Here is a 113,046-nt window from a genome sequence, read left to right on the forward strand (position 1 = left end):
ATCGCCGATCAGCGACCAGCCTTTAAGCATCAAATAGCAGGAGAGAAACGCGCACAGCCCGCCCACCATCGCCGAGACCCACATCGCGTTGAGCATGTACTCGTAGCCGAAGGGTTCGAGAAGCGCGTTCATTTGGCCTCCTGTCGGTGCGTCACGAAGGGGCGCTCGTCGTCGGTTATGATGCGATCTTCCGAGCCGCTGAGCACCACGTGGCGCAGCACGCCGCTGAAGGCGCGCTCAAGATTCTCGGCGGTAAAGGTGATATCCGTCGGGCCGCTCGCCAGCACGGTGCCTTTGACCATCACCGTGTAATCGCAGAATTCCGTGACCGAGCCCAGATTGTGGGTCGAGACCAGCATCGTTTTACCCTCGTCGCGCAGCTCCCGCAGCAGGCTGATGATCCTGGCTTCGGTTTTGACGTCCACGCCGGTAAACGGCTCGTCGAGCAGGATCACCTCGCCCTGCTGGGCAATCGCACGGGCCAGAAACACGCGCTTCTTCTGCCCGCCGGACAGCTCGCCAATCTGCCGATGACGCAGCTCGAGCATATCCACACGCTTCAGGGCGTCGGTGACGATCTGCTTATCGCATTCTTTGGGGCGACGCAGAAACCCCATATGCCCGTAGCGGCCCATCATCACCACGTCCTCGACGAGCACCGGAAACGACCAGTCGACCTCTTCCGACTGCGGCACGTAGGCGACCAGGTTCTGACGCAGCGCCCGGTGAGGCGGCAGCCCCAGAATGGAGATAGTGCCGCTCGCCGCCCGCACAAACCCCATCACCGCCTTAAATAGCGTGGACTTGCCGGAACCGTTCACCCCCACCAGGGCAGCAATCGATCCGCCCGGCACGCTGAACGACGCGTCGCGCAGCGCCGTGTGGCCGTTGCGGTAGGTCACGGTCACGTCGGTTACAACAATCCCCTTCTGCATGGTTACTCCTTCATCCCGTCGTGGATGCCCTGCACCAGCGTGCGGGTGGTGACGTTCAGCAGATCGATATAGGTTGGCACCGGGCCGTTTTCCGCGCTCAGAGAGTCGACGTACAGCACGCCGCCATAGTGGGCGCCGGTTTCACGCGCCACCTGACGGGCGGGCTTATCCGAGACCGTGCTTTCGCTGAACACCGCCGGAATGTGATGTTTTTTCACCAGATCGATAACCTTGCGCACCTGCTGGGGCGTGCCCTGCTGATCGGCGTTGATCGGCCACAGGTAAAGCTCCTTCAGGCCCAAATCCCGCGCTAGATAGGAAAAAGCCCCTTCGCTGGTCACCATCCAGCGTTTGTCTTCCGGTATCTCCGCGACCTGCTTGCGCAGCGGTTCGAGAGTGGCGGTGATCTTCTGCTTGTAAGCATCAGCGTTGCGCTGATACGTCTGTGCGTTGGCCGGATCGTACTTCACCAGCGCGTCGCGGATGTTATCGACGTAAATCAGGGCGTTGTCCGGCGACATCCACGCGTGCGGATTGGGCTTGCCGTTATAGGGCCCTTCGCTGATGCCCATCGGGGTGATGCCTTTGGTGACAATCACCTCCGGCACGCCGTTCAGATGCTGATAAAAGCGCTTAAACCACAGCTCCAGGTTCATGCCGTTCGCCAGGATCAGCTGCGCCTTCTGCGCGCGTTTGATATCGCCCGGCGTTGGCTGGTATTCGTGAATTTCCGCGCCCGGTTTGGTGATGGAGGTGACCTCTGCGGCATCCCCCGCCACGTTTTTCGCCATATCAGCGATAACGGTAAAAGTGGTGATGACATGGAACTTTTCAGCCGCCAGCGCGCCCGTGGTGGTCGCGGTCATGAGCAGCGCGCCGAGCAACAGACGCTTCAATCCTTGCCGTGGATGCATCGCAGAAGTCTCCTGAGGTGATTAAAATCAAAGCAAAATTAGCCTGTGCTATAAGGTATAGCACAGGCTATATTTAAATGAAAATAATTATCATTAAAGTTGTGTCAACGGAGGGAGAGCCTGATGGCGCTTCGCTTATCAGGCCTACGGTAAAGCAGTTTTGGAGTTTTGTAGGCCGGGTAAGCGCAGCGCCACCCGGCATAAGGGCGACTCACTGCCCGGCAAGTGCCTTATAAAATGCAGGATTCTCCCGAATCACATTAAGTACCTTCGCCGCCAGCCCGGTTGGGTTGCGACGTTTAGACTCCCAGCTCTTTATCGTATCGACGCTCGTGCCAAGCGCCTTCGCCATTTCGCTTTGCGTGATATTGAGCTGCTCTCTGATGGCGCGCACATCAGCAACTTCATAGCGGGTTACCCGGGAAGCGGCTTTTCTTCCGTTATGGATCTGAACGGCCTCTTCAAGCGAAGATTTTAATTCATTGAAAATACTCATTATCAGCCTCCACCTGCCTGATTAGGGTACATAGTACACCTCAAATTTACGGCACTGGAAGCAGTATTTTTCAGAATGGAAGTCAGCTTTTTAAGTTCTGCTTTCTCTGTCTCTGTCAGGCTGTCCTTTATGCATTTTGGATAGGCCATAATGAAATAGATCACCTCCTCTGTGGCAAGAAAGTAAATCACTCTGATCCCCCCTCTCTTTCCCTTTGAGCCTGCCGCCATCCTTATTTTACGTAACCCCCCGTCTGCTGGATCAGGTCACCTTTATCAGGCCAGGCAATAAGTTCCTTTTGCAGATCCTTTAATTCATCATCCGTAGCAATGCTTTTAATCTGTCGGGTAAAGAGTGATGTTTCGATAAACTCTATCGCATGACTCATCCATAGTTCCTTCCCTAAACGCAGCAAAAGCCCGAATGCTTCAGCATCAGGCTCTTGCTGCATGGTTACTCTTCCTTGAGTAATGCTGCGCCAAATAACTGTATTTATATACAGTCTGAAGGTATTTTAAGAATCCGTTTAGACATCCGGGAACATCACGCTATTCCCAGGCGCTTCCCTGTGCAGATGGATAAAGTTCAGGTGCCGTTCATACTGGTCCAGAATGTCCGTAATCACCTGCTCCTTGCTGTAATCCATCAGATCATTCCCCTGGCTGCCTTCCAGCAGGAACGTCTCCAGCCGGTAGTAGGTCGACTTCCCGCTGCGCGCCCGGTAGGTAAAGCCGGGTACCGAATACTGCTGCGGCCAGATCTGATAGACAAAGTTCTGCTCGTCGCCCATGTGCACCAGCAGATCCAGGTGCCCCAGATTTTCGCCCTCTTCCGGGGGCAGGTTTTTCAGCTCCACGTAGGCGCCACGCAGCTTCAGCTCCTGTGCCACCTCTTCCATCGCCGGGAAACAGACCGTCTCCATCATCTGTTTGGTGTAGCGCGTACCGGGGTAATTCATCAGGCGCGAGAGGCGTTTTTTCCAGCTCAGCCTGTCCTGCGCGCCCAGCGGACGCGGGGCGGTGTCGCGGCTGGCGCTGACGCGGCGGTAGTCTTCCACCTTAAGCGATTTATACAGCCCGGCCATCACGAAGAAGATCACGAAGCTGAACGGCAGGCCCATGATCACCGTCGTGTTCTGCAACGCCGAGATACCGTTGGTCATCAGCATGCCGAGCGTCAGCAGGCCGATGGCGACGGACCAGAAGATGCGCAGCCAGTTCGGCGCGTCGCTGTTAATGTCCTTGAGCTTCGAGGTGAAGTTCCCCAGCACCAGCGCGCCAGAGTCCGCCGAGGTGACGTAGAACAGCAGGCCGGTAATGGTCGCTACGGACGCGCTAAAGGTGAACGCCGGGTACTGCGCCAGCAGGCTGTAGAAGCCGCGCTCCGGGTGCGCCATCGCTTCCTGGGCAAAAGTCGCATTGCCGTGGATGATCTCGTGCAGCGCGCTGTTGCCGAAAATCGACAGCCACAGCAGGGTAAAGGTGAACGGGATAATCAGCGTGCCCATCACGAACTGACGGATGGTCCGCCCACGCGAAATACGCGCCAGGAACAGGCCGACAAACGGCGACCACGCCACCCACCACGCCCAGAAGAACAGCGTCCAGTTGTTCATCCACTCTGTCGGACGGTCAAAGGCGAAGCTGTTCAGCGTCATGCCCATAAAGCGGTTCACGTAATCACCCACGTTCAGTACTAAGGCATTGAGCAGGAACGAGGTGTCGCCCATAAACAGCACGAACAGGATCAGCCCCAGCGCCAGCGCGACGTTCAGTTCGGAGAGCACGCGAATCCCTTTATCCACGCCGGAGGTCACCGAGATGGTGGCGATAATCACCGACAGCGCAATCAGCGCCGCCTTCGCCGCCATCGAATCCGGGATGTCAAACAGCACGTTCAGCCCGTAGTTGAGCTGCACCACGCCAATTCCGAGCGTGGTGGCGATGCCGAAGATGGTGCCGATCACCGCCGCAATGTCGACGCTGTGGCCAATCGGACCGTTGATCTTTTTGCCGAAAATCGGGTACAGCGCGGAGCGGATGGTAAGGGGCAAATTATAACGATAGCTAAAGTATCCGAGCGCCATGCCCATCAGGGCGTACATCGACCAGCCCGTCAGGCCGTAGTGGAACAGCGTCCAGACCATCGCCTGGCGCGCGGCCTCCATCGTCTGCCCTGCCCCTTCCGGCGGCTGCATATATTGCGTGACCGGTTCCGCCACGGAGAAGAACATCAGGTCGATGCCGATGCCTGCGGCAAACAGCATTGCGGCCCAGCTCAGCAGGCTGAACTCGGGCTTAGACTGCTCTGGCCCGAGCTTTACCGAACCGAAGCGCGAGCAGGCAATGCAGACCACGAACACGATGTAAAGCGTCGCGGCCAGCAGATAGTACCAGCCGAAGGTCTTTGACACCCAGTCCAGAGTGCGCCCAATCCACTCGGCAGAAAAATCACGAAAGAAGATGGTCGTCAGGGAAAACAACAAAATCAGCCCGGCGGACGTATAAAAAACGACCGGGTTGATTTTGTCTTTTTCTCTGTCTTGTGAAAGGTCTGTCATCCAGTATCCCCACTGTTTTTGTAACTATTGAAATCCAAAGTCGCAACAATTAAGACACATTTTATATTGAACGTCCAATCAAAAACCGCTTTAATAGATTACCAACGCTGATGAATGGAGTGGCAAAAATGCCCAAAGTGGGGATGCAGCCGATCCGGCGCAGGCAGCTAATCGATGCCACGCTGGAAGCAATTAATGAAGTGGGAATGCATGACGCAACCATCGCGCAGATCGCCCGTAGGGCGGGCGTGTCCACGGGGATCATCAGCCACTATTTCAAAGATAAAAACGGTCTGCTGGAAGCGACCATGCGCGACATCACCGGTCAGCTGCGCGACGCGGTATTAAGCCGTTTACGCGCCCTGCCGGACGGCAGTGCAGAGCAGCGCTTGCAGGCGATTGTCGGCGGCAATTTTGATGAAACTCAGGTTAGCGGCGCGGCGATGAAGGCCTGGCTGGCCTTCTGGGCCAGCAGCATGCATCAGCCGATGCTCTACCGTTTGCAGCAGGTCAGCAGCCGTCGGTTGCTCTCAAACCTGGTGTACGAGTTCCGCCGCGAGCTGCCGCGTGAACAGGCTGAAGAGGCGGGCTACGGGCTCGCCGCACTGATTGACGGGCTGTGGCTGCGCGCTGCGCTCAGCGGCAAACCGCTGGATAAAACCCTGGCCCAGTCGCTTACCAGCCACTTTATCAGCCAGCATTTACCGACCGACTAACCGAGGAGAATTTATGTCCCGAATGGCAGAACAGCAGCTTTATATCAATGGTGGTTATACATCCGCCACCAGCGGTCGCACCTTCGAGACCATCAACCCGGCGAACGGTGAAGTTCTGGCGACCGTGCAGGCCGCCGGGCGCGAAGACGTGGACCACGCCGTCGAAAGCGCAAAGCGCGGGCAAAAAATCTGGGCGGCGATGACCGCCATGGAGCGCTCGCGCATCCTGCGTCGCGCCGTCGATATCCTGCGCGAGCGTAACGACGAGCTGGCAACGCTGGAAACCCTCGACACCGGTAAAGCGTATTCCGAAACCTCGACCGTCGACATCGTCACCGGCGCGGACGTGCTGGAGTACTACGCGGGGCTGATCCCGGCGCTGGAGGGCAGCCAGATCCCGCTGCGCGACACCTCGTTCGTCTACACCCGCCGCGAGCCGCTGGGCGTGGTGGCGGGCATCGGCGCGTGGAACTACCCGATCCAGATCGCCCTGTGGAAATCCGCGCCGGCGCTGGCGGCGGGCAACGCAATGATCTTCAAGCCGAGCGAAGTGACACCGCTTACCGCCCTGAAGCTTGCTGAAATCTACACCGAAGCGGGCCTGCCGGACGGCGTGTTTAACGTCCTGCCGGGCGTAGGCGCGGAGACCGGCCAGTACCTGACCGAGCATCCGGGCATCGCGAAAGTCTCCTTTACCGGCGGCGTCGCCAGCGGCAAAAAGGTGATGGCCAACTCGGCGGCCTCGTCCCTGAAAGAGGTGACGATGGAGCTGGGCGGTAAATCCCCGCTGATAGTGTTTGACGATGCGGATCTGGATCTCGCGGCAGATATCGCCATGATGGCCAACTTCTTCAGCTCCGGCCAGGTGTGCACCAATGGCACCCGCGTGTTCGTGCCCGCGAAGTTCAAAGCCGCGTTTGAGCAAAAAATCGTTGAGCGCTTGGGCCGCATCCGCGCGGGCGATCTGTTCGATGAAGCTACCAACTTTGGTCCGATGGTCAGCTTCCCGCACCGGGACAGCGTGATGCGCTACATCGCCAAAGGCAAAGAGGAAGGCGCGCGCGTGCTGTGCGGCGGCGACGTGCTGAAGGGCGAAGGCTTCGATAACGGCGCGTGGGTGGCCCCAACCGTGTTCACCGACTGCACCGACGAGATGACCATCGTGCGCGAAGAGATCTTCGGCCCGGTGATGTCCATCCTCACCTATGAGTCCATTGAGGAAGCGATTCGCCGCGCCAACGACACCGACTACGGGCTGGCGGCAGGCATCGTCACGACCGACCTGAACCGCGCCCACGGCGCCATTCATCAGCTCGAAGCGGGCATCTGCTGGATCAACACCTGGGGCGAATCCGCCGCGGAGATGCCGGTGGGCGGCTACAAACACTCCGGCATTGGCCGTGAGAACGGCGTCATGACGCTTCAGAGTTACACCCAGGTGAAGTCCATCCAGGTTGAGATGGGTAAATTCCAGTCCATATTTTAACCGGGAGGTTTATTTGCAATTTGACTACATCATTATCGGGGCCGGCTCTGCCGGCAACGTACTGGCAACACGACTGACTGAAGATCCAAACACCACCGTCCTGCTGCTTGAGGCGGGCGGGCCGGACTACCGCTTTGACTTCCGCACCCAGATGCCTGCCGCGCTGGCCTTCCCGTTGCAGGGCAAGCGCTACAACTGGGCGTATGAAACCGAGCCAGAGCCTTTCATGAACAACCGCCGCATGGAGTGCGGACGGGGTAAAGGGCTGGGCGGCTCGTCGCTGATCAACGGCATGTGCTACGTGCGCGGCAATGCAATGGATCTGGACAACTGGGCGAAAGAACCGGGTCTGGAGCACTGGAGCTATCTCAACTGCCTGCCCTACTACCGCAAGGCAGAGACCCGCGACGTGGGGCCGAACGACTACCACGGCGGCGACGGTCCGGTGAGCGTCACCACCTCTAAGCCGGGTGTGAACCCGCTGTTTGAAGCGATGGTGGAGGCAGGCGTGCAGGCGGGCTACCCGCGCACCGACGATCTCAACGGCTATCAGCAGGAAGGCTTTGGCCCGATGGATCGCACGGTCACGCCGCAGGGCCGACGCGCCAGCACCGCGCGCGGCTATCTGGATCAGGCCAAACCGCGCCCGAATCTGACCATCCGCACCCACGCCATGACCGATCACATTATCTTTGACGGCAAGCGCGCGGTGGGCGTCGAGTGGCTGGAAGGCGAAAGCACCATTCCGTCAAAAGCGACAGCGAAGAAAGAGGTACTGCTGTGCGCGGGCGCCATCGCGTCTCCGCAGATCCTCCAGCGCTCCGGCGTGGGCAACGCTGAACTGCTGAAGCAGTTTGATATCCCGCTGGTACATGATTTACCCGGAGTGGGTGAAAACTTGCAGGATCACCTGGAGATGTATCTTCAGTATGAATGTAAGGAGCCGGTCTCCCTCTACCCTGCCCTGCAATGGTGGAACCAGCCGAAGATTGGCGCGGAGTGGCTGTTTGGCGGCACGGGCGTGGGCGCGAGCAACCACTTCGAAGCAGGCGGGTTTATCCGCAGCCGCGAGGAGTTCGAGTGGCCGAACATTCAGTATCACTTCCTGCCGGTGGCGATTAACTACAACGGCTCGAACGCGGTGAAAGAGCATGGTTTTCAGTGCCACGTTGGCTCCATGCGCTCCCCGAGCCGCGGCCACGTGCGCATCAAGTCGCGCGATCCGCACCAGCATCCGGCGATCCTGTTCAACTACATGTCCCACGAGCAGGACTGGCAGGAGTTCCGCGACGCGATCCGCATCACCCGCGAGATCATGCATCAGCCGGCGCTGGACAAGTATCGCGGTCGTGAAATCAGCCCGGGCGTCGAATGCCAGACCGACGAACAGCTGGACGAGTTCGTGCGCAACCACGCCGAAACCGCCTTCCACCCGTGCGGTACCTGCAAGATGGGCTACGACGAAATGGCGGTGGTCGACGGCGAAGGCCGCGTTCACGGGCTGGAAGGGTTACGCGTAGTGGATGCGTCGATTATGCCGCAGATTATCACCGGCAACCTGAACGCCACCACCATCATGATTGGCGAAAAGATTGCCGACGCCATTCGCGGGCGCGAGCCGCTGGCGAAGAGCACGGCGGCGTATTATGTGGCGAACGGGGCGCCGGTTCGCCGCTGAGTGCGAACTTCTCCCCTCACCCTAACCCTCTCCCCAAAGGGGAGAGGGAACTTGAACACCCTCTCCCCTTTGGGGAGAGGGTTGGGGTGAGGGGTAAGGCTTTTACGTCCGAAATTCCTCTAACCGCCTGACCTGCCGCCCTTCCCCGTCAAAATTCTCCGCTGCCAGCCAGGCCCGCAGAGCCGCATCCTTTTCCGGCCATTCGCCGTCAATAATCGAAAGCATATCGCTGTCGCGGTTGCGGCCTTTACGCACCAGCTTCTGGCGCAGGCGCCCTTCCCAGACAAACCCCAGCCGCTCCGCCGCGTTGCGTGAGGCGATGTTCATCGAATCACACTTCCACTCCAGCCGGCGATATTGATGCTCAAAGGCATTTTTCAGCAGCAGCCACACCGCTTCGGTACCCACGCGGGTGCCCTTCATCCTGCGCGACCAGGTGACGTGGCCGATCTCAACCGAGCCCTGAAAGCGTTCTATCGCCATATAGCTGACCAGCCCTACCGCCTTTTCGGTGCGCAGATCGATAACGGCAAAGGGCACCAGGTCGTCATCCAGCACCTTTCCCAGCACCCAGTGCGCAGTGGCCTCAACGCTCACAGGCTGGGTGCTGGCAAGCCACGTCCAGTCGCTGTCGTCACCCAGCGCATAGGCTTCAAACAAATCAGCCGAATGGCGGTCAGCATCCAGCGGCTCCAGGCGGCAATACTGGCCGGTGAGCAGAGTACGGGTTAACGCGCGGGCGCATTTCCAGTCCGGGACAATATCGTTAACGGTTTGACCATGTTGATTGATTTCGGGCACGGCGGTGACTCCCTGAAAGGTAATGAGTTTGTTATAGCAGGTTAAAAAGCGAACGAAAAGAGAGGTGACTCATAACCAGACCGAATGCGTTATTCCCGGATGGCATAAGCAAAGCAGAATTTCGACTTTGAGGAAATCCTCAGCCAGCCTACCGTAACGGTGCATAAAACAATCACAATATATTTTATTCAGGGATCGCTATGACTAAAAAACTGCTGCCGTTACTGGTGCTGGCTGCGCTCTCAAGCGCTGCTCACGCCGCTACCCCGCCCAACACGCTGGTTGTCGCCCAGGGTCTGGATGATATCGTGAGCCTTGACCCGGCCGAAGCCAACGAGCTTTCCAGCATCCAGACCGTGCCAAGCCTGTACCAGCGTCTGGTACAGCCGGACCGCGATAATCCGGAAAAAATCACGCCGGTTCTGGCAGAAAGCTGGGACGCGGACGCGGCAGCAAAAACCCTGACCATCAAGCTTAAACCCGATGCGAAATTCTCCTCCGGCAACCCGCTGCGCCCGGAAGACGTGATCTTCTCTTATACCCGCGCCGTGAAGCTGAACAAATCCCCGGCGTTTATCCTCAACGTACTGGGCTGGGACGCCAGCAACATCGCCAGCCAGCTAAAGAAAGTGGACGACCATACCCTCACGCTTCACTGGACGGCCGACGTTAGCCCGTCGGTGGCGCTGAATATTCTCTCCACGCCGATTGCCTCCATCGTCGATGAAAAACAGGTTGCGGCGAACGTGAAGGATGACGACTTCGGCAACGCGTGGTTAAAAATGCACTCTGCGGGCAGCGGCGCGTTCAAAATGCGCGTTTACCAGCCGCATCAGGCCATCGTGCTGGAAGCCAACGAATCCGCGCCCGGCGGCGCGCCGAAGCTTAAAAGCATCATCATTAAAAACGTCCCCGATCCCGCTTCCCGCCGCCTGCTGATCCAGCAGGGTGATGCGGACGTGGCGCGCGATCTGGGTGCAGACCAGATAAGCGCCCTCAGCGGCAAGCCGGGCGTGAAGGTGCTTAGCATCCCTTCTGCCGAGCAAAACTATCTGGTGTTTAACACCGGCAACAGCGCTAACCCGCTGCTGAATAATCCAGCGTTCTGGGAAGCCTCGCGCTGGCTGGTGGATTATGAAGGCATCACCAAAGACCTGCTGAAAGGCCAGTATTTTGTTCATCAGAGCTTCCTGCCGGTCGGCCTGCCGGGCGCGCTGGAGGACAATCCGTTCACGTTTGACCCGGCAAAAGCAAAAGCGATCCTCGCCAAGGCGGGCATCAAAGACGCGCATTTCACGCTGGACGTGGAGAATAAACCACCGTTCATCACCATCGCGCAATCCATGCAGGCGAGCTTTGCTCAGGGTGGCGTGAAGGTGGATCTGCTGCCCGCTGCGGGTAGCCAAGTGTACGCCCGCGTGCGCGCTAAGCAGCATCAGGCGGCGATTCGTCTGTGGATCCCGGATTACTTCGATGCGCACTCCAACGCCAGCGCCTTCGCGTGGAACGACGGGAAGTCCAGCACCGTGGCCGGTCTGAACGGCTGGAAAATCCCGGAGCTGAACAAGGCCACGCTGGCGGCGGTTGCCGAGCCGGATCCGGCGAAACGTCTGGATCTGTATAAGAAGATGCAGGAACAGTTACAGCATAACTCGCCGTACGTGTTCGTTGACCAGGGCAAAACTCAGATCGTGGTGCGCGATAACGTGAAGGGGTATCAGCAGGGGCTGAACGCGGATATGGTCTGGTACGATCGCGTTATGAAGTAGCTTTTCCCCCCTCTCCCTCTCCCGTGGGAGAGGGGGTCGTTCGTGCATATTTTCAGGATAACGATTTTCCCATGCCACATCTTTCCACCCGCGTGCTTCAGGGTCTGCTGACTCTCCTGCTCACGCTGTTCGGGCTACTGCTGGTCACGTTTGCGCTCTCTGCCTTTTCCCCGGTCGATCGCGTATTGCAGCTCGTCGGCGATCACGCCAGCCAGTCCACTTACGATCAGGTTCGCCAGCAGCTTGGGCTGGATCGGCCCCTGCCGGTGCAGTTCTGGCACTACCTGCAAAACCTCGCTCACGGGGATTTAGGCACCGCCAGCGCTACCGGTCAGCCGGTATTGCAGGACCTGCTGCACGCCTTTCCCGCCACGCTGGAACTGGCAACGCTGGCGCTAATTATCGGCACAGTACTCGGCGTAATTGCGGGTGTGCTGTGCGCCCGCTACGCCGGTTCGCCACTGGACTTAGCGATCAGAACGCTCACCCTGCTCGGCAATTCGGTGCCGATATTCTGGCTCGGCCTGCTGATGCTGGCTCTGTTCTACGCGAAACTACAGTGGAGCGCTGGCCCCGGCAGGCTGGACGACATCTGGCAATTCACCGTCGAGCCACGAACCGGATTTGCGCTGGTAGATACCTGGCTTTCCGGCGACCGCGAGGCGTTCCGCAACGCCATCAGCCACCTGGTGCTGCCGGTGCTGCTGCTGGCCTACTACTCGCTGGCAAGTATCACCCGCCTGACGCGCTCCGCCTGTCTGAGCGAGATGAACAAAGAGTACATATTGCTCGCCCGCGCCAAGGGCGCCGGAGAGATGACCATCCTGCTGCGTCACGTGCTGCCGAACATTCGCAGCACGCTGCTGACGGTGATTGCGCTGGCCTACACCAGCATGCTGGAGGGCGCGGTATTAACCGAAACCGTCTTCTCGTGGCCGGGCATCGGGCGCTACCTCACCACGGCCCTGTTCGCCGGTGACACCACCGCCGTGATGGGCGGCACGCTGCTGATTGGCGTCTGCTTTGTTCTGATCAATAACCTTACCGACCTGCTTGTGCGGGCGACCGATCCCAGGGTGCGCTAATGCCGTTTTATCTCTTCTTACGCCGCCTGCGCCGCTCCCCTGCCGCGTTTTGCGGGCTGATCGCCATCGCGCTGCTGGTGCTTATTGCTCTGTTCGCGCCGTGGCTTGCGCCGCAGGATCCCAACTGGCAGGACGCCGCCGCGCGTCTGCAACCGCCCAACGCGCAGCACTGGCTGGGTACTGACAGCTATGGGCGGGATCTGCTCTCCCGATTAATCTACGGCACCCGTCCGGCACTGGGGCTGGTGGCCTTAGTCACCGTTATTACCCTCCCCGCCGGTCTGCTGGTGGGGATTTTGTCAGGCTACTACGGCGGCTGGATGGAGCGCATCCTGATGCGCTTTACCGACGTGGTGATGTCGATGCCGCGCCTGATCCTCGCCTTCGCGTTTGTCGCGATGCTCGGCCCCGGTCTGGTGAACGGCGCGCTGGCGCTGGCCTTAACGACCTGGCCTGCCTATGCGCGCCAGGCGCGCAGTGAAATCCAGCGTCTGCGCCACAGCGATTATCTGGCCGCCGCGGAGATGATGGGCATTCGCGGCCCGCGCCTGCTGGTCGGCCATATTCTGCCCCTGTGCCTGCCCTCCGCGATTGTGCGACTGGCGCTGGATCTGGCCGGGATTATTCTGGCCGCTGCCGGGCTGGGCTTCCTTGGTCTGGGCGCGCGTCCACCGATGGCGGAATGGGGCGCGATGATTGCCGACGGCATGCAGGTCATTTTTGACCAGTGGTGGATTGCCGCCATTCCAGGCGGGGCGATTCTGTTTGCCAGCCTGGCCTTTAACCTGCTGGGCGATGGCCTGCGCGACGTACTGGAGCCACAGCATGACTGAACACCGCGTCATCGTCGATGCGCTGAATATCGACTACCCCGCCGCGCGCGTGGTCAACAACCTGAGCTTTACGTTGGGCAAAGAGCGGCTGGCGCTGGTGGGAGAATCCGGCTCCGGCAAGTCCATGTCTGCCCGCGCCCTGATGGGGCTGGTGCGCAAGCCCGGCATCGTGCGCGCTAAGCGGCTTAACGTGCTTGGCAACGACCTGCTGACCCTGAACAGCCGCCGCTGGCAGGCGCTGCGCGGCAACGGCATTGCGATGGTTCTACAGGACCCGCGCTACGCGCTAAACCCGGTGAAAACCGTCGCCGCCCAGCTTGATGAGGCGCTGACCCTCCATCAGCGCCTGCCCCGCGCCGAACGACTGGCGCGCATTCACGATATCATCCGCGCCGTGGGGCTGAACGAGCACGTGCTCCAGCGCTATCCCGGCGAACTTTCCGGCGGCATGGGCCAGCGCGTGATGATCGCCATTGCGCTCGTCAACAACCCGCAGGTGCTGATCGCCGACGAACCGACTTCCGCGCTGGACGCACGCCTGCGCAACCAGATCCTGGAGCTGCTGGTGCAGCAGTGCGAAGAACGCCAGATGGCGATGCTGCTCATCAGCCACGATCTGCCGCTGGTGGCGGAGCACTGCGACCGCGTGCTGGTAATGTATCAGGGTGAAAAGGTCGATGAGATGGCGGCAAGCCGGCTCCCGCAGGCGACGCATCCGTACACGCGCACCCTGTGGACCTGTCGTCCAGACGCCCATACCTATGGGCAGATGCTGCCGACGCTTGACCGTTCGCAACCGTGGAAGGAGGACGACAATGGCACTCGTTGAGGTTAACCAGCTCCGGGTGAGTTTTGGTGAAAAAACGGCGGTTTCCGCCGCCAGTTTTGCCATCGAAAAAGGTGAAACCTTCAGCCTGATCGGTGAATCCGGCTGCGGCAAATCGACTCTTCTGCGCGTGCTGGCGGGGCTGCTGCCCGAGTGGAATGGCCACATTTCCGTCCTCGGGGAAAATTTACGGCCAGGACGACGTTTTGAAGGCGCGCTTCGCCGCAACGTGCAGATGGTGTTCCAGGATCCGTGGGCGTCTTTGCACCCGAACCACACCATTGCCCGCACCCTGTCGGAGCCGTTAAACATCCACGGCGAAAGCCAGGTTGCCGAAAAAGTGGCGGATGCGCTGCAACAGGTAGGTCTGGCTGCCGATGCGGGCAGGCGTTACCCGCATCAGCTTTCCGGCGGACAGCGTCAGCGCGTGGCCATTGCCCGCGCGCTGCTGCTGCGCCCGCAGCTTCTGCTGCTGGATGAACCGACCTCGGCGCTGGATATGTCGGTACAGGCGGAGATTCTGAACCTGCTCAACCGCCTGAAGGCGCAGCACGGCATGACCTACCTGCTGGTGAGCCACGATGCGGATGTGATTGCGCATATGTCCGACCGGGCGGCATTTATGGCGCACGGGGAGATCCAGCGGGTATTTGACCGTGAAGCAATGTTGCGGGGCGAGCACAGGATGGGGTAAACCGTGCGGCGGCGAGTGCCGCACGCATTTTGTAGGCCGGGTAAGGCGTAACCGCCACCCGGCAAAACGTTACTTCAGCAGCTTCACCGTGGCGTCGATGTCGATCTCATCTTCAGTGAAGATCAGCGTCGTGTTCTGGAAGGTAGTGATCGCCAGCTTCTTCACCGTGCGCATTTCGCCCGGCTTTTTCTCGGATTTTGGTTTGATGCTGTTCATCAGCAGCCCCACCGACAGCACCGCGTTCTCTTTGTCGATTTTAGTATCAACGGGCTCTTCCTCGCTGAACACCACGAAGGATTTGATCGAGGTGAGCTTCACGCGCTCGCCTGCAATATAGAGGTGCTTACTTTCGGGGATCACCTTCACCGCATACGCGGAAAGGCCTTTGCTGTTGGTGGTTGGCTCGAAGGTCACCGCCGCATCTTTCTTAATCAGATCAGGGTTGGCGACCTTAATCACATGAAAGTAGCGGTTGTCGCCGTTTTCATCTTTGATAAATCCAAAGCCTTTATCTTTAAACCACGTTGTGATTGTACCGTTCATCGCTGTTACCGCCTGTCAGATCTCAAGACTAAAGTTTTGCAGCGCGCAGTGTAATGCACAATGGCTGACGAGACAAAAAAAAGCCCCTGCACGGGAGCAGGGGAAAGTTCATGTCAGAGCTTTTTAGTATTGTGTATTTAGTTGAACACCATCCCACCATCAATCAGCAGCGACTGACCGGTCATGTAGTCGGAATCCTGCCCGGCGAGGTAAGAGACGCAGGCGGCCACGTCTTCCGGCTCGGACAAACGGCCAAGCGTAATGCGTTTGGCAAAGGTTTCCGTCCCGTAGCCAAGCGGTTTACCCGCCGCCTCGGAGACCTGACGGTCGATTTCCGCCCACATCGGCGTTTTGACGATGCCCGGGCAATAGGCGTTAACGGTGATCCCCAGCGGCGCGAGATCCCGCGCGGCGGTCTGGGTTAAGCCACGCACCGCGAACTTGCTGGAGCTGTAGACCGCCAGTTCCGGGTTGCCGGTATGGCCCGCCTGGGAGCAGGCGTTGATGATTTTGCCGCCGTGCCCCTCTTTGCGGAAGGCGTCAATTGCGGCCTGAATGCCCCAGATCACCCCTTTCACGTTGATGTTGTAGACCTTGTCGACAATCTCCGGCGTGATGGATTCGATCGGCGTGGACGGCGCCACCCCGGCGTTATTGACGATGACGTTAAAACCGCCCAGCGCAGTGCGGGCTTTTTCCACCGCCGCGAACACCTGCTCGCGGTCAGAGACGTCCACCTTCACGGCGACGGCCTTCCCGCCGTTGCGGGTGATCTCATCCGCGACCGCTTTCGCCGTCTCTTCGTTATAATCCGCAATAGCAACGGCAAAACCATCCTTCACCAGGCGAAGCGCGATCGCTTTGCCAATCCCCTGGCCGGAGCCGGTTACGAGAGCCACTTTTTGCATTTCTCTGTCCTTATATTGATTCACAAAATCTGGCTGAGATGGAGCTGGCCCATCAGCAGCGGGTTATCGCTGTAGTCGACGGGAATGGCCACCACGGCCGGGCCATCGACATCCATTGCCGCACGCAGCGTCGGTTCGAGCGCATCGGCGCTCTCGACGGCAAAGCCTTTCGCACCGAACGCGTCGGCATAGGCTTTGAAATCGACCGGGCCGAACTCCACGCCGGAGAGACGCTGATATTTTTTCTCCTCCTGGATGGCCACCATGTTGTAGGCGTTATCCACCCAGATGATGTGCAGAATATTGGCGTTGAGGCGTACGGCGGTTTCCAGCTCCATGCTCGACTGCAAAAAGCCGCCGTCCCCGGAGACCGAGACCACCTTGCGCCCCGGGTTGACCAGCCACGCGCCAATCGCCCACGGCAGCGCCACGCCCATGGTCTGCTGACCGTTGGAGATCATCACCTGACGCGCGCGGAAGCTGTAGAGGTAGCGGGCGATCCAGATGTGGAAGCTGCCCATGTCGACGGTGAGCGTCACGTCGTTGTTCACGATGTCCTGCATGGCGCGCACGATGCGCAGCGGATGCAGGGCAAACTGGTTAAGCGATGCGCCGCGACGGTCGAGGAGGTCCCGCTGATGCTGGCGATCGACAAGAATTTCCGAGGCGCGCTGGCTGAGTTCAAGCTTGTGCTCGATTCGGCTGGCAAGCAGATTCAGCGTGGCGGCAATATCCCCAACCAGTTCCAGATCGGGAACATACTTGCGCTCCTCATAGGCGGGCAGCACGTCAATGTGCACCAGGGTGGCGTCACCGCTGTTCCACATGGACGGCTCGTATTCCACCGGGCTGTAACCGATACAGATTATCAGATCCGCCAGATGCAGGAGCCGATCGCCCGCCTGGTTGTTAAACAGACCGACGCGTCCGGCGAAGCGGGTGAAGTGTTCCTGATTCACCGCCCCGGCGGCCTGATAGGTGCTGGTGACCGGAATACGGCTTCTCTCCAGCAGCTTATGCAGCGCGGCGCTGTTGGCGGGCTGGCTGGCCATCAGGCCGAGTAAGATGACCGGGTTTTTGGCCTTCGCGATAAGCTTCGCCACCTCGTTGATGGCTGACTCCGGCGCCGGGCCCATCAGCGCCGCGGTGCTGGCGGGTAAAATCGCCCCCGTGGTGGGCTGGTCGACAATATCCTGCGGCAGGCTGACAAACGCCCCGCCCGGCCTGCCCTGCTCGGCAGCGCGAAACGCGTTCGACACCACCTCGGCAATCGCGTCAGGCGAATTGACCTCCACGGCGTATTTGGTCACCGGGCTGAACATGGCGACGGTATCCATGCTCTGGTGCACCAGCTTCGCTTTATCTGCCCGCTTCACCGCCCCGCCCAGCGCGACCACCGGGTCACCTTCGCTGTTGGCGGTGGCGATGCCGGTGATCAGGTTGGAGCAGCCCGGCCCGGAGGTGACCAGCGCGACCCCGGCCTTGCCGGTTAGCCGCCCCACTGCCGCCGCCATAAACGCCGCGTTCGCCTCGTGACGCACCGGGATAATCTCGATGGAGGAGTCCAGCAGGGAGTCAAAGACCTTGTCGATTTTTGCGCCCGGTATGCCGAACACCTGCTTCACACCCTGCGCTTCCAGCTGGCCGACAACCATATCGGCGCCGTGCGCCCACTGACGTGACTGTTTCTCACTGTTCACGGTAGTTCTCCTGTTAGTTTTCGACGGCGCGGATAGCCGCATCAAGGTTGCTGGGGTGCAGATTGGCCTGTAAAAACGCGCTGTCGGCGGGCAGGTCAATCATCAGCTTGTGGATTTCGCCGAAGGTGAGCACGCCGTTCTCCAGCTGATAGTCGAGCAGGTGGCCCCCGCCCTGACGGTCGTCGGTGATAAAGTGTTCGTGATAGCCCGCCACGTTAATGCCCTGCATATGCTGTGGGGTGCGGAACCCCACCAGCACGCCCTCGCGCTGGTTAAAGCGGAACACCGGCTGGTCGTCCAGCACGTCGGTCATCGCCCGGTACGGCGGCGTCTGGCGCGGTACGGTGCGGGTGTGCGCGTGGCGGAAATTGCCGTCGATGCGCAGCGCGCAGAACAGGTTATCGGAGGGGACCTGCTGGTCGATCACGTCGTGGATCTGCTGACGGCTGACCGGCCCGTCGAAGGTTTTGCGGTACTGCGGCTGGAACCAGGTCATCACCGCGAACGGCGTTTTTTGCTCCGGCTTCGCGGCGCGGGCGCTGCCGTCGGCGCGCAGCTGGTACACCTGGCTGCTGAAGGCAATCATTTCACCGTCCAGCTCGTTAAAGGTACCGAGACCAAAATCACCGTGTGCCAGCAGGTCGGCGATGGTCGTCTCCCCTTCGTAGACGCCGCTTAGCAGGGCGCTCATTAGCGATGTCTGATAGATCACGCTGTCAGGATGCTGAGCCGAGAACCCGCGCAGGGTCTCGCATAAGCTCGCCTCACAGTCGCATGCAGATGAATGCATCATCATGCCCGTCCTCTTCAACTTTATTTATAAAGGTTAAATAAATGTTGACCCGATTCAGCAGAGAGTTCCAATATAGAATCCATGCTGGTTTGAGACGTTTTTGATATGGAACTTCGTTATCTGCGCTATTTTGTCGCGGTAGCACGCGAGCGACACTTCACCAGGGCGGCCAAAGCGCTGGGTATTTCACAGCCTCCTCTGAGTCAGCAGATCAAACGGCTCGAAGAGGAAGTGGGCACGCCGCTGTTCAGGCGCCTGACGCGGGGCGTGGAGCTGACCGAGGCGGGAGAAGCCTTCTATGAGGACGCCTGTAAGATCCTGGCGCTGAGCGACGCCGCGCTGGAGAAAGCCCGGGGCATCGCGCGCGGGCTGAACGGCAGCCTGTCGATTGGCATCACCAGTTCAGATGCTTTTCATCCCAAAATCTTCGCCCTGATTCGCCAGTTTCAGGTGCAGAACATGGCGGTGCAGGTTCACCAGGTGGAAGCCAATATGTCGTCGCTGACGACGATGCTGGCGGAGGGTGAGCTGGATATCGCCTTTGTGCGCCTGCCGTGCGAGAGCAGTAAGGTGTTCGAGCTAAAAATCCTCGACCGGGAGCCGATGGTGGTGGCGCTGCATCGCGATCATCCCCTGGCAGCGTGTGGCGATCTGGCGCTGGAGGAGCTGCGGGATACGCCGGTGGTGCTGTTTCCCCAGGAGGTCGCGCCGGGGCTGTATGACCGCGTTTACGGCAGCTGCGAGCGGGCCGGGATCGATATGCAACACACGCTGCAATCTTCACAACTTTCCTCTTCCCTGAGCATGGTCTCCGCGGGCGGCGGGTTCGCGCTGGTGCCGAAATCCATGGCCGCTATTTCGCCGCCGAATGTCACCTACCATGCGCTGCGCTCACCGGAGCTTTATACCGATATCGCACTCTGCTGGCGGCGATTTGAGCGTTCGCGGACGGTGAAGCGGTTTCTGGCGATGATGAGCGAGGGGTAGCTACGGTGTGGCTGTGCCCGGCGGCGCTGCGCTTGCGCGGGCCTACGGTTCGTGTCGCGGGTTGGTTGGCTTGTTGGCGGTTTTGTAGGCCGGGTAAGGCGCAGCCGCCACCCGGCAATGCCCTTTGGAAGCCGCCTCGCAAACTTTTAAGCAACCTTATGTAATTCAGGGGCATCCCTTTTCATCCCTTCTCCGCGGTCGTAAAGTGCCTGCGTTGCGGCACATCCGTAACCGGGCGTAGGAACCCGTTAACATGACATGACATTTTTTTTGGACAACGAGGATGCTAAATGGCGACTACCCCTGGATTTTCATACGTACACGCTGAAGAAAGCGCTGTTCATCACCTTCTTCACCTGCAACTTCCCGATTCTGCGGATCTCTTTGAACTGGCTGGCACCTGTGCGGCGTACGTGAGCGTACTGGTGGAAATGGACGATGCGGTGACATTTTCTACGCTCTGTAAGCAACTGCTGGGTTGTTAGCGGAGTTTGTGAAGGAGCCTTATATAACGGCTCACTGAGTCGGCCTTACACAAAGGACAACGTTGTTTGATGAATGACGGTTAAGAGCGTTCAGCAGGCTTCGATGCCAGATCGACTTTCAGCCATCTCATGACTAAAAATTACTGTTCGTGCCGGGTGGGGCATGCAATTGTTAGAGGAATGCACAGGAAGGCGGTCACGCCACAGAGGGCGTGACATAAAATCAGGCCTGGTCGTCTTCTTTACCGTAGTAAAGCTTACCGATCTGAATGAGAGGACGGCCCTGGGATTTGCGGTGCAGGTTGCTGTCACGCAGTGAATAAACGCAGCCGCAGTATTCCTGCTGGTAGAACTGCTCGCGCTTGCTGATTTCAATCATGCGCGACGAACCGCCCTGTTTCCGCCAGTTATAGTCCCAATAGACCATACCCGGATAGTGGGCGGCGGCTCGCTGACCGCAGTCGTTGATTTGCTGCATATTTTTCCAGCGAGAGATGCCCAGTGAGCTGCTAATCACGTTGAAGCCATTTTCAGCGGCGTAAAGCGCAGTCCGCTCAAAGCGCATGTCAAAACACATGGTGCAGCGAATGCCGCGCTCGGGTTCCCATTCCATGCCTTTGGCGCGCTCAAACCAGTTATCTGTATCGTAATCCGCATCGATAAACGGTACGCCGTGCTGTTCGGCAAAGCGAATATTCTCATCCTTACGAATCAGATACTCTTTCTGCGGATGAATGTTCGGATTGTAGAAGAAGATGGTGTAGTCGATCCCTGAGGCCTGGATCGCCTCCATTACCTCACCAGAACACGGAGCGCAACAGGAGTGCAGCAGCAGTTTATCAGCCCCGTTTGGGAGTTCTAGTTTAGGGCGTTTGAAATCAGCGGTAGTCATAAATTTATTTGATGAGGTAATGAGGACTGAAAACAGTGTAGCATCAGAGCTGTGCTATCGGGAATGGCGGCCAGTCTCATACATATCCCGCAATGCCTGTTATTGACACATAGCGGACGCATCTTTCACACGTTTCTATATAACCTGGTTAGCAAAACTATCTCCGCTGCACTTCTTCTCAGCAAGCAATTCCTGAATACGCTACGCAAATTAAACAAATATTTCAGACCAAGATAGATCAGGCACGTTAACGCTGGATCATATGCGCGCTGGCGAAGCGTTTTGGTTTGCCGGTGAGTGCGTTTGTAGGGAACTGATGCGAGGTTTTCACCCAGACCAATTCCCCAGACGTTAATACCACTATCTCTCTCACCCCGGCCCCTCGCTCCCCGCCGCCAGCAGCGGCACCACCACATCGCTGACGGGCACCGCAATCCCGTGCCTGCGGCCATAGCGCTGGATCACGCCGTTGCGTATGTCCCACTCCATCAGGCGATCCGCCTGACGGTCGGACAGGATCGACAGCATTAAAGATCTGCACTGGGACATTCGCCCCAGCCCGCACATTAGCACCATGCAGGTGCGGTCGACGGATAAGCCGCTGACGCTCAACAACGCGATTAATATCGCCTGGCTGATCCAGGCCACGTCACACTGGCTGCTGACCACGCGGCCTTATAAGCATCAGGAACGGGATTTTCTGCGGTACCTCTTTACCGTTTTCAGGTGTGTCGCTACGGATAGGTGGATATTCAGACGAGCCGTTATGCGTTTTTAAACAATTAATAAAGAGTCAAATAGACAGAATACCCAATAAACATTCAAGTATTTATTACATCTTCAATTAATATTCACTTAATTATTATTTAAGCAAAACCACCGTATTAATCATTAACAATTTATCCAGATCCAAACCATAAGCCCCCATACTTTCTTAATTTGCATCAACGAAACCGCAGATCGTTTTATATCCACCCTGTACAAAATTGACGGCCAATTTTGTACGCGCTAGCGTTGCACTAGTTACGTAACTAGCTAAACCATAAGGTCTTTTCAGGATTTCCTTAAATGGAGTTTTAAACAAATGGCTATTCCAGCTTATTTATGGCTTAAAGATGACGGCGGCGCCGATATAAAAGGCTCTGTCGATATATATGGACGTGAAGGTAGCATCGAGATTATCGCCTTAAATCACGGCATAATGCAGCCCACGGACAAGCATAACGGCAAGGCGACAAGTCTTCGCATCCATTCCCCCTATTCTTTCGATAAAGAGATCGACGCTTCCAGCCCCTATTTGTACAAGGCTGTTAGCACGGGCCAGAAGCTAAAATCCGCAGAGATAAAGTTTTACCGTATCAACGATGCTGGTCAGGAAGTGGAATATTTTTCCACCCTTCTGGAAGGCGTGAAGATCGCCAGCGTCTGTCCAATGATGCTTGATATCAAAGATCCTGACTATGAGAAGCATAACCATCTTGAGCTGATAGAGCTGCTCTATGAAAAAATTACCTGGCGCTACGTGGACGGTAACATCATGCATTCAGATAGCTGGAATGACCGTAAGACGGCATAAGGAGAACGTTATGGGATGGAAGTATGAGCAATCAACTGGCAAGATGTATAAAGACGGCAAATTAATTGAGACAGGATATTCCGGTGCCCTTACCAATAAAAATAATCCGGACCGTCAGCATGTGAAGGGTCTGGGTCCATTGCCGCGCGGAACATATAAAATTGCGGGACATTCGAATTCTAAAGGACCCATTACCATTATCCTTGAGCAAACTTCGGGAGAGAGTTTTGGTCGTACAGAGTTCCGCATTCATGGTGACCATAAGTACGGTCCAGCCGGATTTGCTTCGGAGGGGTGCATTATTCTCTCACTGTCAACGCGACGTAAAATCCTTCGTGACGGCGGTGAGCTTGAGGTAGTGCGATGAAATATCCAATCGTCCTGCTGCTTTGTGCGCTCACTGTCCCAGCCATTGCAGCCAGCACTGACTGGCCATCAGCACTTCATGGAATCGCCTCAGGTGACACACACTGGATTGAGCAAGCCCCAACGCTGGCTGCCACGGCTGACGTCAGGCAGGCGCAACTGCTGGAGGATGCTTTGGCCGCAGCGCTCACAACAAACACCAGCGCCACACTGAAAGCGCTCCAGACCATTGACGCGGGAAAGTGGCCGCACATGGTTGGCAGCGATATCGTCTGCACGCCGCCTCTAGAGAAATCCCCCGCCGAAGTCGACGCGTTCTATCAGCGCACCCGCCGGGCGCTGCTGGATACGGTTGAGGGTGCTCAGTGCCTCTGGATCCTGGAAGCAACAATGGAAGAGCTAAACGCTGAGAAAGCCCGTCAGGGTAAGTAAGAGAGTTACCCGGCGCACAACGGCCGGGTCTTTCCCTTTCGCCAGCCCCTGGCTCACCCCGGCCCCTCGCTCCCCGCCGCCAGCAGCGGCACCACCACGTCGCTGACGGGCACCGCAATCCCGTGCCTGCGGCCATAGCGCTGTATCACGCCGTTGCGGATATCCCACTCCATCGGACGATCCGCCTGACGGTCGGCAAGAATCGACGTGCCCAAATCCACTGGCGCGCGCTGAAAGTTCGCCAGAATCTCCTCCGCCACCGCATCGTCCAGCTTCGCCCCTTCGGCGCGGGCGACGGTCAGCCCCTCGCGCAGGTAGGCCAGCGCCAGCTCGCTGATATCCTCGCGCCTGAACATCCCGGCGCGGCGATTGGCCAGCACCATCAGCCCGGCGACCGCGTTTTGCAGCAGCTTGCGCCAGGCGACGGTGGGGAAATCTTCCGAGAGCTCAACCGCGCAGCGCGTATCACGAAGCGCTTCGACCACCCGCTGCGCCTGCGGCACGTCCGGCAGCGTCAGGCGCGGTTTGGCGCGCAGCCAGACGGAGGCATCCGGCTCGCGCTGCGCAGGGAACCACACCACCGACGGCAGCACCGTTGCGCCATTGACCAAAGGCGCAAGCTGGGCTTTCTGCTCCACGCCGTTTTGCAGCGCGCAGACCACGGTGTGTTTATCGCACAGGGCGCGCAGCCAACCGGCGCTGTTGGCATTTTGCGTCGTTTTTACCGCCAAAAAAACGAGGTCAACGGGGCGCGTAATGACGCTGGGATCGGTGAGTACCGGACCGGGCACCACAATTTCACCCTCATCATGACGCAGGCGCAGTTCCGGATGCGCGGTGCGACCACACAGCAGCGGCGTGCGGCCCGCTTCATGCAGCACCGCGGCGATGGTGGTCCCAATCGCACCGGGTCCTGTCAGCGCAATGGTTGGATAGTCAGACATGGGTCACTCCCCTTTTGCTAAGCCTGCAATCAGTTATACCACCCTGAAAAGAGCGCGCCACGCCCATTGTCTATACTCAATTCATAACAGACAACGGAGTGCGCCATGCCTTTACCCGACTTCAAATCCTCTGAACCTTATACCCTCGGCATTGAGCTCGAACTCCAGGTGGTTAACCCGCCGGGTTACGATCTGAGCCAGGACTCCTCTGCCCTCATCGCCGCCGTCAAAGACGACATCAAAGGGGGCGAAGTCAAACACGACATTACCGAAAGCATGCTCGAAATCGCCACCGGCGTGTGCCAGACCATCGACCAGGCAGCGGCGCAGTTCTCGGTGATGCAGCAGAGCATCCTGCGCGCGGCGGCGGAGCATCACATCCAGATCTGCGGCGGCGGAACGCACCCGTTCCAGAAGTGGCAGCGTCAGGAGGTGTGTGACGACGAGCGCTATAACGTCACGCTGGAGCGCTTTGGCTATCTGATTTTGCAGGCGACGGTGTTCGGCCAGCACGTACACGTCGGCTGTCGGACCGGGGACGACGCAATTTATCTACTGCACGGCCTGTCGCGCTTTGTGCCGCACTTTATCGCCCTGGCCGCCGCATCACCGTATATGCAGGGCACGGACACGAAGTTCGCCTCATCGCGTCTCAACATCTTCTCGGGCTTCCCGGATAACGGACAGATGCCGTGGGTCAACAGCTGGCAGGAGTTCGAGGGGCTGTTCCGCCGCCTGAGTTCCACCAGCATGATCGACAGCATTAAGGATCTGCACTGGGACATCCGCCCCAGCCCGCATTTTGGCACCGTGGAGGTGCGGGTAATGGATACGCCGCTGACGCTCGGCCACGCGATTAACATCGCCGGGCTTATTCAGGCGACGTCGCACTGGCTGTTGACCGCGCGGCCGTATAAGCATCAGGAACGGGATTTTCTGCTGTATCGCTTTAACCGTTTTCAGGCCTGTCGCTACGGGCTGGAAGGCATTCTGACAGACGTGCATACCGGCGAGCACAAAACCGTGGCGGAAGATATCGCCTGGCTGCTGGAGCAGGTTGCGCCGTCCGCCGAGAAGCTCGGCGCGACAAGCGCAATCAAGGAAATTGCCCTGCTGTTAAAGCAGGGCAAGAGCGAGGCGCAGCGCATGCGGGACTTTATCGCCGATGGCGGCTCGCTGATTTCTCTGGTGCAGAAGCACTGTGAGCTGTGGGCGACGAGTCCGTAAGGCCGTGGCCCCACTCGCGCAGGCGCTGGAACAGCACGAACAGCGCCGGGATGAACACTATCCCCACTACGGTCGCCACCAGCATGCCGCTGAAGACCGTAGTGCCGATGATGCGGCGGCTCTGGGCGCCCGCCCCGGTCGCCAGCATCATCGGCAGGACGCCGATAATGAACGACACGGCGGTCATCATTACCGCGCGGAAGCGGCGCGATGCTCCCTCCCGTGCGGCATCGACAATCGCCATTCCGTCCATGCGCCGGGCGCGGGCAAACTCCACGATAAGAATTGCGTTCTTGGCGGCGAGGGCTATCAGTAGCACCAGACCAATCTGCACATACACGTCGTTGGCGTAGCCCGCCAGCCACAGCCAGACCAGCGCCCCGCCGATGGCGAACAGCACCGAGAGCATCACGCTCGCCGGCAGCGTCCAGCTCTCGTACTGGGCGACGAGGAACAGCCACGCCATCACCACCGCCGCCAGCACAATCCATATCGCCTGATTGCCGGTCTGCTGCTCCTGATACGACATGCCGCTCCAGGCGTAGTCGTACCCGGCTGGCAGGTTTTCCGCCAGAATCTCGCCCATCGCCGCCATTGCGGTGCTGCTGCTCACCCCTTCCGCTGCCGAGCCGCTCACCGATACCGACGGGAACTGGTTGTACTGCTGAATAAATGGCGCGCCGACGGTCGGCGTGATGGTGACGAGGTTGCTCAGACGCACCCGCTCGCCGCTGTTGCTGCGCACGAACAGCTCGCTGATTTGCTCCGCGCGCTCGCGCCACTGCATCTCGTTCTGCATCACCACGTGGTAGACGCGGTTGTTGACGCTGAAATCCCCGGCGCGCGTGCCGCCAAAAGCGGTTTGCAGGCTGCTGAAGATGCGTGACACCGGCACGTCGAGGCGGGCCGCGCGCTCGCGGTCAACGGTGAGCGTCATCTGCGGCACGTTGCTGCTCCAGGTGGTGAACACGCGGCTCAGCTGCGGGTGCTGGTTGGCTTTCGCCAGCACCTCACGCGTCACGCGCTCCAGCTCCGCCGGGCTTTGCCCCGCCTGCGCCTGAATGCGCAGGTCGAAGCCGGAGGCGTTGCCCAGCCCCGGCAGCGTCGGCGGCGCAAAGGTCATGATGGTGGCTTCCGGCAGGGCCAGCAGCTGTCGCTGAAGGGTGCCCATCACCTCATCCAGCGGCGGACGCTCGCTCCAGTCTTTGAGCATGATGGAGATAAACCCGCCGTTCGATGCGCTGGTGCCGTTGAGGATGTTAAACCCGGAGACCTGAATCACGTCTTCTACCGCCGGGTTTTTAGCGATCAGCTCGCGCGCGGTGGTCATCACCGCTTCGGTGCGCTCCAGCGAGGCTGCCTCCGGCAGTTGGACGCTGGCGAAGAAGTAGCCCTGATCCTCCTGGGGCAGGAAGCCCTTTGGCATCGACATAAAGCTGAATACCACCACCGCCGCCGCGCCTGCGGTGGCCAGCAGCGCCAGCCACGGACGGAGGTTGAACACGCTCACGATCCGGGTGTAAAGCGTGCGCGTGGCGTCCAGCCCGCGGTTGAACCCACGGAAAACGGCGGCGGGCTGTGCCGGTCGCGGGCGCAGCAGCAGCGCGCAGAGCGCGGGCGTCAGGGTCAGCGCCACCAGGCTTGAGAGCGTCACGGCGGTCGAGAGCGTCACCGCGAACTGGCGGTACAGCTCGCCCACGATCCCTGGCAGGAGCGCCACCGGTACAAACACCGCCAGCAGCACCAGCGTGGTGGCAATCACTGGCCCGGCAATCTGGCGCAGCGCCAGCGCGGTCGCCGCCGTGCGGCTCTGCCCTTCCGCCATCAGCGTTTCGACGCTCTCCACCACCACGATGGCGTCATCCACCACCATGGTCAGCGCCAGAATGATGGCGAACAGGCTCAGCGTATTGGCGGAGTAGCCGAGCGTATAGAGCACCGCGAAGGTGCCCACCAGCGACACCGGAATGGCAAGGGCGACAATCAGCGTCGCGCGCCAGCTTTGCAGGAACAGGGACACCACGACCACCACCGCCAGCATCGTCAGCGCCAGCGAGACGCCAATCTCTTTGATGGTGGCGGCCACAAACGAGGTGGTGTCGAATTTGACTTCATAGACCAGATCGTCCGGGAAGCGCGTGGATAACCGTTCCAGCTCCGCGCGCACCGCATCGGCCACGCGCAGGGCGTTAGCGGACGGCGTCGGGTAGATGCCGAGGTAGGCGGAGTCGTGCCCGTTCAGCTGCGCGCCAGAGCTGTAGCTGCGCGAGCCAAGCTCGATGGTGGCGACGTCCTTCAGGCGCACCAGCTGCCCCATCTCCCCGGCGCGGATAATGATATTGGCAAAGTCGTCGGCCTGGTTTAAGCGCCCCAGCCCGTTAATGGTCAGCGTCTGCTGCTGGCCGTTAAACACCGGCGGCGTGCCGACCTGGCCCGCCGCCCCCTGCACGTTCTGCTCGCGCAGCGCCTGCGCCACGTCATCGCTGGTCACGTTCAGGGCGTTCATGCGGTCCGGCCTCAGCCAGATGCGCATGCTGTAGTCCCGTGCGCCAAACATCTGTACCTGCCCGACGCCCGGCAGACGCGACAGCGCCTCGCGCACCTGGGTGCTGGCGTAGTTGCTGACGAACAGCGGCGTGTGGGTGTTGTTCGGTGAGTAAAGGCTTACCCCCATCATCAGGTTGGTGGCCCGCTTGCGCACCTGCACGCCGTTTTGCTGCGCCTCGGTCGGCAGCTGCGCCACGGCCTGCGCCACGCGGTTCTGCACATCGATGGCGGCGAGATCCGGATCGGTGCCCGCCGCAAAGGTGATGTTCAGGCTGTAAGAGCCCTCATCCGAACTGGTGGACTCCATATAGAGCATGTGATCCACGCCGTTCAGCTGCGTTTCCAGCGGCGTGGCGATGGCCTCCGCCACGTCAGCCGAGCTGGCGCCCGGCCATGACGCTGACACATTCACGACCGGCGGGGTGATCTGCGGGTACTGCTCCACCGGAATAATCCTCAGCGCGATGGCCCCCAGCAGGGTGATGACCAGCGCAATCACCATCGCAAAGCGCGGGCGTTTGATGAAAAACGTCAGCATGATGGCTCCTTAATTCAATATCTGGACGGTTGCGCCTGGCTGCACGCGCTGCGCACCGTCAGTAATCGCTCGCTCACCGGGCTTCACGCCGGAGGCAATCTGGAACTGCTGGCCGATCTGCCCGGCGACCTTCAGCGGACGCATTTCGGCTTTATCCTCGGCGTTAATCACCCAGGCGAAGAACCCGTCGCCATTCTGCTGTACGGCAGCGGCGGGCAGAGTCAGCACCGGTAGCTCGCTTGCCGGACGCAGGTAAACGTTCACATTGCCGCCGGGCAGCAGCTGATGGCGCGGGTTGGCGAACTCGGCACGCAGCATCACGCTGGCGGTACGCGGGTCGATGCGGTTGTCCACGGAGGTGAGTTCCCCGCTGATGCGCTGGCCGTTGCTGTCAATCAGCGCCTGCCAGGCCTGCTTCATGGCGCTGATATCCGCATGCTGTCCGGCTTTGGTGGCAAACGCGCCCTCTTCCAGCGCAAAGGCGATACGGATCGGATCGAGCTGCACCACCTCCACCAGCACACCGCTGGCAGGATTCACCAGGCTGCCGACGTGAAAGTTGCTGTGCCCCACGCGTCCGTCAATCGGTGAAATAATGCGCGTGTAGTCGAGAGTGACGCTGCGGGTGTCGAGCCGGGCTTTCGCCTGCTCCAGCGCGGCGCTGGCGACGTCGCGCTGCATGCGGGCGTTGTCCACGTCGTGGCGGCTGATGGCGTTGCTGCTGCCCAGGCTTTCGAAGCGGGACAGCTGCTGCTGCGCCTGACGCAGCGTGGCTTCGGCGCTTTTCACTTCGGCCTGCGCCAGACGCAGGGCGGCGCGCGGCTCGGCGTCGTCCAGTTCGAACAACACGTCGCCTTTTTTCACATACTGGCCATCGCGGAAGTGGATTCTGGTGATGACGCCTTCCGTACGTGCACGCAGTTCAACGGTGTGGATAGCTTCAATGCGGCCCGGAATTTGGCGCTCGGCGGCGTGGGCGGTTTGCTCCACGGTGGCGACGCGAACGGGAATGACTGCGGCGAATGCGGGTTGCAGGGTGCAGGCGAGGAGCGCGAACAGGAGTGGGAATTTCATTAAGAAGTACCTCGGCGTTGTTTTCCCTCACCCCGGCCCTCTCCCACAGGGAGAGGGCGGTCAGGGTTCCCTCTCCCTGTGGGAGAGGGTTAGGGTGAGGGCAAAAAGTTATGCAGCCTTACGGAACCTGCGGGTCAGTCGCTTCTCGATTTCGACGACGAAGAACATCACCCCCGCCACCGCCAGCGTCACGAACCAGTAGCGCAGCGGCAGCGCTTCGGTGCCGAACAGCATCTGCATAAATGGCAGGTAGATGATCGCCGCCTGGAGCAGGAACAGTACGCCCGTTACCAGCCAGATCCCTTTGTTCGCCAGCAGGCCGCGGTTCAGGGAGAACCCTTCGGTGTTGCGGCAGTTAATCATGTACACCCACTGGGCGCAGACCAGCATCTGGAGCAGCACGGTGCGGATGAACTCCGCGCTGTGGCCGCGCGGGGCCAGCCAGGCTTCCAGCGCAAAGGCGGCGATGGCAATCATGGTGCCGACGAAAGCCACGCGCCATACGGCGTAGGCGTCCATTACGTGCTGCCCGGTCTGGCGCGGCGGGCGGCGCATGATGTTGCGCTCGGCGGCCTCAAAGGCCAGGCCGAAGGAGAGCGTGGCGGAGGTCGCCATGTTCATCCACAGAATCAGCACCGGCGTCAGCGGAATGATGTTCCCCGCCAGCAGCGCAATCACAATTAAAAGCCCCTGCGCCAGGTTGGTCGGCATGATGAACAGGATGGTCTTCTTCAGGTTGTCGTAAACGCGACGCCCCTCTTTCACCGCGCTGGCGATGGTGGCGAAGTTATCGTCCGTCAGGACCATGTCCGCCGCCTCTTTGGTGACTTCCGTGCCTTTGATGCCCATCGCGATACCCACGTCCGCCTGGCGCAGCGCCGGCGCGTCGTTCACGCCGTCACCGGTCATACCGACGATTTCGCCTTTATCCTGCAACGCTTTCACCAGGCGCAGCTTATGCTCCGGGCTGGTACGGGCGAAGATGTCATATTTTACCGCCGCTTCCGCCAGCTCGGCGTCGTCCATTTTCTCCAGCTGATAGCCGGTAACCGCCTGCTCGCTGTTGGTGATCCCCAGCATCTGGCCGATGCTCATCGCCGTCTGCGGGTGATCCCCGGTGATCATCTTCACGCGGATCCCCGCCTGCTGGCAGGCGTTAATCGCCTCAATCGCTTCCGGACGCGGCGGATCCATCATCCCGGCAATGCCGAGGAAAATCAGGCCGTGACTCAGGTCGTCGTGAGTTAATGCCTGCTCGCCGTTCGCTGGCTTGAACGCCGCGGCGACCATGCGCAGCCCCTGACGCGCATAGCGCTCCATCTCCGTTTCCCAGTACGCGCGGTCAAAGGCTTGCGCACCGTTGCGGGTCTGCTGCTGCTCACACAGGGCGAAAATCACGTCCGGCGCGCCGGTGATCAAAATCTGCTCCTCACTGCCAATCTGGTAGTGGGTGCTCATGTACTTGTACTGAGAGTCGAACGGGATCTTGTTAACCAGCGTGGTCACGACCGGCTCGAGGTGGGCTTTGGCCGCCAGCACCTTCAGCGCGCCCTCGGTCGGGCCGCCGGTAATGCCCCACAGGCCGCGCTCGTCCTGAATCAGCTGGCTGTCGTTACACAGGTCGATGGTGCGCAGGTACTGCTCCAGCACGGTGCCCGGCTGGATCTGCACCGGCTCATCGCTGCCTTCGAGATAGATGTTGCCCACCGGCTCGTAGCTGTTGCCGTCCACGCGGTAGCAGGTGTCGGCGGTGATGATGGCTTTCACCGTCATCTCGTTCATGGTCAGGGTGCCGGTTTTATCCGAGCAGACCACGGTCATCGCGCCCAGGGTTTCAACCGTCGGCAGCTTGCGGATAATCGCCCGCTTGCGCGCCATCGCCTGTACGCCCAGAGAGAGGATGATGGAGATAATTGCCGGCAGACCTTCCGGTACGGAGGCGACCGCCAGGCTAATCAGGGAGAGCAGCAGCTCGCCCATCGGGATCTCGCGGAACACCAGGCTGAAGACAAACAGCGCGGCCATCATCGCCAGAATGATGGCGAAGATCGCTTTGCCCAGCTTGTCCATCTGCACTAGCAGCGGGGTGCGGTGTTTTTCAATGCCCGCCATCATCTGGTTGATGTGGCCGAGTTCGGTCTCCTGGCCCGTGGCAATGACCACGCCCACGCCGCCGCCCGCGCTGACCGTCGTACCGGAAAAGACCAGGTTCGTACGGTCGCCCAGCGGTAATTCGCCGCTCAGCGGGTTCGTGTGTTTATCCACCACGGTGGATTCACCGGTCAGAATAGCCTCTTCCACGCGTAAATTATGCGCTTCGATTAAGCGCATATCCGCCGGAATACGATCTCCTGCGCGCAACACAATAATATCGCCCGGGACGATTTCCGTCGTCGGGATAGTTTCATGGTTGCCGTTACGAATAACGCGCGCCTCGCTGGAGAGCATATTGCGAATACTCTTCAGGGATTTTTCCGCGTTACTTTCCTGAATGTGGCCAATTAAGGCATTGATTACCGCCACGCCCAGAATAACCAGCGTATCAACCCAGTGTCCCATTACTGCCGTTAATACGGCGGCTGCCAGCAGGACGTAAATCAGGACATCGTTAAAATGCGCGAGAAAACGCAGCCAGCCCGGCTTGCCTTTTTTCTCCGGCAGCGCGTTCGGGCCATGTTTCTGCAAACGTGCCTGCGCCTCGGCGCGGTCCAGGCCATTAGCCTGGCTCTGCGCCTGAGCAAGCACCTGCTCTACGGTCTGCTGGTACGCCTGCCCGCCTGCGGGTGGCATATTCTGCGAGAAATTTTTTTTGGTCATGGTATTTTTCCTTCAATATCCGGTGGACGGAAGCCGGAATTCCTTTCTGGCTTTAAATAATTCATTTTTAAGTCTTGCGGGTTAAATTGATCTACCGCAATATATTGACTACCCGGTTATTCAAAACTGATTAAAATTATTTCGACGCGTTGATTTTTACAAAATATTTCTAAACCAACACTAAACGAGGAGGAAGCATGTTTGGTATTTATCGCGCACGGCGCCTGGCGTTATACATTGTCGCAGCCATTGTTATTGCGACGTTAATTGGATATAGCACCTATAGCTTTGTAAAATTATTTTCATGAGAAAGACGTTTATTTACATAACGCGATATTAATTTAATCGCCCCGAAAATATTATCTGTTTTCTGTTATTAATTCGCAGAATAACGGTGGCCTTTCACCCAATTTTGCCAGCGGGGATGATATTGCTTTACGTTTCAGGATGCCGGACAATGACATTTTTAACTGACGATTAACATTACGATGAAACACCCGTTAGAATCGCTGCTCACCGCAGGGGGCATTTTGCTGATGGCCCTGCTCTCCTGCCTGCTGTTACCTGCGCCGTCGCTGGGTCTGGTGCTGGCGGAGAAGCTGGTTCAGACCTTTCATATGGTCGATCTGAATCAGCTGTACACCATTCTGTTCTGTCTATGGTTTTTGGTGCTCGGCGCCATCGAATTCTTTATCCTGCGTTTCATCTGGCGCCGCTGGTTTTCACTGGCGTCGTAAGCCAGTGAGATCGCGCATCCCGTGGATCAGCGCTTCACACCAGGCCGCGTAGTCGTGGCCGCTGGATGAGGGGTGGAAGCTGACGCGGTAGCCTTTTTTCCTCAGCACCTGTTCAAAATCCTGCGTGGTGCGATAGATGCCGCCGCCCGGCCCCGCGGTTTCAAACTTCCCGGCCTGTAACCAGAAGCGCACCGGATACGGTGGAGACTGTTGGTACTGACGCGTCAGCCAGCCTGGGGCGTCACCTTCCGGCGCCCACCAGTAAGAACCGGAAAGGCTCAGCACGTTGCCAAACAGGCGCGGATAGCGCAGCGCCACCCATGAAGAGGCAATTCCCCCGTAGCTGGATCCTGCCAGTACGGTTTTCTGCCGCTGCATGCCGATGCCCTTCCCCCGCAGCCACGGCAGCAGCTCGTGCGCCATAAAGTCAGCAAAATCCGGGTTCGGCGGCAGCTCGTTGCCGCGACGGGCGTGATCGAGGCTGTCGATAAACACCACGTTAATCGGTGGCAGGTGATGCCGGGCAATCAGACCGTCCAGCACGTTGGCAAAATGGTATTCGTCCTGATAAATCTGCCCGTCGAACAGAATTAACGTCCAGCGTGCGGGCTGTGCGCCGCGCGGTTTGTAGATCATCACGTCGCGGGCGTTGCCAAGGATGTGGCTGGAAAAACTCTGACGGCTCAACGTCCCGTGCACCAGCGGCTTTGCCGTGGCCTGAACGGAGCAGTAGCGCGCCGGGCTGAGATCGAGCAGAGAATAGCGATTCCAGCGATCGGTCTTCTGCTCCCCGAAGGTATTCGGGTTAAGCGGATCGGCCTGCGCGCTTACCAGGATGGCGCGGCGTTGATCGCGTGTGGAACCCTCGACGATCGGCACATCGGGCGCGAGCTTGTACTGCATTACCGTATCAGCGGGGACTACATAGCTGCGGAACCAGACGTCGCTGTTGCCCAGGCGGAACAGCGGATCGTGATCCCCCGCCGGCGAGCCGAGAATGAAGACGTTATCCCGCGCGCCGCGCCACAGAAAGGTCACGCGCTTATGGCTCGCATCTACCGGCTCCACCATCGGCGTTCCCTGTCGACGCTGCGCCTGCCAGAACGCCTCGGTACTTCCACCGGCAGAAATGACGCTTGCCAGCGCCTTCAGCGTCGGGCTTTCAGGCGCCAGCATCTGCACGCGTGGTAACGGAGAGGTCTCTTTCATCCGCCACTGAAAACGCCACGGCTTACCGGCTTCTCCGTGTAGCACCAGCGAGGTGTTCTGTTTCACCGGCAGGGCAAACAGCAGCGTGTGTTCCCCGTCCGCAGGACCATTTTCGATCAGCGTGCGGATGCGGCGGTTTTGCCCATCAAGCAGGCGCGCATCCGTCACGCCATTCAGCGTGGCGGAAACGTAGTTTTCACCCAGTTCAGGCAGGGAGAAGCAGACTTCGCCGCTGGCATCAAACTTTCCCTGAATATCGCCCTGCCGGGACGTCTGCTCGCACGTTGCCGCCACGGCGGGCAGCGCGCCGATCCCCAACAGCAACCCACTCCATACCCTCTTCATTACCGCTTGTTCCCCAACGAAATTTGTTAACAACGCTAATGCAAATGGTAATGATTTGCAATATCATCAACGGCGATTTACCGGTGCTTTTATGGCGATAGCAACCAAGGACGTTCAATAAAAATGTTTAAAAATAATAAGATAATGCGGCTCTGGCTACTGAGTCTGGCGACGACCAGCGTCGCGGCTCAGGCAGAAACGAAAGAAGAAACGATTACGGTGACGCAGGGCGTGAGTGAAGAGCCCACTGCGCCCGTAAAAGGCATTGTGGCGACGAAAACGCTCTCCGCCACCAAGACCAGCGCGGAGATCGTGAAGACGCCGCAGTCGGTATCGGTGATCACCCGCGATCAGATGAACATGCAGGACGTCACCTCCGTTTCGCAGGCGCTGCGCTACTCGGCGGGCGTGTTTACCGAGTACCGGGGCTCGTCTAACCGTAACGACGAGGTGTTTGTGCGCGGCTTTAGCTACGTGCCGAAATTCCTCGACGGCTTAAGCTTTGGCGCAACGGCCTCATCACAGACGGGCACAGTTGACCCGTGGCTGCTGGAGCGCGTGGAGCTGGTGCGCGGCCCGGCCTCGGTCCTGTTTGGACAGGTCAATCCGGGCGGGTTAATCAGCATGACCAGCAAGCGCCCGACGGCGGAGGCCATTCACAACGTGCAGTTCCGCACCGGCAATAACGATCTCGCCGAAGGTGCGTTTGATTTCGGCGGCAGGCTGAGCGACGACGGCCGCATGCTGTATCGCGTGAACGGTATCGCCCGTACGCAGCATAATCAGGTGGACGATTATAAAGAGACGCGGATGGCGATCGCCCCGGCAATCACCTGGTACCCGAACGATCAGACCCGCTTTACGCTGCTGACCAGCTACCAGAAAGATCCGGATGCCGGATACCGCAACTTCCTGCCCGCGTATGGCACGGTGAAAAGTGCCGACGGGAAGTACATCCCGCGCGATTTTAACGTCAGCGATCCGAATTACAATCAATCCTGGCGCGAGCAGACGATGATTGGCTACGAGCTGGAACACCAGTTCGCCGACAACCTCACCTTCCGCCAGAACGCCCGTTACGCCACCATCAAGCAGAAATATCGTTATCTGGTTTACGCCAACAGCGCGGCCAACAGCACGGTGTTGACCCGTCGCGCCCAGCGTGAAGCGCGCACGACCAACGAATTTGGCCTTGATAACCAGCTGGAATATCAGCTGGAGACCGGAAGCGTCAGCCACACCCTGCTCGGCGGGTTTGATTACAAGACCAGCAAGGATAAACAGCTGCTGGCGCGCGGGAGCGGCTCACAGTATGACCTTGACTGGACAAACCCGGTTTACGGCGTGAACGTGGATGAAAGTACCTTCAAAACGGCGTCCGACGAGCAGCAAAATCTCGACCAGATGGGCCTGTATCTTCAGGATCAGATGAGCTGGAATAACTGGGAGTGGCTGGTTTCCGGGCGCTACGACTGGAGCGAAGTGCGTACCAGCGACTTCACCGATAACAGCGTTACGCAGCAGAACGACAGCAAATTTACCTGGCGCACTGGCCTGCTGTACGCGTTTGATTCTGGCCTGTCGCCGTACATCAGCTACAGCACCTCGTTTGAACCGAACCTGCAAACCAACCGTGCGCCGGGCGTTGCGCCCTTCAGGCCTACTACCGGGGAGCAGACCGAGATTGGCGTGAAATATCAGCCGGTCGACACCACGCTGATGACCCTGGCGCTGTACGATTTAACTCAGAACAACGTCGCGACCTATAACAGCGCTGAAGGCTGGTTCGAAAATGCGGGCAAGGTGCGTTCGAAAGGCGCTGAAGCGGAAATCCACGCCACGCTGATGGATAACATCAACCTGATTGGCTCCTACACTTACACCGATGCAAAAACCGAAAGCACCACGGTGGCGGGAACTGAAGGCAAAACGCCTGCGCGCATTCCGGCACATATGGCATCGGCGTTCGCCAGCTATACCGTTCCGGGCGGCGCGCTGAAGAGCCTGACCGCTGGCGTGGGGATGCGCTACATCGGCACCAGCTACGGCGATGCGAAGAATACCTTCAAGGTGCCATCGGTGGATCTGTATGACGCGATGCTGCGCTACGACCTGGGCGAGATGAACCGCAGCCTGAAAGGGGCAAGCGCGCAGTTCAACGTCAATAACGTGGCAGACACAAAGTATGTGGCGTCGTGCGCAAGCGATACGGCGTGCTTCTACGGGATTGGCCGGACGGTGACGGCGACGGTGAATTACAGCTGGTAAGCATGGTGCGGTCTGATCCCCTCACCCTAACCCTCTCCCCATAGGGGAGAGGGGACGATTACGCCCTCGCCCCTTTGGGGACAGGGCCGGGGTGAGGGGATGTTTTTCAGTGCGCCCGACCGTGATTTTCTTTGCGGTACGCCCCGGGCGGCTGGTTGAAGGTGCGGGTAAAGATGCGGGTAAACGTCTGCTGCGAGTCAAACCCGTAGCGCAGGCAGATATCGTACACGCGCTCGTCTGACTCACGCAGATCGCGCGCCGCCATCAGCAGCTTGCGTTCGCGGATGTAGCGTCCCAGACTTTCGCCTTTGTACTGCATAAACAGCCGCTGTAAATGCCATTTTGAGTAACCCGCATGGCGGGCAATCTCTTCGATGCGTAACGGCTGGTGTAGGTTGTCATCGATCCATTCGACAATCGTATCAATGACCTGAGCGGAAATCGTCATACTGCTCTCCCCCTCTGCTTCTCGCTTAAACATTATTCCCACCACTCGCGAAATTGTTGCGTGGTATCACTCACCCGCACGGGCTCGCCCAGCTCCGGCGTCAGCAGCCGGTAGTTTTTATCCTTGCTGGCTTTCGCCAGCTGGATCAGTGGATCGTTCCAGGTATGTTTCGCCAGCACAAAACGCCCGTTATGTCCCGGTACGACCGCTTTGGCATTGAGATCTGCCGAGGCCTGCGCCGTTTCCGCCGGATGCATATGGATGTACTTCCAGTCCTGGTCGTACTGCCCGTTTTCCATAATGGCTAAGTCCACTCCGCCAAACTGCTCGCCAATAGCCTTGAAGTGCGGGCCGTAACCGGAGTCTCCGCTGTAGTAAACCTTTCGCTCTGGGGTGACAAACATAAAGCTCCCCCACAGGGTCTGGTTACGCTTAATGCCGCGCCCGGAAAAATGGCGCGCGGGCAGAACATGTACCGTCAGCGCATCGCTGATATGCACCGATTGGTTCCAGTCCCGCTCGTCGATTATCTCCGGGGTCATCCCCCAGTAGCGCAGATGCGAACCCACGCCCAGCGGCGTGACCACGCGCTTAACCTTCGGCAGCAGCGCCTTGATGGTGGCGTAATCCAGATGGTCATAGTGATCGTGGGAGATAATCAGCAGGTCGATCTCCGGCATGCTCTCCGCACGCCACGGGTACTCCCCCGCAAACGCTTTATTGAGAAACGAGAACGGTGCGGCGTAGCTACTAAGAACCGGATCGATCAGGATGCGTTTCCCTGCAAGCTGCATATACCAGGAGGAGTGGCCGAGCCACACCAGCGTGTCCTGTTCAGGCGACAGGCTCGCCAGATCGGTTTTCACCAGCGGCAGCGGCTGCGCAGGACGGGCGTTTTCGGTTTTACGGGTAAGGAACTGCCACCACGCCACCAGCATATTTTGTTGCCCGGTAAAGCCCGGCGTAGGGAGCGTGTTATGGAATTGCCCGTCGCGATAGTGCGGAGAGGCTTCCACTTCAGAGAGCTGCGCACCCTGCGGTGGCTGGCCAAATCCGGCATTCAGTACAAACGGTAAACTGGCAGCTGAAGCAATAATCATGACTAACACCACGCAGATGAATAGAGGCTTTTTCATTTCCTGACCCGCCTACGCGCCCCATCCGATGGTTTGCGTGGGTGATACTTGATTATGAGTGAGTAAGCACTCATTATAGATAGGATGATTACGCCGTCAAGAAGGTTTTCGATCTTTGACATTCCGCGTTGCAGCGTATCAAGGCTCGTGTTTCAATCAGGGCTTTTACAATTGACGGGAGGAAAAATTTAGTGGCACGTCCGAAGAGTGAAGATAAAAAACAGGCCGCAGCAACGGCTGCGTTTGCGCAGTCAGGTATTGCCGCCTCAACGGCGTTAATTGCCCGTAATGCGGGCGTCGCTGAAGGGACACTGTTTCGCTACTTTGCTACCAAAGACGATCTGCTGAATGCCCTCTACCTGCATCTGAAGCAGGATCTCTGCCAGACCATGCTGGCGAATCTCGATCGCACCATCACCGAGCCAAAAGAGCATACCCGCAATATCTGGAACAGCTATGTGGACTGGGGCATTCGTAACCCCCTGGCGCATGCGGCTATCCGTCAGATTGGCGTCAGTGAAAAGCTGAACGCCGAAACCGAGCAGGCGGTGAAAGACATGTTCCCGGAACTGCATGAACTGTGTCGTCGTTCGATCCGCCCGGTGTTTATGTCTGACGAGTTTAAGACCTTCGGTGATGCAATGTTCTTATCGCTGGCTGAAACCACCATGGAGTTTGCCGCCCGCGATCCGTCCCGTGCCGTCGATTTTAAAGCGCTGGGCTTTGAAGCCATGTGGCGCGGGCTTGCTGAGGAAGATAACCATGGACAGTAAATCCTTGCAGGAACATGCCAGACGCGTCGCGCTGGAGATGCCTTTTACCGAACATTGCTGGCCGTTTGGCCCGGAGTATGACGTGTTTAAGGTGGGCGGGAAAATTTTTATGCTGATGGCGACCGCACACGGTCGGGCCCACGTCAGCCTGAAATCCGATCCGGAAAAATCGCTGCTCAATCAGCAGATCTACCGTGGCGTGGAGCCCGGTTACCATCTGAATAAAAAACACTGGATCTCCCTTTATGGCACGGACGACATCACGCCTGAACTGGTCACCGACCTGATTACGGATTCGTGGAATCTGGTCGTTGATAAACTGCCGAAAAAAGATCAGAAGTGGATTCGCCCAGCCTGATTGTTCGTCTCAGACGAACAGAATAAGCGCTCGAATCGCACTTATCTTTTCCCGCTTCGCGCGGTAATCTGCTTTCCTTTCACGCCCGCCCGCGGGCGAATTTCATCACCAGGAGTTGTTATGGATATTATTTCTGTCGCCCTGAAACGCCACTCTACCAAGGCGTTCGACCCAGCCAAAAAACTGACCGCAGAAGAAGCGGAAAAAATCAAAACGCTGCTGCAATACAGCCCGTCCAGCACCAACTCCCAGCCGTGGCACTTTATTGTTGCCAGCACTGAAGAGGGTAAAGCGCGCGTGGCAAAATCCGCGGCGGGCACCTATGTGTTTAACGAACGCAAAATGCTGGATGCCTCTCACGTAGTGGTGTTCTGCGCGAAAACCGCGATGGACGATGCCTGGCTTGAGCGCGTTGTCGATCAGGAAGAGGCTGACGGCCGTTTCGCCACGCCAGAAGCAAAAGCCGCGAACCACAAAGGCCGCTGCTATTTTGCCGACATGCACCGCGTGGATCTGAAAGATGACGACCAGTGGATGGCGAAGCAGGTTTACCTTAACGTCGGCAACTTCCTGCTGGGCGTGGCCGCGATGGGCCTGGATGCGGTACCAATCGAAGGGTTTGACGCCGCGATCCTCGACGAAGAGTTTGGCCTGAAAGAGAAAGGCTTCACCAGCCTGGTGGTGGTCCCGGTCGGGCATCACAGCGTGGAAGATTTCAACGCCACGCTGCCGAAATCTCGCCTGCCGCTGAGCACGATTGTGACTGAGTGCTAAGCGCTTCTGGCACGCCGGCTATCGGCGTGCCCGTTTTCAGTAAAGCGTTATCTGCGGATGCTTTACCCCGCACACCAGCGCATAACGCGTTAATGTATCGAGACTCGCCCGGGTAATATTTGCTTCCATTCGTGATACCGTCGGTGCGCTGACGCCCATCCGCTCCGCCACCTGGGCGCGCGTCAGACCAGCATGATTGCGCCATTGCGCCAGCATCTCCCGCAGACGCTCCTTGCGCTCTTCTGCATCAAAGGAAGCCTGAATTTCTGAATCGCTTAACAGTTCAGCTCTGAGTTCATCCCAGTCAATAATCTTCTTGCTCATCCAACATCTCCTGTTGTCGTTTCAGTGCCAGACGGAGTTCAGCAGAGGGCGTTTTTTGCGTCTTCTTGATAAACATCCGCAGGCAATGAGAGGATCTCCTCCCTGACTGCCGCATGAACGATAAGTCTGAACACTGTATTTCATCCCTGATAATATTAGCATGTAAGGCAATTTGCATTAAAGGCTAATTTTGCCTTTCGTGATTCACCTTACCAGCTTATTCCAGGCAGGACCGGAGCAGCGTTGATTCCCTGAAAGCCCCTCGCAAAAAATTTATATCCCCTGCTCCGCCAGCCATGCCATCGCCCTCTCCCCTGCCTCATCCACGGGTAAATAGACCAGCAGCCGCGATCCGTTTCGCGGGGCGGAGTACCAGTACATCTGCTGGAGATGAAAATCCCCCAGCTCGGGATGGGTGAACAGCTTGAGCTGGTTCTCCACGCCGCGCACGTCGTTACGCTGGTGCCACAGGGTTTTGAACTCTTCGGACACCGCAAAAAAACGCGCCAGCTTCGCTTCCCAGAGCGGGTCGCCACGGTGCTCAGCCATTGCCGCGCGGAAGTAGGAGACGAAAATCGGCAGCACGTCGTCACGTTTGCCGAGCCGCGCGCGCCACGCCGGATGGGTGAGGAACAGGTAAATACAGTTGCGATCTTCCGGCGGGATAGCGTTGAAATCGACGCCCATCAGGTGTCCGAAGCTGTCGTTCCACGCCACGATATCAAAGTTCGGTTTCTGAATGCTGGCGGGTTTCGGCATCAGGGTATCCAGCAGGCGACGCGTGCCTTCGCTGATCCCCTCACAGCACACCGCCTGCGGGGCTTCGCCCGGCGGCAAACCGGCGAGCACAAAAAGATGCCGGGCTTCGGTCGGGGTGCATTGCAGCGCTTTTGCGATGGCGGCCATCACCGCGCTGGACGGATTGACGTCCCGACCCTGTTCCAGCCAGGTGTACCAGGTCACGCCGACATCCGCGAGCATCGCCACCTCTTCCCGGCGCAGGCCCGGCGTGCGGCGGCGGCCGCTGCGCGGTAAGCCGAGGCGCTGCGGATCGAGGCTTTCGCGCCGGGCACGCAAAAACGCGCCCAGCTGCTTGCGGGTGTCATCCTGGAGAGAGGTGACAGGTTCAGACATCAGCGCCATAACATCTCCTGCATGGTAGTGTCAGTACCAGTATAAGTAAGAACTGGTACCCGTTTATCAGATGATTGATGCTACGACTCTACGCTGTTTGACGCAATGGAGTCACCATGAATACGTCAGTTGTTTCACCGGGTCGTGCGGGCCTGATATTGCTGTTAACCGGCCAGATGCTGCCGTTGATTGATACCTCAATCACCAACGTGGCGCTGGATTCCATCACCCATTCGTTACACGCCACCGCCACTGAACTGGAGCTGATCGTCGCCCTCTACGGCGTGGCCTTTGCCGTCTGCCTGGCACCCGGCAGCAAGCTGGGCGATAACCTTGGCCGCCGTCGCCTGTTTATGTGGGGCGTGGCGTGTTTTGGCCTGGCCTCACTGCTGTGCGGCATGGCGGGCAATATCGAACAGTTGCTTGGCGCGCGCATTATTCAGGGTGCGGGCGCCGCGCTGATCATGCCGCAAATTCTCGCGACGTTGCATGTGACGTTAAAAGGAACGGCACACGCCAGAGCGATCAGCCTGTTCGGGGGTATCGGCGGTATTGCATTTATCGTCGGCCAGATGGGTGGCGGCTGGCTGGTGTCGGCGGACATCGCCGGGCTAGGCTGGCGCAACGCCTTCTTTATCAACGTGCCGATTTGTCTGGTGGTGCTGGCGCTGAGCCGTCGCTACGTGCCGGAAACCCGCCGCGACACGCCGTCGCGCATTGACTGGACCGGGACTGTCCTGCTGACGGCAATACTGTGCTGTCTGCTGTTCCCGATGGCGCTCGGCCCGCAGTGGCACTGGTCGTGGCCGCTGAAGGCCGCACTGCTGGCGATTGTGCCGCTGGTCTGTGTAATGGTGCTGAACGCGCGCAAAAAAGAGCGTGAGAATGCCCACCCGCTCATCGCGCCGCGCCTGTTGCAGCTGCGCAGCATCCGCTTTGGCGTGCTAATCGGGATACTCTTTTTCAGCGTCTGGTCCGGGTTCATGTTCTGTATGGCGCTGACCATGCAAAGCGGTCTGGGGATGGCGCCGTGGCAGTCCGGGAACAGCTTTATCGCGCTTGGCGTCACCTATTTTATTTCTGCCTGGTTCGCCCCACGCCTGATTGCCCGCTACAGCACCAGCGCCATCCTGCTGACCGGACTTGCGATTCAGCTTGTCGGTCTGGTGGCGTTGATCGCCACGTTCCGTCACTGGGGAATGCAGAATACCGCGCTGACGCTGGCCCCGGCCACCGGGCTGGTGGGTTACGGGCAGGCGCTGATTGTAAACAGCTTCTACCGTATCGGGATGCGTGATATTCAGCCTGACGACGCGGGGGCCGCGAGCGCGATTTTAAGCACGCTGCAACAGGCTGCGCTGGGGCTTGGCCCGGCCATTTTCGGCGCGATTTTGCTGCACGGGCTGCAAAATCATCACGGAGATTACACCCAGGCGGTCAATGTCTTCCTGATGGTGGAAACGGCCATGATGGTGGTGCTGGCGCTGGCCACGCTGCGTATGCGCCATCGTCTGTGTTTACCGGTCGTCAAGGCCTGTCCGGCGACAAAATAAAACTGCCTGAATTTGCATAATAGATCCGCAGCCGCCATTATGGGGCTGCATCAATACAGGAGACGTTATGCAGGAATTAATTGCTCAGGTTGAAGAGTTAGGGATTGAAATTAATCACACCACCTCTTTAGTGATTATCTTTGGTATTATTTTTCTTACGGCCATTATCGTTCATTTTATTCTGCACAAAGTGGTGCTGCGCGCATTCGAGAAACGCGCCCAGGCCAGCAGCCATTTATGGTTGCAGATCATTACGCAGAACAAGTTATTTCACCGTCTGGCGTTTACCCTCCAGGGGATAATCGTCAACGTTCAGGCGGTTCTGTGGCTGCAAAAAGGCAGCGAAGCGGCGGAATTACTTACCACCTGCGCGAAATTGTGGGTGATGGTTTATGCCCTGCTCTCCTTCTTCTCGTTGCTGGACGTGATTTTCAATCTGTCGCAGAAAATGGCCACCGCGTCACAGCTGCCGCTGAAGGGGATATTCCAGGGCATCAAGCTGGTAAGCGCCATTCTGGTGGGGATACTAATTATCTCCCTGCTGATCGGTCAGTCACCCGCCATTCTGATAAGCGGCCTGGGTGCGATGGCTGCCGTTCTGATGCTGGTCTTTAAAGACCCGATACTCGGCCTGGTGGCCGGTATTCAGCTCTCAGCCAACGACATGCTCAAGCTCGGCGACTGGCTGGAGATGCCGAAATACGGCGCCAACGGCACGGTGACCGACATCGGCCTGACCACCGTTAAAGTGCGCAACTTCGATAACACCATCACCACCATCCCGACCTGGGCGCTGGTGTCCGATGCGTTCATCAACTGGAGCGGCATGTCCGCCTCCGGTGGTCGCCGCATCAAGCGCAGCCTGAATATCGATACCACCAGCATTCATTTCCTCGACGAGCAGGAGCAGCAAAAACTGATTCAGGCGAAACTGCTGAAGCCGTATCTGGCGGCGCGTCATGAGGAAATTAACCTGTGGAATCAGCAGAACGGCGAAGGGGAATCGGTATTAAACCTGCGCAAGATGACCAATATCGGCACCTTCCGTGCCTACCTGAATGAATATCTGCGTAACCACCCGCGTATTCGTAAAGATATGACGCTGATGGTGCGCCAGCTCGCGCCGGATGCCAACGGGCTGCCGATTGAAATATATGCCTTTACCAACACGGTGATCTGGGCGGAATACGAAGATATTCAGGCCGACATCTTCGATCATATTTTCGCGGTGGTGGATGAATTTGGCCTGCGTATTCACCAGTCGCCAACCGGGAACGATATTCGCTCCCTGGCTGGCGTCATCGCGCAATAATCAGGTGCTGGCGCGGGAAATAAAGCGCCAGTCCATCATCACCCTTTCCGTGGGCGCGTCCGGGTTGTCGATCTTATTTAAGAGCAGATCGACCGCCTTGCGCCCGATATCCCGCGACGGCTGTTCGATGGTGGTGAGCGAAATCATGTCCGCCAGCTCCGTACCGTCAAAGCCGACCACGGCAATATCCTCCGGCACCCGAAGACCTGCCTGCTGAATGGCGCGCAGCGCGCCCGCCGCCAGCGTATCGGAAACGGCAAATACCGCATCCGGCGGATTATCTTTTAACAGGTTTTGCATCGCCGCCATGCCCGCCCCGGAGCTGAGATCGCTGGCATACTCCACCGCCTGATAGTCCAGATCCCGCAGGTGGATCACGCTCTTGTAGCCGCGTTCGCGCAGGCGGGCATATTTGTAGCTGAGATCGTGGTTGATCATCGCGATACGCTTGCGGCCGCCGTCGGCCAGCTGGCTGACGGCATGCTGTGAAGCGTCCACATCATTGATGCCGACGCAGGAGACCGCGCCCGCATCGGCGTATTCAGCGCACTGTACCCACGGCGCGTTGCCAATCAGCGCGGCCAGTTCCGGCAGTTTCGAGAATGCATCCATGGTGATAATGCCGTCGACGATTTTGCCGGAGAGCAGGCTTAAGCCCGAGCGGGAGCGCTCAATATCCGAGCCGGAGTTGCACAGCAGAATGCGATAGCCGTTCTTTTCCGCCTCGGCTTCGATGCCCTTCACCACTTCGGCGCAGAACGGGTTGGCGATGTTCGAGACCATCACCAGGATCATATAGCTGCGGGCAGTGCGCAGCTGACGCGCCAGCAGATTGGGCTGGTAGTTACTCTCCTGGATCGCCTGCAAAACGCGCTCGCGGTTTTTCGCCTTTACGGTATCGCTGTTATTCAGTACGCGGGAGACCGTTGCCACGGATACCCCGGCCAGTTGAGCGATTTTCTGAATTGACATAGCGACGATACATCCTGCGGTTAGCGTTTTGTGCAGGCTACCATAAATTGATTGCCCGGCGAACCGGGCAATGCGTCAGTATTCCACGCGCACCCAGCGCTGCTGCTGATGACTTTTCACAATTGCATCAATGATATACATCACACTGGCGCCATCGTAAAAGGTGGCAAACTGCGGATTATCCGGCATCGCGCCCGCCTGCACGGCACGGTAAAACTGCGCCATCATATTTTTAAAGGCATCCGGCCACCCTTCAATGTGCCCGCCGGGGAAGTGGGCGCTGTCGGCCACGTCAGGGTTCATCAGGCCTGGCTCGTCGGTGAGCGTCTGGTTTGCCCGGGCGCGATGGCCGATCCACAGCTGCTGCGGGATTTCCTGATCCCACGCCACCGACTGCTCGCTGCCGTTAATTTCAAAGGTCAGGCGGTTTTTTCGCCCCGCGCTCACCTGCGAGACGCTAAAGCTGCCCTTGCTGCCGTCGTCAAAACGGAACAGCACCGAGCCAAAATCTTCGGTGGTGACCGGTTTGACTTCATACTCCGCCTGCTCGTCATGGGAGAAGGTCTGGTGACCACCCGCGCTGGCCTTGCGCCTCGGCCAGACGATGGATAAATCAGCCATCACCTCGGTAATGCGCCTGCCTGTCACATACTGTACCGTATCGCACCAGTGGGAACCGATATCCGCCACCGCCCGCGACGCGCCGCCGAGCGCGGCCTCCACCCGCCAGTTGTAGTCGGTTTCCAGCAGCATCCAGTCCTGCAAATAGCTGCCGTGCGAGGCGAACAGCCGCCCGAGGGTGCCCGCGCGCATCATGCTCGCCGCCTGGCGCACCATCGCAAACTGACGATAGAGAAAGCTCACGCCATGCACCACGCCCGCCTGCTCTGCCAGCGCCACCAGCTCGCGCGCCTCGTCCGGCGTCATGCACAGCGGCTTTTCGGAAAACACGTGCTTGCCCGCGCGCAGGATCTGGCGGTTAATCTCCGCGTGCAGGTGGTTCGGCGTGCAGTTGTGCACCGCATGCAGATTGGGGTGCGCGAGCAGTTCTTCCACGCTGGCGTAAGCATGCGGGACATTTAGCTGGCGCGCCTTTTCCTGCGCCTTAACGAGCGAACCGTCGCAGAGCGCGACCACCTGCACAAACCCGAGACGCCTGAGCGCCTCGATGTGTGCCGGGCCAATAAACCCGCTGCCGATAATCCCGACGTTAATCATGGCTGCCCCCTGCGGCGAAATCATCAAACGCCCGTCCGGAAACGGGAATAATGTGGCGGCGGATAAATTCGCTGCCCTCACTCGCGCCGGTATCGCCATCCTTCAGGCAGCACTCCCACTCCAGCACCGCCCAGCCGTCGTAGTCGTACTGGGTCAGCTTGCTGAAGATGCCCTTAAAGTCGATTTGCCCGTCGCCGGGCGAGCGAAAGCGTCCGGCGCGGTTGATCCACGGCTGGTAGCCGCCGTAGACGCCGCTGCGCCCGCTGGGGCGGAACTCCGCGTCCTTCACGTGGAACGCTTTAATGCGCGCGTGGAAGATATCGATAAAGGCCAGATAGTCCATCTGCTGAAGCAGCATATGGCTCGGGTCGTAGAGAATGTTGCAGCGCGGATGGTCATCCACCAGCGCCAGAAAACGCTCGAAGGTCACGCCGTCGTGCAGATCTTCCCCGGGATGCAGCTCAAAGCAGACGTCCACCCCCTGCTCGCCAAAGGTATCCAGTATTGGCCGCCAGCGGGTTGCCAGCTCCTCGAATGCTTCCTGAAAACGCTGCTCGTTATGCGGCGGCCACGGATAGAAAAACGGCCACGCCAGCGAGCCGGAGAAGGTCGCGTGCGCCTTCAGCCCTAATCTGGCCGAAGCGACCGCCGCCTGCTTCAGCTTTTCCGTCGCCCACGCCCGGCGCGCCGCCTCGTTACCGCGCACGGCGGCGGGTGCGAAGTGGTCAAACGCCTCGCTGTAAACCGGATTCACCGCCACGAGCTGCCCTTCCAGATGGGTCGACAGCTCGCTGATAACCAGCCCGTGTGCGGCCAGCCTGGCGGTGATGTCGTCGCAGTAGGCCTGGCTCTCTGCGGCTTTCTCGACGTCAAAGATGTGCGGATGGTTGCAGGGGATCTGCACCGCCTTATAACCTTTACCTGCCGCCCATTCAGCAAGCCCGTCGAGCGAATTAAACGGCGCTTCTGCGCCAATAAACTGCGACAGAAAAATGCCCGGTCCTTTCATTGTCCTCATACCACCTCCTGAACGTTACGCCTTGTCATCGTCATACTTAAACGTGAGAAGGAAAATCAGCGCGATCGCCGCGGCAGCCACCGCCGGGATCCACCAGAATGTGACCCACGCCTGCGGCACGGTCTGTCCTGCCACCAGGCGGTTGTAGAGCGCGCCGGAAATCTGAGAGCCGAGCAGCATGCCGATGCCGTAGGTGAACATCACGATCATGCTCTGCGCCTGGCCTTTGACCTTTTCGCCCGCCACGCGGTCGGTATAGATAAAGCCGACGACAAAGAAGAAATCGTAGCAGACGCCGTGCAGCAGAATGCCGAGGTACAGCAGAATGCGCCCCTCTTCGCTGACGCCCAACGCGAACATGGCATAACGCACAAACCACGCCAGCATGCCGATCAGCAGCATGACTTTCACGCCCAGGCGGCGGAACAGCAGAGGAATAACCAACATGAAGACGATCTCAGACATCTGCCCGAAGGACATGGCGGTGCTGACGTCGGCAATGCCGGCATCCGCCAGATACGAGGCGGTGTAGGCGTAATAGGTGCCGAGCGGGACAGAGATCAGCATCGCGCAGACGGAGAAGACGAAGAAGTGGCGGGTTTTAAGCAGCGCGAAGGCGTCCGCGCAGAAGAGATCCCGCACCTTAACCGGCAGGCCTTTTGCCGGCGCTGGCGTGTGCGGCAGCGTCAGGCTGTAGACCGCCAGCAGCACGGAGCTGACCGCCGCCACCTGGAAGATGGTGACGCTGGACGCCACGCCGGTGACGCCGATGAAAATGCCCGCCGCGATCCAGCCGATGGTGCCGAACACGCGCACTACCGGGAAGGTTTTATCCACGTTCGCCAGGCTGTGAAACGCAATGTTGTTGGTCAGCGCCAGTGTCGGCATATAGCAGAGCGTGTAGCCAAACAGCAGGCCAATCAGCAGCGCGCCATTCTCAGCAATCAGCGCCCCCGGCACGAACCAGAGGATCGCCGCGCCCGCGAGGTGCATCACCGCCATCACCTTCTGCGAGGCGAAGAAGCGGTCCACCAGCATCCCGAGCACGAACGGCGAAAGAATGGAAGCGATGGGCCCGGCAGAGAACGCGTCGCCAATCAGCAAAGACATGTTGTGCCGGGTCATCACCAGGCCAAGCGTGACCGACCAGCTACCCCAGATAAAAAATTGCAGAAACATCATCAGCGACAGACGCGGCACCAGCAGCCGGTGTTGCGTTATCGCCTTTTCACTACTCTCAGTTGACACCATGATAAGCCTCACCCGGAAAAAGTAATCGATTACAAAACAGTTCAAATAAAAAGTAATCGATTACAAAATAAAGATCCTGTGGATCGAAACGGAATTGGGAGGGGGGTCACGATAAAGGTGGAGTGATACTTTGTAGGCCCGGTAAGCGCAGCGCCACCGGGTGTGAAGGCAGGCAGTGTGGTGCGGTCTGGTTTGGTGCGGTCTGGTGCCCTCACCCCGGCCCTCTCCCACAGGGAGAGGGAGAAAACCGCGCTACTTTTTGCGCGAGAGCTTAAATGCAATAAACAGGAACACCACCCACACCGGCAGCAGCATCGCTGACAGGCGCATCTCATCCATGGTGCACATCAGCACCAGAATCAGGCCGAGGAAGGCGATACAGAGGTAGTTCCCCGCCGGATAGAGCAGCGCTTTAAACTGCGTCTCGCGCCCCTTGCGGCGCATCGCCGCGCGGAAGCGCAGGTGCGCCAGGCAGATCATGATCCAGTTAAGCAGCAGCGTGGCGACAACCAGCGCCATCAGCAGGCCAAACGCCTCTTTCGGCAGCAGATAGTTAATCAGCACCACCAGCGAGGTGATAGCGCCAGAAAGGAACAGCGAGTTGACCGGCACGCCGCGACGGCTGACGCGGGTAAGGAACTTCGGCGCGTTACCCTGCACGGAGAGGCCAAACAGCATGCGGCTGTTGGAGTAAACCCCGCTGTTGTAGACCGACAGCGACGCCACAAGAATGACGAAGTTCAGCGCCGAAGCGACCACGTTGCTGTTCAAATCGTGGAAGATCATCACGAACGGGCTACTGTCAGATTTCACTTCCACCCACGGGTAGAGCGCCAGCAACACCACCAGCGAGCCGATATAGAACAGCAGGATACGGTACACCACCTGGTTGACCGCTTTCGGGATGCTTTTGTGCGGATCGCGCGCTTCAGCCGCGGTGATGCCAATCAGCTCCAGCCCGCCGAAGGAGAACATAATGACCGCCAGCGAGAGGATCAGCCCTTTCCAGCCGGTCGCCAGGAAACCGCCGTGCTGCCACAGGTTGTCGATGCTCGCGCGCTCGCCGCCGTGGCCGGAGAACAGCAGCCACAGGCCAAAGCCGATCATGCCGATAATTGCCAGTACCTTGATCAGCGCAAACCAGAACTCGGTTTCACCATACAGGCGCACGTTGACGAGGTTAACGGCGTTAATGATGATGAAGAAGGCCGCCGTCCAGATCCACGTGGGCACGTCCGGCAGCCAGTACTGCATGTAGATGCCGGCGGCGGTCAGCTCCGCCATCCCCACCAGCACGAACATCACCCAGTAGTTCCAGCCGGAGAGGAAGCCTGCGAACGGGCCCCAGTATTTATAGGCAAAATGCGCGAATGAGCCGGACACCGGCTCTTCAACGACCATCTCGCCGAGCTGGCGCATGATCAGGAAGGCGATAATCCCGGCGATACCGTAACCCAGCAGCACCGCCGGACCGGCCATCTGAATAGCGGGGCCGATGCCGAGAAAGAGCCCGGTACCGATTGCGCCGCCAAGGGCAATTAACTGAATATGTCGATTTTGCAAACCACGTTGCAGCGTCGGATTCTGATCCGACGAGGCTTCAGCGCTACCATGGCCTGAAGCGGATGACGCGTCTTTCACGCCCTACCCCTGTCTCTTTTTTAGAAGGGGCACGTTTTAACACTTCATGCTGGTGGTAGCAAGCTTAACGCCGGGCCAGCGCATGCGCCCGGCGGATAAACGTCACGACCCGATGATCCCGCCGTCCGCTTTGGTAATCACCACCGTTGACGATCGCGGACGCCCGTTCGGGCTGGCGTCTGGCCAGTTGGAAACAGCGCGCGGATTGGCCGGGTCGGTAATATCATCCCCGCCCTCCCCCGGATGCTGAATGTTGATAAACAGCGTGCGGTTGTCCGGCGTAAACGCAATGCCGGTGATTTCGCACCCGCGCGGCCCGGTCAGGAAACGGCGATACTCGTTGGTGCCCGGAATGGTGGCCACCATCTGGTTATTGCCCATCCCCTCGTAGGCTTTCTTATTGATGGTGCTGGAGGAAACGTCGGTCTGGATCCACAGCACGCCCTGGTGATCGAACGACAACCCATCCGGGCTGCCAAATGCCGCGCCCTGCATCGAGCCTTTGGCTTTGGGATCGTCGCCGTCGGTGCGCCCGGCCATGACCAGAATATCCCACTTAAAGCGTGCGGCGGCAGGATCGGCACCCTCTTCGTGCCAGTGCATGATGTGACCAAACACGTTATTAGCGCGCGGGTTGGCGGCATCCACCGGCGCCTTGCCCTCTTTACCGCGATCGCTGTTGTTGGTCAGCGTACAGTAGACGCTGCCGCTGGCGTGCGGATCGACGGCTATCCACTCCGGGCGATCCATTTTCGTCGCCCCCACCACGTCGGCCGCCAGACGGGTTTTAATCAGCAGATCGCCCTGGCTTGCAAAACCGTTGCTTTTATCCAGGCCATTTTGCCCGAAGATCAGCGGCAGCCAGTCGCCGCTGCCGTCCTCGTTGAACCTGGCGACGTACAGCGTGCCGGACGTCAGCAGCTGCATATTGGCTTCCCGGTTCGCGGGATCGTATTTTTTATCCGAGACAAACTTATAGATGTACTCAAACTTCTGGTCGTCGCCCATGTAGACCACCACGCGATTATCGGCGGCGAGCGTGACGGCGGCCCCCTCATGCTTGAAGCGGCCGAGCGCGGTGTGCTTGCGCGGGGTGGAGGTCGGGTTGTAGGGATCGATCTCCACCACCCAGCCGAAACGGTTGGGTTCGTTAGGGGTTTTATCAACGCTGAACCGCTCATCCACCTCGTTCCAGCGGTACGATTCATCGCTGTCGCTGATGCCGTAGCGTTTTTCCAGCGGGTTGAGATCGGCTTTTTTGACAAAAATGTCCGACCAGTTCTCCTCGCAGGTGAGATAGGTGCCCCACGGCGTGTGGCCGTTGGCGCAGTTCTGCATGGTGCCCAGAACGCGTTCCCCCTGCGGGTCGGCGGCGGTTTTCATTAAATCCTGATGCCGCGCCGGGCCGGTAAGCTGCATCGGCGTATTGACGGTAATACGCCGGGCGAAGGAAGACGGACGCACTACCTCCCAGCCGCTGCCCGTTTTTTTCACTTCCACCACCGACACGCCCATCGCGTTCTGCCCCTTGCGGGCCTTGTCGAGACTCCAGTTCGCCGTACCGTCGGTAAACAGCATTCCGTTGTCGATGTACTCATGGTTCAGCGCCAGCAGGCCATGCTCCGGGTTTTGCGCCCCCTGCGGCAGGCTAAACCACGCCATGCCGTCGTGGTGCATGCCCGCCTGCACAGCCTGTTCGTCTGTGGTATTGCTGGCGTCCGGCTTAAAGGCCGGCATGTTGTCTTTGATCCCCGTCGGATCGCCCCAGCGATAGAACGGGCGGGCGATATAACCTTCCGGCACCCTGACCGTGTCTTCCGTAGAGACGTCGATGCTGGTAAAGCCCAGGGAAACCGCTTTTGCCAGCGCGGAAGGCTTCGATACCGCGGCAATCGCATTTTCGGGTGTGATCAGATACGGGAATGATACGGCAGCCCCCGCTACGGCCCCCATCTGGAGAAAACGGCGGCGCGAGAGGAACACTTCTGCAACCTCGGAGAATACCGGGTTAGCGCTGCGGTTACTGATATCGTCGCGATGTTCTTTTTTAAATACGGATTTGAGGGGTCTGCCCATAGCGGCTTCCTGTCATTGGCCAAGAGGTAAGGTTGTGGCGACCAGTGTAAGAAGCTTTTATTACAATTTTATAACACGACAACGAAGGGATTGGGGCGTCCCTGCCCCGGATAACGAGGTGGAACGCTTAGAACTCGTAGCCAACCGAGACCTTAAAGGTACGCGGCTCGCCCTGAGTAATGTAAGTACCGGAATCGTCCACGCTTGACCAGTAGTTCTCGTTGGTCACGTTGTCGATACCTGCCCGTACGGTCATCTGATTTTCATTGTGGTTCACCGCGAAGCGATAGCGCATGCCCAGATCCAGCGTGGTGTAGCTGTCCAGCTTTTTGCTGTTCGCAAGATCGGCATACTGCGTGCCGGAGTGGTTAACGCGCGCGGTCGCCGTCAGGCCTTCAATCGGCTTGATATCGTACTCTGCGCCCAGCACGGCGTAGAAGCTCGGAATACCGATCGCATCGTTGCCCTGATTGACGCCGTTTTTGGTTTTGGTCAGCTCGGCCTGCAACCAGGTGGCGCTGGCGTTCAGACGCATCCCGAGCATTGGCTCGCCGAAGACGTTCAGCTCCACGCCGCGGTTACGCTGTTCTGCATCCAGGCCGTAGTGACCGCTGTCGTCAAGGATCGCCGACGGCATTTTGATCTCAAACAGCGCCAGGGAGCCGCCCACGCGGCCAAAGTCCGCCTTTACGCCCACTTCGTTCTGCTTAGAGTGAACGATACCGGTGCTCTGGCCGTAGTTGTTTGCTGAGCGAGGCGCGGTTTCACCGGGCTGTAACGCCTCGGTGTGGTTGGCGTAGAGGGAAATTTCCTCCCACGGTTTATAGACTACGCCGTAGGTGGGCATCCAGCGGCTGCCGTCGAAACCGTCCGCGTCGTTTTCCGCACCGGTGATTTTGTTGTACCCGCGAATCACCACTTTCTGATGCCGCGCGCCTGCGGTGAACAGCAGCTTGTCGTCCAGCACGCCCAGGGTATCGCTCAGCAGCCAACCCTGCGTGCGGGTGCGCCCGCTGGTCAGCGGATCGCTGTATTTGCCGCCTGAGCCGTTGAGGTTGGAGCTGTCCGGCATATCGACGCCGGTGTTGTGGTAGATGTTGGTGGTCGGATTATCCTTCGTCGCCGACATTTTCCACGCGATCTTTTCGTTTTTGGTCATCGCCGAATAGCCAACATTGACCTTGTGCGAGACGAATCCGGTAGTGAAGTTACCGCGAATGCCCGCCATGCCGCTGACAGAATCGCTGATGCGGTTGGTATCAAGACGGCTGACCACCGCATTACCGCTCTTATCGAGGAGCTTCGGCGCGCTGTAGATCCCTTCTTCGTGCGCGTGCTGCGCGCCGAGACCGGTATACGCCGTCCAGCTATCGGTGATGTCATACTCGCTGCGCCACATCCCGAACTCGTTTTCGATATCGCTGTAGGCCCACTTCTGCGAGAAGTTGCGATCGTTCTTCGGCGGTTCAGGCACAAAATCCACCGCCGAGATGTTGACGCTGGTCGGGCTGCCGTGGAAGGTTTTTTTCTGGTAGCCCAGGTCCAGCGAGGTGCGGAAACGGTCGCCCTTGTAATCCAGGCCGGTGGAGAGCAGCGTGGTGCGGCGGCGGTCGTTCGGCACGCCGGTTTCCCCTTCGCGATGCACGAGGTTCACCCGCGCGCCAAACTGGTCGTTATCGCCAAAGCGGCGGCCCGCATCCAGCGTGGTGCCAATCTGGGAATCCGAGGTGTAGTCCACACCCACTTTCGCCTGCGGGGTGTCGCCCGCGTGTTTAGGCTCAAGGTTGATCATCCCGCCCACGCCCGAGCTTGCGGCACCGTTCATCAGGGAGTTGGCCCCTTTGAAGATCTCGATGCGGTCGACCATCTGGGCATCCACCACCTGACGCGGCAGCACCCCGGACAATCCGCCAAAGGTCATGTCGTCGCCGTCAAACTTCAGGCCGCGAATGCGGAAGGTTTCCGCGCTGTTGCCGTAACCCTGAACGAACTGCACGCCCGCGTCGTTGGCAACCACGTCAGCAATGGTTTTTGCCTGCTGATCTTCCACCAGCTTCGAGGTGTAGCTGATGATGTTGAACGGCACGTCCATGGCGTTCTGCTGACCGAGCATACCCATGCGCCCGCCGTTCGCCACCTGCCCGTCAAGGAAGGCGGGCACCAGCTGGTCGCCGCCGGGTTTGAAATCACTCCCCGCCGTGGACTGGACGACGATGGTGTCCTCTTTTTTCTCATCCGCCGCAAAAGCGGAGTGGGTTACCGCGCCGATGGCAATCGCCAGCAGCGTTTTGTGCATTGTGGTGTTGTTCATAATGAGCTCTTAACGTGCGCGCAAAAATGACCCGTTGTCGGGCCTTAAAAGTTATTAAAAGAAATGCAAATGAGAACTATACGCATTATGTATACGTAATCAAGTGTAAACGGCCTCTCTGAGCGAGAAGCGGCAAGAAACAATGTTGGGTGGGAGGTAGGGCGCGCAACCACCCCGAAACAGGGGTGGTTACTAAGGTATTATTTTTTCTTGTAAATATCGGCGGTGCCGTGAATTTTGTTGTTTGTATTACCGGAAGTCAGCACCAGTACATCAGCACCTTCTTTATCGGCCTTTTCGACCAGCTCTTTTTTCGCATCGTCGACAGAGACTTCGTTAGCCGTGCTCACGGTACCGATTTTTTCATACTGTGATTCAACTTTCTCAAACTCGTTTTTCGTCAGCAGTTCAGCCGCAAAGGTATTGGTGGTAAACAGAAATGCAGCGCCCATCAAAATAGCAGTCGTTTTTTTCATAACCTTTTTCCTTGAGATTAATCAGCAACTACAAAAAGCCCCACGAGTGAGAGTGAGGTGATATGAGCATGGTAGAGGAATAATAAAATTGCCACAGCGTAAGAAAAATACTGTTATAACAGTCAATTGTGCTGTGAAAAATGTGCGTTAACGCTACTTTCGCGATGGGTGTTTCATGAAGAAAATCAGGCTGGCTTGAAACTGGCGTAAGCGCCTGTTTTTAAATGGCACGCCCTGTAGGATTCGAACCTACGACCTACGGCTTAGAAGAACGTAGAGTACTATTTAACGCACTGTAATATCATTGGTTTTTCCGCGCTCGCAACGCGTTTGTGTCATTACGTGTCGTTACCTGCTTTCTCGTTTTCTTGTGATACATCCATGCATGACACATCTATGACACAGAGAATGCATAGCCATGCCCCTTGCATCGCTATGTAATTTCCCAATCCCACAACTTTGCGTAGCTCCTTCCAGTTTCGCAACTTGCCGCTTTACGCCCAATGCCTTCATCAGCATAATCACCACCGATCCGATTGTAAGATTTATCAGGTGCGCACCTCTTTTATCGGACAACAAGCAAATCTGAAAATCTCGTAGTGTATCGAGGCGACAGCATTTCTCGCTTCATTTGCCATTGCTGCTGTATACCCTGCCCGGCAAAATAGAGCGTGCCCTTTCCGTCCTTTGCATTCAGGTGATCCAGTACCTCCATTAACTTCTCACTACCAGCTCGGGGAGCACTGTCATCGAACAGGTTTAGTTGGGCCACGCCCTGGCTGAAGAAGTCACCCAGCATGACGCCCGCTTTCTGGTACCGGTGACCGTCCTTCCATATTTTGTCCAGACACTTTACCGCGGCGTTGATGATGTCTCTGCTGTCCTGAGTTGGCGTGAGCAGCCTTACCGATGCGCTGTTTCCGTAATACGGCTCATTAAGGGCAAATGGAGAGGTCTTAACGAAGGCGGATATAAAACGGCAATACTGGTGTTCTCCCCGCAGCTTCTCAGCACCACGGGCCGCATAGCTGCAAATAGCCTGCCTCATCTGCTCATAGTCTGTAATGCGTTCGCCAAACGATCGGCTGCATACAATTTCCTGCTTTACCGGGGCGAACTCCTCCAGATCCAGACATGGCTCGCCGCGCAGCTCCCGGACGGTTCGCTCCAGCACAACGTTAAAGTGTTTTCGGATAATCCACGTACTCTGCTCTGAAAGGTCCAGTGCGGTTTTGATGCCCATAGCGTTCAGCTTCTTGCTGATGCGCCGGCCAACTCCCCAGACATCCTCCACAGGAACAAGCGCCAGTAGCCTGCGCTGCCGGTCGACGTTTGAGAGGTCAACCACCCCACCAGTCTGCCGTTGCCATTTTTTCGCAGCATGGTTAGCCAGCTTAGCCAGCGTCTTGGTCTGGGCTATGCCGACGCCGACTGTGAGATGTGTCCGCTGTAAAATAGTCGCGCGGATCTCTTTCCCGAACTCAGTCAGGTCACGGCAATTCCTTACGCCGGTAAGGTCGCAAAAGGCTTCGTCTATGCTGTAAATTTCCACACGCGGGCTCATTTCTTCCAGCGTGGTCATTACCCGGCTGGACATGTCTGCGTACAGCTCGTAGTTGCTGCTGAAGCAAACAACACCAGCGCGCCGGAACAATTCCTTCTGCTTGAAGAACGGCTCACCCATCGCTATCCCGACTGCCTTTGCTTCTGCGCTACGCGCTATTACGCAGCCGTCATTATTCGAAAGAACAACCACCGGCCGACCACGCAGGTCTGGTCTGAATACCGTCTCGCAACTTGCATAAAATGAGTTCACATCGACCAGGGCAAACATCACATCACCGGATTGTCGTCTGTGAACGCCGCAGCGCCATTGATAAAAAAGGTCACAACTCCCATGACATCGACTTCATCTAAAGCATCACCTTCTATGCATTCACCGTCTTCGGTGATGAGCGAACCGCCCATAACGACCGCGAATTGTAGTTGGCCGAACGCATGCACCAGCACGCGCGTTCCGTTGGTGGGCGGAAGATCAGGCTGAAAAAGCGCATAACCACCTGACGTTTCAACCAGGCATGAGTAGCGGTTAACCCCACATAACTGTTCAAGCCTGTATCGCTGAGCTTTTGCCTCCATAGCTCCTCCCAAAACAACTGTATTTATATACAGTATCGTCAAATATGAGAGTCGATCAAGTTGGACAGTGATGCTAAACTTCAGACCTTTCCGAATTCACTGATTTCTATAATGTTAAAGTTATTCGCCAAGTACACATCGATAGGTGTTATCAATACGCTCATTCATTGGGTAGTGTTCGCTGTTTGCATCTACGCATTCCATACAGGCCAGGCACTTGGCAACTTTGCCGGATTCGTTGTGGCTGTGTCTTTCAGCTTCTTTGCAAACGCCAGGTTCACGTTTAAGTCCTCGACTACCACTCTGCGCTACATGCTTTACGTAGGATTCATGGGCTCACTGAGCGCTGCTGTTGGTTGGGCTGCTGATAGGTCCGGAATGGCCCCGATCGTGACTCTCATTCTCTTCTCCGCCATCAGCCTAGTGTGCGGTTTTATTTATTCAAAGTTCATTGTCTTTAGGGATGCGAAATGAAAATTTCTCTGGTCGTTCCCGTCTTCAACGAAGAAGACGCGATACCTATTTTTTATAAAACGGTTCGGGAATTTGAAGGGCTTCAGCAGCATGAAGTAGAGATAGTCTTCATCAATGACGGCAGTAAAGACGCGACAGAGTCAATTATCAACGCGCTCTCTATCGCTGACCCACTTGTGGTTCCACTGTCTTTCACACGCAACTTTGGCAAAGAGCCAGCTCTGTTCGCCGGACTAGATCACGCTACTGGTGAGGCAATTATCCCGATAGACGTAGACTTGCAGGACCCTATCGAAGTCATTCCTCACCTGATAGAGAAATGGCAGGCCGGGGCTGATATGGTTCTTGCTAAACGCTCTGACAGATCTACCGACAGCAGGTTAAAGCGTAAATCTGCCGAGTGGTTCTATAAGCTTCACAATAAAATCAGCAACCCGAAGATTGAAGAAAACGTTGGTGACTTCCGTCTCATGTCTCGTGAGGTTGTAGAAAATATTAAGCTTTTACCTGAGCGTAACCTTTTCATGAAAGGTGTCTTGTCATGGGTTGGTGGGCGCACTGATGTAGTCGAGTATGCCCGAGCCGAGCGCGTTGCTGGCAGCACGAAATTCAATGGATGGAAACTATGGAACCTTGCCCTTGAGGGCATTACAAGCTTCTCTACATTCCCGTTGCGCATGTGGACTTACATCGGCTTGTTCGTGGCCGGTGCAGCTTTCCTCTATGGTGCGTGGATGATTTTCGACACGTTGGTGTTCGGTAATGCTGTACGTGGTTATCCATCTTTACTTGTGTCTATTCTTTTCCTTGGCGGCATTCAGTTGATCGGGATTGGTGTTCTCGGAGAATACATAGGAAGGATTTACGTAGAGGTTAAAAATAGACCGCGCTACGTCTTGAAGGGAAAAAGAAATGATTAACAATAGACATATTGCAATGTTATTTGCCGGACTGAGTATATTTAGCTTAATAGCTGTTATTATTACATTTGTTGTGTGGAACAAGCCGGAAAAGTTATCTTTTGGCGTTGATGACATCGTTCTTAATGATGTCAAAGGTAATGTTGAGAAATGCAACATGAATGATTCTTTGCTTTATGCAAAAGGCTGGATATTCTCTACTAACAATTATAAAGGCGTGTACAAGGGAAACACATATGTCGCAATTAATGAAAATGGAACGCTTTACAAGGTAAAAACTGTTAGAGAGGACAGGCCTGACGTTACTACGTACTTTAAGGAAAAAAAGAAAAAGTATGACTTAAGCGGATATTCTGCTTCATCACGATTCGGATTGTTTGGCGTTGAACCATCGCGCGAAATTTTTATTATCACAGAGCACGAAGGTGTTATTAGAGGCATGAAATATGCTTGTAAATAATCGAAACAGCTTAAATTCAATATCGTTTTTGACGATAGCAATATGTTTGATTTATGTTTTTTCTTCTGTTGTTTTTAAGGATATCACTGATGATCACTTCTTTTCGACAGCGTTAAGCAAGTATTCGATTTTTGAAATACTTAAAATAAGATATGACACATGGAGTGGAAGAATTCTGATAGAAGCGTTCTTGATGAAAACCATCAATGTTCATCTATTCCCTCAAATTGCCATATCTCTTTCATGTATTTTACTTGCATTCTCTGTATCGAAACTGGCAAGCATTGATGGACGGGTGACAATACCGTTCATTGCATTGTCTATGCTCTTGTTTTTATCTGACTTCCACACTAACAGGCAAGCAACTCTGTGGATTACTGGAGCTTATAACTATATAATTCCAATTTCTATTGGACTGTATGCCGTGACAATTTATCTTGATATGGATCAGTCCATTTTTAAGAAGTTGTCTTCATGTGTACTGATTTTTCTTGCCAGCAATAATGAGCAATTCGCTGTTACCGCCATAATAGCAACGGCCGTTATCATGATTGTTAAATTCAAAGCAAAGGGGTTAACAGCTTATGATGCTGCGTTCACTGTATCTCTGCTCTGCGGTGGCGCAATTGTCTTGGCTGCGCCTGGTAACGTTGTGCGTCTCCATTCAGAAATAATCAACTGGATGCCGGACTTCGAAAACTATGGAGTTCTGTACAAGTTGTCAGTAGGTGTTGATAGAATTTCAAATCAAGTTAACTTCGAAGATAATTTTCTTTTCATTGCATGCTGCTTTGCTTCACTCTCATATCTGTTACTAAGGGAAGAACAAAGCATAGCGGTTAAATCCATGGCTCTGGTATTTACTTTAAAAATAGTTACCTTTCTACTATTGTTCTATCCATCAACACATATAAGTGAATTATTGCGTTCTGATAATTATATTAAGCCCTCATCTTGGGGGCATGCATCAGTATACTTAAATTACCTTATAAACCTTGTTTCGTTATCATCCATTTTAATTACATGTTTGATGGCTTCAAGCTCGAAAAAAGAAGCAACAAAAATAAGCGTTATCTTAGTTTGCGGAGTCCTTTCCGCGCTAATGATTGGTTTCTCTCCTACAGCTTACGCAAGTGGAACCAGAGTTATGTTCTTGTTCGATATAAGCATCGCTGTTGCTACAGTATTCATGATAAGGAATATCTTTAGCCGACCGCCAGCCATCGGTTGTGGCTCAAGACCCAATTCCCTATAGCGTTGATATACGTCGCTGTGACTCTTGTTGTTTTTATGACCGCGGTATTTGCTGCGGTCATATCAAGAGGGAGACCTGCAAATGTGACGTTAGTTAAATTGGCACCTCTAACAATTATATCAATGGTCATTCCGTTGTAAGTACTTCCAGAAACAGAGATGTTGTCATTATTAACAACATTGACATAAAAAATATTATTCCCTGACCGAAGGTTAATGCTTGCAGGGAGGACAACACTTGCTACTCGACCAGTTGCGCGGTTAACGATAGCACCGGTTACAACGCCGAGTGAAGATATACCTGTATCGCGGTGATAGTCTATGTAGCAATCTGTGTTGCTTGTATCTATATCGTAATATCCAGTTGAGCGAGATCCTCTTAACTGTGTATCTCTAATTACACAGCCAACTGTATTCCTTGCGCCGACGCAGGCCGCACCCAGCTCTGTAGAATGATGAGTGCCATCAACTACAGCACCTTTTGACCCGGACAAACGAACATCATTTATTTTGTTTCCTTCAAAATAAACGTTGTTCCCAATCATCGTACCGTACGCACCATTATCCAGGATTCCATAACGCTCACTGTTTTGAATGAACCCTGAACCGATCATGATTGAGAACGTACTGAACGTTGTAGTTCCGTTGCCTTCGCTGCCATCTTTCGTGCTTCGAATCAGGATCCTGTAGTCAGGTAAAGCGCCTGATGGGTCTGCACTATACATGTTATAGTTGTCGAGAAGACAGGCATTTGCTCCATCTTCGTACACGCAGCAAAGTGAACCAGAACCACCATTTAGTATTTCGAGGCCATCATTTTTAAATCCATAACACAATGTGCTAACAAGTACGCCAGTGCAACTAGCACCCAATCCCATATCAATCCAGGAGTTAAAAATGCCACTATTGTTCCTGCATCTAACAAACTTAGCGCCAGTGACTCCTGTCTTGTTGTTAAATGACAGCCTGAACCCGAATATTTTCAGGTTTCTGACATAGCCTGTTAACGTTATTGATGGATCTGCATTCAACATTATTATGTTATTTGCATTGGCAACCAGCTTAGCCTTGGGGTGGAAGTATATTCTGGTATTCTCATAAAGGTTATAACCAGTATTAAGAACATAATCTGTAGTTAGTCCATCCTCAGTAACATCAAAATAAATATTACCTCCAGCCTGGAGCGCGGACTGTATATCTGCCTGAGACATTGTTGGGAGTAATCGCACACCCAAAAAAACCTTTTTCTTTGGTGCATAATCTTCCCATACACTGCCCCCACCCCATGAGCTACCTATATGTTTGTCGCCACCAGGCGCTGCTAACATAGCTCGTAGAGTAGAGTCACCTACGCTCAACCATGCCCCCACGCCAGTTCCGCCAGACGTAGACGGAGTTGAACCAGACGGGACAGTCTTAGGTAAAACACCGTCCCAACGGTAGTATGCACCATCTGTAGTATCTTTAAGAATTTGGTTAGGCAAAGTTAACGTAGCGCCATCCTGGAAGGTTCCTACAGGTATCCATCCATACTGGGCAATAGCCTGTTGCGCCAGCCAACGCAGGCCTTCTATGGTGTAATGAGCATTGCCAAAGCGATCGATGTATTGCAGCGTTAAAGACGTAACGAATTCGTCAATTTTCCCCGCGTTATACTTCAGGTCGCGATAAGATTCGCTTGGTACAGGCAAATTGGTAGGTTGCGTAGCCATATTGATTCCATAAAAAAACCCGGCACGGTGGCCGGGTTCGGTTGGTCGGGGACGGTTCTTATTGATAGATGGCGTCGCTGTATTCAGCGACGGTCAGAGATACCGTGTTATCTGTGTTAGGTTTGATGCTGTTTACCGTCCATAGCTGACTGTCCAGTTCCTCAACGGTCGCGATGAGGTAGCGGGACGGGAGCTGCACAGTGTCTCCGTTCCAGATATTGAGCTGAATGTTGGGGATAGCCGCGGTGAATCCGTACTTCGTGTCGCCACGCGCCGCCGCTGGATAACGCAGCGTCGGGTTACCCAGGCTGTCTGTCACCAGCACATACATCGAACCGGTAAACGTGATCGGCTCGCTGGTATCAAAGTTATTACCGGCGCGCCCGGTGATGTAACCCTGTTGCTGGTTGCTGTCGTAGATGTCGGGCATCTGAATGACGCTACCGACCTGGATAATGCCGTCCTCAAACACCTTGGCGTTCATCTTCACGCGCGAGTAGATCAGGCGCTTGGTTTCGCGCAGAGCTCGCTCCCGGGCCTGATACTCATTACGGAAGCCGACGATCTCCAGCTTGTTCGGGTTCTCCGCTTCCTGTTCAACGATAGCGCCGTTCAGAACCCGGTAGTTGATGTACGTCTTGTTGTTCGTTGTCGGGTGGACGTAGGACACCTGAACGCCGTCATAACCGCCCGGAAGAGTAGCTTCGTACGTCATTTTGTACTCGTCAGTCTTCATGTTCGCCCGGTTGAATACGGCCGCCGGGTAATCAACCTTCTGGTCTCGAGTAAACGTCAGCACGCCGTCATCCCAGTACGCCACCACCGACGCCGCATTGCAGATCGCCTGCACGCGATCGCCGAGTGAGTCGTTCTCGTCGTCAAACGTGTAGTCGAAGTAGCCCAGTCGCTCATCAGGCAGGCTTTCGGCGATCGAGTACAGCCCGTACAGGTCAATGCTGCTTACCGGCTGCTCACCCATGATGAGCCAGGTGTGAGCCACTGCATCAGCGAACGAGCGCGACGGCCTCAGGGTGTAGCGCCTTCGCTGATACCGTGTTGTGATGCTATTTCTCGGAGGGACATCACTCCGGCCCGGTACGCCGTCTCGATGGCCTCCCAGTCCGGTTTTGCCATTATTCACTCCAATAAAAAAAGCCACCAGCGAGTGCCAGTGGCTTGAATGTGGTAATCAGAAATGGGTTCGAACCGTTGGGACAAACAATATTAAGCGCTCACCCGCTGGATTAAAGTAGCATCACGCTTCGTCTGGCCGATATGAACTCCTGTATCACTCTACTGACGTATAGAACCAAGCATGCCCCATCCTACTGCTACGCGCCAGTCTCGCTGCTTTCAACCAATCAGAGCATCATAAGCCTCGATAATTTCTTTCCTGCTCACGTATCTGTCGGCTGCCACCAATATGACTCCACTTTCGCCTTTCAGAAAAGTTGAAAAAAAAATCACCACATCCAAACACCTCACCTCATCATTAGCATACAGATAAAGAATCTTGCTCCGATAACTTCGAATTTTCAGCAACTTAGCAGGCTCATCATCAGCAAAAATCAATAGCTGTGCCATAAAATCTCCTTCTACACATAATTCCTTACAAGAGAAGATTGTTAGTCCCATGAACACTCAATCACATTGACGAATCTTTTGCCTGTGATTTACGTTACCTTTAATAGCCCAAAAGTCTTTTTTAACTCATACACCTGAATTCAATTCTGAAAGAAGTGAAAATGGCAGCAAACAAATCACCAGGAGTTTAACTTTCTTTAATTAGTTATAGTGCAGAATGCTTAACCCTGTATATAGAGTTCGCTTCTTCGCACTTTTCTTTCAAGTATATGAACCGGGTGGATACTTCACTGTTTGAGCAGTTCGTCACAATGCAGTAACCCTCTACCCATGCCTTTTCATCCTTTTCGGCAAACAAACTTTCGAAAATGGCAGCCCAAGTGCTGTTAGGCATGCGTTCCAGTTCAAAATACTTCATTGTCCCTCCCTCACGAAGGGTTCTGTACTCATCCAATCCTAAGATTTTCATACTGCATCTCACGGTCTTTTTAATGTTATGATTTCTAGCATCATATCCAGGCTTTTCCTACCCCAAAATCCATGGGACTCTGCATTTTATCATCATTAGCAACCAGCAGATGAGCTTTGTAATGGCCGGCTTAGCTAATCAGCAACTCAGGCTGCGTAACCTGCATGATGTGCTCATGCTCGAGCTCCAGAACGCGCTTCTCTTTCTTCCGCTCATTCATCAATCGGCTTCCGATCGTGCCTTTCAGCTTTGAGCGCGTTTCTTTAATGGCGAAGCGGTGCTGCATTTCTTCACCCATCGCCATGCGTCGGTTTAGCTGCTCGGCCATCCAGTTAAAGGCATTGATATAACACTCCTTTACTGCGGCAGCTGTTTTGCCAGTGAATCCCATCACGAGCATCATGCATCCGTCGCGGGTGATGTTATACATAGGCTGAACATCGCCATTTTTATCAATGAAATCAATGGGCGCAAAATTGCGCTGGGTGAAGTCATCGGAGCATTTCAGGTTACGTATGGCACGCAAAACGTCTTTGTGTCGCTTGCCAAAGTAATCCGCCACCTTGAGTGATGTGGTGATTATCTTGTTGTCGAGGGTCGTGACCATTTCACGAAAATCGAAAGCCGGAATAACTGACGGATTATTCATAGCGTTTACCTTTCTTTGAGATGAACCTTTGCCGCATAGGAAATCAGCCCGTCGAGGCTCGCCAGCACTAGGGCCGCCGTTAAGCGGCTGTGTTATTCGCCCCAAGGAGCTGGGCGAGATCTGGGCGGATATCTGCTGGCTTAAGCTTGCCGTTGGTTGCAGACACAATCTTCATTACATAGCGGGCATCAATGCCACCACCGTGCAACCAGCGCCATACCGTCGGCTGCGCTACACCGCACAGGTCGGCTAATTTCTTCTGGCTACCAGCGATATCAATGGCGCGCTGGATGGTTTTGTTCGTCATATTCCAATTCCTATGAGTATTGGTGTGAATTGATAATAGCAATGCGTATTGATTTAGGCAATAGCTAAACGTGTTTTGACCAACAATACGCAAGCGTATAAATTTAAACTCATGAAAAAAGAAACTCTTGCAGAACGCCTGAATCAGGCAATGGACTTATCTGGCATGTCTCAGGGCGCTTTAGCTAAGGCGTCTGGCGTTGCTCAGCCCACCATCTGGAGGCTGACCAGTGGCAATGCCAGGGGCTCAACTAAAATTGTTGAGATCGCCAATGCGCTTGGCGTTCGGTCTGAGTGGCTTTCAACCGGAGTTGGCCCGATGCGTGACGATGGTCAAATGCCCGCAATTTCGCAGCCAAAAACAGAGCCGGCACCTACTGACACCTTCCGCATTGAAGCGCTAGACTTTTACGTAAGCGCTGGACCTGGAGCCATCAACAGCGAGTTCGTAGAGGTGCTTAGATCCGTGGAATACTCAGTGGAAGATGCTCGCCGGATGTTCAATGGCAGAAAGGCTGAGCAGATCAGAATCATTAATGTTCGCGGCGATAGTATGTCCGGGACCATTGAGCCAGGCGATTTGCTGTTTGTCGATATCAGTGTTCAACACTTCGATGGTGATGGAATCTACGCCTTCATATACGACGACACGTCCCACGTGAAACGCTTGCAGAAGATGAAAGATAAGCTGCTTGTCATTTCCGACAACAAGACTTACCGCCCATGGGAACCGATCGAAAAAGAAGAAATGAACAGGATACTCGTATTCGGAAAAGTCATTGGCAGCATGCCACAAACGTATAGAAAGCACGGCTAACACACCCAGACACGAACCAGACCCAGCACAACGCTGGGTTTTTTATTGCCCGCAGCCAGCCCATTCGTCACAGCAATACCCGCCGCAGTAAAAAAACGATCTGAATCTCAATCCATCGAAAAAATATCAAAATAAATTCCTTTAGCTATCAATGCATTAATAGCAATCGCTATTATTTAATATCAATACGTATTGCTATAAACAATACTCATAGCTATTATCAACTCATCGAAACGAAACATCGACAGCTGAGCGAAGTTAGCCAGCGGCGGAAAGCAACTCGCCTGCTCATTAAGAATTCAGTCAAGCAGCAAATCACCCGGAGCGCTCCTGGCAAATTGAAATGGCGCCCAATGGGATTGAGGCAGGTGTGTAACGCGTGGCGGGTATAGCACACGAAGAGGACTCCGCACCGGAATGGTTTGCTGCTCAGTTCCCGAACATCGGGGAATCTTTACCAGCAGCTCTTTGCAAGGGGCTGACGGTAAACAAAGAGAGGGGTGGTATGGCAGATAAAAAAACGGCGCCACTACAGCTAAACGTAGACGCCTGTGAGGTGCTTATTCAGATCGGGGAGCTATTAAGGTTACTTGAACTTCCAGCCAGTTCCTTTGAGGGAATTTCTGAACATGTCGTCGAGCTGTTTTTTAACCGTGTCCGTAGCCTGATTGACAACGTCATCTTTAGTGATTTCTCGGCCACAGTCAGCACAACTGACGCCGGTGAAATTTGTATCAAAGTCAAAATCATCGGGCTGGTTGAACATCTCACTTCCACAGTCAGGGCACACGGTACGCATGGTTTGCATGAATATATCCTTTCTACTGTTGGGGAGATTAAAGAGTAAGCGATTTCTTGCTGTTGGGGAATAGCAGGAGAGCACGCGCCGGGCGTGGCTAAACATCCCGGCACTAATTCAAGCTAAGGCTGCCTGATGGCGGCCTTTTTTGCGGGTAATTACAGAGGGTAATGCGATGGGGTTTAAGAAAGGAGATGTTGTTACGTGGTCAAGCCAGGCCGCGGGCAGCTGGAAGACGAAAACTGGTGTGATTACGGAAGTGTGGGAATACAAAAAACAAAAGCGTTACACCGTAAAAGTTGATCCGAAGGAAGGCTCTACGGCGAAACCAAAGTTTTACTACCCACGCACATCAGCACTACAGAAAGTGTCATGACCCGCTTCGGCGGGTTTTTCATACCTCAGTCGCTTCACCGAGGCGGCTTAGTTATGACAACCGGCGGCCATCCACCGCCCATTAGCGCAGAAGTTTTGTATTAACCGTTCCGTTCGCCGCGATAAGGCTAGAGGGTTAACCCGACTAAATTATTTATATGCTTTTAAGTTTTTCTCTGAGAAATCCAATACAGAATAAATACTGAAAAACCAGTAATGGAGGAGGCAATGAGCAGCACAGCATACATTTCATTTTGTTTTTTATCGGTCGAAACACCAAACTTTACTAGAAAATATGCACATAACCCAAAGCAAATCGAAATAAAAACCTCAGAGTGAAATTTCAATGCATCAATCTCATCCTCTGAATCCTTAATATTAGCAATTGTAGCACCTAGCCATAAAAAAATGCTAATGCAAACAGCGAACTCTCCAATCGTGCGCGGAATTTCAGGGGTATAAAGCACATCGATTCCCAACAGGAATAGAATTGCAATTATACACCCTAACAGTGGTCTTATTTTCATCTGGAACTCTGTCATTTAATTATTCCACTAATTTATTACATAAAACCTCTATATCTCAATCCCCAACAATAATAGCTTTCATAAATCATTTAGGTGATCTTAAGGGAAATCGAATGAAAAACAGTTTAATTCATCAGGCCCAACGACTCGCTTCGTTCGCGGTGCTCCATCGCAATGCTCCGGCGTGGGAAGAAGCAAAGCGCCTTTACGCCGTCGCCATCGGGAGGACTCTTCACTGATGGAAACTTTATTCGCACTCGTCCTGACCGTGGCAATGACCAACGGTGATTATCAGGATGTGATTCTCGGAGTTTATGATAGCCCGCAGGAGTGCAGCCTGGCTGCTACAGAGCAAAAAGTAACAGCTGAATGCTGGCCAGTAGAAAGCATCCTCCGCGACGGCGAGTTCCCGGCGAAAGATATCGCGCAGCACTAACCACCCTATTCAACCGATCGGCCTGGCTAAATGCGGGCGGGATCTGCACATCCAAAATTCAGGAGTTCAGCCATGAACGCATACCTCACTTACGACCGCATCGAAGATCGGCGCTGGGTTGAGCAGCAGCTCGACGACGAGAAAGAGAAGTGGATCGACGACCAGGCGCAGAAAATCATCGACATGATGCCAAAAGAACCGTCCGGCCTCTTCCACTTCACGGTCCCGATTGACTCCAGTCCATACGAAGGACTTCGCAGCGATAAAGCTGGTGAGGCCTACAACGATTTCATTTCGGCAGTTGCTTACACCCAGGCGGAATACGACTGGGAACACCGTACCGGCTGCCCGTTTTAATTTTTGAGGGGATTAACGATGGCAAACGAATTAACAATCACGGCGAGTTCGCTGGCGGAAAAAGGTATCGACGTCGCTACCTGGAGCGCGCTTAAGAACAGTATCTACCCTGGCGCCAAAGACGAATCGGTAATGATGGCGCTCGATTACTGCCGTGCCCGCCAGTTGGATCCTTTGCTAAAGCCTGTTCACCTCGTGCCGATGAGCGTCAAAGACTCGAAAACAGGTAAAAGTGAATGGCGCGACGTGGTCATGCCGGGCAATGCAATCGACGCAAAGCGCCGCGAACGCGGTGAACCAGAATCAATCATCGTCTGGGAAAACGTCCCCGGCGTACTCAGCAGCAAAGACAATGCCTTCGGGTGCTTTCTGGCAGGACTTGTCGGAGAAAGCAGTGAGTTGCAGCCAGCAGGGGGAAAATGGACGCACGCAGGTTGTGTGTCTGGACCAGAAAGGGTTATTGCCTGGCGCGTCCTTGATGCTCAATTTTTCGGAGTGGCCCAACGACGCCGCCGTGTGTTCGTTGTCGCAAGTGCTCGAAAAGGATTCGATCCCGCAGAAGTACTTTTTGAGTTCGACAGCGTGCGCCGGGATTCTGCGCCGCGCCGAGAAACGCAAAAGGCTGTTGCCGCCCTTACTGCACGAGGCGTTGGAACGTGTGGCGCTGACGACAATCAGGCACAAGCAGGACACCTGATAGCTCAGTGCGCTAATGGTGACGTTAGCCACACATTAAAGGGTGAAGGGTTTGATGGCAGTGAGGACGGAACCGGGAGAGGTGTTCCAGTTGTAGCTTTCGGCGGTGGCAATACTGCCGGTCATATTGATGTAGCGACCGCCTGCACCGCGCATGGGATCAGGTTAGATTTTGATACTGAGACTTTCGCAGTGCATGGCACGCAGGATCCAGATACCAATCGGGAACTGGCACACACACTAGGCCGCAACAACGGCCAAGAAAACGCCTGCATTGCATTTAGCTACAAAGATAATGGCGCTGATGCTACGTCGGATCTGTCACCAACGATTCGCGCAGGCAACCAGGATAAAAGCCATGCTAACAGCGGACAGCCTCCAGCTATTGCGTATGCATTCAAGGCCGGACAGGGTGCGAAAGCGGGTGGCATTGGTTATGCGGAAGAGCAATCACCGACATTAACCAGCGCCAGCAGCGGAACCAACCTTGCACCGGCGGTAATGCATGGTATTGCCGTGCGCCGCCTAACACCGATTGAGTGCGAGCGCCTTCAGGGCTTTCCAGATAATCACACTCTGATCGGCTGGCGCGGGAAGGATGCTACCGAATGCCCGGACGGGCCACGCTATAAAGCGATCGGTAACAGCATGGCGGTACACACTGCCACTTCGCAACTGTAGACCGGGACGAGCTTATGGCTTTCGGGGCGAAACTTCTCTCCCGCCGGGAGGCCGCATGACGCCAGCAAATGAAAACGCCGTCCGCGCAGCCTGCCGCCGCTGCACCGAGGAAATACAGCAGGCCATGCGCAAGAAGCCAAAGCCTAACTGGAACGAAACGGTGCCTCCCATCATTAACAAGCATCACAAGAAAATAGAAGCTCTGGGAGTTAGCCTCCTGGAGTTCGTCGTCAAAACTGGCCGCCTTAACGGGCGGTTTGGAGCCGAACAATGACAACAGAATTTAAACCCCTACCCGTCGAACGCGACCAATACGGCTACTGGACTCACCCGCTTTACGATGAATTTTGCGATGGGCGCGAGTCTATCTCACCTGATGAATTTAACGCCTGGTTGGATAAGAACGGCCTTGAGTGGAAAGTGGAGTACCGCGATGAGGATGATGTCGATCCCGATGTGGACGGTTATGACATCTCAGCGTGGCAGCCCGAACCCCCAGCCGGTGATGGTTGGTTTGTCGGTTCAATTCACGAAACGGAAGATGGCGCCGTCTGCATCTGGCTGCGAAACGTTGGCGGTGCAGCATGAACAGAGCATCACCAGTTGATTTGAGGAAAAGCCTCGAAATCGCCAACCACCTCGCACACATCGGGATTCGCTTTGTGCCGATCCCGGTGGCTACCGAGGAAGAATTCCAGACGCTGGCCGCCGATTTATCGCGACGGCTTGAGATGATGGCAGTCGAAGCCGAGAAGAATGAAGGCGGTGCAGCATGAGCATGGAAAAATTCATTAAGCCATTCCCTTTGACCGACATTACCACCCCACGAAATGGTGCTGAGGTATTGCTGGATAACTACTGGCTTACGAAAGATGGCATGTATTTCAAATCAAAACGCGGCGGCACTCACCAGTGCAATCGAGACAAGCGCGTTGTCGATAAAGTGTACGCAGAACTCCTTTCTTCTGGATATGAATGCACACACATTCCTGTGGCTTATATCAAGAGAGGGTAAGCATGAAGGCACTAATCACAAGGTCGCTATCGCGGCCTTTTTTATTGCTGGCGTTCACCTTCAACCGAATTAACCGACAGTTCCGGGAGCATTGACAATGGCCGACATCATCGATACCGCAGCAGAGATTGAAGAGCTTCAGCGTAACGCTGCCCTTTCCGCTCACCGAGTGAACCGTAACGACGTATCAGCTGAGCGTTGTGAAGAATGCGACGAACCGATTCCCGAGCCGCGGCGCGCTGCCGTTCCCGGCTGCCAGACCTGTGCGGATTGCCAGAGCGTCATCGAATTGAGGAATAAGCAGAGGGGGATTTGATGGATTACAGCAAGTTGAGTGATAAGGAAGTTAATCGAAAGGTTCAGATAGCTTCAAGACTAATTGGTTCAATGACGGGTAGAGGCGTCCTAATTGTCAGGGATGGAAAGTGGGAATTCTTCGATCCGTGCAATAACCCGGCAGATGCATGGCCGATTATCACCGCAAATAAAATCAGCATTTACGCAATGAGCGACGCGGACAAAAGAGGCGGTTGGGGGGGGCTGAGGCTTTTCATCCCAACGATGCATATAGCTTTAACGATAACCCACTTCGTGCCGCAATGATTGTCTTCCTCATGATGCAGGAGTCAGCCAATGTTCAGGATGGCGTCTGATAGTTGTACATAAGCGCATCAATTATGTTAATTCTCTCTTTGATTAAATACGACAAGGAGAAAGGAATGTTAATTGATGTGAAGTTTCAGGAGACCGGTATTGTTAAGACTTTTGATCTTGATGATGAGCCGGAAATACATGATGTCATTACGCTTTATGATGGTGGAAAGGAAGAGGATTTCTGGGTTGTAAGTGTCAGCGGAAGAATCTATGGCCACAATACGACTGTACCAACATCAATTACAGTCAAAAGGGCTCATCCTTAGACAGAATAACCCTTTCAACTAACCGCCTCCGGGCGGTTTTTTATTGCATCAGGGTAGCCTATCGCCCCGCGAGCGGCATGAGGAGAGATTATGCGCATCACTATGACGGTTAACTCAACGCTGGATATTGAGAGCGCCATCGCAGCATTGCGACATTTCGTCAGCGAGAAGAAGCCGAATGATGGTACGAGCGATGTGTGGGGAATCGGCATTACCGGAGGAACCTACTTTGCAGTGGGTGTTAAGCCAAACGGCAATTACACGGTTAAGCAGCAGGATTGAGGAGAACTATGAGCACCATTCAGGACATCCGAAACCAATTATCTAGTCTGGTCACCGAGGCGCACAAGGTTGCGCGCTCCCTCGAAATTGGAGACGAGCGAACGGAAGCTTTTGAGCTTTACGAAGCGCTGCGAAGACTTCAGCGCCAGGGAGCTGCAAGAGAGGTACTGGCGGCAACTAATCCATTATCTGGTTGCTCGCAAGTTGATGAAGATGATGACTGGTGGGAGGATGAAGGCTGACATTTAACAAAAAGATGGATGGATTTCTGGTGGAATTATCAGCTTGGTTATACATGGCGATTGGCGTCATTGTGGTTTACCTATCCGGTTGTTACGAACATCAATACTTCCGTGGGAAAAATGACGTATCCGGCACTACTAATCTTTTTCTTGTATTGTTCTGGCCTATTTTACTGGCAATCATCATCGTCACTATCATTTACCAGTTTATCAAATCCCTCTTTAAGTAAGTTCAAGTTAGCTGATCAATCGCAACGGATGATCGCGATCATCACCCATCAAGCAAATCTAAATGACGCAACTGATAGCCAGTTATGAGCTGGCTATTGGGTGCGAAAGCGCCACCTCGTGATCCCTTTTGCCCGGCCCCGCGCCGGGTTCTTTTTTGCCTGGAGGAAATGCATGGTTGAGGCAAAAACACTGACAGCCAGACAGGCGGCCGATCTACTAATCACCTCACCGAGAACTGTCTACCGTCTTATCGACTCGGGGCAGCTGGCCGGGAAGAAGATCGGGAACAAATACCGCACAACCGACGTTGCCTGTATTGCGTATTTACATGACCCGCGCGATCCTGTTTCCGCGAGCGCGGGTGAACATAAAGGAGAAATTTTATGTCAATCACCCTCAGAGGCGGCATCTGGCACTGTCATTTCGTTACGCCGTCAGGGAAAAGAATTAGACGATCTCTTGGTACGGGGGACAAGAAACAAGCGCAGGAGCTGCACGACAAGCTGAAGGCTGAAGCGTGGCGGGTGGATAAAATTGGGGAGCTTCCGACGAGGACATTCGAGGAATGTTGCATCAGGTGGATCCGCGAGAAGGAGCATAAGCGGTCACTCGATGACGATAAGACCAAAATCGAATATTTCCTACGACATTTCTCCGGCCGGGATATTTCAACCATCACTGCTGATCAGGTTCATGAGGCTGTTTCGAAGATGGTCAACCGTAAACATATTCAGGTCTGGGAGTCGCGCAGGGACGCGGCTATACGGCGTGGGAAGGAACCGCCACCGTATGTTGAGAAACCGGTAAGCCAGGCCACAAAGAACCAGCACCTTTCGTTCATGCGATCTCTGTTCAAGGCTGCGGCTAATGACTGGGGCTGGATTAAAACGGCCCCGGTTATAAAAACGAAAAAGCCTATCAGCAAACGCATTCGATGGCTGACCAGGGACGAGGCAGAACGGTTAATCGCCTGCATGCCGGAGTCGATAAAGCCGGTGGTGATATTTGCACTGGCAACCGGCCTGCGCCGCTCCAACATCATTGATCTGGAGTGGCAGCAGGTCGATATGCAGAGAAAGGTTGCATGGGTAAATCCGGAGAACGCGAAGGCGGGCAAGGCTATCGGCGTGGCTCTGAATGATACCGCATGCAGGGTGTTAAGGGATCAGATCGGGAAAAGTTCCAGGTGGGTATTCGTTCATACGAAGCCATCTACGCGTCCGGATAAAACCGTCACTCCGGCTGTCCGAAAAATGCGAGTGGATGACAATGTCGCCTGGCGCATTGGACTGGAAAGAGCGGGTATAGAGGACTTCCGTTTTCACGACCTCCGGCATACCTGGGCGAGCTGGTTAATTCAGTCCGGCGTGCCGTTGTCCGTTCTGCAAGAAATGGGCGGCTGGGAGTCCATCGAAATGGTCCGTCGATACGCTCACCTGGCACCGAACCACTTAAGCGAACACGCACGGAAAATTGATGCCATTTTTGGCAACCATGACACAAATACGACACAAGGAGAAAATCAGGCTGGCTTGAAACTGGCGTAAGCGCCTGTTTTTAAATGGCACGCCCTGTAGGATTCGAACCTACGACCTACGGCTTAGAAGGCCGTTGCTCTATCCAACTGAGCTAAGGGCGCACGGAGAAGAGTGTACTTCGCGGTGGTGAAACGCCTGGAATTATACGGTCAATGCGTAGTGAGTCAATGCCTTTTCCGCCTTCTCTGGCGATAATGACTAGCTGATTGTAAATACGGCTGTTTTTTCAACATTTATCCCTCTTTTACGGGCTGCGAAAAGGCTTAGCCGCTTTTAAGTAACGCCTGCTGTTTTCCTGTTTACTTCACCTTCACACTGTCCTGCGGTATCCCGGCCGCCTGGAGGCTGGAAGTGAACAGGACGACGGAGTGACAGCGCCAGAGCAGACAGGTTTTCCCTCGTGCGTGCAGCACATCTCACACGACATTACAGGCATTAAGCTTGAACCTATTGTCGCCCTCTCCTCTTCACGCGCGGTGGGAGCCGAAGTGCTCAGCGTGCTGTCGCCGCATCAGCAAAGCGAAAGCTTTTTCCAGGACTGGTCAGCCACCCGGGCGCTTGTGTTGCTGGAAGCACAGATCGCCGCGTTAAAAAACCCCTTCCCTTGTGACAACCTTTTCATAAATTTGCCGATAACCGTTCTGACCATACCGGAAATGTTCCAGCGTTTACTGCAACTTAACAGCCCACCGCTGAACATTGAACTCGTGGAACCTGCCTCGTTCTTTTCACTCTCAGACCCGGTACGTCAGAGGGTGAGTTGTGCGCTTCAGCAGTTGACCGCGCGGGGACACCGGATCTGGCTGGACGATATTGATGAAGCGTCAGGGCAAGCATTTTTATCCTGTCGCCTGCCGTTATGCGGAATAAAAATCGATAAGATCGCTTTCTGGCGTTTACGTGAAACGCCGGCGCTGACACAGCTGGTCACCCTTTGTTCAAAAATTGCTGCGAATGTGCTTATTGAAGGCATTGAAACAGAACGGGACCGTACATGCGCGCTTCATGCTGGCGCGCGCTTCGGTCAGGGATATTATTGGCCATCCTGGAGATGGCAGGAGGACTGAACGGTCATCGCCAAGAGGGAAGCTATGCGAATGACAGTACGCCGTTACCGGCGTCGTCGGACAGGAAGTGATTCACTGGGTTCTACGCACTCGCCTTTTGCTCTCCCATTTTTTGATCGTCTCGAATATTTGAGCCAGTCAATCAACCAGACCCGCAAAACCGATGCTCCCTTTATCATTCTGGTCACACAGGATAATTATTTCCGTTCCGGTTTTCTGAGCGGGCAGTCGCCCCTGAGCAATTGCTGCGACTATTCCACGCTGGATGCCGCTCTCAGTGATTTAAATCACTGGCCTTCATCGCGTCTGGTAGTTGACATTGAAAGCCGCGCCTCGCCGCTCATTGACCTGCTGGACCGATTACGCCGCCACAGCCTGTTCGCCCCCTACCTGACACCCTACCTGCTCGTCCGCGCCGATGATTATGATGCTCGCCTGTTTTGTAAAGCGGCTGGCCCTTTTCATGTGCTTGAACGCCAGCTTACGGCGTTGGCTATGCAACAAACCTTGCTGGAAGCACCGGCACCCGCCGGCAACCGCAAAGAGTGGTTTTCACGGGATGAATGGCCGATCTTACAGGCGCTGTCACAGGGTAGCTCCTTGCGTCAGATCGCGCAGTTACAGAACCGCCCATATAGCCGCATTATTTACCGTCTCAGCTGCATCCTGGCGAAACTTGGACTGAATCATCGTCATGAGTTGCTACATCTTCTCAACAACCTCTCAGATTTCACGTATTAACGTATTCAGTAACTTCTTAATTCCTAAAGACCTTTAGGAAATTACTTAGGATACATGTTAAATTTTTGTGTTTTTTAACAAAACTTTCGATTTTATAACTATTCCTAATTCTTGACCTTAAACCATGCGAAATGCTGCTGGTACGCTCAACGAGAGTGATTTTATCCATGCGTTAAGGTTCTGGCGCTTCCGTTAACAGGATGATAATGGTGTAAAAACAAGCGATTTACCTGTAAAAGAATGCGATGAGAGGTGAAGAAAACAGCAGATAGTGCTGTTCTGTTGTTGGGAACGGCAATTTGCCAGGAGACGTTTGAAACGGAGAGATGACGCACGAAATGGCGGATTTCAGGGATGGCGGGCAGGCGGGATGCTGGTTGTCACAGCCCGCTCACTGTTAACATTCATTTAACATACAGTAAAATCGTTTATTTTTTGTTATTACATAAAGATGAAAGTGTGTGGTAAATGCAATATCAGGACATTTTTGCTAATTTTAAAAAGTTAGTGATTCAGATCCAGAACATAATAATCAGCAATATATGGATATTAATTTACAGGCTTTTCGGACAATACTTAAACGGTATAATAAGACGTGTTTGACACGCGAATAAGAAAAATCATTTTGCCATAACCAGCCTTATGAGATAACTGCGCTGAGGCATTGATATCACCACTACGTAAACAAGGATGCTTTCGCTCTTCCCAGGGACATTTACCGTACAAGGATCTGCGCAATTATCCTTCCGGCTTTTCGAGAGTTTTAACAAAACTCAGCATAACGCTTTTAACAATCTGAGGCATAAAAAATGAAACCGGCATCCGTTATCATTATGGACGAACACCCTATCGTCAGAATGTCGATAGAAGTCCTGCTACAGAAAAATAAAAACATCCAGGTCAAACTGAAGTCAGGCGACAGCCACGAAGTGCTTGACTGTATACGCAACCACCCCATTGACCTGGTCATTCTCGATATTGAAATGACGGGCACGGATGGGTTCGTATTACTGAAAAGAATCAGGAACTTAAATAAAGACATTAAGGTTCTTTTCCTCTCTTCAAAATCTGAAGCCTTCTACGCAGGACGCGCCATCCGCGCCGGGGCAAATGGTTTTGTCAGTAAGCGAAAAGATCTGGGGGAAATTTATAACGCGGTGGAAATGATACTGACGGGCTATTCTTTCTTCCCTTCAGAAACATTAAGTTTTATAAACCATCTGGGGTCGCGGACGGGCGCCGCTGTTGATATGCCATTATCGAATCGTGAAGTGACGGTTCTGCGATATCTGGCGAACGGATTATCTAATAAGGAGATTGCGGATCAATTATTACTTAGCAACAAAACAATTAGTGCCCATAAGTCTAATATCTTTTCCAAGCTGGGCGTGCAAAGTATCGTTGAATTAATTGATTACGCGAAAGCGCACGAATTACTGTAATCCCTCTCTCTCCCTGCAACATATAATCGTCACAGGGAGAGTGGATACGATTAATTATAATTGATCATGAACGTTGCATCGGCGTCAGCCCGGCCCGGCTGCGGATTATCCGCCGTGGCGATATAATTGGCATAAAACGACAGTTCTGCATTTCCCTGCGCATCCACCGCCACCGTCTGGCTGGCCTGCTGCAACGCGAGGCGCGTTTTATCCCGGTCAAGGATCTCCACGGCCACGTTGCTGGCCGCGCTGGCATCATTCAGCGCCAGCAGGCTGTTATCATGCCCGTCCATCTTCCCCGTAAATGTGACCGAAGCTGCCCCCGGCGGGCATCCGGTCAGCTTCAGGGTGAACGGCACAGGCTGCGTCCGGCTCCCCGTTGTGCGGAGCTGTTTCGTGGGCCAGGTGCCGAGCGTGACGGTTTTATTGCTGTCGTCCCCCTCCGCCACGCAGGTAAAATCCACGATATTGCCGTAGAGCTGAATGTTAATTTCCCCAAGCGCCGTCTCTGCGTGTGCAGGGGAGCAAAGCGCAAAGAGCGCGACGGCTAAATACCGTATTCCGTTTCGCATATCTGCTCCTTAGTCGTAGTCGACGCGTAAATAGCCGCGAGAGGTAAAACGCCCCTCGGCAGGTTTTTTACCGGTCACGCTGACGGGCCACGCGCGGATCCCCACCTGTGCCTGAGCGCTGTCGTCCAGACGGAACGGGATTTTGCTGGTCAGGTTGTTGGGCGTCAGCGGCACGCCATTACTGTTGGCAATCACAAAACCCACATCCGCGTTATCGGAAACCAGCGTACTGCCTGAAACCTTCTCCGCTTCAACACGCATCGTGAGCATGGCGTTCGCCTCGACGTTGGTGCATTTTATGCCGATGGTTTTGCTTTGCGCTGAGATCCCCTCCGGCTTATTCCCGATGCCCGCTTTACTGAACAGGGAGGCGCCGATGTCTCCGAAATCGAACTCCACCACATTCCCGGCATTAATTTCACAGCTCTGAGGCACCTGAATGGTCCCGCTGTAGCTGATGGTATAAACCGGCGTGGTGAGCGGATCCGAGGAGGTCGTGGTGACGTAAACCCGGAACATGGTCGCCCGGGGGATCACTACCATATTGATAAAGCGTCGGGTCACCTTAAGCCGGAAGACGAGGCTGGAATCCTGTACACCAAACGGTTTGTTTTTAGACACGTTCGGATGGCTCCCCATCTGAATGTACTTTCTGGGTGGATAGAAGGTGCCAGCGTAGCTGTCGGTGATTTTCATCGCTCCGTCCAGATAGTCGTTAAGCTTCAGATACTGGTAGCCATCGCTGGTGCCCGTGACCGGGAAATCGGTAACATAGCTGCGCTTGGTGGTGTTCCCGGACGTTCCCTTAGGACAGACGGCGTTAACACCCACCCACTGAGACTTCTCGCTGAGTGTGACAATCTGCCCCACCTGGTTATTGGAGCTGTTGAATTTATCCGTCAGGTCGTAATACACCTCCGTCGGCACGCCATTTTCATTGACGCAGACGGTGGCGAACGCCTGAGATAGCGGCAAAAATGCCAGCAGGGATAGCCCCAGATAATGGATTTTATTCACAGCGGATCCCCTTAAGTGTGATCGCCTGTTGCAGGCTCTGTTCTGGCAGGCTGTAGGGCGCACGACACTGGGACTGCTTCCCGTCTCCCCACTGAATCAGCAGCTCCCCGCTCAGTGGCAGCCCGCTCAGGTAAATCTGACCGTCATCTCCCACCATGCTGGTTACGCCGCTCTGCGTCTCACGCACCACCGCCCCAAACGGCACAGGCTGGTTATCACGCTTAACGGTGAGCAACGCGCGCACGCCGATGCGGGTGTCAAAACTGGCGCGCACCAGCGCACCGTTCGTCGGCACGACGCTGGAAACGTTATTTTCAATGTCGGTGTTGTTGCTCATGGTGTTAGTGTCGAGCGCCACGCGGTTGTAACGGTACACCGTGGCGTACGGCATCACCGCATAGCCACGCCAGTCTGTTTTGACGCCGGTCTGGTTTTCGACGCTCACGCCTGACGCGCCCGGCGCTTTGATCAAGACGTTGGTATCGCCCAGCGGCTGACTGAATGTGATGCCGTCTGAATGCCCTACCACGCCGCCGGAAAGCTGCCAGTTGAGGTCGTGCTGATCCCGCGTGTAGTTGTAGCCCACGCCCAGCGTACCGTACGTTGCCTGCCAGTTAGCGCTGGCGCTGCCGCTGGCACCGTTATTGCTGGTGTGGCCCTGCGTAACGCTGTAGTTCAGGTTACGATCTTTTAGCAGCGTTCCGCTTATTCCGGTCTGCCAGCTGGTATCACCGTTGCTGTTTCGGCTGGAAGAGGCCGTGGCATAGGCTCTGTCGATCGCGCTATCGCGACGGTAGCCGTGACGGGTGAACAGGCTGAACGGTACGGAGACGTTGAAAGAGGCGATACGGTCGGTTCCATCAATGCCGACGGCCTTGTTCCACGACCAGGATAAGGCGTAGCTGACCCCTTTCACCCCGCCCGCGTAGCCGAGCTGATACCAGACGTTGGATTCGCTGGTGCCCCAGTAACTTTGCTGGCTGCCCGACACGTACACCGAGCCGTAATCGCCAAGAGACTGGGAGATATTGAGCTGGAAACGCCCTTTTTTATTCAGCGTCAGGTTGTGATAGCTCTGCACGTCCGGCACGCCGTCATCGTCCTGATCGTCGCCATACTGGTAGCCTTCCATTGTGCGCCAGGCCACATCGTCGAGGGTGTAGAAGCCTTTGGTCGAGTAGCGATAGCCCAGCAGCTGGAAGTTGGTACCGAATCCGTTAAGGGATTTTGCGTACAGGAACCGCAGGGACTGCCCTTCATGGCGGCTATCATCGGCAAGCTGGCTGCGGGCATGGGTGAGATCAAGTGAAACCGCCCCCCAGTCACCGAGGTTTTTACCCGCGCCAATGGCGATGGCGGTATAGCGCGAGGCCAGCTGCGTTCCGCCGTACAGCGTGTAGCCGTCGGCAAGACCCGCAATCATCGTACCCTGAGTAAAGAACGGCGTGTCCTGCTCGCTGTTGCCGCTGCGATAGTCCCCTGCCACCAGATCGTATTTCCAGCGTCCTTCACGCTGGAGCAGCGGAACGGTGGAATACGGGACGGTGTAGCGCTGCTGGCTGCCGTCCTTCTCTTCCACCGTCACCTCCAGGTCACCGCTTGAGGAGGTCGGGTTAAGATCAGTTATCGCAAAAGCCCCCGGCTGCACGTAGCTCTGGTAAATCACGTATCCGTTCTGGCGGATCACCACTTTGGCGGGGGTGCGGGCGATTCCGCGCACGGTAGGCGCGTAGCCTTGCAGGCTGTCCGGGTACATACTGTCGGACGAATAGAGGCGACCACCGCGAAAACCGACGCTGTCGAAGACATCGTTACCGGTGTTGCTGTCACCCAGCACCAGCTCGCTTTTCAGCGGGATGATCGTACGCTGCGCCCAGGTACCAATATTTTGCCAGCTGCTGTGCCGCTGGCCGTTGCTTTCGGTATAACGCCACGCGCCGTTATTGCGTAATCGCCAGGCGCCATAGTTCAACCCGCTTTGCAGGTTCAGATAGTAGCTGTCGTCGTCGCTGCCCCGGTTGCCGGTAAAGCTGTAGTTCAGCAGCGCGGCAGGGATGCCTTCATCCCACTGTTCAGGCGGAATATATCCGCGGGCGCTGTTTTGCATCGCCACCTGAGGCAGGCTGACGTTCAGGCGCAACGAGGCGAAGTTGAACGCCGCTTCGCTGCCCGGAATAGCCGTTGTGAGCGGAACGCAGGTATCGCCCTGCACGTTGCTCAGTTCCGGGAAGGCGGCGATATTGACGCCAAAGCGATCGAGCATCGCGCGCGTAATGCACGGCGACAAACCGCCTGCGACCGGCGGCGTGTTGTCAGCTTGCTCAAACCGCACGTCCTGCGTGCCGATAAACTCATCGTTACGCCAGATATCGACGCGATAGACGCCCGGTGCCTGCTGGTGGCCTTTTTCAAAACGCGACAAATCCGCGACGTTCGCCGTGTCATCGGAGAGAAACGCCGGGTTAAAGTAGCTTTCGCCCCAGCCAGCGAGTGGCCAGAGCGTTGCCATCAGTGCCAGCGCAACCGGGCAGTAACGCCATTGAGTGTTCATCGCCCTGTCTCTGCTCACAGGCTGACGCTACGCGCCGGCGTAATGGCGCCATAGTCATTCACACTCTGCCAGGAGAGCGTGCCGCTCGTAGCGGCAGGCAGCACCTGCTGCGCCGAGCTTTTAGGAGCAACCATCAGGTTATCCAGCGTCTGTCCGCCGAGCTTCAGATTGACCAGCGTGACGTAATACGGTGAGGCATTGCTCACCTTAAGATGGTTGCCGACGCGCTCAAAGCGCAGCTGTGAGAGCGCCTCTTCCGGCGGCATCGCCAGGTTAGCCGGGCGAACAAACAGCTTGATACGTGACAGAATAGCCAGTTGCAGGACGTTGTTGCCGTCCTGATGTTTTTTGCTGACGGAGGGAATCGCTTTGACGTTCATGTAAAAGAGCGATTCGCGATCGGCAGGCAGCGCCGGGCCTGCGTAGATAATGCGCAGGGTGTTTTCGCTGGCCGGCTCGCTGACAAACAGCGGCGGCGTGACGGCAAAGGTTTTTTCCTTTTGCCCGTTGGCATTTTCTATCCACGCGTTAATTAAATAGCGCTCTTGTTTATTGCTGTTGGTGATCGCCAGCGACGTTTGTTTGGCATCGGCCGGATAAATAACGCGCGTCGCGCCCAGCGCAATTCCGCCGGACGCATTCGCGCTGGCAGAAACCATCATCAAAATAAAAGATAAAAACAGTCCAGGTTTAATCAGGGTGTTCATCACAACCGTACCTTTAATAATTAGTTCGCAGGCGTCAGGGATAAATCAACGTAAACCAGACATTCGACTGAATAGTGCCTGGTACAAGGTGTTCGGAAATTGCCCGGTAGCGGGCGCTGAAATGAAATACCAGCTCGCGGGTGTTAATGGGTAACCAGCTCACCGCCGTCGCGTTCGGGATGATCTGACGTTGCTGTTCGTCAAAAAGCGCCAGCCCGACACCACTGCTGACCGCATTTTCCCCCGGCCGCGATGTCGCCAGGAAAACCTGCGGGTCTTCTGCCGGTGTCACTCCCTGGAACTGGATCCCCACGGTGCGGGAGACGTCCACGCTGCAATCCAGCAGACGTACGGTGAACGGCACATTAACCGTGGAAAAGCTGCCGACGCCGGAAAAGGCGTTTGTGCGGTATTGCCCCATATCCACGCGCATATTCTGGCTGTCCGGAGCCACGGCGCAGCCGCCGTTAACCAGCTCTCCCCTGAGGTGTACTTTGCCGCCGTCAATAACCACGGTATGTGCGTTTACCGCTGGGGCAATCGCAAGGGCGCACAGCAGTATCCCAGTCCTTGTCATCCTTCGCTCCCGGTATAGGCGATCAAAAGACCTCTTCCCTGAGGCCAGCCACATCCCTGTACTCAGGCATTACTCGTATTTCATTACGAATGTTGCGTCCGCGTTTGCCTGGCCTGGCTCGGTGGTCGCCGCCGTGGCTTTATAGCGCGCGGTGAAGTTCAGGGTGTTAGTCCCTTCAATCAGGTTCTGCGCCGCAGAGAAGGTTGCACCGTCCGGGGTCAGCGTGGAGGATTTGCTGTCGAGGATCTCAATACCTACGCCCTTCGCGGAGTTGTCGTTGTTACCGGAGCTTACCGCCAGCAGCGTTTTGTCGGTGGCGTCGATCTGGCCGGTAAACGCGACAGCAGCGGTTTTCGCTACCGCAGGATCGCAGTCGTTCAGTTCGATGGTGAACGGAATATTGGAGGTGGTGTCACCCACTTTAGTGAATTTCGCGGTACGGTACTGGCCAAGATTAACCGTCTGCTCTGAAGAGTCAGTATTCACTGAACACGCGGCATTCACTAATTCACCTTTAAAATGCACCGTACCACCGTTTACAGATACAGGCGCTACCGGATCTTCTGCGTGAGCGGCACCCGCGACCAGGGCCAGAGTTGCAATAACAGTAGAAGCAATGTTGCTGAGTTCCATGTCTATTCCTTTAAAATGTAAATAACCCTTCCCGCGCATATTCGGGAATAAGAAATACGTTCAATTAAAAAATTGAAGGCTTATTTCGGAGAGGACAAAGTAGCTCAGGAATCTATTTTGTAATATGTCAAAACGCTGCCATTTAGCCAGGTCACATCCTAATCACCTCTAAGAAATTGACCATGCCCTGAGAAGGGATTTTGCGGGACATCGATGAAATCTCGTAAAGGGTGACTGACAGCGGCGCTCGCTTCTGACAAAATACAGGCAATCCCCCCTTTCTAACGTTACAGACGGAATCTTCTCTCTGATGGCAGCAAAGATTATTGACGGTAAAACGATTGCGCAGCAGGTGCGCTCTGAGGTTGCGGAAAAAGTGAAGGCGCGTAAAGCCGCCGGATTTCGCGCCCCCGGGCTGGCCGTTGTGCTGGTTGGCAGCAACCCGGCTTCGCAAATTTATGTCGGCAGCAAACGCAAAGCGTGTGAAGAGGTGGGGTTCGTCTCCCGCTCTTACGATCTGCCGGAAACCACCAGCGAAGCGGAACTGCTGGAACTGATCGACACCCTGAATGCCGATAAAGAGATCGACGGCATCCTGGTTCAGCTGCCGCTGCCTGCGGGCATCGACAACGTGAAGGTGCTGGAGCGTATCGCGCCGGACAAAGACGTTGACGGTTTCCATCCGTATAACGTAGGCCGCCTGTGCCAGCGCGCGCCGCGCCTGCGTCCATGCACCCCGCGCGGCATCGTGACGCTGCTGGAGCGTTATAACATCGATACCTATGGCCTGAACGCCGTGGTGATTGGCGCCTCCAACATCGTGGGCCGTCCGATGAGCATGGAGCTGCTGCTGGCGGGCTGCACCACCACCGTCACCCACCGCTTCACTAAAAACCTGCGTCACCACGTCGAAAACGCCGATCTGCTGATCGTTGCGGTCGGCAAGCCGGGCTTTATTCCGGGCGAGTGGATCAAAGAGGGCGCAATCGTCGTGGACGTGGGTATTAATCGTCTGGAAAACGGCAAAGTGGTCGGCGACGTGGTGTATGAAGATGCCGCAGCGCGCGCATCCTATATTACTCCGGTCCCGGGCGGCGTTGGCCCGATGACGGTAGCAACACTGATTCAGAATACCTTGCAGGCGTGCGAGGAGTATCACGACGTAGAGGACGCGTAATCATGGCAACTTTTTCTTTAGGTAAACACCCGCACGTTGAGCTGTGCGATCTGCTGAAGCTGGAAGGCTGGAGCGAAAGCGGCGCGCAGGCGAAAATCGTCATCGCCGACGGGCAGGTAACAGTAGACGGCGCGGTGGAAACCCGCAAGCGCTGCAAAATTGTCGCGGGTCAGACCGTGAGCTTCGCAGGTCAGAGCGTGACCGTGACGGCCTGAGCTGTCTGATGCCCTCACCCTAACCCTCTCCCACAGGGAGAGGGGATAAACATCCCCTCACACCCATCACGGTTAATTATCGATCAACTTCAAATAATCACTATTCCCTCTGGCGAAATGTGAAATTTAAGTTGCGCGATTTTCAGACTTTCCCCACGATAAGTAGAACGTTCTACTAAAACGTTCTACTTACAATAACAGCGCAAAAAAAGCGCTACTCGGGGGAAATCAGCATGAGCCTGATATCAGGGTTTGTTAAATCGCTGTCTAAGTTATCGATGATTGGTCGCGCCTTAATGCTGCCAATTTCACTGCTTCCCGCTGCGGGCCTGTTGCTGGCCTTCGGCGATAAGTTCCACTTGCCGCTGATGATGAACGCAGGCGGGGTTATCTTTGATAACCTGCCAATGCTCTTCGCCATCGGCTCTGCCGTCGGACTGGCTTCGGAATCCGGCATTGCCGCTCTCTCTGCGGCGGTCTCCGTGTTTGTCACTAACATCACCATCAGCACCGTGCTGAGCATTACGCCGGAAATGGCCTCCCAGGGCGGGAAATACGCCATGGTCGTCGGCATTCCGACGTTACAGATGGGCGTCTTTGGCGGCCTGATCTGCGGTATTCTTGCGGCCTGGTGTTACAACCGCTTCCACACCATGCAGCTGCCGGAATTCCTCGGCTTCTTCTCCGGCAAGCGCTTTGTGGCGATTGCGACGGCGTTTCTGTCGTTCCTGCTCGGCCTGCTGCTGCCGTACGTCTGGCAGCATATTCAGTCCGGCATCGACGCCCTGTCCGTGGTGGTGAACGGCGATAACCAGGCGGCCTCGACCTTTATCTTCGGGCTGGTGGAGCGCGCGCTGATCCCGCTCGGCCTGCACCACATCTGGTATCCCTCCTTCTGGTATTCGTTCGGGGATTACACTACCCAGGCGGGTCAGGTGATCCACGGCGACCAGACCATCTGGTTCAAGATGCTGGAAGAGGGAGTGAAATCCTTCAGCAGCGACACCTACCAGAACGCCGGGAAATTCATGCAGGGCGAGTTCCCGCTGATGCTGTTCGCACTGCCCGCGGCGTGTCTGGCGATGTACCACGAAGCGCACACGAAGAATAAGAAAATCGCGGCCGGTATTCTCTTCTCCGCCGCCCTCACCTGCTTCCTGACGGGCATCACCGAGCCGGTAGAGTTCACCTTTATCTTCGTGGCGCCGATCCTTTACGTCTTCAACGCCATCATGGCAGGCCTGGCGTACATGACCATGTACCTGCTGCATGCGCATATCGCCAAGTCGTTCTCGGCGGGCTTTATCGACTACCTGTCGTTCGGGATCCTGCCGTCGTTTAACGGCTATCAGACCAACTTCCTGAGCGCCATTATCATCGGCATTCCGATGGCATTAATCTACTACTTCACCTTCCGCTTCGTGATCCGCCGTTTCGACGTGAAAACGCCGGGCCGCACCGAAGTGACCGCCAGCGCGAATGACAAGTCCGATTCCGAACTTGCCACCGAAATCATCGGCCTGCTGGGCGGTGCGCAGAACATTGATTCCGTCGGCTCCTGCATCACGCGTCTGCGTCTGGAAGTGGCGAAGAGCGAAGCGGTGGACCGGGACGGGCTGAATGGGCTTGGCGCGCGCGGCGTGGTGTTCGTGGGCGATAACGGGATACAGGTGATTTTCGGGGCCAGAGCACAGTTTATCGCCCAGACGATGTCCACGATGATTGGCAAATAATAAGATGCCTGAAGGAGGCGTCTCCTGTACGCTGGGGGTCGCCTCTTATCTGGCTGATAATCGGTAAATTTCAGGGAGCGGTTTTGAAGAAAGTCAGCATTATTGATGTCGCAAAGCATGCGGGCGTGTCGGTTTCTACCGTTTCGCTGGTGCTGCGCCAGAAAGGGAAGATCTCAGAGGCGACGATCGGGAAGGTCAATGCCGCCATCACAACGCTGGGCTATGTTCATAACGTCGCCGCTGCCAATCTTCGCGCCAACACCTCCAACTTAATCGGCCTGATCCTGCGCGACTTCAGCGACAGCTTTTCCATCAAGGTGATGGCGAGCATCGTTCAGGAGCTGGAGAAGCAGGGTTATATGGTTTTTCTCGGTCAGCCGCTGAATGACGGCGAACATCTTGAGCGTACCCTGCTCTCGTTTAAGCAGCAGGGCGTGGCGGGCGTCATCTACCTGGCGTCGGACACCCGCACCGCCTCTCTCCCGGAACACATTCGCCACTGCCCGCTGCCGCTTGTGGCGGTTTCGCAGTCGTTGCTGGAAGAGAAATGCAATCTGGTGATGCGCGATAACCGCCAGGCGGCGAACCTGGCCGCGCGTTATCTTATCGAACGCGGGCACCGCACCATCGCCTATATTGGCGGGCGCGACGGGTGCCGTATCCGCGAGCAGCGCCTGCTCGGTTTTCGCAGCGCGATGACGCAGAACGGTCTGATCTGGCGTGAGGAATATTCTCCAGCCTGCACCGATGACACGCAGGCGGCGGCCATGGCGACTCGCCAGCTGCTGGAGAAGAACAATACGATTACCGCCCTGCTCTGCCATTCACCGGACGCGATGATCGGTTCGATCTCAGGTATTCACCAGGTGGGGCGCACGGTGGGTAAAGACGTGTTTTTAACCCAGCAGGTGGCGCTGATTGGTTTTGAAGATATGCTCCACGTTAATCTCACATCGCCGTCATTAACTTACGTTTCGTCTGCCAGCGAAGAGACCGGCCGCCAGGCGGCAGGGCTGATGATCCGCAGGCTGAAAGAGCCGGACCTGCAAACGCAGCGCATAACCCTCTCCGGGCAGCTTATCGCGCGGGAATCGGCGTAAAATCAGAATTTAGCATGGGTCTTTTAGCGCGAGATGACTGCTATATTTCCATGATTTGCCATGGATAAATGCAATGCCTACCGTTATCACCCACGCTGCCGTACCTCTGTGTCTGGGCTTAGGGCTCGGAACCAACGTCATCCCACCCCGCCTGCTGTTTGCCGGGATCGTCCTCGCCATGCTGCCCGATGCCGACGTACTGGCGTTTAAATTCGGTGTTGCCTACGGGAATATTTTCGGCCATCGCGGTTTCACTCATTCGCTACTGTTTGCCCTGGTGGTGCCGATACTCTGCGTGCTGGCAGGTCGACGATGGTTCAGGGCCAGCCTGACGCGCTGCTGGCTGTTTTTAACCGTGTCGCTGCTGTCGCACAGCCTGCTGGATTCGATCACCACCGGCGGGAAAGGCGTCGGCTGGCTGTGGCCCTGGTCAGATGAGCGCTTCTTTGCGCCGTGGCAGGTGATCAAAGTCGCGCCGTTTGCGCTGTCGCGCTATACCACGCCATACGGGCATGAGGTCATTATCTCGGAACTGCTGTGGGTGTGGCTGCCGGGGATGGTGCTGATGGGGATGTTATGGTGGAGAAAACGTGCGCGCTGATGCCCTCACCCCGGCCCTCTCCCACGTAAAGAGGGAGAAAACCTAACAATTCCCTCTCCCTGTGGGAGAGGGTTAGAGTGAGGAGAAAATTACTTACGACGCCAGGTGGTTCCCTGCGGGCCATCTTCCAGAATAATGCCCATCTCGGTCAGACGGTTACGCGCCGCATCCGCCGCCGCCCAGTCTTTCGCCTGACGCGCTTCCAGACGCGCTTTAATCAGTGCTTCAATTTCCGCCACTTCGCCGTCGTCCGCCTGCGCGCCGCTTTGCAGGAACACATCCGGCTCCTGCTCCAGCAGGCCGAGCACGGAAGAGAGCTTACGCAGATGAGACGCCAGCGCATTGGCCGCCGCCATATCTTCTGACTTCAGGCGATTCACCTCACGCGCCATGTCGAACAGCACGGAATAGGCTTCAGGGGTGTTGAAGTCGTCGTTCATGACCTCAACGAAGCGGGCTTCAAACGCCTCGCCGCCTGCGGCTGGAACAGACTTGTCGGTGCCGCGCAGTGCGGTATACAGACGCTCCAGCGCAGCGCGCGCCTGCTTCAGGTTCTCTTCGCTGTAGTTCAGCTGGCTGCGATAGTGGCCAGACATCAGGAAGTAACGCACGGTTTCCGCGTCGTAATACTTCAGCACGTCGCGCACGGTGAAGAAGTTACCCAGCGATTTCGACATCTTCTCGCGGTCAACCATCACCATCCCGGAGTGCATCCAGTAGTTCACGTACTCGCCGCCGTGAGCACAGGTGGACTGCGCGATTTCGTTTTCGTGGTGCGGGAACATCAGATCCGAACCGCCGCCGTGGATGTCGAAATGGTTGCCCAGCTGCTTGCAGTTCATCGCGGAACATTCAATGTGCCAGCCCGGACGCCCTTCGCCCCACGGGGATGGCCAGCTTGGTTCGCCCGCTTTGGACATCTTCCACAGCACGAAGTCCATCGGATTACGCTTCACGTCAACCACGTCCACGCGCGCACCGGCCTGGAGCTGGTCCAGATCCTGGCGGGAAAGCGCACCGTAGGTTGGGTCCGTCGGCACCGAGAACATCACGTCGCCGTTGTCCGCCACATAGGCGTGACCACGCTCGATCAGCTTTTGGGTGATATCAATGATTTCATGGATATGGTGGGTCGCACGCGGCTCGCTGTCCGGGCGCAGAATATTTAAGGCGTCAAAATCCTTGTGCATTTCGGCGATCATGCGATCCACCAGCGCGACAAAGCTTTCGCCATTTTCATTAGCACGTTTAATGATTTTGTCGTCGATGTCGGTGATATTGCGCACATACTTCAGGTTGTAGCCCAGGAAGCGCAGGTAGCGTGACACCACGTCGAACGCGACAAAGGTACGGCCATGGCCGATGTGACAGAGATCGTAAACCGTAATACCACACACGTACATGCCGACTTCCCCGGCATGGATAGGTTTAAATTCCTCTTTTTGGCGCGTCATTGTATTAAAGATTTTTAACATCGAAGATTCCATGTAAACACGTGTGTGGATTGTTTGTTCCTTATAATACCCATAATTCGGAGTACGGTCAGCACACAATGCAAGGTGATCGAGTCTTGTGGTTATGCTATAACAAGCCCCTATATGTGACCCGAGCACGGGTCGACGCACCACAATAACGGAACAGGATGCAAAAATGGTTACTTTCCACACTAATCATGGCGATATCGTAATCAAAACCTTTGATGACAAAGCGCCTGAAACAGTTAAAAACTTCCTGGACTACTGCCGCGAAGGTTTCTACAACAACACTATTTTCCACCGTGTGATCAACGGCTTTATGATCCAGGGCGGCGGTTTCGAGCCTGGCATGCGCCAGAAAGAGACGAAAGAAGCGATCAAAAACGAAGCGAACAACGGCCTGAAAAACACCCGTGGTACGCTGGCAATGGCCCGTACTCAGGCGCCACATTCTGCAACCGCACAGTTCTTCATCAACGTAGCGGACAACGACTTCCTGAACTTCTCTGGCGAAAGTCTGCAAGGCTGGGGCTACTGCGTATTCGCAGAAGTGGTTGAAGGGATGGACGTGGTCGACAAGATCAAAGCCGTTTCTACTGGCCGCAGCGGTATGCACCAGGACGTTCCTAAAGAAGACGTTGTGATTACAAGCGTGACCGTCAGCGAGTAATTCGTGGCGACACTCTTTATTGCGGATCTACATCTGCAAACAGAAGAACCGGCGATAACCGCCGGTTTTCTGCGTTTTTTACGCGGTGAAGCGAAAAACGCCGACGCGCTGTACATTCTGGGCGACCTGTTTGAGGCCTGGATTGGCGACGACGATCCGAACCCGCTGCACCGTGAGATGGCTGCGGCCATTAAAACGCTGGTGGATTCCGGCGTCCCCTGCTATTTCATTCACGGCAACCGTGATTTCCTGATCGGCCAGCGCTACGCCCGCGAGAGCGGCATGACGCTGCTGCCGGAAGAGCAGGTGCTAAACCTCTATGGCCGCAATATTCTGATCATGCACGGCGACACGCTCTGCACTGACGATACCGGCTACCTGGCGTTTCGCGCCAAAGTTCACACCCCGTGGATCCAGAAAGTGTTCCTCGCCCTGCCGCTGTTTATTCGCAACCGCATCGCCGCCAGAATGCGCGCGGGCAGCAAGGCCGCCAACAGCAGCAAATCGATGACCATCATGGACGTCAACCCGCAGGCGGTGGTGAAGGTGATGGAGAAGCATCGCGTTCAGTGGCTGATCCATGGCCATACCCATCGTCCCGATGTGCATTCCCTTATCGCCAACGGCGAGCCCGCCCATCGCGTGGTTTTAGGGGCCTGGCACAGCGAAGGATCGATGGTCAAAGTCACGCCGGAAGGTGTTGAACTGATCGCCTTCCCGTTTTAACCCTCCCCGTCTTTTCGCCCATTTCCCGACCACGCAACCGTTTTCCTTGCCGGTATTACATGCTATTCTCTGTGCCCTCGAAAGCAGTGTGTTCCGCACCACAGGAGTTTTAAGACGCATGTCTTCCCGCAATAATCCGGCGCGTGTCGCCATCGTGATGGGGTCCAAAAGCGACTGGGCTACCATGCAGTTCGCCGCCGAAATCTTTGAAATCCTGAATGTTCCGCACCACGTCGAAGTGGTTTCCGCGCACCGTACGCCGGATAAACTGTTCAGCTTCGCCGAAAGCGCCGAAGAGAACGGTTACGAGGTGATCATTGCCGGTGCGGGCGGCGCAGCACATCTGCCGGGCATGATTGCCGCCAAAACGCTGGTGCCGGTACTGGGTGTTCCTGTGCAAAGCGCCGCGTTAAGCGGGGTTGATAGCCTTTACTCTATCGTCCAGATGCCGCGCGGTATTCCTGTCGGTACGCTGGCGATTGGTAAAGCGGGTGCGGCAAATGCCGCCCTGCTGGCCGCGCAGATCCTGGCGACGCATGATAAAGAGTTACATCAGCGTCTGGCGGAGTGGCGTAAAGCCCAGACCGACGAGGTGCTGGATAACCCGGATCCGCGGGGTGCAGCATGAAGCAGGTTTGCGTTCTTGGTAATGGTCAGCTTGGCCGGATGCTGCGTCAGGCCGGTGAGCCGCTGGGTATTGCCGTCTGGCCCGTCGGGCTGGATGCCGAGCCGGAAGCCGTGCCGTTCCATCAGAGCGTGATCACCGCCGAAATTGAACGCTGGCCGGAAACCGCCCTGACCCGCGAGCTGGCGCGTCATAACGCCTTTGTAAACCGCGACGTCTTCCCGATCATTGCCGACCGCCTGACGCAAAAGCAGCTTTTCGACAAGCTCGGCCTCGCGACCGCGCCGTGGCAGCTGCTTTCCGATAAGCGCGAATGGGATGACGTCTTTGCGATGCTGGGAGACCTGGCGATTGTGAAGCGTCGCGTCGGCGGCTACGACGGCCGCGGGCAGTGGCGCCTGCGCGCGAACGACACCGCCGAGCTGCCGGATGACTGCTACGGCGAGTGTATCGTTGAGCAGGGCATAAATTTCAGCGGTGAAGTGTCGCTGGTTGGCGCGCGCGGGCATGACGGGCACACCGTTTTTTACCCGCTAACGCATAACCTGCATCAGGACGGGATTCTGCGCACCAGCGTCGCCTTCCCGCAGGCCAATGCTGACCAGCAGGCGCAGGCGGAAGAAATGCTCTCTGCCATCATGCATGAGCTGGGCTATGTGGGCGTAATGGCGATGGAGTGTTTCGTCACGCCGTCGGGTCTGCTGATCAACGAACTTGCGCCGCGCGTGCACAACAGCGGTCACTGGACGCAAAACGGCGCCTCCATCAGCCAGTTCGAGCTGCACCTGCGCGCCATCACTGACCTGCCGCTGCCGCAGCCGGTGGTGACCAGCCCGTCGGTGATGATCAACCTGATCGGCACCGATCTGAACTACAACTGGCTGAAGCTGCCGCTGGTGCACCTGCACTGGTACGACAAAGAGGTACGTCCGGGGCGTAAGGTCGGCCACCTGAACCTGAACGATACCGACACGGACCGCCTGAGCGCTACGCTGGAAGCGATTGTTCCCCTGCTGCCGCCAGAATACGCGAGCGGCATTGTCTGGGCGCAGTCAAAACTGAAGTAAGTATCCCCCGCCGGGGAGTTGACCTTCCCCTTCCCCGGCGTACAATTCCCGCCCATTGCTGCTCAGTTTTCTTCTGGAATCACCATGAACGATGGAACGGACTATCGCGCGATCCTCGCGTCCGATACCCCTTTAATCGACGTTCGCGCGCCGATCGAATTTGCCCAGGGTGCGATGCCCGCCGCACTCAACCTGCCCTTAATGAACGACGACGAGCGTGCCGCCGTCGGCACCTGCTATAAACGCCAGGGTCCGGACGCCGCGCTGGCGCTCGGCCATAGCCTGGTCAACGGCGAGACGCGAGAGGCGCGCATCAACGCCTGGCGGGAAGCCAGCCTGGCCCATCCTGAGGGCTACCTTTGCTGCGCGCGCGGTGGCCAGCGCTCACACATCTCCCAGGCCTGGCTGAAAGAGGCGGGAATCGATTATCCGCTGATCCGCGGCGGCTATAAGGCCCTGCGTCAGACGGCGATTCAGGTGACCATTGAGCAGTCACAAAAACCGATGGTGCTTATCGGCGGCTGTACCGGAAACGGTAAAACGCTGCTGGTTAAGCAGCATGCGCAGGGCATCGATCTGGAAGGGCTGGCGCACCATCGCGGCTCATCATTTGGTCGCACGCTCACCCCGCAGCTTTCCCAGGCCAGTTTTGAAAATCACCTTGCCGTCGAACTGCTAAAAAAAGACGCCGCGCGCTGGGTGCTGGAAGATGAAGGCCGGATGATTGGCTCTAACCACCTGCCGGAATGCCTGCGCGACCGCATGGTTGACGCCCCTGTCGTTGTCGTCGAAGACCCCTTTGAAGTCCGCCTGGAGCGCCTGCGCGAAGAGTATTTCGACCATATGTGGGCCGATTTTTCTGCTGCCTACGGCGAGAAAGCGGGCTGGAAAGCGTATAGCGAATATCTGCATCACGGCCTGTACGCCATTCGTCGCCGTCTGGGACTGCAACGCTTCGCGGAATTTACCGCCCTGCTGGATGCCGCGCTTGTCGAGCAACAGCGTACTGGCAGCACTGACGCGCACTTCAGCTGGCTTGTGCCGCTGCTGAAGGATTATTACGACCCGATGTACGGCTATCAGCTGGAGAAAAAGGCGGAGAAGATTGTGTATCGCGGGACGTACGAAGAAATTGCTGAGTGGCTCGATCGCTGAAAAATAAAGCCGGGTGGCGAGGTAAAAGCAAAACGGCAACCTGGGTTGCCGTTTTTAATGTTTTTTCCCTCTCCCCGTGGGAGAGGGTCAGGGTGAGGGCATCAGGCCGCACCCTACATGACAACTTAGAAGTCGTAACGCAGACGCACCAGGTTCATGTCGCCCAGGTTGTCGGTGCTGGAGGTGAACACGTGTTCGTAATCCACGCGGAAACCGTAATCCAGCTGGAAGCTGATACCCACACCGTTGTCGATGCGCTGGTAGTTACGGCCATTCACGTACTCGATACGGTCGCCCATGAAGTACGGCTGGATGGATTTCACCGCATACTGACCAACAGGGAACTTGTAACCCGCAAAGTATTCAATACCCCATGCATCACCGGCGAAGTAGTCGTTAACGGACACTTTTTTGGTGGTCAGGAAGTTTTGATACCAGCCGCCGCCTGCGGAGAAGGTCCAGTTATCCGGCGTCCAGCTCAGGGCGGTACCAAGGATGTTCTGGTCGTAGGATTTGCTGTCGCCGTTGTCCGGGTTACGCATGTCCGCGCGGGTGTAGTTCCACGCTGCGCCCCAGGTCAGATCGGTGGTCAGGTGATAATCGATACCCAGTGAACCGCCGCCTTTACGCTTGTAGCGCAGGCCGTTGCCCGGCAGGTATTCGCTGTCTTCAAACAGGTAAGAGGCGTAGATGTCAGCATCGCCCACGGTTTTCTTGTACTTCAGCATCTGGCGTGAACGGTAAGAGCCGTCGTAGTCGCCATTAATCCCGTTACCTGGCGCCTGACCAATCATGTCGTAGTCCCAGATATCGGTTTTTGCGCCCACCACGTCATAGTACACGCTGTTCTGCTGGCCGAAGGTCAGCGTACCCCAGGTGTCGCTCTTCAGACCGGTGTAGAGCATACGGCGTGAAGTATCGTGCGCGCCGTCGGCGTAGTGGTTATCCCAGTTAAACTGCGCCGGAATGTTCACACCCAGCTCGTAGTAAGTGATCCAGCTGATGTCATCGAACAGGTAGTAGTCTGCCGCGAAACGGAAGCGGGTACCGCCGTCAAAGCCGTTGCGCTTGTAGCCGTTTTTGCCGTCATCGCCGGTCATGTTCTGGAACTGAGGACGAATACTACCGCCAACGGTGAAGTTCAGGCGGCTCAGCGGGTTACCCGCCTGCGGATCCTGTTTCAGAAGAGTGATTTCCGCCTGGGATGCGAAAGAAGCCAATGCCACTGCTGCGCCGATCGTTGTCGCCAGCGCTGTTTTTCTTATAGTCATTCTTTTTCCTTGATAGACACGCTACTAAATATTTAGCTGGTGAATATTAACCGGAAAAATTCGGGCTGTGTGGGCGGGTTTTTAATGTTTTGTGCTACTAAATGCAGGGACATTAACGATTTGTGCCGTTAAGCAATGACGCACCAGCAGAAATGCCGGTGCGTCATCATCACGTCAGTAAACTAGCTGACAAACTGGCGGAATAGCGCTTTACCTTTCAACAGCCGGGATCCGAGCCAGCCGCCGCACAGGGACAGCAGCACGGCGCCGCAGACGGGCAGCGTGAGCCACAGCCGCCAGTCGGGCTCCCACGGGAAGTCGAAGACTTTGCTCTGGAGTACCGCCAGCGCCGTTTCCGCCCCGATGGCCGCCACCAGGCCCGCCACCAGCCCGAGCAGGGCAAATTCGCTCCACAGCGTGGCGCGCAGCAGCCGTTTACTGGCCCCCAGCGTGCGGTAGACAACCAGCTCCTGATGACGCTGACGCATGCCGACCTGCACCTGCGCCAGCAGCAGCAATATGCCACAGATCGTCACCAGCACCACCATCACCTCCAGCGCGCGGCTTACCTGCTCCAGCACCTGCCCGACCTGTTTAAGGATCGCGCCGATATCCAGCAGGCTCACCGTCGGAAATTCCCGGTTAAGCTGCGTCAGCATGCCGTTGCCGTTTTCCCAGCGGAAGCTGGTGAGCCAGCTCTGGGGCTGTCCGTCCAGCGCACCCGGCGGGAAGATGAAGAAGAAGTTTGGCCGCAGGCTTTCCCAGTCCACTTTACGCAGGCTGGTAACTTTGGCGGTGAAATCCTGGGTATCACCGGTGAAGGTCACGCTGTCGCCGAGGTTCACGTTCAGGCGTGTCGCCAGCCCCTCCTCCATCGACACTTCCCCCGCTTTCGGCGGCCAGGTGCCAGCAACGATCGGGTTATGGTCCGGACGTTTCGCCTGCCAGGTCAGGTTGAGTTCGCGGTTGAGCGATTCATCCTTATTTCCCTCCGTCGACTGGCCGTTGATCTGCGTCAGTCGGGCGCGCACGATCGGATAGAACGACTCGGGAATAATGTGATGCTCGGACAGGAAGCCCTTCAGCGGCGTCACCTGCTCGGGCGCGATGTTGATCAGGAAATAGTTCGGGCTTTCTGGCGGAAGCTGCTGCTGCCAGCGATCCAGCAGATCCCCGCGCAGCACCAGCAGAAGCGCCAGCAGCATAAACGACAGCGAAAATGCCGAGAGCTGGCTGAGGGTAGACCACGGCTGGTGCAGCAGTCGGTTAACCGCTAACCGTATGGGAAGTGATTTAACTGTCAGCTTTCTCAGCACATTAAGCAGTATCCAGCCCACTACGCCGCACAGCAGCGCCAGCACCACCGCGCCCGCCAGCACCGCCCACAGCAGCGTACTGCCGCCCATCAGCCAGGCCAGCAGCCCGACCGCCACCGCAATAATCACCGGCAGGTAGAACTTCAGCGGCCAAACGCTGGCCACCACATCGCGGCGCAGCACGCGCAGCGGCTGGGTGGCGAGTAGCAGCCGGTACGGGCGTAACCCCACCAGCAGGGAGATCGTCGTCATCGCGCCGATTGCCCACAGCCACGGCCAGAGGCTGGCAGGCGGTAATGCGGCGGGCAGTACCGGTTTGAGCAGCACCATCAGAAGCTTTTCAAACAGCAGCCCTATCGCCCCGCCGGTCAGAGCCGACAGCGCCAGCACCATCAGCCACTGGCCGACAATCAGCTTGCGCAGTTGCGCGCGGCCCGCGCCGAGGGTTTTGAGGATCGCCACCAGATCGTAACGGCTGCGGCAGTAGTGCCCCATCGCCACGGCAACCGCCGCAATGGCAAGCAGCAGGGTTAACAGCGCCGACAGCAGCAGGAACTGCTGAGAACGCTCAAGAGATTTGCCGAGCGCCCCGTCATCCTGCTCCAGCCCGTACCAGCGGTGTTCCGGCTTGAGCTGCGGCAGGAGCCATTTTTCGTACGCCTCCAGCTGAGCTGGCGTTCCGCCAAACTTATACCGCCAGGTGACACGGCTTCCCGGCTGGACGGCGTGGGTTTTCGCCACATCCGCGGTGTTCATCAGCAGGCGCGGCGCAAGCTGGAACGGATTAAATCCGGAGTCGGGCTCCTGCACCACTTCCCCGGCAATTTTGAGTGTCGCGTCGCCGACGTCGATACTGTCGCCGGGTTTCAGGTTCAGCAGCGCCATCAGTCGCGATGCCAGCAGGACCGTACCGGCCGTCGGTTTTAGCCCCGGCGGGCTGGTTTGTAAGTCACCGTACATCGGGTAGATGTCATCCACGGCTTTTACGCTGGCAAGCTGCGGCGTGTCGCCCGCAAAGGTCATGGTCTGAAAGGTGATCTGCTCCCCTACTTTCAGCCCCTCTTTGCGCGCTTCCTCTATCCAGCCCGGCGGCACGGGGCGAGAACTTTGCAGAGCCCGGTCTCCGGCCATAAATTCCCGACTCTGCTGGCTAAGCCCTTTCTCCATACGATCGCTGACGCTACCGAGCGCCAGCACGCAGGCCACCGCCAGGCTCAACGCCAGCCAGACAATCAGCAGCGAGGGCGAGCGCCACTCGCGCCAGAACCAGCGGGCAATCATGCTTCCTCCTGAAGAATACCGTTCACCAGCCGCAGGCGGCGGTCGCAGCGGGCGGCCAGCTGCGGGTCGTGGGTAACCAGAATCAGCGTGGTGCCGTGCTCGCGGTTGAGGGAAAACAGCAGATCGGCAATTTTGTCCCCGGTTTTACGGTCGAGATTGCCCGTTGGCTCATCGGCAAACAGCACTTCCGGGCGCCCGTTAAACGCCCTGGCCAGCGCCAAGCGCTGCTGCTCACCGCCGGAAAGCTGTGCCGGAAGGTGGTCGAGACGTTTTCCCAGCCCCAGCTGTTCCAGCAACGCCTTCGCGTGATCGCGGCTTTCACGGGTATTTTCACCGCGCAGCAGGCCAGGTAGCTCAACGTTTTCCAGCGCGTTCAGCGTCGGGATCAGCATGAATGACTGAAAGACAAACCCGATATGCCGGGCTCGCAGCGCGGCGCGGGCCTCTTCATCAAGCGCGTGGAGGGGCTGGCCGACCAGGTTCACTTCCCCACTGCTGCCATCGTCCAGACCGGCGAGAATGGCCAGCAGCGTGGACTTACCGGAACCGGATTCACCAATCAGGGCGATGGTTTCGGCACGTTTGACAACGAGTTCAACTCCGGTGAGGATGGAAAGCTCGTGTTCCCCCTGACCGACGGACTTCTTAAGACGATGAACTTCAACAATGTTTTCCGCTGGCATTTGCCCTTCCTGTTTTTGATGCTGATGACCTTCCGCGCGGCGGCTGCGGACACGTTATTGATTCTGGGCGACAGCCTGAGCGCGGGCTATCGTATGGCCGCCAGTGCGGCCTGGCCCGCCCTGCTCAATGATAAATGGCAGTCACGGGCCTCTGTCGTGAACGGCAGCATCAGCGGCGATACGTCGCAGCAAGGCTTATCGCGCCTGCCTGCCCTGCTTAAGCAGCATCAACCGCGTTGGGTGCTGGTCGAACTGGGCGGTAATGATGGTTTGCGCGGCTTCCAGCCTCAGCAAACGGAGCAAACGCTGCGGACCATTTTGCAGACCATTAAGGCCGCCAATGCCCAGCCGCTGCTGATGCAAATTCGCCTGCCCGCTAACTACGGCCGTCGGTATAATGAGGCGTTTAGCGCGATCTATCCTAAGCTTGCCAAAGAGTTTGATATTCCGCTGCTGCCATTTTTCATGGAAGAGGTCTATCTGAAACCCCAGTGGATGCAGGATGATGGCATTCACCCCAATCGCGATGCCCAGCCGTTTATTGCCGACTGGATGGCAACCCGGCTGGCTCCTTTAGTAAAACATGACTCGTCACACAGCTGAGAACCTGACAGGTAAAGTTATGCAAAAATCGGTCTTAATAACAGGATGTTCCAGCGGAATTGGCCTTGAAAGCGCCCTTGAACTGAAACGTCAGGGGTTTTGGGTGCTGGCAGCCTGCCGCAAACCCGAGGATGTCGAACGCATGCGAGGGCTGGGATTTACCGGCATTCTGCTGGATCTCGATTCGCCAGAGAGCGTAGAGCAGGCCGCCGATGAGGTTATCGCCCTGACCAACAACCGTCTTTACGGTCTGTTCAACAATGCGGGCTACGGCGTGTACGGCCCGCTACAGACTCTCTCACGGGAACAGCTGGAGCAGCAGTTCTCCGCAAACTTTTTCGGGGCGCATCAGCTTACCATGCGCCTTCTCCCGGCCATGCTGCCGCACGGCGAAGGGCGGATTGTCATGACCTCCTCGGTGATGGGCCTGATCTCCACGCCGGGCCGCGGGGCTTACGCTGCCAGTAAATATGCGCTTGAAGCCTGGTCCGATGCGTTGCGCATGGAGCTGCGCCACAGCGGTATTAAGGTCAGCCTGATTGAACCCGGCCCGATCCGCACCCGCTTTACGGAAAACGTTAACCAGACGCAGGCGGACAAACCGGTCGAAAATCCCGGCATCGCGGCGCGTTTTACGCTTGGGCCAGAAGCCGTCGTTGCCAAAGTGCGCCACGCATTTGAGAGCGATACCCCTAAAATGCGCTATCCGGTCACGCTGGTGACCCATGCCGTCGGCTGGTTGAAACGCCTGCTGCCGGGGCGGATGATGGACAAAATTTTGCAGGGTTGAGTTGAAGCGACCACGCTTACCCCCATGTAAAGAGTAAACCGATAAAAGAGAATGCCGCATGTCCGTACAGAATATCGTCAACATAACTGAAGCTAACCTGCAACAGACGCTCGAACAGTCAATGACTAAACCGGTGCTGTTCTACTTCTGGTCTGAACGCAGCCAACACTGCCTGCAACTGACGCCGGTCCTGGAAAGCCTTGCCGCGCAGTACAACGGTCAGTTCATTCTGGCGAAGCTGGATTGTGACGCCGAACCGATGGTGGCTTCCCAGTTTGGCCTGCGTGCGATCCCAACCGTCTACCTGTTCCAGAACGGTCAGCCGGTGGATGGCTTCCAGGGGCCGCAGCCTGAAGAGGCGATCCGCGCCCTGCTGGATAAAGTCCTGCCGCGCGAAGAAGAGCTGAAAGCGCAGGAAGCCATGGCGCTGATGCAGGAAGGCAAGTACGACGAGGCGCTGCCGCTGTTAAAAGACGCGTGGCAGCTGTCGAACCAGAACAGCCAGATTGGTCTGCTGCTGGCAGAGACCCAGATTGCACTGCACCGCCCTGAAGACGCGGAAGCCGTGCTGAAAACGGTGCCGATGCAGGATCAGGATACCCGTTATCAGGGTCTGGTGGCGCAGATTGACCTGCTTAAACAGGCGGCCGATACCCCTGAAATTCAACAGCTTCAGCAGCAGGTTGCGGACAACCCGCAGGATGCCGCGCTGGCAAGCCAGCTGGCGCTTCAGCTTCATCAGGTGGGGCGTAACGAAGAGGCGCTGGAGCTGCTGTTTAGCCATCTTCAGAAGGACCTGGGCGCCGCAGACGGACAGGCTCGGAAGATGTTCCAGGAGATCCTGGCCGCGCTGGGTACCGGTGACGCGCTGGCGTCGAAATATCGTCGTCAGCTGTACGCGTTGCTCTACTAGCAAAAAAATGCCCGGTGGCGCTAACGCTTACCGGGCCTACAAAAGCAGATATTACCCCGTCGTTTTCAACTGCGTCACCACCAGCTGGTGGCGAGCGTTGTAAAACTTCCGATAGGTCAGGTAGCAGGCAATGATGGTGGACAGGCTCGCCGTAGAGAGCAGCATAAACGTCACCATAATCTGGTATTTAATGGCTTTTACCGGATCGATACCGGCAAAAATCAGCCCCGACATCATGCCCGGCAGGCTCACCAGACCCACCGTTTTGGCGGAATCCACCGTTGGGATTAGCGAAGAGCGAATGCTGTCGCGGATCAACCTCGCCGAGGCCACCTTCGGCGTCGCGCCAAGGCTTAGCTTCTCCTGAAGCTGCTGCTGTTCACTGCTGAACCGTTGCCCCAGATTGTTGTAGCACAACCCGACCGCCACCATCGCATTGCCCGCAATCATCCCGGAAATGGGGATCACCTGCATCGGCGTAAATTCTATCGAGCCGGAAAGCACCAGCACAGCCAGCGTTAACGCGGTCCCGGTAGTGATGGCGATCAACGACGAAATGAACGCTTTATCGATGTATTTACTGCGTTTCTGCGCGTTCCATGCCGCGTTAAAGCAGATAAACAGCACCATCAACAGGGTCAGCACGGCATGATTGACGTTGAAGATGTATTTCAGCACATAGCCGACGATGATGAGCTGAATGACCGCGCGGGCGATACTCCAAAGAATATCTTTTTCCAGCCCCAGCTTTTCCCGGTAGCTGACCACAATCGCCACCAGCACCAGGACCATCGACAGCGCCAGCGATTCGTTAGTTATGTTATGTTCACCCACGGTGAGCCTCCTCCATTTTCCCGCCCTGCGGCCTGAGCGTGATGACATCATCCGCATGGGTAATTTCATTTGAATCATGCGTCACCCACAGCACGGCAATATTCTGCTCCCGGGCGTAGCGATGGATAATGTCATTGACGTTGCGCTTGTTAGCGTCATCCAGCGCGCTGGTGATTTCGTCCAGCAACAGCGCCTTCGGCAAGAATTGCAGGTTACGGATCAGCGAGACGCGCTGCTTTTCCCCGCCCGACAGTTCGGCGATCGATTTGGTCAGCGTCTCCGGCGAAAGCCCGAACCGGGTCAGATCGTCGGTAAACTTTTTCGGATCAGGCGTTTGGTTGCGGATGTGCCAGGGGAAAACCAGATTGTCGTACACCGTGTCGCCAAACAGGGACGGCGTCTGCACGCAGTATGACACCTGCTGGCGATAGCTTTCCGGTGAAAGCGTGGCGATATCTTTTCCTGCAAACAGGATGGTTCCCTCCGTTGGGCTCAGTAGCGAAGCCACGATTTTCAGGAGGGTGCTTTTGCCGCAGCCGGAGGGACCGGTTATCAGTTTAAATTCGCCCGGAGAGAGACAAAAATCGACGTGCTGAAGGATGGTGTTATCACCCACACGAAAGCCAACATCCCTGATATCCAGAAGATTTTTTTTATTATTCATTCCGATTCCATTAACCGCTGTGATAAGAAGAGCCTTTAGCATAATCCTTTCCGCTACGCAGCGCGAATAGCCTTAACCTATAGCAAGTGTTAAACTTTTTGCCTGTTTATTGTCACCTCTATAACTACAGGAAGTCAGCAACATGACACATATCTTTTATGAGTTCTCCTCCCTGAAGCCTGGTGTTCCTGATGTGGAAACATTAATGGAAGTCATCAATTCTTCTGAACTCACGCGTTTTGTCATGGGGGCAGAGGTGGTCGATTTTGTTAAGAAGGCGCTCATCGTTAACACCACAATCGGTAGCTTTAAAAACTGCTATTTTGCTTTCGATGATGGGGCTTACTTTCTCGAGTTTGACGGCAAGGGTAAATCCAGACGCTTTACTGAGGTGCCTGACTGGTTCGTTTCCCCTGCGGAATTTGCCCGCTCGCAATGGCTGATTAACCATGACCTGGCCGATGTGAAGGCGACGGCGTTTATTGACGTGCTGATGTCCTACCCGCTTAAAGAGCGCCGGGCGCACTGCAATCTGCTGTTTGGTCTGGATCTGCATAAGGTCAATGTGGTTCCGGCACCTACAGCCCCTGCCGGAAAAATGGGCAATAAAAACGGAAAAACTACCAAGCCTCGCGTTACGGATCTCGGCTCTTTTGAGCTTTTTACCGCGTTCTTTGCGCGTATGAAAACCGCCGTCAATGCTAATGAATTCCCTACCCTACAGGTGCTGACCGGCCAGGAGGATCTTACAAAAGCGCCGCACAACTTAAAGCAAGGGATCAGAACCTGGTTTAAAGCGATTACTGGCGATCTGCCGCCGAACAACAAACGTGTCGGAGCGGGCAATGCGGTGCTGTTCTGCGCTCCCGTTCGCGAGCAGATCCAGCAGATAGAGGCCATCGGCCTGGAAAAATACTATCAGGGATTATCAAAAGCCATCGCTGACGCCGGGGATGGGTTTATCACTGACTTCAGCTATACCTGGTCTGAAAAGTAACGCTTTGCGCCCCGCATCCCGAACGGGGCGTTTTATTTCTGCCAGTCCGGTTCCCACCTCTTTACAGGGGCGAAATCCTGTTCGTTAGCCGATATACTTACGTTCAACAAATACGCAGTTTTTCTCGTTACGGCATGCAAAACAGGAGGTTTTTATGCTCATCGTTGTTCCCGTCCTTATTTTCGTTGCGCTGGTTATCGTGGGCGCAGGCGTCAAAATTGTCCCGCAGGGTTACCAGTGGACCGTCGAACGCTTCGGTCGCTACACCAATACCCTTCAGCCGGGTTTAAGCCTGATCGTCCCGTTCATGGACAGAATTGGGCGCAAGATCAACATGATGGAGCAGGTGCTGGATATCCCTTCTCAGGAAGTCATCTCCAAGGATAACGCCAACGTCACCATCGATGCGGTGTGCTTTATTCAGGTGATTGATGCGCCAAAAGCGGCCTATGAGGTGAGCAACCTGGAGCTGGCGATCGTCAACCTGACCATGACCAACATCCGTACCGTGCTTGGCTCGATGGAGCTGGATGAAATGCTCTCCCAGCGCGACAGCATTAATACCCGCCTGCTGCACATTGTGGATGAAGCCACCAATCCGTGGGGGATCAAAGTGACACGCATTGAGATCCGCGACGTGCGCCCACCGGCAGAGCTGATTGCTTCCATGAACGCGCAGATGAAGGCCGAGCGTACCAAGCGTGCCTATATTCTTGAAGCCGAAGGGGTGCGTCAGGCTGAAATCCTGAAAGCGGAAGGGGAAAAACAGTCGCAGATCCTGAAAGCCGAGGGCGACCGTCAGTCTGCCTTCCTCCAGGCGGAAGCGCGTGAACGTTCGGCAGAAGCGGAAGCCCGCGCGACGCAAATGGTCTCCGAGGCGATTGCCGCCGGGGATATCCAGGCCGTGAACTACTTCGTCGCACAAAAATATACCGATGCGCTGAAGGAGATCGGCTCCGCGAACAACAGCAAAGTGGTGATGATGCCGCTGGATGCCAGCAGCCTGATGGGGTCTATCGCCGGAATTGCCGAACTGATCAAAGACGGCGGAAACGAGCGTAAAAAATGATTGAGCTCATCGTTGCACATCCTCATGCGTTCTGGCTAAGCCTTGGCGGACTGCTGCTGGCCGCCGAGATGCTTGGCGGCAACGGTTATCTGCTGTGGAGCGGGGTTGCCGCGGTGATTACCGGGCTGGTCGTCTGGCTGCTGCCTGTCGGCTGGGAGTGGCAGGGCGCGCTGTTTGCCGTGCTGACGCTGCTGGCCGCCTGGCTGTGGTGGCGCTGGCTGAACAAACGGGTGAAGGCGCAGAAGCCGGTCGACGCGCATCTCAACCAGCGTGGGCAGCAGATCGTGGGTAAACGCTTTACGCTTGATAACACGCTAATAAACGGACGCGGTCATATGCGCGTGGGGGACAGTTCGTGGCCGGTGGTGGCCGATGATGACCTCAGCGCCGGCACGCGGGTTGAGGTCATCGCGGTGGAAGGTATTACCCTGCGGGTTAAAGCCTGTTAGGCGTGGGTTTTACGGTGGCAGCAGCCGGAAAGATTGTCGATAATCGGGCACTCGGCGCTGTCATCTCCCGGGCAGGATTCTGCCAGCTGTAACAGTTGCTCACGCATCGCCTGTAATTCGATGATATGGCGTTCGATCTCCGCCACTTTTTCAAGCGTACGTTTTTTCACGTCGGCACTGTGGCGTTTCGGATCGTTAAACAGGTTAACCAGCTCGCCGCACTCTTCAAGGTTAAATCCTACCTTTCTTGCCTGGCGCAGTAACGTCAGTTCATCAAGATGCAGCTGCGTATAGCTGCGGTAGCCGTTCTCACTGCGCAACGGTGGCGTCACCAGCCCTTTTTCCTCATAAAAGCGAATCGCTTTGCTGGTTAAGCCGGTTTTTTTCGCAACATCGCTGATATTCACATTTCCCCCTTGACCTTCCCCTTGATGGAAGGTTTAACCTTCATAACAGTTAGCGAAAAGCAGAGTGAAGGTCAACAATTGACCAGAACATTATACGGGAGTTTTGTTATGTCTCACACTATTGACCTGACACTGGACGGCCTCTCCTGCGGCCACTGTGTCAAACGCGTTAAAGAAAGCCTGGAGCAGCGTCCTGACGTGGAAAGCGCTGAGGTGACTATCGATCATGCTGCCGTGACCGGCAGCGCCAGCGCCGACGCGCTGATTGATACCATTAAACAGGCCGGTTACGGGGCGGAGTTAAGCCACCCAAAGGCTAAACCGCTGGCAGAGTCATCATCCCCGTCGGAAGCACTGACAGCGGCCACTCCTGAGCTTCCGGTAGCTGATGACATTGATGACAGCCAACAACTGCTGATCAACGGCATGAGCTGCGCCAGCTGCGTTTCCCGGGTACAAAACGCCTTACAGGCGGTACCGGGTGTAGCACAGGCACGGGTAAACCTGGCGGAGCGTACTGCGCTGGTGATGGGCAGCGCCTCCGCCGCAGAGTTAGTGCAGGCCGTGGAGAAAGCGGGCTACGGGGCGGAGGCCATCGAAGATGATGCCGAGCGCCGCGAGCGCCAGCAGGAAACGGCTGTCGCCACCATGAAGCGCTTCCGCTGGCAGGCGATTGTCGCCCTGCTGGTCGGTATTCCGGTGATGGTGTGGGGCATGATGGGTGACAACATGATGGTCACCGCTGACAACCGCACCCTGTGGCTGGTGATTGGTCTGATTACCCTTGCGGTGATGGTGTTTGCAGGCGGGCATTTCTATACCAGCGCCTGGAAGAGCCTGAAAAACCGCACCGCGACGATGGACACGCTGGTCGCGCTCGGTACCGGCGCGGCGTGGCTGTATTCGATGAGCGTTAACGTCTGGCCGCAGTGGTTCCCGATGGAGGCGCGCCATCTCTATTATGAAGCGAGTGCGATGATTATCGGTCTGATCAACTTAGGCCATATGCTGGAAGCCCGCGCCCGTCAGCGTTCCTCGAAAGCGCTGGAAAGATTGCTTGATTTAACCCCGCCGACGGCCCGCATGGTCACGGACGACGGGGAAAAAAGCGTTCCGCTCTCAGAGGTACAGCCGGGAATGACGCTGCGCCTGACCACCGGCGACCGCGTGCCCGTCGACGGTGAAATCACCCAGGGCGATGCCTGGCTGGATGAAGCGATGCTGACCGGGGAGCCTATTCCCCAGCAGAAATCCGATGGCGACGCCGTGCATGCCGGTACGGTGGTACAGGACGGCAGCGTGCTGTTCCGCGCCAGCGCGGTCGGGAGCCATACCACGCTGTCACGCATCATTCGCATGGTCCGCCAGGCGCAGAGCAGTAAGCCGGAGATTGGTCAGCTTGCCGATAAAATCTCCGCCATTTTTGTGCCGGTGGTCGTCGGTATTGCCCTGCTGAGCGCGGCGATCTGGTATTTCTTCGGCCCGGCGCCGCAGATTGTCTACACCCTGGTGATCGCCACCACGGTGCTGATCATCGCCTGCCCTTGTGCCCTTGGCCTGGCAACGCCGATGTCGATTATCTCTGGCGTCGGACGCGCCGCCGAATTTGGCGTACTGGTCCGTGATGCTGACGCCCTGCAACGGGCAAGCACGCTGGACACCCTTGTCTTTGATAAAACCGGCACGCTCACCGAGGGCAAACCGCAGGTGGTGGCCGTCAGTACCGTTGGCTGTACGGAGACGGATGCCCTGCGCCTGGCCGCCACGCTGGAACAAGGCTCCAGCCACCCGCTGGCGCGCGCCATCCTGGAGAAAGCCGGTGATGCCCGTCTGCCGCAGGTAAGTAACTTCCGCACCCTGCGCGGTTTAGGGGTCAGCGGTGAAGCCGAAGGCCATACGCTGCTGCTGGGAAACCAGGCACTGCTGACTGAACACGGCGTTGATACGTCCGCGCTGGACGCAGAGCTGAACGCGCAGGCCTCTCAGGGCGCGACGCCGGTTCTGCTGGCGAGGGATGGTCAGGTGGCGGCGCTACTGGCCGTGCGCGATCCGTTACGCCAGGACAGCGTAGATGCCTTACAGCGCCTGCACCGCGCGGGCTATCGTCTGGTGATGCTGACCGGGGACAACCCGACCACCGCCAACGCCATCGCCAAAGAAGCCGGTATTGATGAGGTGATCGCGGGCGTGCTGCCGGACGGCAAAGCGGACGCCATCAAGAACCTGCAAAGTCAGGGTCGCCAGGTGGCGATGGTGGGCGACGGCATCAACGACGCCCCGGCGCTGGCGCAGGCTGACGTAGGAATTGCGATGGGCGGCGGGAGCGATGTCGCCATTGAAACCGCGGCGATCACCCTGATGCGCCACAGCCTGATGGGCGTGGCGGACGCGCTGGCGATTTCGAAAGCCACGTTGCGCAACATGAAGCAGAACCTGCTGGGGGCGTTCGTCTATAACTCGCTCGGCATTCCGATTGCCGCCGGGATTTTGTGGCCGCTGACCGGTACCCTGCTGAACCCGGTTGTTGCGGGTGCGGCGATGGCGCTCTCGTCAATTACCGTGGTGAGCAACGCTAACCGTCTGCTGCGGTTTAAACCGAAGGATTGAACCTTGTACCCGTACGCGCTAGCATGAACCTTTCCGTTTATGGAGCGCGTATGGGTCTGTTTAATCGTATAAAAACATCGTTTCGCGCCCTTTTTCCCCGCCGTTATGCCTGGCCCGGTATGGATATTTCGCTTCCGGGCGGGCAGCATCTGCACCTGGTGGGAAGCATTCATATGGGCACGCAGGATATGTCCCCCCTGCCCTCCGGCCTGATTAAACTACTGAAGCGCGCCGACGCGCTGATCGTCGAAGCCGACATCTCCGGCCATGAATCGCCGTTTGCCGGGCTGGAAAGCGGCCGCCCCCTGGCGGAACGTCTTAACGAGACGCAGTTGGCTGAGCTTACTCGTCTTGCGGATGAGACCGGCGTCTCGCTCTCAATGCTCGACACCCTGCCCCTGTGGCAAATTGCCATGGTGCTACAGGCAACCCAGGCGCAGCGCCTGGGGCTGCGCGGCGATTACGGTATCGATTATCAACTGCTGAATGCGGCAAGGGCGCGCAACCTGTCCGTTATTGAACTGGAAGGCACGGATAGCCAGATTGCGCTCCTTCGCCAGCTTCCCGATGACGGCAAGATGCTACTGGATGATACCCTGACCCACTGGCACACCAACGCGCGTCTGCTGCAAACGATGATTGGCTGGTGGCTGGATGCGCCGCCCGCAGACGGTAAGCTGGCGTTACCGTCGACGTTCAGTGAATCGTTGTATGATGTGCTGATGAACGCGCGCAACCAGGCGTGGCGGGAGACGCTATATGCCCTGCCTGCCGGTCGTTATGTTGTCGCGGTTGGCGCGTTGCATTTGTACGGAGAAGGGAATTTGCCGTCGCTGCTGAAATAAAAAAATGGCCAATATTTCTATTGGCCCGTCAAAGAGGAATTTCATCGTTTTTATTATACCGAAGTGACCTTCGGCTACGCCGATTGTCGCTCAAAGTAACCATCACTGCCAATACTATTGCGCAAGATGGTGCTATTTTTTAGACAAACGTCAGGCGTATGCTGCTGGCATGAATCGTCTGTCGTAAGAAGGATAGCCATGACTCCCGCCGTTAAATTACTCGAAAAAAACAAAATTTCTTTCCGGATCCACACCTACGATCACGATCCGAACGAAACCAACTTTGGTGATGAAGTGGTGCGCAAGCTGGGGCTGAACGCGGACCAGGTCTACAAAACGTTGCTGGTCGCGGTGAACGGCGATATGAAGCACCTCGCCGTAGCAGTAACGCCCGTCGCCGGACAGCTTGATCTGAAGAAAGTGGCCAAAGCGCTGGGAGCGAAAAAGGTCGATATGGCAGACCCGATGGTTGCGCAACGCACAACGGGTTATCTGGTCGGCGGGATCAGCCCGCTCGGTCAGAAAAAGCGTCTGCCCACGCTGATCGATGCGCCTTCGCAAGAATTTGAAACGATCTATATTTCTGGCGGCAAACGCGGGCTGGATATCGAACTGTCCGCAGGCGATCTGGCGAAAATGCTGGACGCGAAATTTGCGGATATTGCGCGCCGGGATTGAGAAAATTGCCCGGTGGCGCTGCGAGGTAAAAGCAAAACGGTAACAGGCGTTACCGTTTTTTGTGTTCGCGCCCTCTCCCGGTGGGAGAGGGTTGGGGTGAGGGCATCAGGCCGCACAACACTACTGCCAGCTCACCTCACCTTTCGGCTCATACGCGTTCACGTCAATCGGTGAATTTTGCTGGATAAACTGCTTCAACACTTCCGCATCAATAAACCCGGTATTTACATAGCCCGGTTTGTTATCGATATGCGGATAGCCGTCGCCGCCGGTGGCGTTAAAGCTTAACGTTGCCAGGCGGTAGGTTTTCGCCGTATCAACCGGTTCGCCTTTGATTTTGAGATCGTTGAGCTTACCGTCCTTCGCGACGAAGCTGACGTTAGCAAACTGCGGATACGCCCCGGAATCTGGCTTCATCTGCGCCACGGCGGTCAGGTAGTCAATCACCTCCTTCCCGCTCATGTCCGCATAGACCACCACGTTGCCAAACGGCTGCACTTTGAGCACGTCTTTATAGGTGATGTCTCCGCCTTCGATGGAGTCACGAATACCGCCGCCGCTCATCACGGCGAAATCCGCATTCGTGCGCGCCATCTGCGCGGCCAGCACCAGACGCCCCATGTTGGTCTGCACGAAGCGGACTTTGCTGCGGTCCCCTTCCAGTCGTCCGTTAAGCGTGCCAATCTTCACGTCCAGCTGCGCTTTCCCTTTGCTCTGGAACGGCGTCAGCAGAGAGAGCATCTGCTGGTTTTCAGCGATCTCTGGCGTGTAGAGTACCCGCTCGCTTTTGCCGTCCGGGTAGGTCACTTTCTTCTTCAGGTTGACCGGGATGAGCTGATAGTGCACCAGCTTCATCTCGCCGTTACGGAATTCGAAATCCGCGCGGCCAACGTATTTACCCCACTCGTGGGCCTGTACAATCCAGATCCCGTTCTGACGATCAGGCGCGCACGGCGTGCCGGGCACATAATCTGCCTGCTTTTTATTCTCAGAAGCCATGCAGACCGGATCCTGTGAGTGACCGCCCACAATCATCGCCAGCGAGCCCGCAGGAAGGCTGCGCGCCATCTCCACGTCGCCCGGCGCGTTAGAGCCGTGCTGACCGTTGTCGTAATGCCCCATGTGGGTGGTCGCGATAATCACATCCGGTTTTTCATTCTGCTGCAACTCCTGGATCACCAGCTTCGCTTCGTCCGCCGGTTTACGGAATTCGATGTCGGTGAAAAATTCAGGGTTGCCAATTTTGGCCGTATCGTCGGTGGTTAAGCCGATGACCGCGATCTTCAGTTCCTGACGCTTGAACAGCGCCCACGGTTTAAACAAGCGCTCGCCGGTGCTTTTCTGATAAATATTGGCGGAAAGGAACGGGAATTTGGACCACTTCTCCTGCTGGCGCAACACGCTCAGCGGATTATCAAACTCGTGGTTTCCGACCGCCATCGCGTCGTAACCAATTAAATTCATGCCGCGGAAATCAGGCTCGGCATCCTGCAAATCAGATTCCGGTACGCCGGTATTAATATCCCCGCCCGACAGCAACAGCACGCTGCCGCCCTGGGCCGCGACCTCTTTACGAATGCCGTCCACCAGCGTTTTTTGCGCCGCCAGGCCATATTCACCGTATTCGCTGCGCCAGAAATGGCCGTGATGATCGTTAGTATGCAGAATGGTAATTTTATAGGTTTTATCTTTTTCATACGCCTGCGCGGGCAGGCTTGTTAGCCCCCATGCGGCGATGAGCGCCAGCGCGACGCCACGCTTCATTAACTTCATCTTCTCTCTCCCTGACCCATAGACAAACGCAAAAATTACAGTGACTCACAAGAATAGACAAATAAGTTTTCAGAATTGCGACTTTCTTCAAATGTCACGGACGGGTATGTTAGTCGGATAATAATTACTCCCTGCATTTCTAATAACAAATCGACGTGGTATTTATGGCAATCAGTGAATCAACCCAGCCCGTCCAGGGCGCTCCGGCGTCGCCGCCGAAATCGCGCACTTCCTTTAAAGTATTAGGCGCAATCAGTCTCTCTCATCTGCTCAACGACATGATCCAGTCGCTGATTCTGGCGATCTACCCGCTGTTGCAGTCTGAGTTCTCATTAACCTTCGTGCAGATCGGGATGATCACCCTGACCTTCCAGCTGGCCTCTTCGCTGCTACAGCCGGTGGTGGGCTACTGGACGGACAAATACCCGATGCCATGGTCGCTGCCCATTGGGATGTGCTTCACCCTGAGCGGGCTAGTGCTGCTGGCCATGGCGGGCAGCTTTGAGGCGGTACTGGTTGCCGCGGCGCTGGTGGGAACCGGTTCATCGGTGTTCCATCCGGAATCGTCCCGCGTGGCGCGTATGGCCTCCGGCGGACGCCACGGGCTGGCGCAATCTCTGTTCCAGGTGGGGGGGAACTTTGGTAGCTCCCTCGGTCCTCTGCTGGCGGCGGTGATTATCGCGCCCTACGGTAAAGGCAACGTGGCGTGGTTTGTGCTGGCCGCGCTGCTGGCGATTGTCGTCCTGGCGCAAATCAGCCGCTGGTATGCCGCGCAGCATCGCGTAAATAAGGGAAAACCTGCCGCGAAGATAACCAACCCCCTTCCGCGCAATAAGGTGATCCTTGCCGTCAGCGTGCTGCTGGTGCTGATTTTCTCGAAATATTTTTATATGGCGAGCATAAGCAGCTATTACACCTTCTATCTGATGCAAAAATTCGGATTATCGGTACAAAACGCCCAGTTCCACCTCTTTGCCTTCCTGTTTGCGGTGGCGGCAGGCACGGTGATTGGCGGCCCTGTGGGGGATAAAATCGGACGTAAATATGTGATTTGGGGCTCTATCCTCGGCGTTGCGCCGTTTACGCTTGTTTTACCGTACGCAACGCTGGAATGGACCGGAATATTGACGGTGATTATTGGTTTTATTCTCGCGTCGGCGTTTTCAGCCATTCTGG

113 protein-coding genes, 1 tRNA gene and 7 pseudogenes (2 of these 121 running past the window's edge) are annotated in these 113,046 nt (G+C 56.2%); 67 read left to right on the forward strand and 54 right to left on the reverse strand.

The genetic code is table 11. The features are described 5' to 3' along the window. From sitC to betT, 6 genes and pseudogenes are all read right to left on the reverse strand, one after another. Positions 1–132, reverse strand: partial view of an iron/manganese ABC transporter permease subunit SitC gene (gene sitC, locus SK53_RS09670; protein WP_022647369.1) — the start only. It extends 717 nt beyond the left edge of the window; 132 of the gene's 849 nt are visible here — the first part of the coding sequence; the start codon lies at positions 130–132; its stop codon lies off the left edge, out of view. Beyond that, positions 129–935, reverse strand: a complete 807-nt coding sequence (gene sitB, locus SK53_RS09675) for an iron/manganese ABC transporter ATP-binding protein SitB (RefSeq protein ID WP_032657506.1) — start codon at positions 933–935, stop codon at positions 129–131. The genes sitC and sitB overlap by 4 nt, the downstream gene beginning before the upstream one ends. Before the next feature lie 2 nt (positions 936–937). After that, the gene (sitA, locus tag SK53_RS09680) at positions 938–1,849 is read right to left on the reverse strand and encodes an iron/manganese ABC transporter substrate-binding protein SitA (protein WP_048209181.1); all 912 of its coding nucleotides are present in this window, start codon (positions 1,847–1,849) and stop codon (positions 938–940) included. A 211-nt stretch (positions 1,850–2,060) separates the two neighbouring features. Further along, positions 2,061–2,345 (reverse strand): NadS family protein, encoded by a 285-nt coding sequence (gene nadS / locus SK53_RS09685; RefSeq protein WP_032608809.1) that lies wholly within the window; start codon positions 2,343–2,345, stop codon positions 2,061–2,063. A gap of 2 nt (positions 2,346–2,347) precedes the next feature. Further along, positions 2,348–2,733, reverse strand: a pseudogene (locus tag SK53_RS09690) (type II toxin-antitoxin system RelE/ParE family toxin). Positions 2,734–2,871: 138 nt separating this feature from the next. Beyond that, complete coding sequence (gene betT / locus SK53_RS09695; RefSeq protein ID WP_048209183.1) at positions 2,872–4,905, reverse strand: choline BCCT transporter BetT; 2,034 nt, start codon at positions 4,903–4,905, stop codon at positions 2,872–2,874. A 128-nt stretch (positions 4,906–5,033) separates the two neighbouring features. Here betT and betI point away from each other — a divergent pair, with 128 nt between their 5' ends. From betI to betA, 3 genes are read left to right on the forward strand one after another with little or no spacing between them, the layout of a single operon-like run. Beyond that, on the forward strand, positions 5,034–5,621 hold the full coding sequence (betI, locus tag SK53_RS09700) for a transcriptional regulator BetI (protein ID WP_003858827.1): 588 nt from the start codon (positions 5,034–5,036) through the stop codon (positions 5,619–5,621). 13 nt (positions 5,622–5,634) lie between these two features. Beyond that, on the forward strand, positions 5,635–7,107 hold the full coding sequence (gene betB, locus SK53_RS09705) for a betaine-aldehyde dehydrogenase (protein ID WP_048209185.1): 1,473 nt from the start codon (positions 5,635–5,637) through the stop codon (positions 7,105–7,107). A 13-nt stretch (positions 7,108–7,120) separates the two neighbouring features. Beyond that, on the forward strand, positions 7,121–8,785 hold the full coding sequence (betA, locus tag SK53_RS09710) for a choline dehydrogenase (RefSeq protein ID WP_048209187.1): 1,665 nt from the start codon (positions 7,121–7,123) through the stop codon (positions 8,783–8,785). A 102-nt stretch (positions 8,786–8,887) separates the two neighbouring features. On the opposite strand, the gene SK53_RS09715 is transcribed toward betA, so the two are convergent. Beyond that, positions 8,888–9,586, reverse strand: a complete 699-nt coding sequence (locus SK53_RS09715) for a GNAT family N-acetyltransferase (protein WP_003858833.1) — start codon at positions 9,584–9,586, stop codon at positions 8,888–8,890. A gap of 200 nt (positions 9,587–9,786) precedes the next feature. Here SK53_RS09715 and SK53_RS09720 point away from each other — a divergent pair, with 200 nt between their 5' ends. The 5 genes from SK53_RS09720 (at position 9,787) to SK53_RS09740 (ending at position 14,793) form a co-directional block, all read left to right on the forward strand. Next, positions 9,787–11,355, forward strand: a complete 1,569-nt coding sequence (locus tag SK53_RS09720) for an ABC transporter substrate-binding protein (RefSeq protein WP_048209189.1) — start codon at positions 9,787–9,789, stop codon at positions 11,353–11,355. A gap of 71 nt (positions 11,356–11,426) precedes the next feature. After that, positions 11,427–12,440, forward strand: coding sequence for an ABC transporter permease (locus SK53_RS09725; RefSeq protein ID WP_048209191.1), 1,014 nt, complete (start codon positions 11,427–11,429; stop codon positions 12,438–12,440). After that, a complete protein-coding gene (locus tag SK53_RS09730; protein WP_003858839.1) occupies positions 12,440–13,273 on the forward strand; it encodes an ABC transporter permease in 834 nt (277 codons plus the stop codon). The genes SK53_RS09725 and SK53_RS09730 overlap by 1 nt, the downstream gene beginning before the upstream one ends. Continuing rightward, positions 13,266–14,102 (forward strand): ABC transporter ATP-binding protein, encoded by an 837-nt coding sequence (locus tag SK53_RS09735; RefSeq protein ID WP_048209193.1) that lies wholly within the window; start codon positions 13,266–13,268, stop codon positions 14,100–14,102. Before SK53_RS09730 ends, SK53_RS09735 begins: the two co-directional genes overlap by 8 nt. Continuing rightward, the gene (locus SK53_RS09740; RefSeq protein WP_045332421.1) at positions 14,089–14,793 is read left to right on the forward strand and encodes an ABC transporter ATP-binding protein; all 705 of its coding nucleotides are present in this window, start codon (positions 14,089–14,091) and stop codon (positions 14,791–14,793) included. Before SK53_RS09735 ends, SK53_RS09740 begins: the two co-directional genes overlap by 14 nt. Before the next feature lie 69 nt (positions 14,794–14,862). On the opposite strand, the gene SK53_RS09745 is transcribed toward SK53_RS09740, so the two are convergent. The 4 genes from SK53_RS09745 to budA form a co-directional block, all read right to left on the reverse strand. Continuing rightward, positions 14,863–15,336: a cold-shock protein gene (locus SK53_RS09745; protein ID WP_003858845.1), complete on the reverse strand. Its 474-nt coding sequence runs from the start codon at positions 15,334–15,336 to the stop codon at positions 14,863–14,865. Between the two features lie 137 nt (positions 15,337–15,473). Further along, positions 15,474–16,244: a (S)-acetoin forming diacetyl reductase gene (locus SK53_RS09750; protein ID WP_048209196.1), complete on the reverse strand. Its 771-nt coding sequence runs from the start codon at positions 16,242–16,244 to the stop codon at positions 15,474–15,476. A 20-nt stretch (positions 16,245–16,264) separates the two neighbouring features. Further along, positions 16,265–17,944, reverse strand: coding sequence for an acetolactate synthase AlsS (gene alsS / locus SK53_RS09755; RefSeq protein WP_003858847.1), 1,680 nt, complete (start codon positions 17,942–17,944; stop codon positions 16,265–16,267). A gap of 13 nt (positions 17,945–17,957) precedes the next feature. Then, on the reverse strand, positions 17,958–18,737 hold the full coding sequence (gene budA, locus SK53_RS09760) for an acetolactate decarboxylase (RefSeq protein WP_086581289.1): 780 nt from the start codon (positions 18,735–18,737) through the stop codon (positions 17,958–17,960). Between the two features lie 105 nt (positions 18,738–18,842). Here budA and SK53_RS09765 point away from each other — a divergent pair, with 105 nt between their 5' ends. Together SK53_RS09765 and SK53_RS09770 are read left to right on the forward strand one after the other, a co-directional pair. Beyond that, entirely contained in the window at positions 18,843–19,724 is an 882-nt protein-coding gene (locus SK53_RS09765; RefSeq protein WP_022650550.1) for a LysR family transcriptional regulator, read from the forward strand. A 290-nt stretch (positions 19,725–20,014) separates the two neighbouring features. Next, positions 20,015–20,209, forward strand: coding sequence for a hypothetical protein (locus SK53_RS09770; protein WP_023315576.1), 195 nt, complete (start codon positions 20,015–20,017; stop codon positions 20,207–20,209). Positions 20,210–20,432: 223 nt separating this feature from the next. Here SK53_RS09770 and SK53_RS09775 read toward each other — a convergent pair whose 3' ends face one another. Both SK53_RS09775 and SK53_RS09780 read right to left on the reverse strand, forming a co-directional pair. Continuing rightward, positions 20,433–21,101, reverse strand: a complete 669-nt coding sequence (locus SK53_RS09775; RefSeq protein ID WP_023296073.1) for an epoxyqueuosine reductase QueH — start codon at positions 21,099–21,101, stop codon at positions 20,433–20,435. A 369-nt stretch (positions 21,102–21,470) separates the two neighbouring features. Next, positions 21,471–21,623, reverse strand: a pseudogene (locus SK53_RS09780) (ketopantoate reductase C-terminal domain-containing protein); the annotation flags it as partial. Between SK53_RS09780 and SK53_RS09785 the strand changes: the two are divergent. The 4 genes and pseudogenes from SK53_RS09785 to SK53_RS09800 all read left to right on the forward strand — a co-directional run. Next, a pseudogene (locus tag SK53_RS09785) lies at positions 21,619–21,842 on the forward strand (glutamate-cysteine ligase family protein); the annotation flags it as partial. The pseudogenes SK53_RS09780 and SK53_RS09785 sit on opposite strands and share 5 nt — an antisense overlap. A gap of 343 nt (positions 21,843–22,185) precedes the next feature. Beyond that, positions 22,186–22,677 (forward strand): Hcp family type VI secretion system effector, encoded by a 492-nt coding sequence (locus tag SK53_RS09790; protein ID WP_048209200.1) that lies wholly within the window; start codon positions 22,186–22,188, stop codon positions 22,675–22,677. Positions 22,678–22,687: 10 nt separating this feature from the next. Next, on the forward strand, positions 22,688–23,044 hold the full coding sequence (locus SK53_RS09795; RefSeq protein WP_048209202.1) for a tlde1 domain-containing protein: 357 nt from the start codon (positions 22,688–22,690) through the stop codon (positions 23,042–23,044). Continuing rightward, the gene (locus tag SK53_RS09800) at positions 23,041–23,475 is read left to right on the forward strand and encodes a hypothetical protein (RefSeq protein WP_003858863.1); all 435 of its coding nucleotides are present in this window, start codon (positions 23,041–23,043) and stop codon (positions 23,473–23,475) included. Before SK53_RS09795 ends, SK53_RS09800 begins: the two co-directional genes overlap by 4 nt. A gap of 53 nt (positions 23,476–23,528) precedes the next feature. Here the strand turns inward: SK53_RS09800 and SK53_RS09805 are convergent, their stop codons facing one another. Continuing rightward, complete coding sequence (locus SK53_RS09805) at positions 23,529–24,419, reverse strand: oxidoreductase (protein WP_048209204.1); 891 nt, start codon at positions 24,417–24,419, stop codon at positions 23,529–23,531. A 105-nt stretch (positions 24,420–24,524) separates the two neighbouring features. Here SK53_RS09805 and SK53_RS09810 point away from each other — a divergent pair, with 105 nt between their 5' ends. Beyond that, positions 24,525–25,646: a YbdK family carboxylate-amine ligase gene (locus tag SK53_RS09810; RefSeq protein WP_003858868.1), complete on the forward strand. Its 1,122-nt coding sequence runs from the start codon at positions 24,525–24,527 to the stop codon at positions 25,644–25,646. Here the strand turns inward: SK53_RS09810 and SK53_RS09815 are convergent. The 3 genes from SK53_RS09815 to SK53_RS09825 all read right to left on the reverse strand — a co-directional run bounded on the left by SK53_RS09815 (position 25,576) and on the right by SK53_RS09825 (position 32,622). Continuing rightward, positions 25,576–28,731 (reverse strand): efflux RND transporter permease subunit, encoded by a 3,156-nt coding sequence (locus tag SK53_RS09815; RefSeq protein WP_048209206.1) that lies wholly within the window; start codon positions 28,729–28,731, stop codon positions 25,576–25,578. The genes SK53_RS09810 and SK53_RS09815 overlap by 71 nt on opposite strands. A gap of 9 nt (positions 28,732–28,740) precedes the next feature. Further along, positions 28,741–29,805, reverse strand: coding sequence for an efflux RND transporter periplasmic adaptor subunit (locus tag SK53_RS09820; RefSeq protein WP_032608790.1), 1,065 nt, complete (start codon positions 29,803–29,805; stop codon positions 28,741–28,743). A 108-nt stretch (positions 29,806–29,913) separates the two neighbouring features. Then, positions 29,914–32,622, reverse strand: a complete 2,709-nt coding sequence (locus tag SK53_RS09825; RefSeq protein WP_048209208.1) for a cation-transporting P-type ATPase — start codon at positions 32,620–32,622, stop codon at positions 29,914–29,916. A 488-nt stretch (positions 32,623–33,110) separates the two neighbouring features. On the opposite strand from SK53_RS09825, the gene SK53_RS09830 reads away from it, so the two are divergent. After that, entirely contained in the window at positions 33,111–33,359 is a 249-nt protein-coding gene (locus SK53_RS09830) for a DUF1158 domain-containing protein (protein WP_048209209.1), read from the forward strand. Here the strand turns inward: SK53_RS09830 and SK53_RS09835 are convergent. Next, the gene (locus SK53_RS09835; protein ID WP_048209211.1) at positions 33,345–34,913 is read right to left on the reverse strand and encodes an alpha/beta hydrolase-fold protein; all 1,569 of its coding nucleotides are present in this window, start codon (positions 34,911–34,913) and stop codon (positions 33,345–33,347) included. The genes SK53_RS09830 and SK53_RS09835 overlap by 15 nt on opposite strands. A 123-nt stretch (positions 34,914–35,036) precedes the next feature. Here SK53_RS09835 and SK53_RS09840 point away from each other — a divergent pair, with 123 nt between their 5' ends. After that, positions 35,037–37,181 (forward strand): TonB-dependent siderophore receptor, encoded by a 2,145-nt coding sequence (locus SK53_RS09840; protein ID WP_048209213.1) that lies wholly within the window; start codon positions 35,037–35,039, stop codon positions 37,179–37,181. Positions 37,182–37,287: 106 nt separating this feature from the next. Here SK53_RS09840 and SK53_RS09845 read toward each other — a convergent pair whose 3' ends face one another. Then, on the reverse strand, positions 37,288–37,629 hold the full coding sequence (locus SK53_RS09845) for a RamA family antibiotic efflux transcriptional regulator (protein WP_003858880.1): 342 nt from the start codon (positions 37,627–37,629) through the stop codon (positions 37,288–37,290). Between the two features lie 32 nt (positions 37,630–37,661). After that, positions 37,662–38,765, reverse strand: coding sequence for a RomA family MBL fold metallo-hydrolase (locus SK53_RS09850; RefSeq protein ID WP_023315566.1), 1,104 nt, complete (start codon positions 38,763–38,765; stop codon positions 37,662–37,664). Positions 38,766–38,956: 191 nt separating this feature from the next. Here SK53_RS09850 and SK53_RS09855 point away from each other — a divergent pair, with 191 nt between their 5' ends. From SK53_RS09855 to nfsB, 3 genes are all read left to right on the forward strand, one after another. After that, positions 38,957–39,538, forward strand: a complete 582-nt coding sequence (locus SK53_RS09855) for a TetR/AcrR family transcriptional regulator (RefSeq protein WP_048209214.1) — start codon at positions 38,957–38,959, stop codon at positions 39,536–39,538. After that, positions 39,528–39,896, forward strand: coding sequence for an MmcQ/YjbR family DNA-binding protein (locus SK53_RS09860; protein ID WP_003858883.1), 369 nt, complete (start codon positions 39,528–39,530; stop codon positions 39,894–39,896). The genes SK53_RS09855 and SK53_RS09860 overlap by 11 nt, the downstream gene beginning before the upstream one ends. 120 nt (positions 39,897–40,016) lie before the next feature. Beyond that, positions 40,017–40,670: an oxygen-insensitive NAD(P)H nitroreductase gene (gene nfsB, locus SK53_RS09865; RefSeq protein WP_003858884.1), complete on the forward strand. Its 654-nt coding sequence runs from the start codon at positions 40,017–40,019 to the stop codon at positions 40,668–40,670. A 36-nt stretch (positions 40,671–40,706) separates the two neighbouring features. Here nfsB and SK53_RS09870 read toward each other — a convergent pair whose 3' ends face one another. From SK53_RS09870 to SK53_RS09875, 3 genes and pseudogenes are all read right to left on the reverse strand, one after another. Further along, positions 40,707–40,994, reverse strand: a complete 288-nt coding sequence (locus SK53_RS09870) for a helix-turn-helix domain-containing protein (protein WP_003858885.1) — start codon at positions 40,992–40,994, stop codon at positions 40,707–40,709. Continuing rightward, a pseudogene (locus tag SK53_RS24055) lies at positions 40,975–41,076 on the reverse strand (type II toxin-antitoxin system RelE/ParE family toxin); the annotation flags it as partial. The pseudogene SK53_RS24055 and the gene SK53_RS09870, both read right to left, overlap by 20 nt. A 191-nt stretch (positions 41,077–41,267) precedes the next feature. Then, positions 41,268–42,137, reverse strand: a complete 870-nt coding sequence (locus SK53_RS09875) for a helix-turn-helix transcriptional regulator (RefSeq protein ID WP_003858886.1) — start codon at positions 42,135–42,137, stop codon at positions 41,268–41,270. Positions 42,138–42,244: 107 nt separating this feature from the next. On the opposite strand from SK53_RS09875, the gene SK53_RS09880 reads away from it, so the two are divergent. Both SK53_RS09880 and SK53_RS09885 read left to right on the forward strand, forming a co-directional pair. After that, complete coding sequence (locus tag SK53_RS09880; protein WP_022650532.1) at positions 42,245–43,681, forward strand: MFS transporter; 1,437 nt, start codon at positions 42,245–42,247, stop codon at positions 43,679–43,681. Positions 43,682–43,748: 67 nt separating this feature from the next. Beyond that, complete coding sequence (locus tag SK53_RS09885) at positions 43,749–44,993, forward strand: mechanosensitive ion channel family protein (RefSeq protein ID WP_023315564.1); 1,245 nt, start codon at positions 43,749–43,751, stop codon at positions 44,991–44,993. Here SK53_RS09885 and SK53_RS09890 read toward each other — a convergent pair whose 3' ends face one another. The 10 genes from SK53_RS09890 to SK53_RS09935 all read right to left on the reverse strand — a co-directional run bounded on the left by SK53_RS09890 (position 44,994) and on the right by SK53_RS09935 (position 58,095). Next, entirely contained in the window at positions 44,994–45,965 is a 972-nt protein-coding gene (locus tag SK53_RS09890; protein WP_023315563.1) for a LacI family DNA-binding transcriptional regulator, read from the reverse strand. 75 nt (positions 45,966–46,040) lie between these two features. After that, the gene (locus tag SK53_RS09895) at positions 46,041–47,183 is read right to left on the reverse strand and encodes a Gfo/Idh/MocA family protein (RefSeq protein ID WP_048209215.1); all 1,143 of its coding nucleotides are present in this window, start codon (positions 47,181–47,183) and stop codon (positions 46,041–46,043) included. Beyond that, complete coding sequence (locus tag SK53_RS09900; protein WP_048209216.1) at positions 47,176–48,201, reverse strand: sugar phosphate isomerase/epimerase family protein; 1,026 nt, start codon at positions 48,199–48,201, stop codon at positions 47,176–47,178. Before SK53_RS09900 ends, SK53_RS09895 begins: the two co-directional genes overlap by 8 nt. 15 nt (positions 48,202–48,216) lie before the next feature. After that, a complete protein-coding gene (locus tag SK53_RS09905; RefSeq protein WP_045345806.1) occupies positions 48,217–49,452 on the reverse strand; it encodes an MFS transporter in 1,236 nt (411 codons plus the stop codon). Between the two features lie 252 nt (positions 49,453–49,704). Beyond that, the gene (pheP, locus tag SK53_RS09910; RefSeq protein WP_045345807.1) at positions 49,705–51,093 is read right to left on the reverse strand and encodes a phenylalanine transporter; all 1,389 of its coding nucleotides are present in this window, start codon (positions 51,091–51,093) and stop codon (positions 49,705–49,707) included. 102 nt (positions 51,094–51,195) lie between these two features. Further along, complete coding sequence (locus SK53_RS09915; protein WP_022650528.1) at positions 51,196–53,169, reverse strand: PhoX family protein; 1,974 nt, start codon at positions 53,167–53,169, stop codon at positions 51,196–51,198. A 127-nt stretch (positions 53,170–53,296) separates the two neighbouring features. Further along, positions 53,297–55,480: a TonB-dependent receptor gene (locus SK53_RS09920; RefSeq protein WP_023324262.1), complete on the reverse strand. Its 2,184-nt coding sequence runs from the start codon at positions 55,478–55,480 to the stop codon at positions 53,297–53,299. 200 nt (positions 55,481–55,680) lie between these two features. Next, positions 55,681–55,956, reverse strand: coding sequence for a DUF1471 family periplasmic protein YahO (yahO, locus tag SK53_RS09925; protein WP_003858898.1), 276 nt, complete (start codon positions 55,954–55,956; stop codon positions 55,681–55,683). A 565-nt stretch (positions 55,957–56,521) separates the two neighbouring features. Then, positions 56,522–57,790, reverse strand: a complete 1,269-nt coding sequence (locus SK53_RS09930; protein ID WP_048209217.1) for a Y-family DNA polymerase — start codon at positions 57,788–57,790, stop codon at positions 56,522–56,524. Then, complete coding sequence (locus SK53_RS09935) at positions 57,790–58,095, reverse strand: hypothetical protein (protein WP_048209218.1); 306 nt, start codon at positions 58,093–58,095, stop codon at positions 57,790–57,792. Before SK53_RS09935 ends, SK53_RS09930 begins: the two co-directional genes overlap by 1 nt. Positions 58,096–58,206: 111 nt before the next feature. Here SK53_RS09935 and SK53_RS09940 point away from each other — a divergent pair, with 111 nt between their 5' ends. From SK53_RS09940 to SK53_RS22725, 4 genes are read left to right on the forward strand one after another with little or no spacing between them, the layout of a single operon-like run. Beyond that, positions 58,207–58,569: a GtrA family protein gene (locus SK53_RS09940; RefSeq protein ID WP_048209219.1), complete on the forward strand. Its 363-nt coding sequence runs from the start codon at positions 58,207–58,209 to the stop codon at positions 58,567–58,569. Beyond that, positions 58,566–59,489: a glycosyltransferase family 2 protein gene (locus tag SK53_RS09945; RefSeq protein WP_048209220.1), complete on the forward strand. Its 924-nt coding sequence runs from the start codon at positions 58,566–58,568 to the stop codon at positions 59,487–59,489. The genes SK53_RS09940 and SK53_RS09945 overlap by 4 nt, the downstream gene beginning before the upstream one ends. Further along, positions 59,482–59,949 (forward strand): hypothetical protein, encoded by a 468-nt coding sequence (locus SK53_RS09950; RefSeq protein ID WP_045896319.1) that lies wholly within the window; start codon positions 59,482–59,484, stop codon positions 59,947–59,949. Before SK53_RS09945 ends, SK53_RS09950 begins: the two co-directional genes overlap by 8 nt. Further along, on the forward strand, positions 59,936–61,204 hold the full coding sequence (locus SK53_RS22725; RefSeq protein ID WP_059356204.1) for a DUF6056 family protein: 1,269 nt from the start codon (positions 59,936–59,938) through the stop codon (positions 61,202–61,204). The genes SK53_RS09950 and SK53_RS22725 overlap by 14 nt, the downstream gene beginning before the upstream one ends. On the opposite strand, the gene SK53_RS23825 is transcribed toward SK53_RS22725, so the two are convergent. The 5 genes and pseudogenes from SK53_RS23825 to SK53_RS09980 form a co-directional block, all read right to left on the reverse strand. Then, complete coding sequence (locus SK53_RS23825; protein WP_048209221.1) at positions 61,155–62,915, reverse strand: tail fiber/spike domain-containing protein; 1,761 nt, start codon at positions 62,913–62,915, stop codon at positions 61,155–61,157. The two genes, SK53_RS22725 and SK53_RS23825, sit on opposite strands and share 50 nt — an antisense overlap. Before the next feature lie 58 nt (positions 62,916–62,973). Beyond that, a pseudogene (locus SK53_RS09960) lies at positions 62,974–63,957 on the reverse strand (host specificity factor TipJ family phage tail protein); the annotation flags it as partial. A gap of 311 nt (positions 63,958–64,268) precedes the next feature. Further along, entirely contained in the window at positions 64,269–64,499 is a 231-nt protein-coding gene (locus SK53_RS09965; protein ID WP_048209223.1) for a hypothetical protein, read from the reverse strand. Positions 64,500–65,098: 599 nt separating this feature from the next. Continuing rightward, positions 65,099–65,617 (reverse strand): Rha family transcriptional regulator, encoded by a 519-nt coding sequence (locus SK53_RS09975; RefSeq protein WP_042863127.1) that lies wholly within the window; start codon positions 65,615–65,617, stop codon positions 65,099–65,101. A gap of 79 nt (positions 65,618–65,696) precedes the next feature. Next, positions 65,697–65,924 carry a helix-turn-helix domain-containing protein gene (locus tag SK53_RS09980; RefSeq protein WP_025913385.1) on the reverse strand — a complete coding sequence of 76 codons (228 nt, stop codon included), beginning with the start codon at positions 65,922–65,924 and terminating at the stop codon, positions 65,697–65,699. A gap of 111 nt (positions 65,925–66,035) precedes the next feature. Between SK53_RS09980 and SK53_RS09985 the strand changes: the two genes are divergently transcribed. Then, complete coding sequence (locus tag SK53_RS09985) at positions 66,036–66,740, forward strand: XRE family transcriptional regulator (RefSeq protein WP_025913384.1); 705 nt, start codon at positions 66,036–66,038, stop codon at positions 66,738–66,740. A 379-nt stretch (positions 66,741–67,119) separates the two neighbouring features. Beyond that, positions 67,120–67,587: a hypothetical protein gene (locus SK53_RS09990; protein WP_240474974.1), complete on the forward strand. Its 468-nt coding sequence runs from the start codon at positions 67,120–67,122 to the stop codon at positions 67,585–67,587. Positions 67,588–68,078: 491 nt separating this feature from the next. Here SK53_RS09990 and SK53_RS10000 read toward each other — a convergent pair whose 3' ends face one another. Beyond that, positions 68,079–68,456 carry a hypothetical protein gene (locus tag SK53_RS10000; protein WP_047359655.1) on the reverse strand — a complete coding sequence of 126 codons (378 nt, stop codon included), beginning with the start codon at positions 68,454–68,456 and terminating at the stop codon, positions 68,079–68,081. 223 nt (positions 68,457–68,679) lie between these two features. On the opposite strand from SK53_RS10000, the gene SK53_RS10005 reads away from it, so the two are divergent. The 16 genes and pseudogenes from SK53_RS10005 to SK53_RS23915 all read left to right on the forward strand — a co-directional run bounded on the left by SK53_RS10005 (position 68,680) and on the right by SK53_RS23915 (position 74,848). Further along, positions 68,680–68,877 (forward strand): DUF1482 family protein, encoded by a 198-nt coding sequence (locus SK53_RS10005; protein WP_048209224.1) that lies wholly within the window; start codon positions 68,680–68,682, stop codon positions 68,875–68,877. Positions 68,878–68,949: 72 nt separating this feature from the next. After that, positions 68,950–69,234, forward strand: coding sequence for a host nuclease inhibitor GamL (gene gamL / locus SK53_RS10010; protein WP_047359657.1), 285 nt, complete (start codon positions 68,950–68,952; stop codon positions 69,232–69,234). 18 nt (positions 69,235–69,252) lie between these two features. Next, a pseudogene (locus tag SK53_RS23830) lies at positions 69,253–69,495 on the forward strand (recombinase RecT); the annotation flags it as partial. 936 nt (positions 69,496–70,431) lie between these two features. Beyond that, positions 70,432–70,611, forward strand: a complete 180-nt coding sequence (locus tag SK53_RS24060) for a DNA cytosine methyltransferase (protein ID WP_369794029.1) — start codon at positions 70,432–70,434, stop codon at positions 70,609–70,611. Further along, positions 70,587–70,670: pseudogene (locus SK53_RS24065) on the forward strand (adenine methyltransferase); the annotation flags it as partial. The gene SK53_RS24060 and the pseudogene SK53_RS24065, both read left to right, overlap by 25 nt. Beyond that, on the forward strand, positions 70,667–70,885 hold the full coding sequence (locus tag SK53_RS10020) for a hypothetical protein (protein ID WP_048209225.1): 219 nt from the start codon (positions 70,667–70,669) through the stop codon (positions 70,883–70,885). The pseudogene SK53_RS24065 and the gene SK53_RS10020, both read left to right, overlap by 4 nt. Continuing rightward, on the forward strand, positions 70,882–71,199 hold the full coding sequence (locus SK53_RS10025; RefSeq protein WP_022651067.1) for a hypothetical protein: 318 nt from the start codon (positions 70,882–70,884) through the stop codon (positions 71,197–71,199). The genes SK53_RS10020 and SK53_RS10025 overlap by 4 nt, the downstream gene beginning before the upstream one ends. Further along, positions 71,196–71,387: a DUF1382 family protein gene (locus tag SK53_RS10030; RefSeq protein ID WP_048209227.1), complete on the forward strand. Its 192-nt coding sequence runs from the start codon at positions 71,196–71,198 to the stop codon at positions 71,385–71,387. The genes SK53_RS10025 and SK53_RS10030 overlap by 4 nt, the downstream gene beginning before the upstream one ends. Next, the gene (locus SK53_RS10035; RefSeq protein WP_045897004.1) at positions 71,384–71,626 is read left to right on the forward strand and encodes a hypothetical protein; all 243 of its coding nucleotides are present in this window, start codon (positions 71,384–71,386) and stop codon (positions 71,624–71,626) included. The genes SK53_RS10030 and SK53_RS10035 overlap by 4 nt, the downstream gene beginning before the upstream one ends. 97 nt (positions 71,627–71,723) lie before the next feature. Next, on the forward strand, positions 71,724–71,942 hold the full coding sequence (locus tag SK53_RS10040; protein WP_045896259.1) for a TraR/DksA family transcriptional regulator: 219 nt from the start codon (positions 71,724–71,726) through the stop codon (positions 71,940–71,942). Next, positions 71,942–72,229 (forward strand): phage protein NinX family protein, encoded by a 288-nt coding sequence (locus tag SK53_RS10045; RefSeq protein WP_053070165.1) that lies wholly within the window; start codon positions 71,942–71,944, stop codon positions 72,227–72,229. Before SK53_RS10040 ends, SK53_RS10045 begins: the two co-directional genes overlap by 1 nt. A 116-nt stretch (positions 72,230–72,345) precedes the next feature. Further along, on the forward strand, positions 72,346–72,546 hold the full coding sequence (locus SK53_RS10050; protein ID WP_156174853.1) for a hypothetical protein: 201 nt from the start codon (positions 72,346–72,348) through the stop codon (positions 72,544–72,546). A 90-nt stretch (positions 72,547–72,636) separates the two neighbouring features. Next, positions 72,637–72,828: a hypothetical protein gene (locus tag SK53_RS10055; protein WP_048209230.1), complete on the forward strand. Its 192-nt coding sequence runs from the start codon at positions 72,637–72,639 to the stop codon at positions 72,826–72,828. A gap of 8 nt (positions 72,829–72,836) precedes the next feature. Continuing rightward, on the forward strand, positions 72,837–73,070 hold the full coding sequence (locus tag SK53_RS10060; RefSeq protein WP_181011169.1) for a hypothetical protein: 234 nt from the start codon (positions 72,837–72,839) through the stop codon (positions 73,068–73,070). A gap of 402 nt (positions 73,071–73,472) precedes the next feature. Continuing rightward, the gene (locus SK53_RS23600; protein ID WP_072034965.1) at positions 73,473–73,808 is read left to right on the forward strand and encodes a helix-turn-helix domain-containing protein; all 336 of its coding nucleotides are present in this window, start codon (positions 73,473–73,475) and stop codon (positions 73,806–73,808) included. Continuing rightward, positions 73,691–74,848, forward strand: coding sequence for a tyrosine-type recombinase/integrase (locus tag SK53_RS23915; RefSeq protein ID WP_242637236.1), 1,158 nt, complete (start codon positions 73,691–73,693; stop codon positions 74,846–74,848). Before SK53_RS23600 ends, SK53_RS23915 begins: the two co-directional genes overlap by 118 nt. Positions 74,849–74,863: 15 nt before the next feature. On the opposite strand, the gene SK53_RS10075 is transcribed toward SK53_RS23915, so the two are convergent. Continuing rightward, a tRNA-Arg gene (locus tag SK53_RS10075) sits at positions 74,864–74,940 on the reverse strand. A gap of 303 nt (positions 74,941–75,243) precedes the next feature. On the opposite strand from SK53_RS10075, the gene SK53_RS10080 reads away from it, so the two are divergent. The 3 genes from SK53_RS10080 to fimZ all read left to right on the forward strand — a co-directional run bounded on the left by SK53_RS10080 (position 75,244) and on the right by fimZ (position 78,089). Further along, positions 75,244–75,906 carry an EAL domain-containing protein gene (locus tag SK53_RS10080; protein WP_032608685.1) on the forward strand — a complete coding sequence of 221 codons (663 nt, stop codon included), beginning with the start codon at positions 75,244–75,246 and terminating at the stop codon, positions 75,904–75,906. A gap of 24 nt (positions 75,907–75,930) precedes the next feature. Next, the gene (locus tag SK53_RS10085) at positions 75,931–76,647 is read left to right on the forward strand and encodes a helix-turn-helix transcriptional regulator (RefSeq protein WP_022650524.1); all 717 of its coding nucleotides are present in this window, start codon (positions 75,931–75,933) and stop codon (positions 76,645–76,647) included. 809 nt (positions 76,648–77,456) lie between these two features. Further along, positions 77,457–78,089 carry a fimbria biosynthesis transcriptional regulator FimZ gene (gene fimZ, locus SK53_RS10090; protein ID WP_003858901.1) on the forward strand — a complete coding sequence of 211 codons (633 nt, stop codon included), beginning with the start codon at positions 77,457–77,459 and terminating at the stop codon, positions 78,087–78,089. A 50-nt stretch (positions 78,090–78,139) separates the two neighbouring features. Here fimZ and sfmF read toward each other — a convergent pair whose 3' ends face one another. The 6 genes from sfmF to fimA form a co-directional block, all read right to left on the reverse strand. Then, complete coding sequence (gene sfmF, locus SK53_RS10095) at positions 78,140–78,661, reverse strand: fimbria assembly protein (RefSeq protein ID WP_023315556.1); 522 nt, start codon at positions 78,659–78,661, stop codon at positions 78,140–78,142. Positions 78,662–78,670: 9 nt separating this feature from the next. Continuing rightward, a complete protein-coding gene (fimH, locus tag SK53_RS10100) occupies positions 78,671–79,678 on the reverse strand; it encodes a type 1 fimbria D-mannose specific adhesin FimH (protein ID WP_003858903.1) in 1,008 nt (335 codons plus the stop codon). Beyond that, positions 79,671–82,229: a fimbrial biogenesis usher protein gene (locus SK53_RS10105; RefSeq protein WP_022650523.1), complete on the reverse strand. Its 2,559-nt coding sequence runs from the start codon at positions 82,227–82,229 to the stop codon at positions 79,671–79,673. Before SK53_RS10105 ends, fimH begins: the two co-directional genes overlap by 8 nt. 14 nt (positions 82,230–82,243) lie before the next feature. Then, on the reverse strand, positions 82,244–82,936 hold the full coding sequence (gene fimC / locus SK53_RS10110; RefSeq protein WP_022650522.1) for a type 1 fimbria chaperone FimC: 693 nt from the start codon (positions 82,934–82,936) through the stop codon (positions 82,244–82,246). Between the two features lie 34 nt (positions 82,937–82,970). After that, the gene (gene fimI, locus SK53_RS10115; protein WP_003858910.1) at positions 82,971–83,513 is read right to left on the reverse strand and encodes a type 1 fimbrial protein subunit FimI; all 543 of its coding nucleotides are present in this window, start codon (positions 83,511–83,513) and stop codon (positions 82,971–82,973) included. Between the two features lie 69 nt (positions 83,514–83,582). Then, the gene (gene fimA, locus SK53_RS10120; RefSeq protein WP_048209236.1) at positions 83,583–84,146 is read right to left on the reverse strand and encodes a type 1 fimbrial major subunit FimA; all 564 of its coding nucleotides are present in this window, start codon (positions 84,144–84,146) and stop codon (positions 83,583–83,585) included. Positions 84,147–84,456: 310 nt separating this feature from the next. Here fimA and folD point away from each other — a divergent pair, with 310 nt between their 5' ends. The 5 genes from folD to SK53_RS10145 all read left to right on the forward strand — a co-directional run bounded on the left by folD (position 84,457) and on the right by SK53_RS10145 (position 88,972). Then, complete coding sequence (gene folD / locus SK53_RS10125; RefSeq protein ID WP_006809817.1) at positions 84,457–85,323, forward strand: bifunctional methylenetetrahydrofolate dehydrogenase/methenyltetrahydrofolate cyclohydrolase FolD; 867 nt, start codon at positions 84,457–84,459, stop codon at positions 85,321–85,323. Positions 85,324–85,325: 2 nt separating this feature from the next. Next, positions 85,326–85,538 carry a ribosome-associated protein YbcJ gene (gene ybcJ, locus SK53_RS10130; protein WP_022650521.1) on the forward strand — a complete coding sequence of 71 codons (213 nt, stop codon included), beginning with the start codon at positions 85,326–85,328 and terminating at the stop codon, positions 85,536–85,538. A 233-nt stretch (positions 85,539–85,771) separates the two neighbouring features. Then, positions 85,772–87,271, forward strand: coding sequence for a PTS transporter subunit EIIC (locus tag SK53_RS10135; RefSeq protein ID WP_003858916.1), 1,500 nt, complete (start codon positions 85,772–85,774; stop codon positions 87,269–87,271). Between the two features lie 83 nt (positions 87,272–87,354). After that, positions 87,355–88,371, forward strand: coding sequence for a Mal regulon transcriptional regulator MalI (malI, locus tag SK53_RS10140; RefSeq protein WP_022650520.1), 1,017 nt, complete (start codon positions 87,355–87,357; stop codon positions 88,369–88,371). Between the two features lie 73 nt (positions 88,372–88,444). Beyond that, positions 88,445–88,972 carry a metal-dependent hydrolase gene (locus SK53_RS10145; protein WP_022650519.1) on the forward strand — a complete coding sequence of 176 codons (528 nt, stop codon included), beginning with the start codon at positions 88,445–88,447 and terminating at the stop codon, positions 88,970–88,972. An 89-nt stretch (positions 88,973–89,061) separates the two neighbouring features. On the opposite strand, the gene cysS is transcribed toward SK53_RS10145, so the two are convergent. After that, positions 89,062–90,447: a cysteine--tRNA ligase gene (cysS, locus tag SK53_RS10150; RefSeq protein WP_022650518.1), complete on the reverse strand. Its 1,386-nt coding sequence runs from the start codon at positions 90,445–90,447 to the stop codon at positions 89,062–89,064. Between the two features lie 175 nt (positions 90,448–90,622). Between cysS and ppiB the strand changes: the two genes are divergently transcribed. The 5 genes from ppiB to mnmH all read left to right on the forward strand — a co-directional run bounded on the left by ppiB (position 90,623) and on the right by mnmH (position 94,690). Further along, positions 90,623–91,117: a peptidylprolyl isomerase B gene (gene ppiB, locus SK53_RS10155; RefSeq protein ID WP_000256009.1), complete on the forward strand. Its 495-nt coding sequence runs from the start codon at positions 90,623–90,625 to the stop codon at positions 91,115–91,117. A 3-nt stretch (positions 91,118–91,120) separates the two neighbouring features. Further along, positions 91,121–91,843: a UDP-2,3-diacylglucosamine diphosphatase gene (gene lpxH / locus SK53_RS10160; RefSeq protein WP_022650517.1), complete on the forward strand. Its 723-nt coding sequence runs from the start codon at positions 91,121–91,123 to the stop codon at positions 91,841–91,843. 118 nt (positions 91,844–91,961) lie between these two features. Beyond that, on the forward strand, positions 91,962–92,471 hold the full coding sequence (gene purE, locus SK53_RS10165) for a 5-(carboxyamino)imidazole ribonucleotide mutase (RefSeq protein WP_003858921.1): 510 nt from the start codon (positions 91,962–91,964) through the stop codon (positions 92,469–92,471). Further along, positions 92,468–93,535, forward strand: a complete 1,068-nt coding sequence (gene purK, locus SK53_RS10170; RefSeq protein ID WP_003858922.1) for a 5-(carboxyamino)imidazole ribonucleotide synthase — start codon at positions 92,468–92,470, stop codon at positions 93,533–93,535. The genes purE and purK overlap by 4 nt, the downstream gene beginning before the upstream one ends. An 84-nt stretch (positions 93,536–93,619) precedes the next feature. Next, positions 93,620–94,690: a tRNA 2-selenouridine(34) synthase MnmH gene (gene mnmH, locus SK53_RS10175; RefSeq protein WP_022650516.1), complete on the forward strand. Its 1,071-nt coding sequence runs from the start codon at positions 93,620–93,622 to the stop codon at positions 94,688–94,690. Between the two features lie 125 nt (positions 94,691–94,815). Here the strand turns inward: mnmH and SK53_RS10180 are convergent, their stop codons facing one another. From SK53_RS10180 to ybbA, 3 genes are all read right to left on the reverse strand, one after another. Next, the gene (locus SK53_RS10180) at positions 94,816–95,961 is read right to left on the reverse strand and encodes a porin (RefSeq protein ID WP_022650515.1); all 1,146 of its coding nucleotides are present in this window, start codon (positions 95,959–95,961) and stop codon (positions 94,816–94,818) included. Positions 95,962–96,143: 182 nt separating this feature from the next. Beyond that, complete coding sequence (gene ybbP, locus SK53_RS10185; RefSeq protein ID WP_023315549.1) at positions 96,144–98,558, reverse strand: putative ABC transporter permease subunit YbbP; 2,415 nt, start codon at positions 98,556–98,558, stop codon at positions 96,144–96,146. After that, complete coding sequence (ybbA, locus tag SK53_RS10190; RefSeq protein ID WP_048209237.1) at positions 98,555–99,241, reverse strand: putative ABC transporter ATP-binding protein YbbA; 687 nt, start codon at positions 99,239–99,241, stop codon at positions 98,555–98,557. Before ybbA ends, ybbP begins: the two co-directional genes overlap by 4 nt. Here ybbA and tesA point away from each other — a divergent pair. The 3 genes from tesA to SK53_RS10205 are packed head-to-tail and all read left to right on the forward strand — an operon-like array spanning position 99,212 to position 101,547. Further along, positions 99,212–99,844, forward strand: a complete 633-nt coding sequence (gene tesA, locus SK53_RS10195; RefSeq protein ID WP_048209435.1) for a multifunctional acyl-CoA thioesterase I/protease I/lysophospholipase L1 — start codon at positions 99,212–99,214, stop codon at positions 99,842–99,844. The two genes, ybbA and tesA, sit on opposite strands and share 30 nt — an antisense overlap. Beyond that, on the forward strand, positions 99,825–100,634 hold the full coding sequence (locus SK53_RS10200) for an SDR family oxidoreductase (RefSeq protein ID WP_181011170.1): 810 nt from the start codon (positions 99,825–99,827) through the stop codon (positions 100,632–100,634). The genes tesA and SK53_RS10200 overlap by 20 nt, the downstream gene beginning before the upstream one ends. A 58-nt stretch (positions 100,635–100,692) precedes the next feature. Beyond that, positions 100,693–101,547: a co-chaperone YbbN gene (locus SK53_RS10205; RefSeq protein ID WP_003858935.1), complete on the forward strand. Its 855-nt coding sequence runs from the start codon at positions 100,693–100,695 to the stop codon at positions 101,545–101,547. 51 nt (positions 101,548–101,598) lie between these two features. Here the strand turns inward: SK53_RS10205 and fetB are convergent, their stop codons facing one another. Continuing rightward, positions 101,599–102,381, reverse strand: a complete 783-nt coding sequence (gene fetB / locus SK53_RS10210; RefSeq protein WP_048209238.1) for an iron efflux ABC transporter permease subunit FetB — start codon at positions 102,379–102,381, stop codon at positions 101,599–101,601. Beyond that, on the reverse strand, positions 102,374–103,045 hold the full coding sequence (gene fetA, locus SK53_RS10215) for an iron efflux ABC transporter ATP-binding subunit FetA (protein WP_015571235.1): 672 nt from the start codon (positions 103,043–103,045) through the stop codon (positions 102,374–102,376). Before fetA ends, fetB begins: the two co-directional genes overlap by 8 nt. Before the next feature lie 142 nt (positions 103,046–103,187). Between fetA and SK53_RS10220 the strand changes: the two genes are divergently transcribed. From SK53_RS10220 to SK53_RS10230, 3 genes are all read left to right on the forward strand, one after another. Further along, a complete protein-coding gene (locus SK53_RS10220; protein WP_023324252.1) occupies positions 103,188–104,042 on the forward strand; it encodes a hypothetical protein in 855 nt (284 codons plus the stop codon). A gap of 154 nt (positions 104,043–104,196) precedes the next feature. Next, on the forward strand, positions 104,197–105,111 hold the full coding sequence (locus SK53_RS10225; RefSeq protein WP_003858941.1) for an SPFH domain-containing protein: 915 nt from the start codon (positions 104,197–104,199) through the stop codon (positions 105,109–105,111). Then, the gene (locus SK53_RS10230; protein ID WP_022650512.1) at positions 105,108–105,560 is read left to right on the forward strand and encodes an NfeD family protein; all 453 of its coding nucleotides are present in this window, start codon (positions 105,108–105,110) and stop codon (positions 105,558–105,560) included. The genes SK53_RS10225 and SK53_RS10230 overlap by 4 nt, the downstream gene beginning before the upstream one ends. On the opposite strand, the gene cueR is transcribed toward SK53_RS10230, so the two are convergent. After that, positions 105,557–105,967 (reverse strand): Cu(I)-responsive transcriptional regulator, encoded by a 411-nt coding sequence (gene cueR / locus SK53_RS10235; RefSeq protein WP_048209240.1) that lies wholly within the window; start codon positions 105,965–105,967, stop codon positions 105,557–105,559. The genes SK53_RS10230 and cueR overlap by 4 nt on opposite strands. Positions 105,968–106,075: 108 nt before the next feature. Between cueR and copA the strand changes: the two genes are divergently transcribed. From copA to ybaK, 3 genes are all read left to right on the forward strand, one after another. Continuing rightward, entirely contained in the window at positions 106,076–108,574 is a 2,499-nt protein-coding gene (gene copA / locus SK53_RS10240; protein WP_048209242.1) for a copper-exporting P-type ATPase CopA, read from the forward strand. A 50-nt stretch (positions 108,575–108,624) separates the two neighbouring features. Then, positions 108,625–109,419: a TraB/GumN family protein gene (locus tag SK53_RS10245; RefSeq protein WP_003858948.1), complete on the forward strand. Its 795-nt coding sequence runs from the start codon at positions 108,625–108,627 to the stop codon at positions 109,417–109,419. 198 nt (positions 109,420–109,617) lie between these two features. After that, entirely contained in the window at positions 109,618–110,097 is a 480-nt protein-coding gene (gene ybaK, locus SK53_RS10250) for a Cys-tRNA(Pro)/Cys-tRNA(Cys) deacylase YbaK (protein ID WP_003858950.1), read from the forward strand. Between the two features lie 120 nt (positions 110,098–110,217). Here the strand turns inward: ybaK and ushA are convergent, their stop codons facing one another. Next, a complete protein-coding gene (gene ushA / locus SK53_RS10255; protein ID WP_045343193.1) occupies positions 110,218–111,870 on the reverse strand; it encodes a bifunctional UDP-sugar hydrolase/5'-nucleotidase UshA in 1,653 nt (550 codons plus the stop codon). 164 nt (positions 111,871–112,034) lie between these two features. Here ushA and SK53_RS10260 point away from each other — a divergent pair, with 164 nt between their 5' ends. Next, positions 112,035–113,046, forward strand: the 5' portion of a protein-coding gene (locus tag SK53_RS10260; RefSeq protein WP_015571242.1) for an MFS transporter. It continues 209 nt past the right edge of the window; the window shows 1,012 of its 1,221 coding nt (coding positions 1–1,012); it begins with the start codon at positions 112,035–112,037; its stop codon lies beyond the right edge, outside the window.

This window comes from Enterobacter sp. MGH119, assembly GCF_001037675.1.
Classification (GTDB): Bacteria; Pseudomonadota; Gammaproteobacteria; order Enterobacterales; family Enterobacteriaceae; genus Enterobacter; species Enterobacter hormaechei_C.

Coding starts and splice junctions, on each gene's coding strand:
- SK53_RS10225 (WP_003858941.1), top strand. CDS start 104,197: ATGCTCATCGTTGTTCCCGTCCTTATTTTCGTTGCGCTGGTTATCGTG.
- SK53_RS09880 (WP_022650532.1), top strand. CDS start 42,245: ATGAATACGTCAGTTGTTTCACCGGGTCGTGCGGGCCTGATATTGCTG.
- SK53_RS09720 (WP_048209189.1), top strand. CDS start 9,787: ATGACTAAAAAACTGCTGCCGTTACTGGTGCTGGCTGCGCTCTCAAGC.
- fimI (WP_003858910.1), bottom strand. CDS start 83,513: ATGACAAGGACTGGGATACTGCTGTGCGCCCTTGCGATTGCCCCAGCG.
- ushA (WP_045343193.1), bottom strand. CDS start 111,870: ATGAAGTTAATGAAGCGTGGCGTCGCGCTGGCGCTCATCGCCGCATGG.
- SK53_RS09750 (WP_048209196.1), bottom strand. CDS start 16,244: ATGCAAAAAGTGGCTCTCGTAACCGGCTCCGGCCAGGGGATTGGCAAA.
- nfsB (WP_003858884.1), top strand. CDS start 40,017: ATGGATATTATTTCTGTCGCCCTGAAACGCCACTCTACCAAGGCGTTC.
- SK53_RS09930 (WP_048209217.1), bottom strand. CDS start 57,790: ATGTTTGCCCTGGTCGATGTGAACTCATTTTATGCAAGTTGCGAGACG.
- SK53_RS10200 (WP_181011170.1), top strand. CDS start 99,825: ATGACTCGTCACACAGCTGAGAACCTGACAGGTAAAGTTATGCAAAAA.
- SK53_RS09825 (WP_048209208.1), bottom strand. CDS start 32,622: ATGACCAAAAAAAATTTCTCGCAGAATATGCCACCCGCAGGCGGGCAG.
- SK53_RS09810 (WP_003858868.1), top strand. CDS start 24,525: ATGCCTTTACCCGACTTCAAATCCTCTGAACCTTATACCCTCGGCATT.
- SK53_RS23600 (WP_072034965.1), top strand. CDS start 73,473: ATGGTTGAGGCAAAAACACTGACAGCCAGACAGGCGGCCGATCTACTA.
- SK53_RS23825 (WP_048209221.1), bottom strand. CDS start 62,915: ATGGCTACGCAACCTACCAATTTGCCTGTACCAAGCGAATCTTATCGC.
- sitA (WP_048209181.1), bottom strand. CDS start 1,849: ATGCATCCACGGCAAGGATTGAAGCGTCTGTTGCTCGGCGCGCTGCTC.
- SK53_RS10105 (WP_022650523.1), bottom strand. CDS start 82,229: ATGAACACTCAATGGCGTTACTGCCCGGTTGCGCTGGCACTGATGGCA.
- copA (WP_048209242.1), top strand. CDS start 106,076: ATGTCTCACACTATTGACCTGACACTGGACGGCCTCTCCTGCGGCCAC.
- ppiB (WP_000256009.1), top strand. CDS start 90,623: ATGGTTACTTTCCACACTAATCATGGCGATATCGTAATCAAAACCTTT.
- SK53_RS09770 (WP_023315576.1), top strand. CDS start 20,015: ATGGCGACTACCCCTGGATTTTCATACGTACACGCTGAAGAAAGCGCT.
- SK53_RS10220 (WP_023324252.1), top strand. CDS start 103,188: ATGACACATATCTTTTATGAGTTCTCCTCCCTGAAGCCTGGTGTTCCT.
- SK53_RS09950 (WP_045896319.1), top strand. CDS start 59,482: ATGATTAACAATAGACATATTGCAATGTTATTTGCCGGACTGAGTATA.
- SK53_RS09795 (WP_048209202.1), top strand. CDS start 22,688: ATGGGATGGAAGTATGAGCAATCAACTGGCAAGATGTATAAAGACGGC.
- SK53_RS09840 (WP_048209213.1), top strand. CDS start 35,037: ATGTTTAAAAATAATAAGATAATGCGGCTCTGGCTACTGAGTCTGGCG.
- SK53_RS09900 (WP_048209216.1), bottom strand. CDS start 48,201: ATGAGGACAATGAAAGGACCGGGCATTTTTCTGTCGCAGTTTATTGGC.
- mnmH (WP_022650516.1), top strand. CDS start 93,620: ATGAACGATGGAACGGACTATCGCGCGATCCTCGCGTCCGATACCCCT.
- SK53_RS09870 (WP_003858885.1), bottom strand. CDS start 40,994: ATGAGCAAGAAGATTATTGACTGGGATGAACTCAGAGCTGAACTGTTA.
- SK53_RS09980 (WP_025913385.1), bottom strand. CDS start 65,924: ATGACGAACAAAACCATCCAGCGCGCCATTGATATCGCTGGTAGCCAG.
- SK53_RS09790 (WP_048209200.1), top strand. CDS start 22,186: ATGGCTATTCCAGCTTATTTATGGCTTAAAGATGACGGCGGCGCCGAT.
- purE (WP_003858921.1), top strand. CDS start 91,962: ATGTCTTCCCGCAATAATCCGGCGCGTGTCGCCATCGTGATGGGGTCC.
- SK53_RS10060 (WP_181011169.1), top strand. CDS start 72,837: ATGAGCACCATTCAGGACATCCGAAACCAATTATCTAGTCTGGTCACC.
- SK53_RS09905 (WP_045345806.1), bottom strand. CDS start 49,452: ATGGTGTCAACTGAGAGTAGTGAAAAGGCGATAACGCAACACCGGCTG.
- SK53_RS10205 (WP_003858935.1), top strand. CDS start 100,693: ATGTCCGTACAGAATATCGTCAACATAACTGAAGCTAACCTGCAACAG.
- SK53_RS09765 (WP_022650550.1), top strand. CDS start 18,843: ATGGAACTTCGTTATCTGCGCTATTTTGTCGCGGTAGCACGCGAGCGA.
- budA (WP_086581289.1), bottom strand. CDS start 18,737: ATGATGCATTCATCTGCATGCGACTGTGAGGCGAGCTTATGCGAGACC.
- SK53_RS09805 (WP_048209204.1), bottom strand. CDS start 24,419: ATGTCTGACTATCCAACCATTGCGCTGACAGGACCCGGTGCGATTGGG.
- SK53_RS09890 (WP_023315563.1), bottom strand. CDS start 45,965: ATGTCAATTCAGAAAATCGCTCAACTGGCCGGGGTATCCGTGGCAACG.
- nadS (WP_032608809.1), bottom strand. CDS start 2,345: ATGAGTATTTTCAATGAATTAAAATCTTCGCTTGAAGAGGCCGTTCAG.
- purK (WP_003858922.1), top strand. CDS start 92,468: ATGAAGCAGGTTTGCGTTCTTGGTAATGGTCAGCTTGGCCGGATGCTG.
- SK53_RS09940 (WP_048209219.1), top strand. CDS start 58,207: ATGTTAAAGTTATTCGCCAAGTACACATCGATAGGTGTTATCAATACG.
- betI (WP_003858827.1), top strand. CDS start 5,034: ATGCCCAAAGTGGGGATGCAGCCGATCCGGCGCAGGCAGCTAATCGAT.
- SK53_RS09850 (WP_023315566.1), bottom strand. CDS start 38,765: ATGAAAAAGCCTCTATTCATCTGCGTGGTGTTAGTCATGATTATTGCT.
- SK53_RS09845 (WP_003858880.1), bottom strand. CDS start 37,629: ATGACGATTTCCGCTCAGGTCATTGATACGATTGTCGAATGGATCGAT.
- SK53_RS10245 (WP_003858948.1), top strand. CDS start 108,625: ATGGGTCTGTTTAATCGTATAAAAACATCGTTTCGCGCCCTTTTTCCC.
- SK53_RS10135 (WP_003858916.1), top strand. CDS start 85,772: ATGAGCCTGATATCAGGGTTTGTTAAATCGCTGTCTAAGTTATCGATG.
- SK53_RS10005 (WP_048209224.1), top strand. CDS start 68,680: ATGGAAACTTTATTCGCACTCGTCCTGACCGTGGCAATGACCAACGGT.
- SK53_RS09860 (WP_003858883.1), top strand. CDS start 39,528: ATGGACAGTAAATCCTTGCAGGAACATGCCAGACGCGTCGCGCTGGAG.
- SK53_RS10000 (WP_047359655.1), bottom strand. CDS start 68,456: ATGACAGAGTTCCAGATGAAAATAAGACCACTGTTAGGGTGTATAATT.
- SK53_RS10020 (WP_048209225.1), top strand. CDS start 70,667: ATGACGCCAGCAAATGAAAACGCCGTCCGCGCAGCCTGCCGCCGCTGC.
- SK53_RS09835 (WP_048209211.1), bottom strand. CDS start 34,913: ATGAAGAGGGTATGGAGTGGGTTGCTGTTGGGGATCGGCGCGCTGCCC.
- fimZ (WP_003858901.1), top strand. CDS start 77,457: ATGAAACCGGCATCCGTTATCATTATGGACGAACACCCTATCGTCAGA.
- SK53_RS09875 (WP_003858886.1), bottom strand. CDS start 42,137: ATGGCGCTGATGTCTGAACCTGTCACCTCTCTCCAGGATGACACCCGC.
- SK53_RS09775 (WP_023296073.1), bottom strand. CDS start 21,101: ATGACTACCGCTGATTTCAAACGCCCTAAACTAGAACTCCCAAACGGG.
- ybbA (WP_048209237.1), bottom strand. CDS start 99,241: ATGCCAGCGGAAAACATTGTTGAAGTTCATCGTCTTAAGAAGTCCGTC.
- sfmF (WP_023315556.1), bottom strand. CDS start 78,661: ATGCGAAACGGAATACGGTATTTAGCCGTCGCGCTCTTTGCGCTTTGC.
- SK53_RS09895 (WP_048209215.1), bottom strand. CDS start 47,183: ATGATTAACGTCGGGATTATCGGCAGCGGGTTTATTGGCCCGGCACAC.
- SK53_RS10040 (WP_045896259.1), top strand. CDS start 71,724: ATGGCCGACATCATCGATACCGCAGCAGAGATTGAAGAGCTTCAGCGT.
- SK53_RS10230 (WP_022650512.1), top strand. CDS start 105,108: ATGATTGAGCTCATCGTTGCACATCCTCATGCGTTCTGGCTAAGCCTT.
- SK53_RS09820 (WP_032608790.1), bottom strand. CDS start 29,805: ATGAAATTCCCACTCCTGTTCGCGCTCCTCGCCTGCACCCTGCAACCC.
- SK53_RS10025 (WP_022651067.1), top strand. CDS start 70,882: ATGACAACAGAATTTAAACCCCTACCCGTCGAACGCGACCAATACGGC.
- yahO (WP_003858898.1), bottom strand. CDS start 55,956: ATGAAAAAAACGACTGCTATTTTGATGGGCGCTGCATTTCTGTTTACC.
- SK53_RS09745 (WP_003858845.1), bottom strand. CDS start 15,336: ATGAACGGTACAATCACAACGTGGTTTAAAGATAAAGGCTTTGGATTT.
- ybbP (WP_023315549.1), bottom strand. CDS start 98,558: ATGATTGCCCGCTGGTTCTGGCGCGAGTGGCGCTCGCCCTCGCTGCTG.
- fimC (WP_022650522.1), bottom strand. CDS start 82,936: ATGAACACCCTGATTAAACCTGGACTGTTTTTATCTTTTATTTTGATG.
- SK53_RS09800 (WP_003858863.1), top strand. CDS start 23,041: ATGAAATATCCAATCGTCCTGCTGCTTTGTGCGCTCACTGTCCCAGCC.
- SK53_RS22725 (WP_059356204.1), top strand. CDS start 59,936: ATGCTTGTAAATAATCGAAACAGCTTAAATTCAATATCGTTTTTGACG.
- cysS (WP_022650518.1), bottom strand. CDS start 90,447: ATGTTAAAAATCTTTAATACAATGACGCGCCAAAAAGAGGAATTTAAA.
- SK53_RS09945 (WP_048209220.1), top strand. CDS start 58,566: ATGAAAATTTCTCTGGTCGTTCCCGTCTTCAACGAAGAAGACGCGATA.
- betB (WP_048209185.1), top strand. CDS start 5,635: ATGTCCCGAATGGCAGAACAGCAGCTTTATATCAATGGTGGTTATACA.
- SK53_RS10045 (WP_053070165.1), top strand. CDS start 71,942: ATGGATTACAGCAAGTTGAGTGATAAGGAAGTTAATCGAAAGGTTCAG.
- SK53_RS09975 (WP_042863127.1), bottom strand. CDS start 65,617: ATGAATAATCCGTCAGTTATTCCGGCTTTCGATTTTCGTGAAATGGTC.
- SK53_RS10145 (WP_022650519.1), top strand. CDS start 88,445: ATGCCTACCGTTATCACCCACGCTGCCGTACCTCTGTGTCTGGGCTTA.
- tesA (WP_048209435.1), top strand. CDS start 99,212: ATGAACTTCAACAATGTTTTCCGCTGGCATTTGCCCTTCCTGTTTTTG.
- SK53_RS09920 (WP_023324262.1), bottom strand. CDS start 55,480: ATGAACAACACCACAATGCACAAAACGCTGCTGGCGATTGCCATCGGC.
- SK53_RS10055 (WP_048209230.1), top strand. CDS start 72,637: ATGCGCATCACTATGACGGTTAACTCAACGCTGGATATTGAGAGCGCC.
- SK53_RS09815 (WP_048209206.1), bottom strand. CDS start 28,731: ATGCTGACGTTTTTCATCAAACGCCCGCGCTTTGCGATGGTGATTGCG.
- betT (WP_048209183.1), bottom strand. CDS start 4,905: ATGACAGACCTTTCACAAGACAGAGAAAAAGACAAAATCAACCCGGTC.
- SK53_RS09725 (WP_048209191.1), top strand. CDS start 11,427: ATGCCACATCTTTCCACCCGCGTGCTTCAGGGTCTGCTGACTCTCCTG.
- SK53_RS10030 (WP_048209227.1), top strand. CDS start 71,196: ATGAACAGAGCATCACCAGTTGATTTGAGGAAAAGCCTCGAAATCGCC.
- folD (WP_006809817.1), top strand. CDS start 84,457: ATGGCAGCAAAGATTATTGACGGTAAAACGATTGCGCAGCAGGTGCGC.
- sitB (WP_032657506.1), bottom strand. CDS start 935: ATGCAGAAGGGGATTGTTGTAACCGACGTGACCGTGACCTACCGCAAC.
- SK53_RS24060 (WP_369794029.1), top strand. CDS start 70,432: ATGCATGGTATTGCCGTGCGCCGCCTAACACCGATTGAGTGCGAGCGC.
- ybaK (WP_003858950.1), top strand. CDS start 109,618: ATGACTCCCGCCGTTAAATTACTCGAAAAAAACAAAATTTCTTTCCGG.
- fimA (WP_048209236.1), bottom strand. CDS start 84,146: ATGGAACTCAGCAACATTGCTTCTACTGTTATTGCAACTCTGGCCCTG.
- SK53_RS09985 (WP_025913384.1), top strand. CDS start 66,036: ATGAAAAAAGAAACTCTTGCAGAACGCCTGAATCAGGCAATGGACTTA.
- SK53_RS10050 (WP_156174853.1), top strand. CDS start 72,346: ATGTTAATTGATGTGAAGTTTCAGGAGACCGGTATTGTTAAGACTTTT.
- gamL (WP_047359657.1), top strand. CDS start 68,950: ATGAACGCATACCTCACTTACGACCGCATCGAAGATCGGCGCTGGGTT.
- SK53_RS09965 (WP_048209223.1), bottom strand. CDS start 64,499: ATGGCACAGCTATTGATTTTTGCTGATGATGAGCCTGCTAAGTTGCTG.
- SK53_RS09830 (WP_048209209.1), top strand. CDS start 33,111: ATGAAACACCCGTTAGAATCGCTGCTCACCGCAGGGGGCATTTTGCTG.
- SK53_RS09740 (WP_045332421.1), top strand. CDS start 14,089: ATGGCACTCGTTGAGGTTAACCAGCTCCGGGTGAGTTTTGGTGAAAAA.
- SK53_RS10085 (WP_022650524.1), top strand. CDS start 75,931: ATGCGAATGACAGTACGCCGTTACCGGCGTCGTCGGACAGGAAGTGAT.
- ybcJ (WP_022650521.1), top strand. CDS start 85,326: ATGGCAACTTTTTCTTTAGGTAAACACCCGCACGTTGAGCTGTGCGAT.
- SK53_RS09730 (WP_003858839.1), top strand. CDS start 12,440: ATGCCGTTTTATCTCTTCTTACGCCGCCTGCGCCGCTCCCCTGCCGCG.
- SK53_RS09735 (WP_048209193.1), top strand. CDS start 13,266: ATGACTGAACACCGCGTCATCGTCGATGCGCTGAATATCGACTACCCC.
- SK53_RS10180 (WP_022650515.1), bottom strand. CDS start 95,961: ATGACTATAAGAAAAACAGCGCTGGCGACAACGATCGGCGCAGCAGTG.
- SK53_RS09885 (WP_023315564.1), top strand. CDS start 43,749: ATGCAGGAATTAATTGCTCAGGTTGAAGAGTTAGGGATTGAAATTAAT.
- SK53_RS09935 (WP_048209218.1), bottom strand. CDS start 58,095: ATGGAGGCAAAAGCTCAGCGATACAGGCTTGAACAGTTATGTGGGGTT.
- SK53_RS09915 (WP_022650528.1), bottom strand. CDS start 53,169: ATGGGCAGACCCCTCAAATCCGTATTTAAAAAAGAACATCGCGACGAT.
- fetA (WP_015571235.1), bottom strand. CDS start 103,045: ATGAATAATAAAAAAAATCTTCTGGATATCAGGGATGTTGGCTTTCGT.
- SK53_RS10035 (WP_045897004.1), top strand. CDS start 71,384: ATGAGCATGGAAAAATTCATTAAGCCATTCCCTTTGACCGACATTACC.